The 115,343-nt window shown below is 64.6% G+C and carries 102 protein-coding genes and 2 pseudogenes (2 of these 104 cut by a window edge); 39 read left to right on the plus strand and 65 right to left on the minus strand.

The features are described 5' to 3' along the window. The 9 genes in view from NXY83_RS20300 to pcaH are tightly spaced (at most 23 nt apart) and all read right to left on the minus strand, a layout consistent with a single transcriptional unit that may run on beyond the window. Window positions 1-432: the 5' portion of an IclR family transcriptional regulator domain-containing protein gene (locus NXY83_RS20300; protein ID WP_258803990.1), read on the minus strand. The gene continues 375 nt to the left of window position 1, outside the view; 432 of the gene's 807 nt are visible here — the first part of the coding sequence; it begins with the start codon at window positions 430-432; its stop codon lies off the left edge, out of view. 23 nt (window positions 433-455) lie between these two features. Continuing rightward, a complete protein-coding gene (locus NXY83_RS20305) occupies window positions 456-1,130 on the minus strand; it encodes a 3-oxoacid CoA-transferase subunit B (protein WP_258803991.1) in 675 nt (224 codons plus the stop codon). Between the two features lies 1 nt (window position 1,131). Then, window positions 1,132-1,812: a 3-oxoacid CoA-transferase subunit A gene (locus NXY83_RS20310; protein WP_258803992.1), complete on the minus strand. Its 681-nt coding sequence runs from the start codon at window positions 1,810-1,812 to the stop codon at window positions 1,132-1,134. Continuing rightward, window positions 1,812-3,029, minus strand: a complete 1,218-nt coding sequence (locus NXY83_RS20315) for a thiolase family protein (RefSeq protein ID WP_258803993.1) — start codon at window positions 3,027-3,029, stop codon at window positions 1,812-1,814. The genes NXY83_RS20310 and NXY83_RS20315 overlap by 1 nt, the downstream gene beginning before the upstream one ends. Next, window positions 3,026-3,451 (minus strand): 4-carboxymuconolactone decarboxylase, encoded by a 426-nt coding sequence (gene pcaC, locus NXY83_RS20320; RefSeq protein WP_258803994.1) that lies wholly within the window; start codon window positions 3,449-3,451, stop codon window positions 3,026-3,028. The genes NXY83_RS20315 and pcaC overlap by 4 nt, the downstream gene beginning before the upstream one ends. Beyond that, entirely contained in the window at window positions 3,448-4,266 is an 819-nt protein-coding gene (locus NXY83_RS20325) for an alpha/beta hydrolase (protein ID WP_258803995.1), read from the minus strand. The genes pcaC and NXY83_RS20325 overlap by 4 nt, the downstream gene beginning before the upstream one ends. Beyond that, window positions 4,259-5,725 carry a lyase family protein gene (locus NXY83_RS20330; RefSeq protein WP_258803996.1) on the minus strand — a complete coding sequence of 489 codons (1,467 nt, stop codon included), beginning with the start codon at window positions 5,723-5,725 and terminating at the stop codon, window positions 4,259-4,261. Before NXY83_RS20330 ends, NXY83_RS20325 begins: the two co-directional genes overlap by 8 nt. Further along, window positions 5,722-6,288: a protocatechuate 3,4-dioxygenase subunit alpha gene (gene pcaG, locus NXY83_RS20335; RefSeq protein WP_258803997.1), complete on the minus strand. Its 567-nt coding sequence runs from the start codon at window positions 6,286-6,288 to the stop codon at window positions 5,722-5,724. Before pcaG ends, NXY83_RS20330 begins: the two co-directional genes overlap by 4 nt. Before the next feature lie 4 nt (window positions 6,289-6,292). Beyond that, a complete protein-coding gene (gene pcaH / locus NXY83_RS20340) occupies window positions 6,293-7,159 on the minus strand; it encodes a protocatechuate 3,4-dioxygenase subunit beta (RefSeq protein ID WP_258803998.1) in 867 nt (288 codons plus the stop codon). A gap of 496 nt (window positions 7,160-7,655) precedes the next feature. Here pcaH and NXY83_RS20345 point away from each other — a divergent pair, with 496 nt between their 5' ends. The 4 genes from NXY83_RS20345 to NXY83_RS20360 are packed head-to-tail and all read left to right on the plus strand — an operon-like array spanning window position 7,656 to window position 12,588. Then, window positions 7,656-9,182 carry an ABC transporter substrate-binding protein gene (locus tag NXY83_RS20345; protein WP_258806368.1) on the plus strand — a complete coding sequence of 509 codons (1,527 nt, stop codon included), beginning with the start codon at window positions 7,656-7,658 and terminating at the stop codon, window positions 9,180-9,182. Window positions 9,183-9,207: 25 nt separating this feature from the next. Continuing rightward, window positions 9,208-10,149, plus strand: a complete 942-nt coding sequence (locus NXY83_RS20350) for an ABC transporter permease (RefSeq protein WP_258803999.1) — start codon at window positions 9,208-9,210, stop codon at window positions 10,147-10,149. After that, a complete protein-coding gene (locus tag NXY83_RS20355) occupies window positions 10,142-10,972 on the plus strand; it encodes an ABC transporter permease (RefSeq protein ID WP_258804000.1) in 831 nt (276 codons plus the stop codon). The genes NXY83_RS20350 and NXY83_RS20355 overlap by 8 nt, the downstream gene beginning before the upstream one ends. Then, complete coding sequence (locus NXY83_RS20360; RefSeq protein WP_258804001.1) at window positions 10,969-12,588, plus strand: ATP-binding cassette domain-containing protein; 1,620 nt, start codon at window positions 10,969-10,971, stop codon at window positions 12,586-12,588. Before NXY83_RS20355 ends, NXY83_RS20360 begins: the two co-directional genes overlap by 4 nt. Window positions 12,589-12,638: 50 nt before the next feature. Here NXY83_RS20360 and NXY83_RS20365 read toward each other — a convergent pair whose 3' ends face one another. Together NXY83_RS20365 and NXY83_RS20370 are read right to left on the minus strand one after the other, a co-directional pair. Beyond that, a complete protein-coding gene (locus tag NXY83_RS20365; protein ID WP_258804002.1) occupies window positions 12,639-13,715 on the minus strand; it encodes an ATP-dependent DNA ligase in 1,077 nt (358 codons plus the stop codon). 64 nt (window positions 13,716-13,779) lie between these two features. After that, a complete protein-coding gene (locus NXY83_RS20370; protein ID WP_258804003.1) occupies window positions 13,780-14,703 on the minus strand; it encodes an AEC family transporter in 924 nt (307 codons plus the stop codon). A gap of 153 nt (window positions 14,704-14,856) precedes the next feature. On the opposite strand from NXY83_RS20370, the gene NXY83_RS20375 reads away from it, so the two are divergent. Genes NXY83_RS20375 through NXY83_RS20385 form a run of 3 tightly spaced genes read left to right on the plus strand, consistent with a single transcriptional unit; the run spans window position 14,857 to window position 18,829 of the window. Next, window positions 14,857-15,873 (plus strand): TIGR03885 family FMN-dependent LLM class oxidoreductase, encoded by a 1,017-nt coding sequence (locus NXY83_RS20375; RefSeq protein WP_258804004.1) that lies wholly within the window; start codon window positions 14,857-14,859, stop codon window positions 15,871-15,873. Beyond that, window positions 15,870-17,564: an alpha-amylase family protein gene (locus NXY83_RS20380; RefSeq protein ID WP_258804005.1), complete on the plus strand. Its 1,695-nt coding sequence runs from the start codon at window positions 15,870-15,872 to the stop codon at window positions 17,562-17,564. Before NXY83_RS20375 ends, NXY83_RS20380 begins: the two co-directional genes overlap by 4 nt. Before the next feature lie 38 nt (window positions 17,565-17,602). Next, window positions 17,603-18,829, plus strand: a complete 1,227-nt coding sequence (locus NXY83_RS20385; RefSeq protein ID WP_258804006.1) for a pyridoxal phosphate-dependent aminotransferase — start codon at window positions 17,603-17,605, stop codon at window positions 18,827-18,829. On the opposite strand, the gene NXY83_RS20390 is transcribed toward NXY83_RS20385, so the two are convergent. Next, on the minus strand, window positions 18,826-19,236 hold the full coding sequence (locus NXY83_RS20390; RefSeq protein ID WP_258804007.1) for a hypothetical protein: 411 nt from the start codon (window positions 19,234-19,236) through the stop codon (window positions 18,826-18,828). The genes NXY83_RS20385 and NXY83_RS20390 overlap by 4 nt on opposite strands. A gap of 178 nt (window positions 19,237-19,414) precedes the next feature. Here NXY83_RS20390 and NXY83_RS20395 point away from each other — a divergent pair, with 178 nt between their 5' ends. Beyond that, window positions 19,415-19,651 carry a hypothetical protein gene (locus NXY83_RS20395; RefSeq protein WP_258804008.1) on the plus strand — a complete coding sequence of 79 codons (237 nt, stop codon included), beginning with the start codon at window positions 19,415-19,417 and terminating at the stop codon, window positions 19,649-19,651. Between the two features lie 108 nt (window positions 19,652-19,759). On the opposite strand, the gene NXY83_RS20400 is transcribed toward NXY83_RS20395, so the two are convergent. Beyond that, entirely contained in the window at window positions 19,760-20,551 is a 792-nt protein-coding gene (locus NXY83_RS20400; RefSeq protein WP_258804009.1) for a DUF1932 domain-containing protein, read from the minus strand. Between the two features lie 77 nt (window positions 20,552-20,628). On the opposite strand from NXY83_RS20400, the gene NXY83_RS20405 reads away from it, so the two are divergent. Further along, a complete protein-coding gene (locus NXY83_RS20405; RefSeq protein ID WP_258804010.1) occupies window positions 20,629-21,330 on the plus strand; it encodes a GntR family transcriptional regulator in 702 nt (233 codons plus the stop codon). A gap of 1 nt (window position 21,331) precedes the next feature. On the opposite strand, the gene ligM (NXY83_RS20410) is transcribed toward NXY83_RS20405, so the two are convergent. Continuing rightward, window positions 21,332-22,741 carry a vanillate/3-O-methylgallate O-demethylase gene (gene ligM, locus NXY83_RS20410; protein ID WP_258804011.1) on the minus strand — a complete coding sequence of 470 codons (1,410 nt, stop codon included), beginning with the start codon at window positions 22,739-22,741 and terminating at the stop codon, window positions 21,332-21,334. Window positions 22,742-22,912: 171 nt separating this feature from the next. On the opposite strand from ligM (NXY83_RS20410), the gene NXY83_RS20415 reads away from it, so the two are divergent. From NXY83_RS20415 to NXY83_RS20455, 9 genes are all read left to right on the plus strand, one after another. Continuing rightward, window positions 22,913-23,644 (plus strand): PIG-L deacetylase family protein, encoded by a 732-nt coding sequence (locus NXY83_RS20415; protein ID WP_258804012.1) that lies wholly within the window; start codon window positions 22,913-22,915, stop codon window positions 23,642-23,644. Continuing rightward, on the plus strand, window positions 23,641-24,351 hold the full coding sequence (locus tag NXY83_RS20420) for a 4-carboxy-4-hydroxy-2-oxoadipate aldolase/oxaloacetate decarboxylase (RefSeq protein ID WP_258804013.1): 711 nt from the start codon (window positions 23,641-23,643) through the stop codon (window positions 24,349-24,351). Before NXY83_RS20415 ends, NXY83_RS20420 begins: the two co-directional genes overlap by 4 nt. Further along, window positions 24,338-25,414, plus strand: coding sequence for a 4-oxalomesaconate tautomerase (locus NXY83_RS20425; protein ID WP_258804014.1), 1,077 nt, complete (start codon window positions 24,338-24,340; stop codon window positions 25,412-25,414). The genes NXY83_RS20420 and NXY83_RS20425 overlap by 14 nt, the downstream gene beginning before the upstream one ends. Before the next feature lie 27 nt (window positions 25,415-25,441). Next, window positions 25,442-26,407, plus strand: coding sequence for a VOC family protein (locus NXY83_RS20430; RefSeq protein WP_258804015.1), 966 nt, complete (start codon window positions 25,442-25,444; stop codon window positions 26,405-26,407). 42 nt (window positions 26,408-26,449) lie between these two features. Then, window positions 26,450-27,934 (plus strand): aldehyde dehydrogenase family protein, encoded by a 1,485-nt coding sequence (locus tag NXY83_RS20435; protein ID WP_258804016.1) that lies wholly within the window; start codon window positions 26,450-26,452, stop codon window positions 27,932-27,934. Between the two features lie 249 nt (window positions 27,935-28,183). After that, complete coding sequence (locus NXY83_RS20440; protein WP_258804017.1) at window positions 28,184-29,080, plus strand: methylenetetrahydrofolate reductase; 897 nt, start codon at window positions 28,184-28,186, stop codon at window positions 29,078-29,080. A 9-nt stretch (window positions 29,081-29,089) separates the two neighbouring features. After that, window positions 29,090-29,965, plus strand: coding sequence for a formyltetrahydrofolate deformylase (purU, locus tag NXY83_RS20445; RefSeq protein WP_258804018.1), 876 nt, complete (start codon window positions 29,090-29,092; stop codon window positions 29,963-29,965). A gap of 39 nt (window positions 29,966-30,004) precedes the next feature. Then, a complete protein-coding gene (ligM, locus tag NXY83_RS20450) occupies window positions 30,005-31,417 on the plus strand; it encodes a vanillate/3-O-methylgallate O-demethylase (RefSeq protein WP_258804019.1) in 1,413 nt (470 codons plus the stop codon). A gap of 68 nt (window positions 31,418-31,485) precedes the next feature. After that, the gene (locus tag NXY83_RS20455) at window positions 31,486-32,094 is read left to right on the plus strand and encodes a PadR family transcriptional regulator (RefSeq protein WP_258804020.1); all 609 of its coding nucleotides are present in this window, start codon (window positions 31,486-31,488) and stop codon (window positions 32,092-32,094) included. 65 nt (window positions 32,095-32,159) lie between these two features. Here NXY83_RS20455 and NXY83_RS20460 read toward each other — a convergent pair whose 3' ends face one another. The 9 genes from NXY83_RS20460 to NXY83_RS20500 form a co-directional block, all read right to left on the minus strand. Beyond that, window positions 32,160-33,401, minus strand: a complete 1,242-nt coding sequence (locus NXY83_RS20460) for an ABC transporter substrate-binding protein (protein ID WP_258804021.1) — start codon at window positions 33,399-33,401, stop codon at window positions 32,160-32,162. An 11-nt stretch (window positions 33,402-33,412) separates the two neighbouring features. Further along, complete coding sequence (locus tag NXY83_RS20465; RefSeq protein WP_258804022.1) at window positions 33,413-34,486, minus strand: branched-chain amino acid ABC transporter permease; 1,074 nt, start codon at window positions 34,484-34,486, stop codon at window positions 33,413-33,415. After that, entirely contained in the window at window positions 34,486-35,367 is an 882-nt protein-coding gene (locus NXY83_RS20470; protein WP_258804023.1) for a branched-chain amino acid ABC transporter permease, read from the minus strand. Before NXY83_RS20470 ends, NXY83_RS20465 begins: the two co-directional genes overlap by 1 nt. Before the next feature lie 5 nt (window positions 35,368-35,372). Continuing rightward, window positions 35,373-36,083: an ABC transporter ATP-binding protein gene (locus NXY83_RS20475; protein ID WP_258804024.1), complete on the minus strand. Its 711-nt coding sequence runs from the start codon at window positions 36,081-36,083 to the stop codon at window positions 35,373-35,375. Beyond that, window positions 36,070-36,852: an ABC transporter ATP-binding protein gene (locus NXY83_RS20480; protein ID WP_258804025.1), complete on the minus strand. Its 783-nt coding sequence runs from the start codon at window positions 36,850-36,852 to the stop codon at window positions 36,070-36,072. Before NXY83_RS20480 ends, NXY83_RS20475 begins: the two co-directional genes overlap by 14 nt. Before the next feature lie 124 nt (window positions 36,853-36,976). Beyond that, window positions 36,977-38,332, minus strand: a complete 1,356-nt coding sequence (locus tag NXY83_RS20485; RefSeq protein ID WP_258804026.1) for an aminomethyl transferase family protein — start codon at window positions 38,330-38,332, stop codon at window positions 36,977-36,979. A gap of 39 nt (window positions 38,333-38,371) precedes the next feature. Next, window positions 38,372-38,659 (minus strand): MoaD/ThiS family protein, encoded by a 288-nt coding sequence (locus tag NXY83_RS20490; RefSeq protein ID WP_258804027.1) that lies wholly within the window; start codon window positions 38,657-38,659, stop codon window positions 38,372-38,374. Next, window positions 38,652-39,758 (minus strand): WD40/YVTN/BNR-like repeat-containing protein, encoded by a 1,107-nt coding sequence (locus NXY83_RS20495; RefSeq protein WP_258804028.1) that lies wholly within the window; start codon window positions 39,756-39,758, stop codon window positions 38,652-38,654. The genes NXY83_RS20490 and NXY83_RS20495 overlap by 8 nt, the downstream gene beginning before the upstream one ends. A 77-nt stretch (window positions 39,759-39,835) precedes the next feature. After that, on the minus strand, window positions 39,836-40,036 hold the full coding sequence (locus tag NXY83_RS20500; protein WP_258806369.1) for a hypothetical protein: 201 nt from the start codon (window positions 40,034-40,036) through the stop codon (window positions 39,836-39,838). A 282-nt stretch (window positions 40,037-40,318) separates the two neighbouring features. Between NXY83_RS20500 and NXY83_RS20505 the strand changes: the two genes are divergently transcribed. From NXY83_RS20505 to NXY83_RS20530, 6 genes are all read left to right on the plus strand, one after another. Continuing rightward, window positions 40,319-41,059: a hypothetical protein gene (locus tag NXY83_RS20505; protein WP_258804029.1), complete on the plus strand. Its 741-nt coding sequence runs from the start codon at window positions 40,319-40,321 to the stop codon at window positions 41,057-41,059. A 92-nt stretch (window positions 41,060-41,151) separates the two neighbouring features. Further along, the gene (locus tag NXY83_RS20510) at window positions 41,152-41,925 is read left to right on the plus strand and encodes a class F sortase (RefSeq protein ID WP_258804030.1); all 774 of its coding nucleotides are present in this window, start codon (window positions 41,152-41,154) and stop codon (window positions 41,923-41,925) included. Between the two features lie 56 nt (window positions 41,926-41,981). Beyond that, window positions 41,982-42,500 (plus strand): universal stress protein, encoded by a 519-nt coding sequence (locus tag NXY83_RS20515; protein WP_258804031.1) that lies wholly within the window; start codon window positions 41,982-41,984, stop codon window positions 42,498-42,500. Between the two features lie 264 nt (window positions 42,501-42,764). Further along, on the plus strand, window positions 42,765-43,106 hold the full coding sequence (locus NXY83_RS20520) for a metal-sensitive transcriptional regulator (protein WP_258804032.1): 342 nt from the start codon (window positions 42,765-42,767) through the stop codon (window positions 43,104-43,106). Between the two features lie 57 nt (window positions 43,107-43,163). Then, window positions 43,164-43,403 (plus strand): heavy-metal-associated domain-containing protein, encoded by a 240-nt coding sequence (locus NXY83_RS20525; RefSeq protein ID WP_258804033.1) that lies wholly within the window; start codon window positions 43,164-43,166, stop codon window positions 43,401-43,403. Between the two features lie 26 nt (window positions 43,404-43,429). Then, window positions 43,430-45,739 (plus strand): heavy metal translocating P-type ATPase, encoded by a 2,310-nt coding sequence (locus NXY83_RS20530; RefSeq protein ID WP_258804034.1) that lies wholly within the window; start codon window positions 43,430-43,432, stop codon window positions 45,737-45,739. A 38-nt stretch (window positions 45,740-45,777) separates the two neighbouring features. On the opposite strand, the gene NXY83_RS20535 is transcribed toward NXY83_RS20530, so the two are convergent. Further along, window positions 45,778-46,050, minus strand: coding sequence for a DUF2277 domain-containing protein (locus NXY83_RS20535; RefSeq protein WP_258804035.1), 273 nt, complete (start codon window positions 46,048-46,050; stop codon window positions 45,778-45,780). Between the two features lie 209 nt (window positions 46,051-46,259). Here NXY83_RS20535 and NXY83_RS20540 point away from each other — a divergent pair, with 209 nt between their 5' ends. Next, window positions 46,260-46,523, plus strand: a complete 264-nt coding sequence (locus NXY83_RS20540; RefSeq protein WP_258804036.1) for a WXG100 family type VII secretion target — start codon at window positions 46,260-46,262, stop codon at window positions 46,521-46,523. A gap of 119 nt (window positions 46,524-46,642) precedes the next feature. Here NXY83_RS20540 and NXY83_RS20545 read toward each other — a convergent pair whose 3' ends face one another. Further along, the gene (locus NXY83_RS20545; protein ID WP_258804037.1) at window positions 46,643-47,698 is read right to left on the minus strand and encodes an EamA family transporter; all 1,056 of its coding nucleotides are present in this window, start codon (window positions 47,696-47,698) and stop codon (window positions 46,643-46,645) included. A gap of 71 nt (window positions 47,699-47,769) precedes the next feature. Here NXY83_RS20545 and NXY83_RS20550 point away from each other — a divergent pair, with 71 nt between their 5' ends. Further along, on the plus strand, window positions 47,770-48,315 hold the full coding sequence (locus NXY83_RS20550; protein ID WP_258804038.1) for a CGNR zinc finger domain-containing protein: 546 nt from the start codon (window positions 47,770-47,772) through the stop codon (window positions 48,313-48,315). Between the two features lie 14 nt (window positions 48,316-48,329). On the opposite strand, the gene NXY83_RS20555 is transcribed toward NXY83_RS20550, so the two are convergent. From NXY83_RS20555 to NXY83_RS20565, 3 genes are all read right to left on the minus strand, one after another. After that, window positions 48,330-48,689, minus strand: a complete 360-nt coding sequence (locus NXY83_RS20555) for a hypothetical protein (protein ID WP_258804039.1) — start codon at window positions 48,687-48,689, stop codon at window positions 48,330-48,332. A gap of 104 nt (window positions 48,690-48,793) precedes the next feature. Further along, window positions 48,794-49,384, minus strand: a complete 591-nt coding sequence (locus NXY83_RS20560; RefSeq protein ID WP_258804040.1) for a hypothetical protein — start codon at window positions 49,382-49,384, stop codon at window positions 48,794-48,796. A gap of 26 nt (window positions 49,385-49,410) precedes the next feature. Next, window positions 49,411-50,763, minus strand: a complete 1,353-nt coding sequence (locus tag NXY83_RS20565) for an MATE family efflux transporter (protein ID WP_258804041.1) — start codon at window positions 50,761-50,763, stop codon at window positions 49,411-49,413. Between the two features lie 192 nt (window positions 50,764-50,955). Here NXY83_RS20565 and NXY83_RS20570 point away from each other — a divergent pair, with 192 nt between their 5' ends. From NXY83_RS20570 to NXY83_RS20585, 3 genes are all read left to right on the plus strand, one after another. Then, window positions 50,956-51,390: a DoxX family protein gene (locus tag NXY83_RS20570; RefSeq protein WP_258804042.1), complete on the plus strand. Its 435-nt coding sequence runs from the start codon at window positions 50,956-50,958 to the stop codon at window positions 51,388-51,390. A 346-nt stretch (window positions 51,391-51,736) separates the two neighbouring features. After that, window positions 51,737-56,137 carry an SGNH/GDSL hydrolase family protein gene (locus tag NXY83_RS20945; RefSeq protein ID WP_309484107.1) on the plus strand — a complete coding sequence of 1,467 codons (4,401 nt, stop codon included), beginning with the start codon at window positions 51,737-51,739 and terminating at the stop codon, window positions 56,135-56,137. Between the two features lie 115 nt (window positions 56,138-56,252). Further along, complete coding sequence (locus NXY83_RS20585) at window positions 56,253-57,224, plus strand: acyl-CoA thioesterase (protein WP_258804043.1); 972 nt, start codon at window positions 56,253-56,255, stop codon at window positions 57,222-57,224. On the opposite strand, the gene dnaB is transcribed toward NXY83_RS20585, so the two are convergent. Continuing rightward, complete coding sequence (gene dnaB / locus NXY83_RS20590) at window positions 57,221-58,603, minus strand: replicative DNA helicase (protein ID WP_258804044.1); 1,383 nt, start codon at window positions 58,601-58,603, stop codon at window positions 57,221-57,223. The two genes, NXY83_RS20585 and dnaB, sit on opposite strands and share 4 nt — an antisense overlap. A gap of 660 nt (window positions 58,604-59,263) precedes the next feature. Here dnaB and NXY83_RS20595 point away from each other — a divergent pair. Continuing rightward, the gene (locus NXY83_RS20595) at window positions 59,264-59,548 is read left to right on the plus strand and encodes a hypothetical protein (protein WP_258804045.1); all 285 of its coding nucleotides are present in this window, start codon (window positions 59,264-59,266) and stop codon (window positions 59,546-59,548) included. 16 nt (window positions 59,549-59,564) lie between these two features. Then, window positions 59,565-60,137: a hypothetical protein gene (locus tag NXY83_RS20600; protein WP_258804046.1), complete on the plus strand. Its 573-nt coding sequence runs from the start codon at window positions 59,565-59,567 to the stop codon at window positions 60,135-60,137. 38 nt (window positions 60,138-60,175) lie between these two features. On the opposite strand, the gene NXY83_RS20605 is transcribed toward NXY83_RS20600, so the two are convergent. The 6 genes from NXY83_RS20605 to rpsF form a co-directional block, all read right to left on the minus strand. Next, window positions 60,176-60,499 carry a zf-TFIIB domain-containing protein gene (locus NXY83_RS20605; protein WP_258804047.1) on the minus strand — a complete coding sequence of 108 codons (324 nt, stop codon included), beginning with the start codon at window positions 60,497-60,499 and terminating at the stop codon, window positions 60,176-60,178. 60 nt (window positions 60,500-60,559) lie between these two features. Next, window positions 60,560-61,186 (minus strand): FMN reductase, encoded by a 627-nt coding sequence (locus NXY83_RS20610; RefSeq protein WP_258804048.1) that lies wholly within the window; start codon window positions 61,184-61,186, stop codon window positions 60,560-60,562. A 228-nt stretch (window positions 61,187-61,414) separates the two neighbouring features. Next, on the minus strand, window positions 61,415-61,867 hold the full coding sequence (gene rplI, locus NXY83_RS20615; RefSeq protein ID WP_258804049.1) for a 50S ribosomal protein L9: 453 nt from the start codon (window positions 61,865-61,867) through the stop codon (window positions 61,415-61,417). A gap of 17 nt (window positions 61,868-61,884) precedes the next feature. Then, window positions 61,885-62,124 carry a 30S ribosomal protein S18 gene (gene rpsR / locus NXY83_RS20620; RefSeq protein ID WP_003800144.1) on the minus strand — a complete coding sequence of 80 codons (240 nt, stop codon included), beginning with the start codon at window positions 62,122-62,124 and terminating at the stop codon, window positions 61,885-61,887. Between the two features lie 126 nt (window positions 62,125-62,250). Next, on the minus strand, window positions 62,251-62,829 hold the full coding sequence (locus tag NXY83_RS20625; RefSeq protein ID WP_258804050.1) for a single-stranded DNA-binding protein: 579 nt from the start codon (window positions 62,827-62,829) through the stop codon (window positions 62,251-62,253). 74 nt (window positions 62,830-62,903) lie between these two features. Then, window positions 62,904-63,209: a 30S ribosomal protein S6 gene (gene rpsF, locus NXY83_RS20630; RefSeq protein ID WP_258804051.1), complete on the minus strand. Its 306-nt coding sequence runs from the start codon at window positions 63,207-63,209 to the stop codon at window positions 62,904-62,906. Between the two features lie 555 nt (window positions 63,210-63,764). Here rpsF and NXY83_RS20635 point away from each other — a divergent pair. From NXY83_RS20635 to NXY83_RS20645, 3 genes are all read left to right on the plus strand, one after another. Next, on the plus strand, window positions 63,765-66,458 hold the full coding sequence (locus NXY83_RS20635; RefSeq protein ID WP_258804052.1) for a helix-turn-helix transcriptional regulator: 2,694 nt from the start codon (window positions 63,765-63,767) through the stop codon (window positions 66,456-66,458). Between the two features lie 259 nt (window positions 66,459-66,717). Then, the gene (locus NXY83_RS20640) at window positions 66,718-67,881 is read left to right on the plus strand and encodes a DegT/DnrJ/EryC1/StrS family aminotransferase (RefSeq protein ID WP_258804053.1); all 1,164 of its coding nucleotides are present in this window, start codon (window positions 66,718-66,720) and stop codon (window positions 67,879-67,881) included. Next, the gene (locus NXY83_RS20645; RefSeq protein ID WP_258804054.1) at window positions 67,878-68,537 is read left to right on the plus strand and encodes a NeuD/PglB/VioB family sugar acetyltransferase; all 660 of its coding nucleotides are present in this window, start codon (window positions 67,878-67,880) and stop codon (window positions 68,535-68,537) included. The genes NXY83_RS20640 and NXY83_RS20645 overlap by 4 nt, the downstream gene beginning before the upstream one ends. A 130-nt stretch (window positions 68,538-68,667) precedes the next feature. Here the strand turns inward: NXY83_RS20645 and NXY83_RS20650 are convergent, their stop codons facing one another. The 27 genes and pseudogenes from NXY83_RS20650 to NXY83_RS20780 form a co-directional block, all read right to left on the minus strand. Beyond that, window positions 68,668-69,720: a hypothetical protein gene (locus NXY83_RS20650; protein WP_258804055.1), complete on the minus strand. Its 1,053-nt coding sequence runs from the start codon at window positions 69,718-69,720 to the stop codon at window positions 68,668-68,670. After that, entirely contained in the window at window positions 69,717-69,938 is a 222-nt protein-coding gene (locus tag NXY83_RS20655) for a hypothetical protein (RefSeq protein WP_258804056.1), read from the minus strand. Before NXY83_RS20655 ends, NXY83_RS20650 begins: the two co-directional genes overlap by 4 nt. After that, on the minus strand, window positions 69,935-70,273 hold the full coding sequence (locus tag NXY83_RS20660; protein WP_258804057.1) for a hypothetical protein: 339 nt from the start codon (window positions 70,271-70,273) through the stop codon (window positions 69,935-69,937). The genes NXY83_RS20655 and NXY83_RS20660 overlap by 4 nt, the downstream gene beginning before the upstream one ends. Next, window positions 70,270-72,054 (minus strand): glycosyltransferase, encoded by a 1,785-nt coding sequence (locus NXY83_RS20665; RefSeq protein WP_258804058.1) that lies wholly within the window; start codon window positions 72,052-72,054, stop codon window positions 70,270-70,272. Before NXY83_RS20665 ends, NXY83_RS20660 begins: the two co-directional genes overlap by 4 nt. Beyond that, window positions 72,051-73,334, minus strand: a complete 1,284-nt coding sequence (locus tag NXY83_RS20670) for an MATE family efflux transporter (RefSeq protein WP_258804059.1) — start codon at window positions 73,332-73,334, stop codon at window positions 72,051-72,053. Before NXY83_RS20670 ends, NXY83_RS20665 begins: the two co-directional genes overlap by 4 nt. Next, window positions 73,331-74,152 (minus strand): glycosyltransferase, encoded by an 822-nt coding sequence (locus NXY83_RS20675; RefSeq protein ID WP_258804060.1) that lies wholly within the window; start codon window positions 74,150-74,152, stop codon window positions 73,331-73,333. Before NXY83_RS20675 ends, NXY83_RS20670 begins: the two co-directional genes overlap by 4 nt. Window positions 74,153-74,156: 4 nt before the next feature. After that, window positions 74,157-75,260: a hypothetical protein gene (locus NXY83_RS20680; RefSeq protein ID WP_258804061.1), complete on the minus strand. Its 1,104-nt coding sequence runs from the start codon at window positions 75,258-75,260 to the stop codon at window positions 74,157-74,159. An 86-nt stretch (window positions 75,261-75,346) separates the two neighbouring features. After that, window positions 75,347-77,398, minus strand: coding sequence for a DUF7594 domain-containing protein (locus tag NXY83_RS20685; RefSeq protein WP_258804062.1), 2,052 nt, complete (start codon window positions 77,396-77,398; stop codon window positions 75,347-75,349). Then, window positions 77,286-79,211, minus strand: coding sequence for an Ig-like domain-containing protein (locus tag NXY83_RS20690; RefSeq protein WP_258804063.1), 1,926 nt, complete (start codon window positions 79,209-79,211; stop codon window positions 77,286-77,288). Before NXY83_RS20690 ends, NXY83_RS20685 begins: the two co-directional genes overlap by 113 nt. Window positions 79,212-79,335: 124 nt before the next feature. Continuing rightward, a complete protein-coding gene (locus NXY83_RS20695) occupies window positions 79,336-80,331 on the minus strand; it encodes a glycosyltransferase (RefSeq protein ID WP_258804064.1) in 996 nt (331 codons plus the stop codon). Window position 80,332: 1 nt separating this feature from the next. Next, window positions 80,333-81,085 carry a glycosyltransferase family 2 protein gene (locus NXY83_RS20700; protein WP_258804065.1) on the minus strand — a complete coding sequence of 251 codons (753 nt, stop codon included), beginning with the start codon at window positions 81,083-81,085 and terminating at the stop codon, window positions 80,333-80,335. Between the two features lie 623 nt (window positions 81,086-81,708). Continuing rightward, a complete protein-coding gene (locus tag NXY83_RS20705; RefSeq protein ID WP_258804066.1) occupies window positions 81,709-83,043 on the minus strand; it encodes a M18 family aminopeptidase in 1,335 nt (444 codons plus the stop codon). 10 nt (window positions 83,044-83,053) lie between these two features. Further along, window positions 83,054-83,955, minus strand: a pseudogene (locus NXY83_RS20710) (intradiol ring-cleavage dioxygenase). A gap of 57 nt (window positions 83,956-84,012) precedes the next feature. Then, window positions 84,013-84,703 (minus strand): annotated as a pseudogene (locus tag NXY83_RS20715) (response regulator). Further along, entirely contained in the window at window positions 84,700-85,893 is a 1,194-nt protein-coding gene (locus NXY83_RS20720) for a sensor histidine kinase (protein WP_397427539.1), read from the minus strand. The pseudogene NXY83_RS20715 and the gene NXY83_RS20720 overlap by 4 nt, the downstream one beginning before the upstream one ends. Window positions 85,894-86,028: 135 nt before the next feature. Beyond that, window positions 86,029-86,925 (minus strand): ABC transporter permease, encoded by an 897-nt coding sequence (locus NXY83_RS20725; RefSeq protein WP_258804068.1) that lies wholly within the window; start codon window positions 86,923-86,925, stop codon window positions 86,029-86,031. Between the two features lie 5 nt (window positions 86,926-86,930). Next, window positions 86,931-87,878: an ABC transporter ATP-binding protein gene (locus NXY83_RS20730; protein ID WP_258804069.1), complete on the minus strand. Its 948-nt coding sequence runs from the start codon at window positions 87,876-87,878 to the stop codon at window positions 86,931-86,933. Window positions 87,879-88,044: 166 nt separating this feature from the next. Then, window positions 88,045-89,541 carry a bifunctional phosphatase PAP2/diacylglycerol kinase family protein gene (locus tag NXY83_RS20735; RefSeq protein WP_258804070.1) on the minus strand — a complete coding sequence of 499 codons (1,497 nt, stop codon included), beginning with the start codon at window positions 89,539-89,541 and terminating at the stop codon, window positions 88,045-88,047. Between the two features lie 125 nt (window positions 89,542-89,666). Further along, window positions 89,667-90,878: an MFS transporter gene (locus NXY83_RS20740; protein WP_258804071.1), complete on the minus strand. Its 1,212-nt coding sequence runs from the start codon at window positions 90,876-90,878 to the stop codon at window positions 89,667-89,669. Then, window positions 90,875-91,648 (minus strand): DeoR/GlpR family DNA-binding transcription regulator, encoded by a 774-nt coding sequence (locus NXY83_RS20745; RefSeq protein WP_258804072.1) that lies wholly within the window; start codon window positions 91,646-91,648, stop codon window positions 90,875-90,877. The genes NXY83_RS20740 and NXY83_RS20745 overlap by 4 nt, the downstream gene beginning before the upstream one ends. A 91-nt stretch (window positions 91,649-91,739) precedes the next feature. Further along, the gene (locus tag NXY83_RS20750) at window positions 91,740-93,422 is read right to left on the minus strand and encodes an ABC-F family ATP-binding cassette domain-containing protein (RefSeq protein WP_258804073.1); all 1,683 of its coding nucleotides are present in this window, start codon (window positions 93,420-93,422) and stop codon (window positions 91,740-91,742) included. Between the two features lie 41 nt (window positions 93,423-93,463). Beyond that, window positions 93,464-95,452, minus strand: a complete 1,989-nt coding sequence (locus tag NXY83_RS20755; RefSeq protein ID WP_258804074.1) for a penicillin-binding transpeptidase domain-containing protein — start codon at window positions 95,450-95,452, stop codon at window positions 93,464-93,466. A gap of 62 nt (window positions 95,453-95,514) precedes the next feature. Further along, window positions 95,515-96,972, minus strand: a complete 1,458-nt coding sequence (locus NXY83_RS20760; RefSeq protein ID WP_258804075.1) for a phytoene desaturase family protein — start codon at window positions 96,970-96,972, stop codon at window positions 95,515-95,517. Further along, window positions 96,965-98,425: a glycosyltransferase family 87 protein gene (locus NXY83_RS20765; RefSeq protein WP_258804076.1), complete on the minus strand. Its 1,461-nt coding sequence runs from the start codon at window positions 98,423-98,425 to the stop codon at window positions 96,965-96,967. The genes NXY83_RS20760 and NXY83_RS20765 overlap by 8 nt, the downstream gene beginning before the upstream one ends. Window positions 98,426-98,548: 123 nt before the next feature. Beyond that, window positions 98,549-98,689 (minus strand): hypothetical protein, encoded by a 141-nt coding sequence (locus NXY83_RS20770; protein ID WP_258804077.1) that lies wholly within the window; start codon window positions 98,687-98,689, stop codon window positions 98,549-98,551. A gap of 597 nt (window positions 98,690-99,286) precedes the next feature. Beyond that, entirely contained in the window at window positions 99,287-99,871 is a 585-nt protein-coding gene (locus tag NXY83_RS20775; RefSeq protein WP_258804078.1) for a histidine phosphatase family protein, read from the minus strand. Continuing rightward, complete coding sequence (locus NXY83_RS20780; protein WP_258804079.1) at window positions 99,868-101,376, minus strand: CCA tRNA nucleotidyltransferase; 1,509 nt, start codon at window positions 101,374-101,376, stop codon at window positions 99,868-99,870. Before NXY83_RS20780 ends, NXY83_RS20775 begins: the two co-directional genes overlap by 4 nt. A 207-nt stretch (window positions 101,377-101,583) precedes the next feature. Here NXY83_RS20780 and NXY83_RS20785 point away from each other — a divergent pair, with 207 nt between their 5' ends. From NXY83_RS20785 to trxA, 5 genes are all read left to right on the plus strand, one after another. Beyond that, window positions 101,584-102,084, plus strand: a complete 501-nt coding sequence (locus NXY83_RS20785) for an NUDIX hydrolase (protein WP_258806371.1) — start codon at window positions 101,584-101,586, stop codon at window positions 102,082-102,084. A 60-nt stretch (window positions 102,085-102,144) separates the two neighbouring features. Beyond that, window positions 102,145-104,319 carry a murein biosynthesis integral membrane protein MurJ gene (gene murJ, locus NXY83_RS20790; protein WP_258804080.1) on the plus strand — a complete coding sequence of 725 codons (2,175 nt, stop codon included), beginning with the start codon at window positions 102,145-102,147 and terminating at the stop codon, window positions 104,317-104,319. A gap of 166 nt (window positions 104,320-104,485) precedes the next feature. Continuing rightward, window positions 104,486-106,084 carry an ABC transporter substrate-binding protein gene (locus tag NXY83_RS20795; protein WP_258804081.1) on the plus strand — a complete coding sequence of 533 codons (1,599 nt, stop codon included), beginning with the start codon at window positions 104,486-104,488 and terminating at the stop codon, window positions 106,082-106,084. A gap of 269 nt (window positions 106,085-106,353) precedes the next feature. Continuing rightward, complete coding sequence (gene trxB / locus NXY83_RS20800; protein ID WP_258804082.1) at window positions 106,354-107,310, plus strand: thioredoxin-disulfide reductase; 957 nt, start codon at window positions 106,354-106,356, stop codon at window positions 107,308-107,310. 38 nt (window positions 107,311-107,348) lie between these two features. Beyond that, entirely contained in the window at window positions 107,349-107,675 is a 327-nt protein-coding gene (trxA, locus tag NXY83_RS20805; protein WP_258804083.1) for a thioredoxin, read from the plus strand. A gap of 4,665 nt (window positions 107,676-112,340) precedes the next feature. Here trxA and NXY83_RS20810 read toward each other — a convergent pair. The 3 genes from NXY83_RS20810 to rsmG all read right to left on the minus strand — a co-directional run. Further along, the gene (locus NXY83_RS20810) at window positions 112,341-113,645 is read right to left on the minus strand and encodes a ParB/RepB/Spo0J family partition protein (RefSeq protein WP_258804084.1); all 1,305 of its coding nucleotides are present in this window, start codon (window positions 113,643-113,645) and stop codon (window positions 112,341-112,343) included. A 63-nt stretch (window positions 113,646-113,708) separates the two neighbouring features. Further along, window positions 113,709-114,776 (minus strand): ParA family protein, encoded by a 1,068-nt coding sequence (locus NXY83_RS20815; protein ID WP_309484108.1) that lies wholly within the window; start codon window positions 114,774-114,776, stop codon window positions 113,709-113,711. An 89-nt stretch (window positions 114,777-114,865) separates the two neighbouring features. After that, window positions 114,866-115,343, minus strand: the 3' portion of a protein-coding gene (gene rsmG, locus NXY83_RS20820) for a 16S rRNA (guanine(527)-N(7))-methyltransferase RsmG (RefSeq protein ID WP_258804086.1). 173 nt of this gene lie beyond the right edge of the window; only the last 478 of its 651 coding nucleotides appear in the window; its start codon lies beyond the right edge, outside the window; its stop codon occupies window positions 114,866-114,868.

The raw sequence follows: 115,343 nt of genomic DNA on the forward strand, positions 1-115,343 counted from the left end.
CGGGAACCGGGTGCCCACCGTGATGCCCACATTCATGATCCGGCGGGTGGTGACCCGGGCGATGTAGGCGATGTCCGTGCCGTCCAGCACAGCGGCGGAGGTGGATTCGCCCAGCTTCAGCGAAAGCTCCTCAAGGTGCGGCTGCGCGAGCTGGGGCAGCGAAAGTCCGGACAGGTAGGCGAAGCCGAGCTGGAGGACCTTGGCGGTCAGCGCAAATGTCTTGCCGTCGGTCCGCACGTAGCCCAGTTCCACCAGGGTGTGCAGGAACCTCCGCGCGGTGGCCCGCGTCAGACCAGTCCGGCCGGCGACTTCCGTCAGGGTCATGACCGGGTGGTCCGTATCGAATGCGCGGATGACGGCCAGTCCGCGCGCCAGCGACTGTACGTACTGGTCGCTGGCTTGCGGGGTACCCGCTACTGCTGCCTCGGTCATGGTTATCAATCCTAGGGCCGTCCTCAGGCAGCCGGGGCGGCTGTGAGCGGGACGGGGACCAGCTCCTGGAGTTCCTCGAGGGTGCAGCCGAAGGTTTCGCGGACCTGGGCGCCGTCGGGTCCGGTGAGGAAGACGGCCTTGTCGGTGTAGACGCGGGTGACGCAGCCGATGCCGGTGAGCGGGTAGGTGCAGGCTTCGACGATCTTGGAGGCACCTTCGCGGGTGAGCAGGGTCATCATCACGAAGACGTCCTTGGCGCCGGTGGCCAGGTCCATGGCACCGCCGACGGCGGGAATGGCACCGGGTGCCCCGGTGTGCCAGTTGGCCAGGTCACCGGTCGCCGAGACCTGGAACGCGCCGAGCACACAGATGTCCAGGTGCCCGCCGCGCATGATCGCGAAGGAATCGGCATGGTGAAAGTAGGAGGCGCCGGGGAGTTCGGTGACGGGGATCTTGCCGGCGTTGATCAGGTCACCGTCGATCTCCTCGCCCTTGGCTTCGGGTCCCATCCCAAGCATCCCGTTCTCCGTATGGAGCGTGATGTTCTGCTTCTCGGTGAGGTAGTTGGAGACCAGGGTGGGCTGGCCGATGCCAAGGTTCACGAAGGAGCCCGGGGCGATGTCCCGGGCCACCAGGCGGGCCAGGTCATCGCGGCCCATGGCCGTCTCCGAGGTCTTGATGGATGTTGCGGTGCTCATCTCAGGCCGCCTTCTTTGTGGTGCCGGCTACGCGGACGATGCTGTTGACGTAGATGCCGGGGGTGACGATGTTCTCCGGGTCCAGTCCGCCGGTGGGGACGATCTCGGAGACCTGGACGATGGTCTGCTTCGCAGCTGCTGCCATGATGGGCCCGAAGTTCCGGGCGGTCTTGCGATACACGAGGTTGCCCTTCCCGTCCGCCTTGAGCGCCTTGATCAGGGCGACGTCGGCGTGGATGGGGGTTTCGAACACCTGGCCGCGGCCGTCAATGATCCTGGTTTCCTTGCCCTCGGCCAGCATGGTCCCGTAGCCGGTAGGCGTGAAGAACCCGCCGATCCCGGCCCCCGCGGCACGGATGCGCTCAGCGAGGTTGCCCTGCGGCACGAGTTCCAGCTCGATCTCGCCGGCCTTGTATTTGGCATCGAAGTGCCAGGAGTCGGACTGCCGCGGGAAGGAGCAGATCATCTTCTTCACCCGGCCTTCCTTGATCAGCAGGGCCAGGCCCTGGTCGCCCTGGCCGGCGTTGTTGTTCACCACGGTCAGGTCCTTGGCGCCGCAGTCCAGCAGGGCGTCGATCAGTTCGAACGGCTGGCCCGCGTTGCCGAACCCGCCGATCATCACGGTGGAACCGTCCTTGATGCCGGCCACGGCCTCTTGGACTGAATCTACGAAGTTCAGCATTACTGGTCCTTTCCAGCGGTGACGTTTTCGAGGACCACGGCCAGGCCCTGGCCCACACCGATGCAGATGGCCGCGACGCCCCACCGCTCCCCCGAGGCCTGCAGCGACCGGGCAAGGGTGCCCAGGATCCGCGTTCCGGAAGCACCCAGCGGATGGCCCATCGCGATGGCACCCCCGTGCCGGTTCACAATGGAGGGGTCGATGCCCCAGGCGTTAATGCACGCCAGCGACTGCGCGGCAAACGCTTCGTTAAGTTCGACGGCGCCCACCTGGTCCCAGCCGATGCCCGCCTTCGCCAATGCTTTGTTGGCCGCCTCCACCGGGGCGAACCCGAAGTACTGGGGATCGTTGCCGTGCGCGCCGCGCCCGGCGATGCGTGCCAGGGGCTCAAGGCCCAGCAGCCCGGCGGCGCTCTCGGATCCGATCCAGGCCGCGGAGGCGCCGTCGGACAGCGGGGAAGCATTTCCGGCGGTGACCGTGCCGCCCACCTCGGCGCCCTCGGGCTCGTTGCGGAAAACGGTCTTCAGCGCGGCGAGCTTCTCGGCGGTGGAACCGGGGCGGATGCCCTCGTCCCGGACCAGGTCAGTGCCGGGGACCGGGGTCACCAGGTTGTCGTAGAACCCTTCGTCCCACGCGGCGGCGGACAGGTTATGGGAGTTGGCGGCGAATTCGTCCTGGGCCTGGCGGGTCACGCCGTATTTCTCGCGGAGCCGCTCGGTGGCCTCGCCCAGGGAGATGGTCCACTCCTTGGGCATCGCCTTGTTCACCAGCCGCCAGCCCAGCGTGGTGGAGGCCAGCGTCATGTCCCCGGCAGGGTAGGGCTTCTCGGTCTTGGGCAGCACCCACGGGGCGCGGGACATCGACTCAGCACCGCCCACCAGCATCAGCTCCGCATCCCCGGCATTGATCTGGCGCGAAGCGATGATCGCGGCGTCCAGCGAGGACCCGCACAGCCGGTTGACCGTGGTGCCCGGGATGGACACAGGCAGCCCCGCGAGGAGGGTACCCATCCGGGCGATATTGCGGTTCTCCTCCCCTGCGCCGTTGGCGTTGCCGAACACCACCTCATCGATCCGCTCCGGATCCAGCGCCGGGGCCCGCTTCACGGACTCCCTGATCACATGAGCGGCAAGGTCATCCGGACGGACCCCTGCGAGGCCGGAGCCGAACTTCCCGAAAGGGGTGCGCACGGCGTCGTACACAAAAGCCTGGTTCATGGTGTTGTATCCATTTCTCGAAAGACCTGCTGGGCGGTCTTGAAGGCGGTGTTGGCGGAGGGGACCCCGCAGTAGATGGCGGTCTGCAGCAGGATTTCCTTGATCTCATCCCTGCTCAGGCCATTGGTGAGGGCTGCGCGGATGTGCATGGCCAACTCTTCCCAGTGCCCGTGTGCCACCATGGCGGTGATGGTGACGGCGGAACGCATCTGCCGGGTCAGGCCCGGGCGGGTCCAGATGCCACCCCACGCGATCCGCGTGATCATGTCCTGGAAGTCTTCGGTGAAGCCGTCCTTGTTGGCGTTGGCGCGGTCCACATGCGCATCGCCCAGGACTTCGCGCCGGACCTTCATGCCGCCGTCGTAAATTTCCTGGCTGGTGGCCTCCGGCTGGACTACTCCGTGCCTTTCAGTTCCGCTCATTTCCCTGCTCCCCGGGATTCGGTCCAGGAGAGAAGGCTGCGCATCAGCCCGGCTACGTGCGCCGGCGCTTCGGCCGGGGCCAGGTGTGCCACACCCTCAAGGGTGACCGCCGTCGCGGTGCCTCCGCCGGCGGTGATCCCTGCCGCCACTTCCTCAGCCAGCGACGGCGGCGCGACGCCGTCCATGGCCCCGGCGATCACCTGGGTGGGGACGCGGACGCTCCCCAGCTCCTCCCGGACATCAAAGGCTGCCAGCGCTTCGCAGCAGTAGGCATAACTGAAGCGGTCTGCATCGCGCAGGGCGTGCAGGAGACGGCTGCTGAGCTCGGGCTCCCGGTCCATGAACCCCGGGGCGAACCAGCGCTGGGCGGACCCCTGGATCATCACCGGCGTGCCCTGGCTGCGGACGGTTTCGGCGCGCTCCAGCCACGCCTCTGGTGTGCCGAGCTTCGCGCCGCTGCACTGGACGGAGAGGCTCTTAAGGCGTTCACCGTGCTTGATGCCCAGCTGCAATCCGGTGGCGCCGCCCAGGGAAACGCCTGCGTAGTGGAAGGCTCCACCGGGGGCGATGGAGTCAATCAAGTCCACCACGGCGTCAGCCAGCGCGGCGACGTCGAACGCTTCGGTTGCGGCCGGTGAGACGCCGTGGCCGGGCAGGTCCCACGCCACCACGTCGTAGTCGCTGCCCAGCAGGGAGGCGGCCCGATTCCAGAGGAGGGAGGACGTGCCCAGGGAAGAACCGACCACCAGCAGGGGGTGCTCGCCCAGGGGTCGCTGGGGCGACAGCAGTGCGGCTTTCAGGGAAGGCTTAGCCACGGCGGGCTCCGTTCGCGTCGGTTTCTGCAGATGCTGTGGGCAAAAAGTCCGGGTAGGCGGCGAGGATGCGGCGGGAGATCCCGGCTGCCTCGCCCAGGTAGCCGGCGGGGTCCAGGAGCTCCCCAAGGCGGAGGTCCGTCACCAGGCCGGGCGGCAGGGCTTCCCGGAGCAGTTTCCGGTAGGCGGCTGCCTGTTCCGCGGCAGGTGCCTGAAGGGTCCTGTCCACAACGTCCTGGAGCTGCTGCTTGCCGCTGCGGCCGTCCTTTTCCTCGAGCAGCGGTGCGACGGCGGCGCTGACGCCCTCGGCCAGCAGCAGCGGGCCGGCGAGGTCCAGGTTGCGGCGCATGGCATCCGGGAACACCTGCAGCCCTTCAGCGAGCTCCCTTACATGGCCGGCAGCGCCAAGGGCCAGCGAGAGGAGCTGCCGGAGTGCCGGCCACTCGATATGCCAGGCTCCGTCCGGCCGTTCATCATTGAAGTTGGCCGCGGCCAGGTGAAGCCGGGCGGCCAGGCTGGGTGCCTGCAGGGCGGCGCTGCGGACCAGCACCGACAGCACGGGGTTCTGCTTCTGTGGCATGGCCGAGGAAACGCCGCGGCCCGCAGCCCGGGGCTCGGCCAGCTCGGCCACCTCGGGCCTGCTAAGGAACAGCACGTCGGCAGCGATCTTGCCGAAGGCATCCAGCAGTGCTGCCAGGGTGTGTCCCAGCGACGTGACGGCCAGCCGGTTGGTGTGCCAGGGCGCGGGAGCAGCGGCCAGGCCCAGCTGGGAAGCCAGCGAGTCAGCGAGGAAGAACGGTGTGGTGTGGGAGCGTTCGGTCAGCACAGTTCCGGCAGCCAGCGTGCCTGCGGCCCCACCGAACTGGACCGGCAGCTCCAGGTTTTCCAGCTGGCGGCCTGCGGCGGCAACACCGTGGAACCACTGGGCCGCGCGCAGCCCGAACGTATAAGGCAGGGAGTGCTGCGTCAGGCTCCTTCCCACGCACAGCGTGTCCGCATGCTGTTCCGCCAAGGCGGCGAGCGCCGCCGTCGTGCGCTTCACGTCGGCGAGCACTGCCCCGACGGTGTTGTGTGCGAGCAGCATCAGCGCCGTATCCAGCACGTCCTGGCTGGTGAGCGACGCGTGGACGGCCTTTCCGGCCCCGATGCCCGACGTATCCAGTGCCGCCACCTGCTTGCGGAGGTCGGCCAGGAGTGGGATCACCGGGTTGCCCCCGCCCTGGGCGCGGACCGCGACATCGGCGAGGTCGTACCGGCCCGGGTCGGCGGCGGAAGCCACGACGGCGGCGGAACCGGCGGGTGCCAGGCCCGCCTTTTCGAGTACCGCGGCCCAGCCGGACTCGACGGCGAGGATCGCCGCCAGCACGGCACGGTCCCCGGTCAGCGCGGCCACCAGGGGCGACGCGGAGACGGGGCTCAGCAGGCCAACGTCTGCTCCACCGGAACTGTCCAGGTCAGTCACTGGAAATCCAGGAAAACCGTCTCGCCCTCACCCTGAAGGCGGATATCAAACGTCAGGCCGCCGTCGGCATCGCGGCGGGCAATCAGCGTCTTCCGGCGCTCCGGGTCCAGCGAGGACAGCAGCGGGTCGTTGGCCAGCGCCTCCTCGTTCTCCGGCAGGTAGATCCGGGTGAAGAGCCGGTTGGTGAGGCCGCGGGCAAAGATGGCAACCGAGATGAACGGCGCGGCGCCCGGCCTGGTGGGGCCGGGGTTGACGGTGGTGAAGGTGAAGACCCCCGAATAGCCAACGGAGCCGCGGCCCCAGCCGGTGAAGGTGTAGCCGTCGCGGACCAGGGAACCGGTCTTCTGGACGATCCTGCCGTCGGCGTCCGGCTGCCAGATCTCCAGGATGGCGTCCGGCACGGTTTCCCCGGCGCCGTCGTACACGGTGCCCTGGAGGCGGATGGAGCCCGGTGAGCCGGGGGCGAGGAGTTCGTTGTCCTTCTCGAACGGCAGCGCGTAGCCGTAGAACGGGCCCACGGTCTGGCCGGGTGTGGGGACAAGCGGGGTGGTCTGGTTGCTCATGTCTTTACTCCTCATCGCCCTCTGCGCCCAGCGCCTCGTTCTCGGTCCAAGTCCGCTTGGGACCTGTCAGGACGATGTCCCAGTTGTAACCCAACGCCCACTCCGGCTCGGTGAGGCTGTGGTCGTAGTTGGCCACCAGCCGGTCGCGGGCGTCCTGGTCCACGATGGTCTGGTAGATCGGATCCAGCGGGAAGAGCTGGTCGCCGGGGAAGTACATCTGGGTGATGATGCGCTGGGTGAACTCGGTGCCGAACAGCGAGAAGTGGATGTGTGCCGGGCGCCAGGCGTTCAGGTGGTTCTTCCACGGGTAGGCGCCGGGCTTGATGGTGGTGAACCGGTAGGAGCCGTCCGGGCCGGTGATGCAGCGGCCAATGCCCGTGAAGTTGGGGTCGATCGGCGCGGGGTGCTGGTCGCGCTTGTGGATGTAGCGGCCCGAGGCGTTGGCCTGCCAGATCTCCACGAGCTGGCCGGCCACGGGGCGGCCGTCACCGTCCAGGACCTTGCCGGCCACGATGATCCGTTCGCCCTGGGGGTCGCCGTTGTGCTGGATGGTCAGGTCGGATTCCAGGGCGTGCACGTCCTGGTGCCCGAAGGCGGGCGAGTACAGTTCGATCGTTTCCGGGTCCGCATGATGCAGGCTCTTGGTGGGGTGGCGCAGGATGCTGCTGCGGTACGGCGGGTAGTCCAGGCGCGGCTGGGTCTCGGCCAGGGCGCCGTCCCTGAGTGCCCGCTTGTAGGCGTCCGCCAGGCCGTTGATTTCTGCGCTGAGGTCCTGCTGTGTTTCCACAGCCCGGTTCAGCGGGGCGTGTCCTGCCTTGGGTTCGGCAGCCGGGACAAGCTCGTCCGCCTGGGCATTAACTTCGTGCAGCACGGCTGGCTCCTTTCTGGGGTAGTAAGTCTTGGTCTTCAGAGACGTGTAACGGTGGAGCGGGGTCACGAGGCCCCGGTGGACTCAGCTCCAAAAGGCTGATAGCCGGCAAGGGCAGCGGGGACCTGCACGATCCCTCGCCGAAGTGCCCCGGCGGGGTGAATGACGGCGTCACGCCGGCACTTGCCAGTCCTGCCACGCCACCGGGTTCCATGTCATTCATGCAACTCCCTTAGTACGGCACCCGGATTGCTGTTGGACGTTGGGCCGTATTGCCGGGTGATGGGTATTACAGTACACCTCATGTTCACGTGGCGCACGCACGTTCGCCATACGAACCAGATGCAGCTGCCCCTTGCTGAGCAGGCATGTCATGGAATTGTCGTTTTAGTGGAAGGAAAGGCTACCCTAAGTCGTCCCAACTTTTATTTCTGCCCTTCCCCACGGCAGCCCTGCAAGGCGGTTTTTTGTGCGTTCGTTCCTCCGTCCCCGTGTCCTGATGGCCGCGGCGGCTGCCCTGACCCTCACCGGCTGCGGCTTCAGCGGCACCCAGGCCCAGTCCACCCAGCCCAGCGCTGCGGCTGATACCAGCCAGCGCATTGTGGTGGATAACTTCCGGGCACCTGTAGCCAACTGGGCCGTCGAGTCCGATGCCGCCTACATCCTGTCCCTGTCCGGTTGCCTGGAAACGCTGACCACGTATAACCAGGCCGAAGGCAAGGTCCTGCCTTCGCTGGCCACCGAGTGGAAGCAGACCTCGCCCCTCGATTGGGACTTCAGCATCCGCCAGGGCGTCAAATTCCAGGACGGCACCGAGCTCACCGCCGAGTCCGTGGTGTCCGCACTGAACCACGTCCTGGACGCAAAGGTCCCCGCCCGGGCCTTCAACCGAACCATGATCAGCAGCGTCACCGCGGTGGATGCGCAGACCGTCCGCGTCAGCACGCCGGCCGAGAACCCGCTGGTTCCGTACCGGCTGGCCAGCGTCAACACCGGCATCCTGGCACCGGCCGCCTACAAGGCCGAGGGCCTGGACCCGTTCGGCCACTGCACCGGGCCCTTCACCCCCGTCTCGGAAAAGGCCAAGCAGTCCCTCACCCTGGACCGCAACGAGAACTACTGGGGCGGCGACGTGCAGCTCGCCGGAGCCGAGATCCGCTTCATCACCAACGGCGCCACCCGTGCCGCGCAGGTGCAGACCGGCGAAGCAGACATCTCGCTGTCCATCCCCGTCGCCAGCCTCGCGGCGCTGAAGGCGGACGACGGCGTTTCCGTGCTGGGTGCCGATTCCCCCCGCACTGCCACGCTCTACATGAACAACGGCCGCGCTCCGCTGGACAATGTTGACGTCCGCAGGGCGGTCCGGGAGGCCCTCGACCTGGACGCCCTCGCTGCCAGCGTCTACGAAGGTGCCGCCCTCCCGGCCACCGGGCCCTTCGCGCCCTCCGAACCCTGGGCGGGCGAAAAGCAGGAGAAGCAGCAGCAGGACCTTGAGGAAGCCCGCAGGCTGCTCGCCGGCGCCGGCTACACCGCCGACCGCCCGCTGGAAATCATCGCCATTGTGGAACGCGCCGAATTCGCCGACGTTGCCGCCGTCGTCCAGGAAAACCTCAAGAACATCGGCATCCCTGTCACCATCCAGTCCAAGGAATACGCCTCAGCGGAACCGGATGTCCTGGCAGGAAACTATGACATGCTGCTTAGCCAGCGGAACCGTCTGATCGACATCGCGGACCCCATCGGGTTCCTCACCGCCGATTACACGTGCAAAGGCACCTACAACCTGAGCCACTTCTGCGACCCTGAGTACGACCGGATCGTCGCAGAGGCCGCCAAGACCGTTGACACCAACGAGCGCTACAAGCTGTACGCCGAGGCAGGCCAGATTCTCCAGGACAAGGCGGTCAACGCCTGGCTCGTGAACGAACAGTCAACGGACGCGATCCGCACCAACGTCCTCTCCTACGTCCAGGACCCGCTGTCCCGCTACGTCCTGACAGCGAAGACGGGCAAGGCCGCGTCCTAGTCCAGCTCTCCGAAACCCGCCGCGAATGCTGCAGTTCATCACCAAACGGACGGCCACCCTGGTGGCCGCCGTTGTGGTGTCCTCTTTCGCGGTCTTCCTGATCCCGTACTTCACGCCGGGCGACCCGGTGCGGAAGATCATCCGGTCGCGGGTGGCGGGGGACGCCGTCGACGAGTCCGCGGTGCAGGGCCTCAGCGAGAGCCTTGGCCTGAACGATCCCCTGGCGGTCCAGTACTTCCGTTGGCTGGGGGACTTCTTCAGCGGTGACATGGGGCTGTCCTTCGTCAGCCGCACGCCCGTGGTGGAGCAGGTGCTTCCCGCGCTCTCGGTCACGCTCAGCCTGGTCACCATGGCGCTGGTCCTGGCCGCGGCCATATCGCTCCCGCTCGGAATCGTCGCCGGACTGCGGCCGGGGAGCACCGCGGACAAGGCCATCACCGCCGTCACCCAGGCCCTGATCGCCATGCCGGAATACTGGGTGGCTCCCGTGCTGGTGCTTGTCTTTGCCCTGAAGCTGTCCGTGCTGCCCACGGCCGGATGGAACGATCTCTCGTCCGCCGTCCTGCCCGCCCTGACGCTCGCCCTGCGTCCCATCAGCTTCTTCACGTCGGCCCTACGGGCCGGCATCCTGGACGCTGCGGCCGCGGAGCACGTGCCGGCAGCCCGCGCCAGGGGACTCAGCCAGGGCCAGGCCATCCTGCACCACGTGGTGCCGAACGGACTGGTGCCGCTCTCCACCCTGTTCGCCGTATGGTTCGCGGGCCTGCTGGGGGGATCGGTCATTGTGGAGGTCATTTTCGCCGTGCCCGGCATGGGGAGGCTGCTCTTCGACGCCGTCGTCAACAGCGACATTCCGCTCGCCCAGGGCGGCGTGGTTGTGGTGGTGGCACTCGCCGTCGGCGTGACCACCCTGGCGGACTTCGTGCACCGGTTCCTCAGCCGAACGGTTGGAGCATCCCTTGCGTAAACGGTTCAACGTCACCACCCTGGCCGCGGCCGTGCTTGCCCTCATTGTGCTGGCGGTGCTGTTGGCCCCGTGGATCTCGCCCTACCCGCCGGCTGAGCAGAACCTGGCGGAACGCCTGGCACCACCCTCCGCCGGGCACTGGCTGGGAACTGACAACCTGGGCCGGGACACCCTCAGCCGGATCCTCGAAGGCGGCCGGTTCTCCATGTCGGTGGCAGCGCTGGCCACGGTGCTGACCTGCCTTCTGGGTGTGGGGATCGGCATCCTCAGCGCCAGGCGGCGGGGCTGGGTGGATGAATTCCTCACCCGCACCAATGATGTCCTGCTCGCCCTGCCGGAAATGGTGGTGGCGCTGTTCATCGTGGCAGCGCTGGGCACGGGCTTCGGTCCGCTGCTGCTCGCGCTCGTGGTCACCGGCTGGACGCCCTTTGCCCGGCTTGCCCGCACCCTGGCGTATGACGTCTCGGCCAGGGGCTTCGTGGACGCTGCCCGCGTGGTGGGCTGTACGCCGCGGTTCATCATCTTCCGGCACGTCCTCCCGCACCTTGCAGCCCCGATCCTTGGCCAGGCGACGCTGCGGTTCGGACACCTGCTCATCAGCGTTGGCGCCCTCTCCTACCTGGGCCTGGGCGTCCAGCCGCCGCAGTCGGACTGGGGCTCCATGCTGGCGGCAGCGCAACCGTTCGCCGACCGCGCCCCGCTGGGAATCCTCGCCCCGGGCCTGGTCATTTTCACGGTTGCGCTCTGCGTGACCCTGATTGGCCAGCGGGCAGCCCACATGGCAGCCGCGCCGCTGCTCATGCCGCAGGTGGCCGAAAAATGAGCCCCGCGGACACACGCCTGGTTTTGGACGGCCTGGAGGTGAGCCACAAGGTCCCCGGCGGTGAAATTCACGGCAAGCCCCTGCTGTCCGGTGTCTCCCTGTCCGTGGAGCCCGGTGAATTCGTGGCCCTGGTGGGCAGTTCCGGTTCCGGCAAGACGCTTACCGCAATGTCCTGCCTGCAGCTGCTGCCGCCCAGCCTGGGCATCACCGGCGGTTCCATCCGGCTCGGAGACCTGGATCTGACCCGCGCCTCCGAGCACCAGCTCAACTCGGTGCGCGGCGGCAGGCTGGGGATGCTGTTCCAGCAGCCCAAGCGCATGTTCAACCCGAACCGGACCATCGAACAGCACCTCAAGGAACCGCTCCGTCTTCATGCCGGCCTTCGCGGTTCCAAGGCGCGCAGCAAGGCACTGGAGCTGCTCGAGGAGGTGGGTTTCGGGGATCCCGGGAAAGGGATCCGGGCCTATCCGCACCAGCTTTCCGGCGGGATGGCGCAGCGTGCCATGACCGCCCTGGCCCTGGCCGGACAGCCCGGGATGCTGCTGGCGGACGAGCCGACGTCGGCGCTGGACAAGGTGCTGGAACGGCAGATCCTGCAGCTGCTGGACAGGGAACGCCGGGAACGCGGTTTGGGCATTCTCTACATCACGCACAACATCGCTTCAGTGGCCGCCTACGCGGACCGGGTGCTTGTCATGAAATCCGGCAGCATCGCGGAGGCGGGTGCGGCCGGTGAGCTCCTTGCCCGGCCCAAGACCGCCTACACCCGAGAGCTGCTTGCCGCCGCGCGGCTGGCGCCGGAGTCCCGCCGTCGTCCGCCCTCCAGGGAGCGCGACATCCTTGTGCTGGACCGCGTAGGCAAGCACTTCGGGTCACGGCGGACGCTGGGCCATGCGGCATTGCAGGACGTTTCGCTGACCCTTAAACGTGGGGAGATCCTCGGCGTGTTGGGCCAGTCGGGGTCCGGCAAGAGCACCCTGGCCAAGGCAATCGTGGGCCTGGAAACGGCCAACACTGGAACCATTACCCGGCAGCTGGACGGCGCAGGCCCCCAACGGCCCACGGCCGTGCAGCTGGTGTTCCAGGAACCGCACGGTGCTTTTGACCCGCGGATGACACTGCGCACCAGCCTGCAGGCGCCACTGCGGCTGCAGGGAGGAATAACACCCGCGCAACGTGACGAACGCATAGCGGCCGCCATGAAGGAGGTGGAGCTGGACGCCGGCCTGCTGGACAAATGCCCCGGCCAATGTTCCGGCGGGCAGCTTCAAAGGGCCACCATCGCCCGCGCCCTCCTCCTGGACCCGCAGGTCCTGATCTGTGACGAGGCCACCTCCGCCCTGGACGCACTCACGCAACGGACCATCCTGAACCTGCTGCTGCGCCTGCAGCGGGAGCACAATCTGTCCCTGATCGTCATCTCCCATGACATGGACGTGGTCCGGTACATGTGCGACAGGGTCGCCGTCCTGCTGGAGGGGCGCGTGGTCGAAGTGGCGGAGACCAAGGACTTCTTCGCCGCGCCTCAGCACGCGCACAGCAAGGCGCTGGTCGAAGCCTCGATTCCTTGCCGCGCCGAGGGGCTGTGGAGTGTCCTGGAGACTGCAAAGCCCTAGGCGGGCAGCGCGCTCGGGCTGGTACCCCGGCAGGCAACAGGCCGCCCGGGCTATGGCCTGCCGGTCTCCAGCACCGAAGCGAGGTCGAAGTTGACGGGCTCCTCGAGCTGGGCGTAGGTGCATGATTCCGGATCCCGGTCCGGCCGCCAGCGGTTGAACTGTGCCGTGTGGCGGAACCGGTCGCCTTCCATGTGGTCGTACCGGACCTCCACTACCAGTTCCGGCCGCAGCGGCACGAAGGACAGGTCCTTACCCGCGCTCCAGCGGCTGCCCTCGGCGTTGCGCGGTGTCCGTTCACCTTCCTCCTGCTTGGCCCACGCCCACGGGTGTTCCTCAAAATCCGTGACCAGCGGCTGGAGCTGTTCGTACAGTTCCTTGCGCCGCTTCATGGGAAAGGCGCCGATCACGCCCACGCTCGCCAGGCCGCCGTCGTCCTTGTACAGGCCCAGCAGCAGCGACCCGATAGTGTCCGGGCCACTCTTGTGGACGCGGTAGCCGGCCACCACGCAGTCGGCGGTGCGCTCGTGCTTGACCTTGAACATCACACGTTTGTCCGGCTGGTAGGCACCGCCCAGGGGTTTTGCCACGATCCCGTCCAGGCCCGCGCCCTCGAACTGCTTGAACCATTGGCCGGCAATGTCCTTGTCGGTGGTGGCCGCCGTGAGGTGGACCGGGGCCTTGCTCGCTGCGAGCGCCCTTTCAAGCGCCGCGCGCCGTTCAGCGAAGGGCTTGCCCGTGTAGTCGTCGTCGCCCAGCGCCAGGAGGTCGAAGGCCACGAATGAGGCCGGTGTCTGCCCGGCCAGGAGCTTCACCCGGCTGGCCGCGGGGTGGATGCGCTGCTGCAGTGCGTCGAAATCCAGCCGGTCCCCGGACGCCCCCACCAGCACAATCTCGCCGTCAATCACGCACCTAGCCGGGAGGTTCTCCTTGAGCGCCGCCACAAGCTCGGGAAAGTAGCGGGTCATGGGTTTTTCGTTGCGGCTGCCGATTTCCAGGTCCTCGCCGTCCCGGAAAATGATGGACCGGAAGCCGTCCCACTTGGGCTCGTAGCTGAGGTCCCCCTCGGGGATTCCGCTGACGGACTTTGCGAGCATGGGCGGCACGGGCGGCATCACGGGAAGTTCCATGTGCCCATTCTTGCCCGGCAGGCGCCGGACACGTAACCCCCGTGCCTCCTGCCGCGACGGACGCTCAGCGGGCCAGCAGCCAAACGATGAGGACCAGCGCGGGCGCGGCGGCGGCCGTCGAGAGGAGGCTGGTTTCCCTCGCCACCGCCACCCCGCGGCCGTACTTGCTCGCGAAGAGGAACACGTTCTGGGCCGAGGGCAGCGCCGCCATCAGCACCACGCCCAGGAGCATTTGCTGGTCCAGGTTGAACAGGAAGCGTCCGACGACGAACGCCAGGGCCGGCATCACCGCGGACTTCAGTGCGGTGGCAGTAATGATTTCGGCAGTATGCCCGCCGCTTTTCAGCATCCGCGTCCCGTGCAGCGACATGCCGAAAGCCAGCAGCACCACCGGCACGGCTGCGCCGCCCAGGAGTGTCAGCGGTGCCATTACCGGACCGGGCAGCTCCACATTGAACGCGGCCAGGACCACACCCAGGAGGGATGCGATGATCATGGGGTTCCGGAACGGCTGGGTGAGCATAAGCCGGGGCGAGAAACGGCCGGCCGCCGAAAGGTCCAGCAGGGTCAGGACCAGCGGCGCCAGCAGGAGCAGCTGGACCAGCAGCACCGGCGCCACGGGGGTTGCGTCGCCCAGGGCATAGAGCGTGATGGGGATGCCGATGTTGTTTGCGTTGACATACGAACTTGCCATGGCGCCGATGGCTGTTTCCGCAAGCGGGCGGCGGAACCACAGGCGGCTGACGGTGACGTACAGCAGGGCGGTGGCGGCGGCCGTGATCAGCGCGAGCGGCACGTAGGCGGAAAACACCACCGAGAGGTCCGATTCCAGCACCACCGTAAAGAGCAGCACCGGGTTGGTGATGAAGAAGGCAGTCCGGGTCAGCGCCGAAACGGTGGGCTCGCCGCCCAACCCGCACCGCGCGGCAATGTATCCCACAGCGATGACGACGCCGATCACCGCCAGCCCGACCAGCACGCCGCCCATGTGAGACACTTCCTTCCCGTCCTGCTGCCTCCTGCAACATCGACAGGAATGCAGTACTACAAGTTCCAAACTTATCCGACAAGTGGACTGCAGACCCACCGCGGCGCCGGTGCCCCCTCGACACGGCACCATCGCGGACGGTAGAGGTTAACGATGGTTACTGTCGGCTTCCACGCCTCACATGAACAGATCAGTCCCGGCCAGTTGCTCAAGGACGTCCAGCGCGCGGAGCGTGCAGGCTTTGATGCCGCCATGTGTTCGGACCACATCGAGCCCTGGTCAGCACGCCAGGGCCATTCGGGCTTCGCCTGGTCCTGGCTGGGGGCTGCCCTGGCCACCACTGGCCTGCGGTTCGGCGTGGTGACGGCCCCGGGCCAGCGCTACCACCCCGCCATCATCGCGCACGCCTCCGCGACCCTTTCCAGCATGTTCCCGGGCCGGTTCTGGTTCGCACCCGGCAGCGGCGAGAACATGAACGAGCACATTACCGGGGACGCCTGGCCGCCCAAGGACATACGGCAGCGCAGACTGGAGGAATGCGTGGACGTGATCCGCCGGCTGCACCGGGGCGAGGAGGTCACCCACCGTGGCCTGGTCACCGTGGAGCAGGCCAGGATATGGGACGTCCCCGACTCCCCGCCCCCGCTGATCGCGCCGGCCATCAGCGTGGACACGGCCCGCAGGGCCGCCGGCTGGGCGGACGGCCTGGTCACAGTCAACCAGCCCGCCGCGAAGCTTCAGGACGTGCTGGCCGCCTACCGGGACAACGGCGGACAAGGAAAGGCAGTGCTGCAGGTCCACCTGTCCTGGGCTCCCCGCGAAGAGGCCGCTGCAGCAGTGGCGCTGGACCAGTGGCGGACCAACACCTTCGATCCCCCCATCCCTTGGGACCTGCCTACAGCCGGGCATTTCGACGGCGTGGGCGAGCACGTGCGCGAGGAGCAGGTCCGCACCACCGTGAACGTTTCCTCAAGCCTCGACCAGCACGCGGAGTGGCTGGCCGGGTATGCCGGGCTGGGCTTCGATGAGCTGTACCTGCACTACGTGGGACAGGAGCAGGCGCCCTTTATCGACGCATTCGCCGCGGAGGTCCTCCCGCAGCTGCGCACCCCCGCCGTGCCGCAGCTTGCCGGAGCTTCGGCCGAGTCCGCGTCGGAGACCGCGGTATGAGGATCGCCGAGACCTCCGACCTGTGGTGGAAGAACGCGGTCATCTACTGCCTGGACGTGGAGACATTCTTTGACGACGACGGCGACGGCACAGGCGACTTCGCGGGCCTCACGCAGCGCGTGGACTACCTGGCCGCGCTGGGCGTGACGTGTATCTGGCTCATGCCCTTCTACCCCTCACCGGACCGGGACGACGGCTACGACGTGACGGACTTCTTCACCGTGGACCCGCGGCTGGGCACCCTGGGGGACGTGGTGGAGTTCATTCGGGCCGCGAAGGACCGTGGCATGCGCGTCATCGCCGACTTCGTGGTCAACCACACTTCGGACCAGCACCCGTGGTTCATCGAGGCACGGAAATCGACGGACAACCCCTACCGGGACTTCTACGTCTGGCGGAGCGACACTCCTCCGAACACGTCATCGGAAGTGGTGTTTCCGGGCGAAGAGGACTCCCTGTGGACCAAGGACGACGCCACCGGGGAATGGTACCTGCACATGTTCGCCGGGCATCAGCCGGACCTGAACGTCACCAACCCCGCCGTACGGAACGAAATCGCCAAGGCCATGGGCCTGTGGCTTGAACTCGGCCTGGATGGCTTCCGGCTGGACGCTGTGCCCTTCTTCCTGGAAACCCGGGGCCAGCCCAAGGACGAGGCCGCCAGGCTGGATCCCCACGGTTACCTCACGGCACTGCGCAGTTTCGTAAGCCGCCGCAACGGGAGCGCCATCCTGCTGGGAGAGGTGAACCTGCCCTACAAGGAACAGGTGGAGTACTTCGGCGGGCCGGACGGCGACGAACTCAACATGCAGTTCGACTTCATGTCCATGCAGTACATCTACCTCTCCATGGCCCGCCAGGACGCCAGGCCGCTGGCCGAGACGCTCAAGAGCCGCCCGCCCATCCACCCGGACAACCAGTGGGCCATGTTCGTGCGCAACCATGACGAACTCACCCTGGACAAACTCAGTGAGGGTGAGCGCGGCGAGGTCTTCGCCGCCTTCGGGCCGGAGAAAAACATGCAAATCTACGGGCGGGGCCTGCGCAGGCGGCTGCCCCCGATGCTTGGCGGCGATGCAGCGCGCCTCCGGATGATGTACTCGCTGATGTTCGCCCTGCCCGGGACTCCCGTGCTGTTTTACGGGGAGGAAATTGGCATGGGCGAGGACCTCCGGCAAAAGGGCCGATCTGCCGTGCGCACGCCCATGCAGTGGGACGACGAGCCGAACGGCGGCTTTTCCACGGCCAAGGCATCGGAGCTTGTGGCACCGCTGGCAAGGGGCGAATACAGCCCGGAGCACGTCAACGCCACAGCCGCCAAGCGGGATCCGGACTCCCTGTTCAACTTCATGGCCACCCTGATCCGCCGCTACCGGGAGTGCGCGGAGCTGGGCTGGGGCGAATTCGCCCTCATTGACCAGCCCGAGCCTGCGGTCTTCGCACACACCTGCAGCACGGACGGCGCGGCGCTGGTGCTCCTCCACAACTTCGGGGAGGAGCCCGTGAAGGTCAGCGGTTCACTGAATCCTGAGAATGGGCAGCGGAATGCATTCAAGGACGCCATCCTGCTGGACCTGTTCGACGGCGACAACGTACCCATGGAGCCCGACGGCAGCTTTACCGTGCAGCTGGGACGCTACGGGTACCGCTGGTACCGCCTGCACCGGAAAGGCGACCGGCTGGCACCGTAACCGGCCCCCCGCCGTCGTCCTTTGTGAAAAGATCAACCATGCGCGCCATGCAACACTCCAGCAAACTGCAGAACGTCCGGTATGAACTCCGCGGTCCCATCCTCCAGGCTGCCAAAAACATGGAGGCCGAGGGGCACCGGATCCTCAAGATGAACCTCGGGGACACCGCTCCGTTCGGACTGGAAACGCCGGAGTCCGTGGTGGTGGACATGATCCACCACCTGCGTGGCGCCCAGGGGTACAGCGATTCCAAGGGAATCTTCTCGGCCCGGACCGCCATCTCGCAGTACTACCAGACCCGTGGCCTGATGCAGATCGGCGTGGAGGACATCTTCATCGGCAATGGCGTCAGCGAGCTGATCTCCATGTGCCTGCAGGCGTTCATGGAGAACGGCGACGAAATCCTGGTTCCGGCGCCCGATTACCCGCTGTGGACCGCCGCAGTCACCCTGACCGGCGGCACACCGGTGCACTACCTCTGTGACGAGTCCGACAACTGGTGGCCGGACCTGTCCGACGTGGAAGCAAAGATCACCAGCCGCACCAAGGGGATCGTGATCATCAATCCCAACAACCCCACAGGGGCGGTATACCCCCGCCACGTGCTGGAACAGTTCGCCTCGCTGGCCCGGAAGCACAACCTGGTCCTGTTCTCGGACGAGATATACGAGAAAGTGCTCTATGAGGACGCCCGGCACATTCATACCGCTTCCGTGGCCGAGGATGTTTGCTGCCTGACATTCAGCGGGTTGTCCAAGGCCTACCGCATGCCGGGCTACCGGGCCGGCTGGGTGGCCGTCACCGGACCGCTTGCTGCAACCGCCGCCTACCGGGAGGGCCTGGAATTGCTGGCCTCCCTGCGGCTGTGCCCGAACGTCCCTGCCCAGCACGCCATTCAGACCTGCCTGGGTGGCTACCAAAGCATCGAGGCACTGGTGCGGCCGGGCGGCCGGCTGCGCGAACAGCGGGACCTCGCGTTCAAGCTGCTGACCGCCATCCCGGGCGTCACGTGCGTACCGGCGTCAGGGGCCATGTACCTGTTCCCCCGCCTGGACCCGGAGCTCTACCCGATCACCAGCGATGAGCAGTTTGTCCTGGACCTCCTCCAGGAACAGAAGATCCTGGTCTCCCACGGCTCGGCATTCAACTGGCCCACGCCGGACCACTTCCGGTTCGTGATACTGCCGTCGGTACTGGACATCGAGGAGGCAGTAGGCCGGATCTCCACGTTCCTCGCGGGGTACCGCAGCCGCCAGGCAGCCTAGCCGGAGCGCTGCCTCACGGCATTGGCCGACTGCACCAGGCGATCGGCCTCAGCCACGATCAGCTCCCCGGTCGGGGCGGAAACCGTAACGCTGCGCCGGCCCTCCTGCTCCTGGTTCCGGATTCCCACCGCGAGGGCGCTCATCAGTTCGGCGTCTTCCGACGTGGCCAGGTCACTTCCGATGAGCTGGACCAGCACCTTCAGCCCGGCCAGGCGGCGCTGCGGATCCGCCTCGTTAAGGGCCGAGTCGATGGCCCATTGTGCGCGTCTCCACCACTGGTCCCGCCGGTCTGCCCGGTCCCGCTGCCGGTAGGCCAGGAAGGCCACCAGCACCACGCCGAACGTTGCCAGCGGCGCAAGCGATGCCGCACCCAGCACGGCCGCCCAGATCCCTTGCACGATCTCCATGGCACTACCTTAGGGGCCGCAGCGTCCCGCCCCCGGGACAACTGCCGTGCCGGAGAAACAAGGACGGCTCGAAGAACTAACCGTTACCTAACCGTGCGGAAACCAGCACGCAACATTGCCCGCCCACACTGGTAGTGCAGGCAAGAGCCGGCACCAGCTCCAGCCAGGAGGCCCCGCCATGTTGAAGAAAGCGACCACGCATGTAACCAGAATCCGCGCGCTGGACCAGCTCCACCGCGGTGATGAAATCGAAGCCCGGCTTTCCGTGGGGCCTTCCTACGACGATGTGGTGGTCCGCCGCGGCAGCGTCCAGGAAACAGCACCCGGCATCGGCGTTGTATGGATCCTGGACCGGATCACAGGCCTGCGGAAAGCAATCAATACGGACGAATGCAGCGTCTGGCGGGTTGCCTGAAGCTGGTTCTGCGCGCCAAGGCCCGGGCGGTACGCGTGCAGGCAGTCCAGTGCGGGTGTAGTCAGTAAGGACTGCCCGCGGGACAACCGCCAGCCACCGGGCATTGGGTCAGGCAGGATCCTGCCGCGAAAGCGAACGCAACCACTCAATGGCGCCGTCCGTCATTGGATGCGGGGTACCCAGCATTTCCAGGAAGGACCGCGCATCCCGCATTTCCGCCTCACGGCGCAGCGCATGCAGGCTCGTGCCCTGGAGTATCCGTGCCACCTGCTCATGGCCGGACGGACCGAGCTCTGACGCAATCTGCTCAATGATCCAGTCTTCCGCTCCTGCTGCCCGGGCTGCGAAGACTGATTCGAAGACCGAGGCGGCCAGGCCCTTCATAAAGACGCTGCGCAGCAACTTCAGCCCCGCTGCGGCGCCGGCCCCACCGTCCGCAACAGTGGCAGGGATACCCCAGGACGTGAATATCGCCAGAAGACGGTCGGTGCCGGTGCCGCTCAGCACCACGGGGGTCTCGAGCCGGGCACGGGGAACCGGCGCGAGGATGGCGACGTCAACGAACGCGATGGCGCAGTCTTCGGCCCGGAGCGCGAGCCGCTGCTTTTCGGCCGGGCTGGCAGTATTCATGTCGGCGTAAATCGCCATTGGTTGCATCGCAGGCAGGGCTTCCCGGAGAACGGTCCCGGCTTCGCCGGCACCCACCAGGCTCAGTACCAGGTCAGCTCCGGAAACTGCCTGGCCGGTACTGCTTGCCCCGCCGACCCGGTCGGGCAGGACAGGAACGTACGGATCGACCGCGGTGACCGGGATCCCCCGCCGGGCAAGGTCTGCCGCATAGATGGTTCCGGCTTCCCCGAGACCTAAAACGGTAACGCGCATGGGGATTCTTCCCTCCATTGCTCCTAAGATTGTAAACAAAATGGGTTACCCGGACCGGGCGCCCAACAGTTGGCGATTCTGGGAGTTGAACGGACATGTCCCCGGTACCTGACGGGCATTCACCTGCGGCGGAAGCGGAAGCCGGCGTGGACCCGACGGTCACTGACATCATTCGTGAGGCGATCGTCCGGGGTGAGTACGCCCCCAACCAGCGGCTCATAGAGGCAGACCTCAGTGCTGCGTTTTCCGCCAGCCGCGCCACGGTCCGCACCGCGCTGCTCGAGCTTGCGGGCGAAGGCCTGGTGGAACGGCTGCCAAACCGCGGATCCCGGGTACGGGCCGTTCCGGTGGAGGAGGCAATCGAGATCCTTGAGGTGCGGATCGGTGTTGAGGGCCTGTGCGCCGCGAAGACGGCCGCAAGCATTTCCGACGACGATATAGCGGCCTTCCATCGCCTGCGTTCCCGCATGATCGAAGCGGTCTCCGAAGGCGACCTCGTCGAATACTCGCGCCTGAACCAGTACCTCGACGTGCGGATCCGCGAGCTGAGCCGGCATGCCACCGCCTCCGAGGTGCTGTCCCGGTTGCACGCGCAGAGCGTCAGGCACCAGTTCAAACTGTCGTCGCGGCCTCAGCGGGCCAAAGTCTCCGTGCTGGAGCATATCGCGATCATCGACGCCGTCGTGGCCCGTGACCCGGAAGCCGCCGAGCGCGCCGTTCGCAGCCACCTGCTGAGCGTCATCGACGCGCTTCGCGATCTTTCCTCCCCGGGCCACGGAACAGCAGCGTTCCACTGAATTACGTGGCAGCGCCGGCCGTTCGCCAGCCCCCGTGGTACTCCGTCCGGGCGGTGACAGCGTACGGCACCGGGCTCACTACGGCGCGCACCCTGAACTGCTCGTGGGGTTCCACGGTGGTCTTGCCGGTTCCGCCGTCCGGCTCGCCCCAGATCACATTAACTTCCGTGCCGATGTCGACATTGGGGTCCACCGTCGCCAGGGACAGCCCGCGCCGCTCATTGGCGGAAACCCCGGTAAAGAGCGAGAGTCCCACTCCCCTGCCGTCGGCGTCCACCACAGAGTCGTAGTTGGACGAGCCGTAGTTGGCGTTTGGCATGTCGAAGAACTGGTATCCCAAGCTGTCGCGGTCCAGGAATGACGCCCAGATCCTCGCCAGGTCTTCGTCGTTCCAGGCCAAAGTCACCTTTTTGCGCTGCCTGGCAGGATCGACCCCTTCGAGGGCTTCACGTCCAATGAAGTCATGGTCGAACTTTACGAACGAGCCGTAGCCCAGCTCCCACGGCGTTAAGTAGTAGTCCTCGATGTTCTGCGAGACGAAGGAGCCGGCGAGCGCGTTGATCGCTTCGTAGCTCGTTGCTGGAAGCCATTCCCGGTAGGTCCGTTCAGCTTCGCTGCTGTAGATCGCGGGAAGCGGCGACGGTATCCAGCCCGATTCAAGGGTGTTTGATGAGTAGGCCCGCGACCCGCAGGGCTCGATGCCGAACTCGGCACCGGCGTCGAGTATGGCATCACGGATCTTGCCGTGCTGGCTGTACGGTCCCCACAGCTCCAGCCCCGGGGCGCCCGCCATTCCGTGGCGCAACGTGCGCACTTGTTCCCCGGCGATGCCGAGGTGGCCCATGTGGAAAAATTTCACCTGCTCAAGTTTTCCGTTGTTAAGTTTCTCGATGATTTGCCAGGCGTTCGGGCCCTGGATCTGGAAGCGGTAGAACTCACGCTGGACTGCCTGCCCATAGGGCCGCGACGGTGACCTGTCATCGTAGGTGCACTCGATGTCGTACCCGCCCGTCTCAGCGTGGAACTGCAGCCAGTTCGCAGCGGGAGCCCGCCCGACGTAGACGAATTCGTGTTCTGCCAGGTGGAAAAGAATGCCGTCGCCGATCACACCGCCGTTGGACGCCGTCGGAACGAACTGCTTGGCCGTGTTGAGGGGAAAGTTCGAAAAACTGTTGATCCCGGTGTCCGAGAGGAGCTTAAGGGCGTCCGGGCCGCGCATAAAGAAGTTCACCATGTGGTGGGACTGGTCGTACAGGACGGCGGTCTCGCGCCAGGCACGCTGTTCACGGCGCCAGTTCGTGAACTCGGCCGGGACCACCGGGTAGATGTAGGCGCCAAGCTGGGAGTTGCGCAAAAGTTCGACGGTACTGCCTGCCCCGTCGAGCACATCCTGCAGGGACTTCTGGGCCATCAGGTTTTCTCCTTCGGTTGCCCGTCTCGGGAGTAAAAAACCGGTACCAGGATTGGTAACAAAATTGTAGCCGACGCCTTGACCCGGGTGCCAGAGAGTGGTTGTCTGGCACTGTGGCGCTGCCCGCTTCAGGAAGCGGCGGATGCAATGCGATCCGGGAAGGACCTGGTCATGGCCAATGGAGGCACTGTGCTGGTCGTGAGCGCACACGCCGGCGACTTCGTCTGGCGGGCCGGCGGTGCCATCGCCGCCGCTACCGCCCGGGGTGACCGCGCCGTCGTCGTCTGCCTCTCCTATGGCGAGCGTGGCGAATCCGCAAGCCAATGGCTTGCCGGAAAGGGGCTGGACGAGATCAAGGAGCTGCGGCGGGAAGAGGCCGAGGCCGCCGCGGACGCCCTCGGTGCCGACATCGAATTCCTTGATGCCGGCGATTATCCGCTGATGCCAAGCCGGGAACTGCTGGACCAGCTGGTGCGGATCTACCGGCGGGTCCAGCCCACCGTTGTCCTGACGCACCCGCTGCTGGACCCGTACAACGGCGACCACCCGGCCGCCGCGAAACTGGCGATCGAGGCCAGGATCCTCGCCCAGGCGATCGGCTACGACGCCCCCGGCGAGGTGCTCGGCGCACCGCCGGTGTTCTTCTTCGAGCCGCACCAGCCCGAACAGTGCGGCTTCAAGCCCGACGTCCTGTTGGACATCACCTCCTCCTTCCCGGCCAAGGAGAAGGCTATGAAGTGCCTGCCGGCCCAGCAGCATATGTGGGACTACTACACGTCGCTCGCGGTGCGCCGCGGCGTCCAGGTCAAGCGCAACGCCGGCCCGAACCTCGGCCTGCCGGTGGACACCAAGGGAGAGGCCTACATGCGCTACTACCCCCAAGTCACCAAGGTCCTGGAATGAAAACAGTTGTGGTGACGGACGTGGAGCGGGCAGATGCTTCCTCCATCGAGAGGCTTGCAGCACATGGCGTGGCAACCGTCCACGAGGCCATGGGGCGGACCGGACTGCTGGGCGCCTCGCTGCGGCCCATCCAGAGCGGCGTCCGCATTGCCGGTTCCGCCGTTACCGTCCTGTGCTGGCCGGGAGACAACCTCATGATCCATGCTGCGGTGGAACAGTGCCGCGAGGGCGACGTGCTGGTTGTGACTACGGCGTCCCCGTCCCTTGATGGTTCGTTCGGTGAACTGTTCGCGACCGCGCTGCAGCACCGCGGGGTCCGCGGACTCGTGACAACCGGCGGGGTCCGGGATGTAGCTGATCTGCGGGCTATGGGCTTCCCGGTGTGGTCCGCAGCAGTCAACGCGCAGGGCACTGTCAAGGCCACCGCAGGCTCGGTAAATGTTCCCATCACCGTGGGCAGCGCCGTCGTCTCCGCCGGCGACGTGATCATCGCCGACGACGACGGTGCGCTGTGCGTGCCGCGCCGCTACGTCCAGGCCGTCCTTGGCGCCGCGGACGCGAGGGTCAGGAAAGAGGCGGAGTCCCGCGCGGCATACCTTGCCGGCGAGTTGAGCCTGGACCGGAACCAGCTTCGGGGCATCCTCAACGAACTTGGCGTCCGCTACGTCAGCGCCGCGGAATATGAGGCGGACAATGGCAGCAGTTGAGGGCATCCCCTGCCTCTACATGCGTGCGGGGACATCCAAAGGTGCGTTCTTCCTCGCGTCGGACCTCCCGGATGATCCCGGCGACCGGGACAACCTGCTCCTGCGGATCATGGGAACCCCGGACCCACGGCAGATCGACGGCCTTGGCGGCGCGCACCCCCTGACGACCAAGGTCGCCGTCATTTCACCGTCCGGCGACGGCGCCGATGTGAACTATCTTTTCCTCCAGTTGGGCGTGGACACCGCCTTTGTCACCGACCGGCAGAACTGCGGGAACATCCTCGCCGGGGTTGGCCCGTTCGCCGTTGAACGCGGCCTCGTTGCAGCAGCCGAAGGTCATACCGAGGTGCGCATCAGGATGGTCAACACGGACAGCATCGCCACCGCCCGCTTCGCCACTCCCGGCGGTGCCGTGGACTATGACGGCGACCTTCGGATCGACGGCGTCCCGGGCACCGCAGGTGCCATCCGGCTCAACTTCGAAGGCACGGCAGGCTCCTCGACGGGGGCGCTGTTCCCCACCGGCCGGGTGCTTGACCATGTGGCAGGGATGGAGGTGACGTGCGTCGACAACGGAATGCCGAGCGTTCTGGTGCGGGCGTCCGACCTCGGAGCAAGTGGCAACGAATCCCCCGCAGACCTCGAGGGCGACGCCGGCCTGGCGGACCGGCTCGGCGAGCTCAGGCTCTCGGCCGCCAAGCTGATGGGCATGGGAGACGTCACCCGGGACACCGTGCCGAAGCTTGTACTGCTGTCAGCCCCGGAAGCGGGCGGGACCATCAGTACCAGAAGCTTCCTGCCGGTGCGGGTCCACACGTCGATCGGTGTGCTCGGGGCGCTCACGGTCGGGGCGGGAGTGCTCCCTGAGGGTACGGTTGGCCACGGCCTTGCCGAACTCCCCCCACCCGGCGCCCCCTTGCGCATAGAGCACCCTACCGGGCATTTCGATGTCGACGTTGCGGTGGAACCAAGCTCAGACGGGCTGGCAGTTACCCGTGCCGCCGCCCTCCGCACGGCGCGAAAAATTTTTGACGGGTACGTTTTCCCGCGCCCGCGGTTATGATGACGGCCCTTTAGAGAGGACAAGCGCATGACCGAGCACACCTCCTTCGACATAGCCCACGTAGGGAACGTGGAACTGCTGACCCCTGACTTCGAAAAGAGCCTGTGGTTCTTCCGCGACCTGCTCGCCATGCGTGTGGTGGCTGAATCCGATGAAGCCGGGAGAACATCGGTGTACTTGCGGACCTGGGACGAATATCAGCTCTACACGGTAAAACTCACGGCATCCACCGACGCCGGTGTTGGCCGGACCACGTTCCGGACCACAAGCCAGGAGGCGCTCCAGCGCCGCGTAGCGGCCATCGAAGCTACGGGACTTGGCATCGGCTGGGTGGACGGCGAGGTTGGCACGGGTCCTGCCTACGCCTTCCGGGATCCCGACGGGCATGACCTGGCCATCTACTATGAAACCGAACGATACGTGGCCACTGACGATAAACCCGCCCTGAAAAACCAGGCTTCCGCCTTTCCCGGGCGAGGAGTCAACGCCCGGCGGCTGGACCACGTAAATTTCCTCGCCAGGGACGTGCTGGCAAACGGCGAATTTGTCGCTGCTGCGCTGCGGGGACGCGAAAGCGAGCGCATCAAGCTCGACGACGGCGGTTATGCCGCATGGTGGTTCCACTTCAACAACAAGTCCTACGACATCGTCTACTCGGACGACTGGCTAAAGCACGGCAACCGGCTCCACCACGTTGCCTTCGCCCCTGATACCCGGGAGGACATCCTGAAGGCGGCCGACATCTTTCTCGAGAACGGAATCCACATCGAGTCCGGCCCGCACAAGCATGCCATCAACCAGACCTTTTTCCTGTACGTCTGGGAGCCGGGCGGTAACCGCATCGAACTCGCCAATGCCGGTGCCCGTCTACTCCTGGACCCCGACTCGCCCGTAGTGGAGTGGACGCAGGAAGAGCGCAAAAAAGGGCAGGCCTGGGGCATGAAAACCATCGAAACGTTCCACACCCATGGAACTCCCGTCGTCCGGCAGTGACGACATAAGAAACCCGCAGTACCCACAGAGAGGTGCGACGTCATGACCAACACAGTGAACACTTCAGCGCCGGTGACCACCGGCCTGTACATAGGAGGCGCCGAGCGCCAGGCCGCCGCCACCATGGAGGTGGCCGATCCGGGCAAACCGGGCGCCATCGTGGGGTATGCCGCAGCGGCGGACACCGATGACGTCAACGACGCCATTGCGGCCGCGAAGGCAGCCTATCCCGATTGGTCTGCATTGAGCGCGCGGGAACGCGCGGAACAGATGCGTACTGCGCTTGAGGGAATCGCCGACTTCCGCGATGAAGATGCCGCCATCCTGTCGCAGGAAAACGGGAAGATCCGCATGGAAGCGTGGGTCGACTCGCTTGTGTTCGAAATCCGGTGGAACCTGGCACTGGCGCTGGCCGATGAAGTGGACGCGGACAAGGTGCTCCCGCCGGCGCCGGGGATTCCGGTATCCACTACCGTCCAGTACCAGCCGCTGGGCGTTGTGACGGTCATCGTGCCGTTCAACTGGCCCATCGCGATCCTTGCGGCGTCGCTGCCACACGCGCTTCTTGCCGGCAACACAGCCATTGTGAAGCCCCCGCCCACCACACCGCTGGCTACAACCCGGGTCGTGCAGAGAATTGCGGAAAAACTTCCCCCGGGCGTGCTCAATGTCGTGACCGGCAAGGACGCGGACATGTCCGCCCTGATTACCAGCCCTGATGTAGCAAAGGTCTGCTTCACCGGCAGCGTACCGGGCGGCAAGCGCATCATGGAGATGGCCTCGAAGTCCCTGACCCGGGTCACGCTGGAACTGGGCGGGAACGACGCCGCCGTGGTGCTGGAAGACGCAGTCCTTGACGACGCCCACCTCGACCGCCTGTACGCCGCCATTTTCGATACAACAGGCCAGATCTGCATGGCCGCGAAACGGGTGTACGTGCACCGTTCGCGCCTGGACGAGGTGGTGGAAGGACTGTCCTCCCGGCTGGATAAGGCCGTGATCGGCTATGGACTGGACGAGGGGACCACCATGGGGCCGTTGCACCAACCGGCCCAAAAAGCCTTCGTCACCGAGATCATCGAGGAGGCAAAGGCGGCCGGCGCCGACGTCAGGGAGTTCGGGACACTTCCGGCGGACCCGGACCTGGCGGGCGGCAACTACATGCGCCCCGCACTCGTGATCGACCCCGACCCGTCCCTGCGCGTGGTCACCCAGGAGCAGTTTGGCCCGGTCATTCCGCTCATTCCGTTCGACACGGAAGACGAGGCCATCCGTGCCGCCAACGATTCCTGGTCGGGGCTCTGCGGCTCGGTGTGGACAGCTGATTCCGCTGCGGCCGGCAGGGTGGGTGGAAAGATGGTTTGCGGCTACGTCTGGGTCAACGACCACGGTGCCACGAGGCTGGATCTTCGCGCTCCGTTCGGAGGCATGAAGCAGTCCGGCATGGGCCGTGAGCAGGGGATCGAGGGCGTACGGGCATTCCAGGACACCCGCTCAATCGCGCACCTCGATCCTGCGGCCCTGTGAGAGGGCTGACCGGCGCAGGAGGATAGGTCCGGGACCGGGAACGGGCCGATGGGGAGCAGTGTTCAGATGCCGCCGGCCCCACCGGTCCGCCAAGTCCACGCTCTTGCCTGCTCACTCCTGGTCCCCCTCCTGCTGAGGGGCCGGCTCGCCCGCTCGACGCCGCTGGAATGACTATGGACGGTACCTATTTACGTAGGTAAAATTGAGGTGTAGCGGATGCACTGTCGCACCCCTCGAAAGGACTGTCCGATGGCGACTCGAATCACGCCCGGCATTAACCGCGCAGCTTCGCTGGAACTCGTTCGGGACTTCTCGCTGGAGATGACCGGCAAGGATGTTCCTGCCCTTCTCGAGGCGCGAGGGCACATTCCGCCCGGCACCCGAATCAACGTCACGTTCCTGGGCAATGAAGACCTGGAGATGCGGGTGGGCGCCGCCAAGGTGGTCAGGGAACTCGGCTTCGTTCCCGTACCCCACATCTCCGCCCGCCGGTTGAAGTCGGAACAGGAACTCGAGGAGTTCCTTGGCCGTCTGCAGGAGGTTGGCGCGGCCGAACACATTTTTGCCGTCGGCGGTGATCCTGCCCGCCCTGAGGGGCCATATCATGACTCGCTTGCAATGATCCGCAGCGGTGTCCTGCACCAGTTCGGCGTGCGCGAAGTCGGGCTCGCGGGGTACCCCGAAGGCCACCCGGATATTCCGGACGAGACCCTGTGGCGGGCGCTCGAAGACAAATACACAGCGCTCCGGGAATCGGGCGTGAACGCGGCCATCCTGACGCAGTTCGCCTTCGACACCGACCCCGTCGCTGAGTGGATCGACGCCGTGCGGGCCAGGGGCATCACCGCCCCGATCCGCGTCGGTACTCCGGGACCTGCCGGAATAAAGCGGCTTCTGGGTTTTGCCCGCCGCTTTGGCGTTGGGGCCAATGCAATGATCGTCAAGAAGTACGGCTTTTCGCTGACCAACCTCATAGGCGTGGCCGGCCCGGACCACTTTGTCAACGACCTCGCCGCAGTTCTCGCCGAACACTCCACGGGCAACAGCCACGGACTGCCCAGCCAGGTGGGCCTCCACTTCTACACCTTCGGCGGCCTCCTGGAGACCGCCGAATGGGTCCGCGGATTCACAGGCGGGCAGGAGTGAGGAGACTCAATGGCTGTCCATATCAAAGACCAGAAGGACCAGGCCTGCCTGATTGTCCACGGCCCGGACCAGCCGGGGATCGTCTCAGCAGTGGCGGCCCTGGTGACCCGGAACCAGGGGAATATTGTTTCCCTTGACCAGTACTCCAGCGACCCGACCGGGGGCGACTTCTTCCAGCGCGTGGTGTTCAACAGGCCCGACCTTGCCCTTGCACTGCCTGAAATCGAGGCGGACCTCGGCAAGACCCTCACCAGGCTGGGACTGACGTGGACGATCACCGACCGGTCAGTACCCAAGCGCATGGCCATCCTCGTCTCCACGTCGGACCACTGCCTGCTTGAACTGCTCTGGCGGCACCGCCGCGGTGAACTGCAGGTGACCATTCCGATGGTGATCTCCAACCACACCAACACCGCCGAGGACGTCCGATCCTTCGGCGTCCCCTTCTTCCATGTTCCCTCGCCGCCCGGCCCGGACAAGTCACACTCAGAGGAACAAATCCTGAAGCTGCTGGCGGGCAATGTGGATTTCGTTGTCCTCGCGCGTTACATGCAGATCCTGTCCCCGGACTTCCTCGACACGGTGGAGGTGCCGCTGATCAACATCCACCACTCATTCCTGCCCGCGTTCATTGGTGCGGCGCCCTACCGCAAAGCCAAGCAACGCGGCGTCAAACTCATTGGTGCCACCTCCCACTACGTGACCAAGGAACTCGACGAGGGCCCCATCATCGAGCAGGACGTGGCCAGGGTGACGCATGTCCACACCGCCACCGATCTGCAGGCCCGCGGCGCCTACGTTGAGCGCGCAGTGCTTTCCCGGGCCGTCGAGTGGCACGCCGAAGACCGTGTAGTCCGGCACGGCAACCAAACCATAGTCTTTTGACCCCGCACAACAAACCGACACAGAAACGAGAGGTTCATCATGGCACCCAGGAATCTGCAGGAAGTCCTTGATTCGTCCCGCGGCGCGGTGGACCTGCTCCGCAATTCGCAGATCGGGTCGTATATCTACCCGGTAGTCCCGGCCGACTTCCAGAACTGGATCAAGGAGCAGACCGCATGGCGGCAGACCGCCGTGCTTTACGACCAGTCCCACCATATGGACAACCTGTTCATGAACGGCTCTGACGCCATCAGGCTGATCTCATCCACGGCGATCAACTCCACCGCAGTTTTCCCGGTTAACAGGGCCAAGCAGTATGTGCCCACCACGGAATCCGGACACGTCATTGGCGACGGTATCCTCTTCCGCCTGGCAGAGGAGGAGTATGTCTACGTGGGACGCTCACCCGCAGCCAACTGGCTGCTCTACCATGGCGAAACCGGCGGATACCCGAACCTGGACATGACAGTAGACCGCCGTTCGCCCTCCCGCCCTTACGGCGAACAGGTCACCCGCCAGCTCTACCGTTTCCAGATCCAGGGGCCGAACGCCTGGCAGGTGATCGAAAAGCTGAACCGCGGCCCGCTTGAGCAACTCAAGTTTTTCAACATGTCAACAATGACGATCGACGGCGCAAACGTCCGTACCCTTCGTCATGGCATGGCCGGCGCTCCGGGCCTTGAAATCTGGGGACCGTATGCTGACCACAGCCGTATCCGGGACAGGATCCTGGAAGCCGGGGGCGAGTTCGGCATCGTGCCCGTCGGTTCGCGCGCCTACCCTTCCAACACCCTTGAGTCCGGTTGGATTCCGTCACCGCTGCCCGCGATCTACACCGGCGAAGCTGAGCGTGGCTACCGTGAATGGCTTCCCGCCGACGGGTACGAGGCGACCGCGACCCTCGCCGGCTCCTTCGTGTCCGAGGACATCGAGGACTACTATTTGACGCCGTGGGAGCTCGGCTACGGCTCATTCGTGAAGTTCGACCATGACTTCATCGGGCGCGACGCACTGGAACAGATCGACCCTTCCACCCAGCGCAAGAAGGTAACCCTTGCCTGGAACGCCGACGACATCACATCGATCTTCGCATCGCTGTTCAACACTGAAGGGCCTAGCTACAAGTACTTCGACCTGCCGCTCGCGAACTACGGTTCTGCGAACTACGATTCCGTCATCGACGCCGACGGCACCGTGGTGGGGTACTCGATGTTTACCGGCTACAGCGCCAATGAGCGGCGGGCACTGTCACTCGCTACGGTTGATCCCAATGTTCCGGAGGGCACGGAACTGAACGTCGTGTGGGGGGAACCCGACGGCGGAACGCGGAAGGCCGCCGTCGAGCCGCACGTGCAGACCGAGGTGCGCGCGGTAGTCAGCCCGGTGCCGTACTCCGCTGTCGCACGCGCCACCTACCAGGGCGGGTGGCGCACGAACTACAAGTCGGCCTAGGCTGGAAACCGGGCTGTGCTCGGGCGGTTGCCTCCTTACAGCCATGTCCGGTCACGAAGGAGTACTCTATGAGCCTGCGGTACGCGCTGCTTGCGTTGCTTCGCGTCGGCCCGCTTTCAGGCTACGACCTGCAGAAGCAGTTCTCCGTGTCGGTTGGGCATGTATGGCATGCGCCCGACTCCCAGATTTACCCGGAGTTGCGCAAGATGGAGGCTGAGCACCTCATCGAGGGCGAAGAGCAACCGAGGGGCCAGCGCGCCACCCGGCGCGTGTATCACGTGACGGAAGCCGGGGACCGGGCCTTCCTCGACTGGATGCACACACCGACGGAGTATGCGAGGGTCCGGGATCCCGCCCATCTGAAGGCCGCGTACCTCGAGTCGGTGGCTCCCGGGGTGGCACGGGATTTCTTCCGTGCCCACATCTCGCAATGGGAAAGCGAGCTCGCGCAGTGGGAGCGTGAGCTCCTCCGGATCAGCGAGGTTGCCAATCCCATGCTGATCCGTCGGCTTGCAGTCACCGAGCCGGAGGACCGCGAGCGCACCATCGCCTTCAAACGGTTCACGTATGAGGGGCTTGTTGACCGGGCGCGGGTTGAAATTGCCTGGGCGAAGAGGGGGCTCAGGCTCATCGACGAACTTGACGTGTTCTCAGAGCCCAAAGCCGTCCACGTTTAGCGGCGTCCTCCCCGGTGGACAGCGGGAGAGGACGCCGCAGCTGCAACGGTGAAAGCGGGGGGTTTTTAGCCGAAGCTTTCCGCGGTGTCGTAACCCCTGCCGTTGTACTTCTGCACCAGCACTGTGGACACTGCCGGCTGCCCGTCAACGGTCGTGTCCACGGCCGTGCCCTCCAGCATCAGTGGCGCCTGCAGGCCCTTGATGTCCCGCAATGCCGTCATGAAGCTGTCACGGTTGGGTTCGTCCATGTTCTTGAAGGCCTCTTCCAGGGTTGCCCCCACCATGTAACTCCACATGCAGTGGGGGAAGGCCGGCATATCCGGGTAGTTTCCGTACTCCTTAAGGTCTGCGAGGAACTTCACGACGTCTTCGTCCTGTGCGAAAGCCGGGCTTTGCGGGGTCTTTGAGAACGACACCGAATAGATGCCCGGGTATGCGGTAGCTCCACCGGGCTCGAGGATCGCCGTAGGGCTCGACGTGTTCGAGGGAAGGAACCAACTTGGCTTCCAGCCGATCTGCTGCGCCTTTTGCAGTGACGAGATCACCAGCGGGGTGATGGACATGGCATTGAAGAAGACATCCGCTCCCGTCGCCGCCAGCTGGGTCAGCTGGGCGTCAACCGAGGTATCGGTGGCCTCATACGTGAGTTCTCCGACGACCGTGATATTGTCCGCACCTTCGATGGCTTCCTTGAAGCCCTCTACGTAGCCCTTGCCGTAGTCATCGTTCTGCGAAAGGATGGCCACCTTGTGCTCCCCCTGCGATTCCGCCAGCAACTCGCCAAAGGCTGCTCCCTCGTTCTGGTAGATCGGAACGAAGCCAAGTTGCCATGGGCTCTCCTCCCGGTCGCTGAACAGGGGGTCACCGGTCATCACGAGCACCTGGGGAACCTCTTGGCTGATGGCAGCCTCGCGGAAGGCGCGGTTGGTGGGGGTACCGAGGCCGGACGTGACGGCAAAGACGCCGTCGGACATCATCTGCTGGAAGTTCGACAGCGATTTCTGCGGGTCATACGCGTCGTCGTAGGACTTGATCTCGACGGTGCGCGTCTTGCCGTCGCCGAACTCCACGCCGCCAGCCGCGTTCACCGCACCGAAATAGGCTGCGAGGCCCGCGACAGTGCACGTTCCGGGCCCTGCTGTCGGACCGCTGAGCGGAGTTGTGACGCCGAGCGTGATGGAAGTATCCGTGATCCCGGGGCTGGCCCCGGAGTCGCCGCCCTGCCCACCGCCGTCGCGGGCGCAACCTGACAGGGAGAGCGCGATGATCGACGCCATCGCGACGATACCGAGGACCCCGTCTGGCATTTTTCTAATCTTCATGATCGATCTTGCCTCTCTGTTTTTTCGAGTCCCTCCCGCGCGGCCTCAGTAGCCGGTTGATGCACGGGAGAGTTATGCGGGGGATTCCCCGGTGTGGCGCGGGCGGTGCCGCGGCGGGTGAGCCGGCGGATCACCCGCGGAAGGCTGACCAGGCCCTGGGGCAACAGGAAGAGCACCGCAAGGAGAATCGCGCCCTGGCTGATGGTGGTCAGGTTAGGATCGATGGCGTTCGTCAGCTGTGGAACGAAAACGTAGTAGGCGCCGCCGATAAGCGCACCTATAATGCTTCCGGCACCGCCGATGACCATTGCGGCGAGGAGGCCGATGGAGTGGCCGAAGCTGAGGGTCTCGGGCGAGGTGTACTGCACGGCCGCGAGGTAAAGGAAGCCACTTGCCCCGCCAAATATCGAGGCGACCGTGAACGCGAGCACCTTGGTACGGTACGGCGAGATACCCATGGACGCGGCAACGGCTTCGTTCTCCCGCACCACCGTGAAGGCGCGGCCGTACTTGCCGCGTACGAGGTTGCGGCCCAGCAGGAACGCGGCGACGGTAACCACCAGCACTATGTAGTACTGCCACTGGTCGTTGTAGAGCCCCGACCAATCGGGAGCGTCCGTGAAGCGTGCTGAAATGCCCTGCGAGCCCCCCGTGAACCCGTCGAGCCGCTTGGCCAGGGGCACACCGACGATGGGCAAGGCGATGGTGACCATCGCGATCGCAAGGCCACCGAGCCGGGCTGCCGCCAGGGCAACAAGCAGGCCGACAAGGCCCGGCACGACGCAGGCCGCAATGAACACCAGGATGATGTTCCAGTCCGCGTTGACGCCATAGGCGGTGACGTAGGCGCCGAGCCCGACGAAGAAGATCTGCCCAAGGTTTACTTGCCCGGTGTAGCCCATCACGATGTTCAGCCCCAGTACCGCAACGGCATAAACGCCAATGCGCACGAGGGTCTGGTTCGTGAACGCCGGAAGGATGAGCGGGGCAACGATCAGTACGATGGCCACGGCTGCTACGAGGATCACGCGCGTGGGTTTGTGGGCAAGGACGGAGGACATCGTGCGCATCAGACCCTCACCACGACCTTCCGCCCGAACAGGCCTTGGGGTCGGATGACCAGGATGACGAAAATCAAAACAAACGGCACTGCGATCTTGAGGTCATGGCCTACGAGCGGCACGTAAACGGCCACCAGGTTCTCAAGGACACCAATGGCCCAGGCCGCGACCACGCATCCGATCGGGCTGCTCAAGCCTCCCAAAATGACGGCTGCGAGCGCGTAGACGAGCGCCGTATCGAGCATGCCCGGCGTGAGGGTGAGCTGCGGGGCAACGAGGACGCCGGCGATCGCGCCCAGAACCGCTGCCAGGCCCCAGCCGACCATCAGCAGCCGGCCGACAGGCAGACCGGAAAAAGCAGCGGAGCCCGGGTTATCTGCCACGGCCCGAAGCGCGAGCCCGAGCTTGGTGCGCAGGAAGAGCACCTGCAGAACCCCCATAATCGCCAGAATTGTGACCGTTGTGGCGATGGACCGGACACTCACCACCGCACCGAAGATCTCCACGCCAGTCAGCGGGAAAAGCGACTCGAATGGCAGGTTGTTGTAGCCCCAGAAAACAGCGGAGATACCGGTGACCAGGGTGAGCAGGCCGATGGTGACCACAACCGCCGTGTGGGCGTCGCCCCCCTCGAACCTGCGGACGAGGAACCGCTCGATCACTGCCCCGATAAGGAAGGAAACCACCACCGCGACGAGGATGGCGAGGATGAGGGGCAGGCCGAGTTGGGTAAAGGCGTAGGCGATGTAAGCCGACAGCACGGCCATGCCGCCTTGGGCGAAGTTGATCAGGCCGGTTGCCTGGTTTACGAGCACGATGGCGAGGGCCAAAGCAGCATAGATGGAGCCGGTCGAGAGCCCGTCCACCACGAGTTGGATGAAAGTGCCCATGTGGTTCAGCCCCCCAGGTAGGCACGGCGGATCTCGTCCATGCCTTTTAGTTCAGCCGATGATCCAGTCAGCACATTGCGCCCTGTCTCAAGCACCGTGGCAGTGTCCACCAGCGAGAACGCAAGGTTTGCGTTCTGCTCCACCACCACCATGGCGATGCCTGACTCCAACCGCAGCCGCCCGATCGCCTGGTATACGGCTTTGGATGTGCTCGGCGCAAGGCCGAGCGATGCTTCGTCGAGCAACAGCAGCTTGGGTTTAGCCATAAAGGCCCTGGCTACGGCGAGCATCTGCTGCTCCCCGCCTGAAAGTGAAGCCCCGCGCGAGCCGACGCGGTCCTGCAACTGCGGAAACAGGTCAAGGCAGTAGTCGATATCCCGGGAGATCCCTGCCCTGTCCTTGCGGAGGTAGGCGCCCACGAGGAGATTCTCCCGCACGCTCAACTGGCCGAGGGTTCCGCGGCCTTCCGGAACATGGGCGATTCCCAGCGCTGCCACCTGGTCGGGGCGCAAGCCACGAATGTCGCGCCCCTGGAACCTGATCCGCCCACCGGTGCGGACCGTGCCGCTGATTGCGCGCAGCGTGGTCGTCTTGCCGGCCCCGTTGGCGCCCAGGATCCCGACGGAGCCGCCTTCCGGCACGCTGAGATCCACCCCGCCGAGCACCTGTACGGGCCCGTAGTATGCGGTCACACCGGAAAGTTCAAGCAGCGTCATCCGCCGCATCCTTCCCGATGTAGGCCTCGATCACCCGGGGGTCGGACTGGGCCTCGGCGGCGGTGCCCTCCATGAGCTTGCGCCCATGGTCGAGGACAACCACCCGGTCGGTGAGGGCGGAGATAAGCCCCATGTGGTGCTCCACGATGATGATCGTGATGTCCTGCTCCGCGCGGAGCCGCCTCACAGTCTTGATGAATTGCTCTACTTCACCATGGGACAGTCCGGCGGCCGGCTCGTCGAGCAGCAGCAGCGAGGGGTGGGAGAGAAGGGCACGCCACAACTCGATGCCTTTGTGCAGTCCATGCGGCAGTTCGTCGGCGGGCAGGTGGGCTGCCCAGCCCAAACCTGCGCGCTCAAGGAATTCAAGGGCCTCCGCCCGCATCCCACGCTCCGCGTTCACGGTGTAGGGCAACCGCAAGGCCCAGGAAACAGGCCAGCCGGGAAGCCTGATATGTCCCCCAAGAAGCACGTTCTCCAGGACTGTGGCGTGCAGCTGCAGCGCCGGGTGCTGGAAGGTGCGCGCCAGCCCAAGTCGCGAGAGGCGGAACGGGGCACTTCCCAGGACCTCGGTGCCGTCGATGGTGATGGAGCCCGAACTTGGCTTGTAATGGCCGCTGATGCAGTTGAAGAGTGATGTCTTCCCGGCGCCGTTGGGTCCTACAAGGCCGAAGATGACGCCCGGCTCCACGTCAAAGCTCACTTCCTGCAACACCTTGACGCCGCCGAAGTGCAAATTCACGTCATTGAGGCTCAGGCTTGCCGCCACCCTGCACCTTCCTGTCGCATCATTGCTCCGGACGGGCGCGATCCGGGACGACCGCTTGAAACCGACGCTACGGATGGAGAACTAAATTGTCAACGATATTGAAACGACTGTTAGACAACCTCAATCATGGCCCGCGGTAACCGCTCCTGGCATAGTCGGAGAAGGGCGCGGGAGCCACAGTGGCACGCATTTCGACCTGCCGGTGCCGCTCCACCTGCGCCTTGCGGGAGTTGGGCTCCTCCCCCCACACGACCACTACTTCAGTACCAGTGTTCGCGTGTGCCGCATCGAGCGTCGCAAGGGAGAGGAAGGCCTGCTCGTTAGCGAGGTAGCCGACGTCGAACGAGATGCCGATCGTCTCGCCGTCCTTCAGGACACGGTCGGTCTGGTGCAGTGCATAGCGGGACTTGGGGAGCTCGATGTACTTGGCCGGGACGCCCTCACCGAGAATGCTGCCCAGCACCCGCGTTACATCCTGGTTGTCCCACACCAGGGTGACCTTTTTGCGGCGCTGGTTCCCGGCATGCCGTTGCAGGGCTTCCTTGCCAAGGAACTCGTGGTCGAAGGACACGGAGCGGCCGAGCCCGAGGTCGTACGGGGTTACGTAGTAGTCCCTTGGATCCGGCGAATAGAAGCTGCCTCCGAATGAGCCTGCCTTGGACAGGTCGAGCCATTCGCGGTAGGCCTTGAGCCCGGGGTCGAAGATCGCAGGCGGCGGTGACGGCACCCAGCCGGATCCGAGGTTGGCGGATGAGTATCCCTTGGCCCCCACCTGCGTGATGCCAAACTCCCCGCCGTCGGCCAGCAACTTTTCATGCACTGCCGCGGCGTCGGCCCATGGGCCCCACAGCTCGAAACCGGGCTGCCCCGCCATGCCGTGCCGCAGCACGCCCACCCGGCGTCCCTCGATGTCGATCCCGCCCATGTGGAAGAACTTAAGCTCCGGCGCCGGCTTGCCGGTCACCTTCTCGATGATTGCCAGCGCGTTCGGACCCTGTAGTTCGTAACGGAACAGCTTGGGATCGCCCTTCCGGATCAGGGAATGGTCGTCGCGCTCCAAGGTAACGTCCCAGTCGCCGGAGGAGATGTTGTATTCAATCCAGTCAGCCAGCATGGGCAGGCCCACCAGATCGAACGAATCAGGCTCCAGGTGGAACAGGATGCCGTCCCCGATGAGGTATCCGTCGTGGTTCACGGCGACCAGCTGCTTCGCCCGGCCCACCTGGTAGGCGGCCGCCGAGTTGGTGCCGAACCAGGTAAAGAACTTCGTGGCGTCCGGGCCACTCACAAAGAGATCCGCCATATGGTGCGACTGGTCAAGCAAAGCGCACGAGTCGCGCCAGGAGGCTTGCTCGCTCCGCCAGTTGGTGAACTCGGGTGTCACAGGGAAGGTGAACGGCCGCGATTTCGCGTTTCGCAGCACGTCAACGGCGTTGCCGCCATTCTGGTCGATGGCAGACTGAAGGCTTTGGTTGGTCATGGCGATTTCCTCCTCGGGGTGGCGGCAGCCTGAGGCGGACTAGCCGCCGGCCACCGACTGAATGACAAGTACTTCCTGGCCCGGGGACACCTCGGTTTCCAGGCCTTGAAGACGCCGGACATCATCGCCTTCCACGTAGATGTTCACGAAGCGGCGAAGGGTTCCTGTTTCATCCCGCAGGCGCCGGGCCAGCACCGGGTATCCGCCGGTCAGGAAATCCAGCAGCTTCTCCACCGTTACCGGCCCGTCGGCGGGCGCAGTCAGTACGGACTGTCCGCCGGCCAGTGGCTGCAGGACGCTGGGAAGCACCACCGTAATGTCAGGCACCGGCCACCGCTGCCGCCCTGACGCACAGGACGTCCGGCAGGTGGGCAGCGACCTCCGTGAACGTTTCGCCCTCATCCGCGCTTGCGTAGACGGTGCCGCCGCGCGTGCCGAAATACACGCCGGCAGGCTCCGCCGTGTCCACCGAGGCAGCATCGCGCAGCACGCTGTTGTATTCGGCGGTGGGCAGCCCGGAGGAGAGCCGTTTCCAGGAGGAACCGGCGTTATCCGTGCGGTGGACGGCGAGTTCCCCATCCGGAGGGATGCGTTCCCCGTCTGCTTTCAGCGGGACAACCCATGCCGTCCCTTCGCGGCGGGGGTGGGTCAGCATCACAAAGCCGAAGTCGGCCGGCAGCCCGTCCGCTATGGAATTCCAGGTGTCCCCATTGTCGTCCGTGCGGTAGACACCGTGGTGGTTCTGTGCGTAAAGGCGTCCGTCGACTGCGGGATCGGCTGCGATCTTGTGGACGCACTGCCCGAACTCGGGGTTGGGGTCGGGCATGAAGTAGGCGGAGATTCCCTTGTTGCGCGCCTCCCAGGAGCTGCCGCCGTCGAGCGAGCGGTAAACGCCGCCAGTGCTCATGGCCACGTGGACGGTCTCCCCGGCCGGCTGGACCACGATGGAATGTGCGGCCGCCCCGCCGTAACCTGCTCCCCATTCGCTGCGGTGCGGATGGTCCCACAGGCCCCGGTTCAGCTCGAAGTGTTCACCGCCGTCGGTCGATTTCCACACCGAAATGGGCTCAGCTCCTGCCCACACCACCCCCGGCCGGGAATCGGCGTCAGGATAAATCTGCCAGATGCGTTCCAGGGCGGCGCCGGTGTCCTCCGGAAACGTGATGGCGCCCAGTTCGGGCTCGGACCAGGTGGCACCGAGATCGTCGGAGTGCGCAACGGTGGGCCCCCAGTGCTCGTTCCGGACGCCCACCATGATCCGGGTGCGGCCGTCCCTGGTGTCGATCCCGATGCTGGGAATCTCGCTCATCAGGAAATGGGGACCGGTGAAGGACCATTGCCGCCTGTCCTGGCTGGTGGCCAGCCACAAGCCTTTTTTAGTCCCAATTGCTAAGACAAAACTTTCTGCGGTTGCCATGCCCACCATGCAACCACCCGGGTGGACTGCCCGCAACGGTTAATTGGCGTCCCCGGCAGCCCGGACCGGGAAGCAGGTGACTCGAATCAGTCCACAAACTCCGACTGCGTCTCGATGAAATCCCAGTCAGCCTCCGTAAGCACTGCCCGGGGATTATCGGGGTGGGGTCCGCCGGCTTCGGCAATGCCCTGGAGCACTGGAAGCGGCAGTTCCTCCGCGCGAAGGTTCTCCCGCAGCCACTCCTTGCTGTCGAGGTCCAGGTCAAGCCACCACATGTAGATTTCCATGACTTTCACGCACCTTTCGTTTGCTTCCACGTTAGGCGCGGCGCTTTTCGTGGACAAGGTTCAGCCTGCCCGACAAGTAGCTGCGGCTGTTGTTCGGGTATCCGCAAGTAACCACGCTTCCGGAAGTACCCAAAAGACGAGTACCCCCTACTGGCGCCCACCCGAACCGGCCCACCTAGCCTGAGATCTCAAGCAAGCTGACCGTGCTGCTGGGGCACAGGCGTCACCGCTGGCACTCCCCCATCATGGTCGGTTTAACAACAAAAACCTGGGGAGAAAATTATGAAACGCACCATAGCAACACTGGGTGCCGTGGGCTTGGCCGCGTTGGTCGTGTCCGCACCGGCCTCGGCTGCCGGTGAAATCACTCTGTGCCACGCCGTCAAGAACGGCTTCGTCTCGATCACCATCCCGCCGCAGGGACTCAACGGCCACGAGAAGCACGACAAGCACGAGGACGACATCATCCCGCCGAACGAACACCTGAAGGACGGCTTGAACTGGGGTGACGCAGGCCGTGCCATTCACGAAAATGGTTGCGCGGCGGTTTCCCCGCCCGCCGTCGTCGTGGACCCGCCTGCCAAAGACGACCTGCCCTTGGTGGTCGACAAGCCGGATGAAGTAAAGCAGCCGGTCGTCGAACAGCCGGTGGTGCAGGACCCGGTTGTCGAACAGCCGGTGGTGCAGGACCCGGTTGTCGAACAGCCGGTGGTGGAGGAGCAAGTTGTCGAAACGCCTGTCCTGACTCCAGCCGTTGAAGAACCCGCCGCGGCGCCGCCCGCCGCAGCACCGCCGGTGGTTCCTGCGAAGCCGGAGGCCGACCAGCAGCAGGCACAGAAGGCGGCAGGAGTTGCCACAACCGGCTCCACCACGAGCCGCGGAACCAACCAGGGGTACAACGCCCAGACGGCTGCCGGCGGACCTGAAAGCTCTCCCGCCTGGCTCGGCGGCCTGGGTGCACTGGTGGCAGCGGGAGCGGCAGTGGCAGTGCGCCGCCGTTCCGGCTCCTCCATGGCCGGCTGATACCGCGGACTGCGGCCCGATGACAAGGAAGGCGTCCCACCAGTGCCCGGCGGGACGCCTTCCTTCCCCCTCAAAACGCGACGAGGAGCACAATGTTCCGGGAAAACATCCTGCACGCGGCCCAGACAAAGCGCACCTGGCGCCGCTGGAACCGAGGCGACCTGGTGATCCTCCTCTGCGGTGTCCTCGCCTTCCTGTCCATGACATTCGGCGCACCGCTGTTCGACCGGACCCAAACTGCCGCCGTCGGAAACGCAGCACCGGGCTCTGCTGCCGGTTACGTCCGGGAGCCGGTGCCCGTGGCGACGACCGGCACGCCGGAAGGAACGTTTGCTCCCGAAGGCCAGGTTGCTTCTGGGGCCGCAGGGGAAAGCACGACGGCGGCCCCGCCTGGGCAGCAGGTGGAGAAGCCGGCCCTGCCGCCGGCAGCGGCACCGGTGCGCATCCGCTATCCGTCCGCGGGCTTCGAGGTGCCGGTCCACCCCCTGCAGCCCGACGGCGCCGCACAGGAGAGCCAGACAATCGTGCCGCCCGAAACAAAGGACGGCTACTGGCTTACTCCGTTCGGAACGCCCGGCCATGGCTCGGCAAACACAACCTATGTGATCGGCCACAGCTGGGATGGGGCGGAGGCACCGTTCAACCACCTGAGTTCGGCCGCATCCGTAGGCGACCGCTTCGACGTCGACACTGCGACCGGCGCCATGTCCTACCAGGTTGAGAGTGTGGCCACGTATGTGAAGTCCAGCCTCAAGGACAGCCCCATTTGGGACATCGTGCCCAACCGCCTGGTCCTCATCAGTTGTTTCACGGAGGACCCGTGGGGAAAAAACGTTGTGGTCACGGCTTCACCTGCGGTGTCTTGAGGAAGCGCAAACACGGGAACCTGTTCAGGGGCCATTCACGGAGCGGACAATAAGTTATGACATCGGATCGGTTCAGCGGCACGGCACCGTTGCTGGTGGGGATCCTGCCCAAGCAGCACCCCGAGGTCCTGCAGACCGCGGCTGCCCTCGCCGCCCGGCTGGGGACACCCCTGGTGTGTGCCTACGTGGATGAGGAAAGGTACCTCGTGGATTGGGATCCGGCACGCTCCGCCCACCGGCTTTCCCTGCATCCTGATGCCGATGACGACAAGATCCACGCTGTGGAAACCGCGCTCAAGGCGGACGTCCGGAACGCAGTGGACCGGGCACCGGCAGGGAGCGGGACCGTGGAATGGACGCTCCGCACCCTTTCCGGCAGTGCGGCACGCGCGATTGGACAACTGGCCGCGGAAATCAATGCCCAACTGATCATCGTGGGCACGTCGGAGCGCGGATTGTCCCACCGCCTCTCCGAAGCCCTGAACGGATCGGTGGGAGGATGGTTAAGCCACCATCAAAGCCGGCCGGTGCTGGTAATCCCCTGCCGGACGCCCGCCCACGAGGACCGTCCGTAGCGCTGCAGCCCACAGCGTTCGGGGCCTTCAATAATAAAGCGAAAGTAGTTATTCGCGGTGCTGGCGGAGCGCGCTACCAGCCAGTAAGCTGATTCAAGCAGGACGGGTCCACGTTAGTGGACACAGGATCTGCCCAAGAGCTGCTCCGGAGTGCGTATCCCCCAATAACGCACTCCGGAGCTTTTTTATGTCCTAAAACATGCGCTCCGGCGATACCCCTAGGGGGTACTTGAATGATACCCCTGTGGGGTATAGACTCGGGTTATGAATCCCACGGAAGAAGCATTCGCCGCGCCCGCAGTGGACCCGCCCGGGCACGGGTACACCGGCAACAAGGACGCCTACCTCCGCCGCCTCAAGCGCATTGAGGGCCAGGTGCGTGGAATCGCCCGGATGGTGGACGAGGATAAGTACTGCATCGACATCCTCACCCAGGTTTCCGCCGTCACCAAGGCCCTGCATGCCGTCAGCCTGGGCCTCGTGGAAGAGCACATCGGCCACTGCGTAGTCGGCGCCGCCTCCGAGCCCGACCCGGCCGCGCGTGCCGAAGCCATTGATGCCAAAGTCAAGGAAGCCGCCGATGCCATCGGCCGGCTGCTTCGCTGACGACTGCCAGTAACACCATCGCCGGCAACCGCCGGCCAGACCCACAGGAGCCAAGCCATGAGCACCACCTCCCCCACCACCACCACTGTCAGCGTTTCCGGCATGACCTGCGGCCACTGCGTCTCGGCCGTCAGTGAAGAGCTTGAAGCCCTCGCCGGGGTGGAAGCGGTGGACGTTGAACTTAATGCCGGCGGCATCTCCACCGTCACCATCACGTCTGACCAAAAGCTCTCACCCTCTGAAATCGGCGAGGCAGTGGCAGAGGCCGGCTACCTGGTCGTTGCCAATGAAGCCTGAAAACCACCACTGATTTGGGGAGCCGAATGAGCAACCAGGAACTTCTCCACCAGCCCGCCGCCCGGGTGGTGGAACTGGACATCGAGGGCATGACCTGCGCCTCCTGCGTCAACCGGGTGGAGAAAAAACTCGGCAAACTCGACGGCGTGCAGGCTTCGGTCAACCTGCCCCTGGAATCCGCCCACGTCACGGTTCCCGCAGGGATCACCGACGAGCAGTTAATCGATACGGTCAGCGCTGCCGGATACAAAGCAAAAGTCAGCCAGCCGCGAGACCCCGGCCCTGGTGCCAGCGACGAAACGGGCGCGCCCTCCGTGCTGCCCGAGGCTGGCGACCACATGGCTCACGGAGGTGCCGCTGCCCGGTTCCGGCCCCGCCTGATCCTGGCGGCCGTCCTGACGGTGCCCGTATTCCTGGTCTCCATGGTCCCCGCGTTCCAGTTTCCGCAGTGGGGATGGGCGGCAGCGGCCCTGGCACTGCCGGTGGTGACGTGGGCCGCCTGGCCTTTCCACCGCGCAGCCGCAATCAACGCCCGCCACCTGGCCTCGACCATGGACACGCTGGTGTCGATCGGTGTGGCGGCAGCGTACCTCTTCTCCGCCTGGCAACTGCTCCTGGATCCCCGCATGACCGAACATCCGGGCATGGAAGGGATGGAGACCGGCGGTGGCCTGTACTTTGAGGTGGCGGCAGTCGTCACCACCTTCCTGCTCCTGGGCAGGTACCTGGAGGCCAATGCCAAGCAGAAGGCAGGCGACGCCCTGCAGGCCCTCCTCAACCTTGGCGCCAAGGATGCCACCGTGCTGAGGGAGGACACGGAATACAAAATCCCCGCAGACCAGCTTCAGGCGGGCGACGTCCTGGTGGTCCGGCCCGGCGAAAAAATTGCCACCGACGGCGTGGTGGTTGACGGGAATTCAGCGGTGGACGCGTCCCTGGTCACCGGGGAGTCAGTACCGGTGGAGGTTGGGCCGGACAGCGCTGTTACGGGCGCAACCATCAACACCTCCGGGAGGCTGCTGGTCAGGGCCACCCGGGTTGGCTCCGAAACAACACTGGCGCAAATGGCACGACTGGTCTCCCAGGCCCAGACCGGCAAGGCGCCCATCGCGCGTCTGGCGGACCGCATCAGCGCCGTCTTCGTTCCGGTGGTTCTTGCCATCGCCGCGGTCACCTTCGTGGCGTGGCTTCTGTTCGCAGGCCCTGGCGTGGCGGCCGGCGGGCTGCGACAAGCGTTTACTGCCGCCGTCGCCGTCCTGGTTATTGCCTGCCCCTGCGCCCTGGGGCTCGCCACGCCGGTGGGCCTGCTCACCGGTACCGGACGGGGCGCACAGCTGGGCATCCTGATCAAGGGGCCGCAGGTCCTTGAGGACACACGGACGGTCGACACCATCCTGCTCGACAAGACCGGCACCGTCACCACGGGTGTCCTGGCAGTTGATGCCTCCGAAGCCTTCGGCGGGTTCCGGGAGGATGAGGTCCTCCGGCTGGCCGGCGCAGTGGAGGCGGCGTCGGAGCATCCGGTGGCCCGCGCCATCGCCGCCGCGGCAGTGGATGCAACGAACGACGGCGGTCCCCTGCCTGCCGTGCAGGGCTTCCGCTCCGCCCCGGGCGGCGGAGTGGCGGGAACCGTTGAGGGGAAGCCCGTGGTGGCAGGCCGGACCGGCTGGTTGCAGCACAACGGCATTGCCCTTGCCGATGAGCACCAGGCAGTACTGTCAGCGGCTGAAGCGGCGGGTGCCACCGCGATTTGGGTTGCGGTGGACGGAGCTCCCGCCGGCATCATCAGCCTGCGCGACACGGTCAAGGAAGGCTCAGCAGCGGCCGTGGCCCGGCTGAAGAAACTGGGCCTGCGTCCCATCCTCCTGACCGGTGACAACGCCGCCGTGGCTGCCCAAGTGGCGGCCGCCGTCGGGATTCCCGCTGAGCACGTCTATGCCGGAGTCCTGCCGGAGGGGAAAGTCGAGGCGGTCCGCAAACTGCAGGCCGGCGGCGCCACCGTGGCCATGGCCGGTGACGGCGTCAATGACGCAGCCGCCCTCGCCCAGGCGGACCTTGGCATCGCCATGGGATCGGGCACCGATGTGGCCATCGAGGCCGCAGATCTCACCGTAATGGGCAACGACCTCGCCCAGGTGGCCCAGGCGATCGAACTGTCCCGCAGGACGCTGGCAACCATCAAGACCAACCTGTTCTGGGCATTCTTCTACAACGCCGTGGGCATCCCCGTGGCCGCCCTGGGGCTGCTCAACCCCATGCTGGCCGGCGCCGCCATGGCAGCGAGCTCCGTCCTGGTGGTGGCCAACTCCCTGCGGCTGCGCAGCTTCGGAAAGTAACCCCGAACAGCCGGAACAACGTCCCCGGCCGAGGCGGATCAGGCCGCGCCGTACCGCACAGCGGCGCGTGCCTTGGCCTTGGCCGCCTCGGCCTCCCGGTCCTTGGGCGGCGCCTGCGAGACCAGGGAATCCAGGAGGTGCTGGGTGATGTGCGCAATCTCGTGGACCGCCGCATCGAAGGCTTCCTGGTTGGCCTTCGAGGGCTTGGTGCTGCCGCTGACTTTGCGCACATACTGCAGTGCTGCGGCGTGCACTTCCTCCGAGGTGGCGTGCGGTTCGAAGTTGTGGAGGGTTCGGATATTCCGGCACATAAGGCCATGCTAGGCTCTGGAGCGCCTGGGATCGACCCCTCCTGCCCGGCTTTGCCGGCACCCGTCCAGAGCGCTGCATGGGCAGGGGTGCCCATCGACACTGTTTTGGGGACCGGGGTAGGTTTTAGGCAATGGATCTTCCGGATGAGCCGGGGGCCGCTGGGGATGCCGACCTGTTTCGGATCCGCGATTCACACTAGGAGAAACTGATGGCTATTTGGGGTGCAGACGTTGAGCAGCTTCGCCAGCTCGGCAGCAAGCTTCAGGCAGGTGCGTCCGAGATCGAGACGCAGAAATCCACTCTTACCAAAGTTCTGAGCAGCACTAACTGGGAGGGACCCGATGCGGACAAGTTCCGTCAGGAGTGGTCCGGAACGCACACCACCATGCTCACCAAGGTCGCGGAAGCGCTGAAGGAAGCCGGCAACCAGGCGAAGCGCAACGCCGAAGAGCAGACCCAGGCTTCCCGCTGACCTTCCGGTTGCTCAAAGTTCCTGCAGGCAGGGCCCGGACATCCAGGATGTCCGGGCCCTGCCCGTTTAAGGCTGCACGTTTAAGACTGCGTGGGGCGGTGCTCCCGCTTCAGCGGCAGTCAGGGGACGGGTTCGACGTCGTTTGCGTGCTCCAGCGGCGACGGCGCCCGGCCCTTGGCTTCCCTGCCCGCTGCCGCGCCGACGCCCGCCCCAGCGGCCGGGGCGCGCAGTTCGTCAAGCCGGACCAGGATGACGCCCCCGACAATGAGGACGCCGCCCAGGAGCTGGATGGCGCCGGGCAGTTCACCCAGCAGCAGCCACGCCCAGATCACGGCGAAAAGCACCTCGGTCAGCGACACAAAGGATGCCACCTTGGATCCCAGGGCGCGTGCAGCCATGATGCCCGAGACATAGGCCAAAACCGTTGCCAGGATCACCAGTCCGGCCAGGGAGACCCACCATGGGGTCATCCAGGGTCCCAGCTTCGTGTGTGCCGTGCTGAAGGCCATGGGCAGCAGGCCGGTGGCAGCGGAAAGCCACATCACGGCGGCACCCACCATCAGGCCCCCCGAGGCCAGCACGATGGGCGGCAGGGTGTCGTTTTCCTTGGCGGTAATAAAGAAGTAGATGGCAAGGCAAACCGCGGCGGCGATGCCCCACAGCACACCCACCGGATCCACCTTGACGGCGCCGGTAAGGTCCAGGACCAGGACCAGGCCGCCCAGTGAGAGCAAGGTTCCCCCGAACGTCAGGGCCCGGGGACGCTTTCGGCTGGCCGCCCACAGCCACAACACGATGATCACCGGCGCGAGGTACTCGAGGAGGAGTGCAACACCGACGGACAGGCGGGCCACCGCATTGAAGTAGAACAGCTGGCATGCCGCCACACCGATCAGTCCGAACAGTCCGATGGTCACCCAGTTGTCCCGCAGCTGGTGCCAGCGGCCCCGCAGCGCAGGAATGGCCGGAATGGCGAGAATCAGCGCGGCGCCGGTGAGCCGGGCCGTCACGGCAGCTCCGGGAGACCATCCGGTTTCCAGCAGCGCCTTGGCGAACGAGCCCGATAGCCCGAAGACTGCTGAGGAGAACAGCGCTATGCCGAGTCCGGATGCCAGGAATCCCCGCCGGGCGGTGGGCGCGTGGCGGTTCGGGGCGTGGTTGTTGGCGGCAGGCACTCTCGCCTCCTGTCAGGAGTAAAGTGGGGTAATGGTCATGACAGTACGCGTTCGCCCTGTAAGGAGTCAAGATGGTTTTTGCCCCTGACACTGAGGTTGCGCTGCGCACGGTGGTAAATCTCATCAACTCTGCGGCAAACGGCAGGGAGGAACTCACCAGCCAGGCGGAGCTGGACAGTTTCCTGGCCGCCGAAGGGTTTTCCGGCTCCCGGACGCGGGACGCGGCCGAGCTGGCCAGCGTCCGGCATCTGCGGCACCAGCTTGCGGCACTGTGGACTGCCAATGAAGACGCAGCAGTGGACACCGTGAACCGGCTGCTGCGTGAGGCGAACGCCCTGCCCCAGCTGGTCAAGCATGACGGCTGGGACTGGCACCTCCACGCCACCACCCCTGAAGCCCCACTGGCACACCGGATGAGCACGGAGGCGGCAATGGCTTTGGCGGACGTCATCCGTGGCAAGGAAATGGACCGGCTGCGCACCTGTGAGGCAGAAGCCTGCGACGCCGCCGTGCTGGACCTCAGCCGGAACCGGTCAAGGCGCTACTGCGACACCGGTAACTGCGCCAACCGGATGCATGTGGCCGCCTACCGCGCGAGGCAGGCAGCTTCAGGCTAGCGGCGGGACCGGGGTTAGCGCTCCGTTGGCCGTTCGGGGCCGCCGTCGGAAGCCGGCGGATTCTTCGCGCCGGGCGTGCCAAAGCCGTGGGCCGGCTTTTTCGCCGAGCTGAGGTTGATGCCGGATCCCTTGCCCAGGTGCTCGGCGTTCTCCTTGTAGCTCATGGACAGCATGGCCGCAATCACCAGTGTGACGATAAAGGCGATGCCTGCGCCGGTCAGGGCAAGGTCGAAGCGCGGGGCCTTCGCACTGCCGCCGGAGGCAAAAATCAGCACTGCCCCAAAGGTGACGACGGCCCAGAACGCGGAGAACATCAGCGGCCCCTTCACCGAGGTCCGCAGCTTGCGCGGTTTTCCTGGATGCTGGTCTGCCACGGTGAGTCCTCCCTGCAGGCGGCACGCCGGCCGTCCTGGTTTGCGTAGTGTGTGGTTCGCCCGGCCTCATTTTTCTACAACGAGTAGAACCGCGCCTTCCTAGTTTACGGCTTCCCGGCGGCGCCGCGGGCATCGTGCCTGAGCGTCAAGCCCGAGAGCACCCACAAAACGCCTGAGATAATCGCGCCGCCACCGGCCACCCCGAGCAGTGCGTGGGCTCCCAGGCTGATGAAGAAGGGCAGGGCGACGGCGGTTCCAACGCCTATGACGCCTGACGCAATCCAGTCCCGGGCCAGGAGATGACGGCCCCGGAACCGCAGTCCGCACCACAGCTCCAGCGCTCCGGCAACGCCAAGGCCAAGGGCTGCTATGACACCAAAAAGCAGGTCGCTGTGCAGCAGAACCAAGGCGAATCCTGCGCCCGTCAGCACGGAACCTGCGGCGGAAAGCAGTTTGCCCGGCGTCGACTCCCGCGGAAATCCGGCGGCGGGGGCACCCCAGAGGGCAACCAGGCCGGTGGCGAGCAGGTACAGTCCGCCCGCCCAGCCCATGACCTCAATGGAGGGTGATGGCCAGAAAATGGTTACGGCACCGAACGCGAGGGCCGCCGCGGCGCGCAGCAGGACCGGCTTCCAGAGGTCGGGCCGCGGCGCAGTTTCCGGCACGGCGCCTGCGGGTGTTATTGGTTGCGTCACCGGTCCAGTTTAGTGCGGAGCTTTTCCTAGGCCGAACCCAGGACCATCCACCGGTCGGACCTGGCGCGGAGCCCTAGGGTGACGGCGCGGGCGGCCATGTAGCCGACCGCAAAGGCGGCCCAAAGCCAGCCCAGGCCGTCCGCGCCCCCGGCACCCGACAAGGCAACGGCGGCGAGAAGCGGCGCGTAGGCGGCAAGGTTGACCAGCCCGGCCAGCGCCAGGTACTTGGCGTCCCCCGCGCCAATCAGCACCCCGTCAAGCACGAAGACGTACCCGGCGATGGGCTGCCCGGCCGCCAGGATCCACAGTGCAACGGCCAGGGCCGACTGAACCTGCTGGTCGGACGTGAAGAGTGCACCTGCCCAGGGAGCCGCCACAGCGAGAAGCAGGCCAGTCACTACTCCGAAGCCCGTTCCCCAGCGGATCATCGTACCCGTGAGCAGCCGGGCCTTCCCCGCGTTGGAGGCGCCCAACTCCTTTCCGATCAGGGCCTGCGCGGCAATGGCCAGGGCGTCCAGGGCGAACGCCAGGAACGAAAAGATCGTCATTGCCAGCTGATGGGCAGCGAGGTTGACCGCGCCCTGCCCGGTAACCACCAGCACCGTGACGAGGATGGCTGCCCGCAGGCTGAGCGTGCGCAGCATCAGCCAGGACCCCACCCGCGTCATGCTGCGGATGCCGTGCCAGCTGGGCAGAAGGCTGACACCCTGCCGGACAGCGTTGCGCCTCACCATCACCAGGTAGACGGCAGCCATGGCCCACTGCGCCACACTGGTTCCGACCGCCGAACCGGTGACCGACCAGCCCAGCCCGTACACCAGCCACAGGTTCAGGACTATGTTCAGCCCAAAGCCGGCCGTCGCCACCACCAGCGGGGTCCGCGTATCCTGCAGTCCGCGCAGAACGCCGGTGCCGGCGAAGATGAGCAGCATGGCCACCAGTCCGGGCATCGACCAGCGCAGGTAGTCCACGGCGTAGGACCGCACCTCGCCCTCCGCGCCCATCAAGGCAATCAACGGTTCGGCCGCGGCGAAGCCGGCAACAGCAAGGCCTGTACCCAGAAGCAGGGCCAGCCACACGCCGTCGCGCCCGGCCGCCAGGGCCTTGCCCGGCTGTCCGTCCCCAATGGCCCGCGCCACCGCCGGGGTTGTGGAATAGGCCAGGAAGACCATCAGGCCGACGGCGGTGTGCAGCACCGCGGACGCCAGTCCGACGCCGGCCAGCTGCGCCACGCCCAAATGCCCCACAATGGCGGAATCGGCAAGCAGGAACAGCGGTTCGGCCACGAGCGCCCCGAACGCGGGGACGGCGAGGCGGAGTATTTCCCGGGCGTGGCTTCTGCTGCCCGCCACAGGAACGGAAGTGGATGGTTGGGGCACCGTGCCAGCTTAACCTTCGGCGGTATTACCTACCGGTCGCAATGACCCGGCATGACAAAGCCCACACTTCCCACAAATAGTTGACTCTTCAACCATTTATGGTGAAGACTGGGTTATCTAGGCTGCAACGCCGCGATCCGGCCCCGCTTGCACCCGCCCAGCTCCGACCGATATCCGAAACGGTGAAACCCCATGAACCAGTCCCGCCTGACCACCACCGCCATCACGGCCCTCCGCATTGTCCTGGGCTTCCTCTTTGCAGCCCACGGCTGGCAGAAGTTCAACGAATGGACCATCACCGGCACCCAGGCTTCCTTTGCCAAAATGGGTGTTCCCGCTGCCGAAATCGCCGCTCCGGCGGTCGCCGTGCTGGAACTCGCCGGCGGCATCGCCCTGATCCTGGGCATCCTCACCCGGGTAGTTGCAGCCCTCCTTGCCCTCGACATGCTGGGAGCCCTGTTCCTGGTGCACGCCCAGGCCGGCGTTTTTGCCGCGAACGGCGGTTACGAACTGGTCCTGCTCCTGGCCGCAGCCGCCTTTGCCCTGGCACTGACGGGTGCCGGACGCCTCTCCGTGGACCGCGCGCTCTTTGGCCGGCACAACTCCAGGCTCGCAGTCCTGGCCTAGAAGCCAGGCAATACACCGCCCGACGGCGGCTGGGCACCCGGGTGCCTGGCCGCCGTCGGGCTTTGGCCGTCACCGTCGAGGCCAAGGCCTAAAACTCTCGGACAATTAGCACCAAAAGTGCGCGGGAAATATCGGGAAAACGCTTGCCAGCGTCCTGTTGCTGCTGATAAACAGGTGACTGTTGCAGTGAGAACTGCATCACCGCACCCAGGTCTCAGCTTTTCTTCAACGGGTCAGTCCCGGGAACCTCATCCGCCAGCACGGATACGCCCCGTCAATCTGTGCTGCCGTTTTGAATCGTTCCAATCGATGGCCGGGGCCGCTTTGCCACCGCTCATCGAAGGAGATGTCCGTGAACAAACACCCGCAAGCGATCCCCGGTCCCACAGAAGGTCCGCCACGACGGAACAGGATCTTCAACTCGGGCGTCAGGGTTTCCACCGCAGCTATCGCCTCTGCCGCCATCGCCCTGAGCGGCCTTCCGCCAGTCCATGCGGATACAGCACTGCCAGCCGTGGGCAGCGGCTTTAAGTTCGACTTTGGCCCGGGTTCCACGGCTGATGGCTACACCCGCGTGGATGCCGCCACCCAGTACTCCGCCGCCGGAAAGTTCGGCTTCACCGACACGGCCGTCACCTCCGGCGCCGACCGTGGCACCGGCGACGCCCTCCGCTCCGATTTCGTGCAGGCCCAGGGAAGCTCCTTCCTGGTGGACCTGCCCAATGGTGACTACACGGTCAAACTCATCGCCGGTGACGCCGCCGAAGCCACCCACATCGCCATCACGGCCGAGAAAATGGCCAAGGTCCAGACAACGGACAGGCCTGCGGGCCAGTACCTCGAGATGGAATTCCCCATCTCCCTGGTGGACGGACAGCTCAACCTCGACTTCACCGGTACGGCGGCCAAGATCAACTCCCTGGTCATCGCGGCCCGTGCTCCGCGCACCGCCACCACTGACCCCGGCGTCTACCTCGCGGGCGACTCCACCGTCCAGACTTACGACCCCGGCTTCGCCCCCCAGGCGGGATGGGGCCAGATGATCGACCGCTACTTTGACAGCAGCGTTTCCTTCAAGAACCACGCCATCGGCGGCCGGAGCTCCAAGAACTTCATCACCCAGGGACGGTTGGACGAGATCCTTCGCGTCATCAACCCCGGCGACTACCTGATGGTCCAGTTCGGCCACAACGACGCCACCATCGGCGTCGACGACCGGTACGCCTCCCCTGCCGACTACAAGGAATACCTCCGCACCTACGTGAACGGAGCCCGCCAGCGCGGTGCCACCCCCATTCTCGTAACCCCCGTGGGACGCCGGGACTACGACGAAGCCACCGGCAAATTCCGCGTCAGCTTCCCGGAGTACGTGGCCAGGATGCAGGAACTGGCCGCTGAGGAAAGCGTGGCACTGGTGGACCTCTCCGCCTCCAGCCGCGCCTACTACGACGCGATCGGTCCGGAGGACACCAAGTCCGTCTTCCTCCACGTCGACGCCGGTGTCTACCCCAACCGCCCTACCGGCACGGTGGACAACACACACTTCCAGGAATACGGCGCCATCCAGATCGCGCGCCTGGTGGCGGGCGGAGTGAAGCAGCTCAGCGTTCCCCTCGCCTCACGCGCCAAGGAGGTCGCGCCGCCGTCGTCCGTTCCTGCCAAGCCGCAGGGACTGGTGACCGGAAGCGTCTCCAACGCCGGGGCACTCCTGAAATGGCAGCCCGTCGAAGGTGCGGACATCTACAAGGTGTACCGCAAGCTGGCCTCCGAGCCGGACAGCGCCTACGCGCTCACCACCACCTCTACCGTCCCCACCGCCAACCTGGGCGGACTGGCCGAAGGCACCGCCTACAGCGTCCGGGTCGCCGCGATGAACGGCAAAGGACTCTCGGAACCCAGCGACCCCCTCGCCGTGACCACCAAGCAGGCCAAGTACAAGTTCGACTTTGGGCCCGTGGGAGCACCGCTTGAGCCCGGCTACACCGAAGTGAACCGGACCATGGCCTACACACCGCAGCGGGGGTTCGGCTTCAAGGACGTCTCCGTCCTCAGCGACCGGGACCGGGGCGCGGTGACCAGCAACCTGCTGCGGGACTTCGTCCTCAGCGGCTCCAGCTTCGAATTCCAGCTCGACGTCCCAAACGGTACCTACGCCCTGAAGACCTACCACAGCGACTGGATCGGCTCCACGCGGACGGACGTTGCCGCCCAGGGCACTCCCTTCGGGCAGGTGTCTTCCGGCCGGGCATCATCGGCAACCAAGATCATCAACCAGGTCCTGGTCTCCGACGGGCAGCTCAACCTGACCATCAGCGGCTCCGGCCAGCGGCTTAACGGCCTGGAGGTAACCCCGCTGCTGGTGGGACCCACCAACCTGCACACCACAGCCGTCAACGCCGCAGCTGAACCACCCACCGTGGACCTTGCATGGGACGCTGTGGCAGATGCGGCGGGCTACAAGGTGTTCCGCCAGGCATCATTCGAAGCTGAACCACAGCTGGTCTCCGAAAACGTCACGGCAGCATCTTTCCAGGACACCACTGCCTTCGCCGGCCTGAAGTACAAGTACTTCGTCACGGCCGTGGACAGCACCGGCCTCGAGTCAGTCCCCTCCAACACAGTGGAGACTGCACTGGTTGACCCCAACACCCCCGTCCCGGCGGCTACCGGCAAGGTGGACGTCAAGGCCGTGGAAAAGACCAGCGTGACGCTGAAGTGGCAGAAGGTGGCCGGCGCAGCCGCCTACCAGGTCTACCGCTCAACGTCACCGGACGGCCCCTTTGAGTACGTGGGCCGGGCCGCCGAGGTGAACTACACCGACTACACCGTGCTGACCACCATCGAGTACTACTACCGCGTGACCACCGTGAACAAGGGCGGCGAATCAGCGCCTTCCCCGGTGATTGGCACGGAGAAAGTCACGGTTGTCAACCGGCAGATGGAGCAGCTGGACCGTGCCCCTGTGGCGTTGCTGACAGGTGAAGGCGTGCGGGTGGGCTGGCGCATGCTCGGCCTGGATCCGGAACAGATCGGGTTCCATGTCATCCGCGACGGCGTCCAGCTCACCGGGGAGCCGATCCGCAACAGCACCACGTTCCTGGACCCATCAGGGACAGCCGCTTCCCGCTACGCGGTCAAGACGGTCGGCAACGGCGGGGAACAGCTCACCAACGAGTTCACCCCCCAGGTGCAGGGCTACCTGGCAGTCAAGCTGGACAAGCCCGCGGACGACTACACCAAGGACGGACAGCCCTACTCCTACTCCGCAGGTGACGCCAGCGTTGCCGATCTTGACGGTGACGGCACTTACGAAATCCTCCAAATGTGGTCACCGTCCAACGCCAAAGACAACTCCCAGGCCGGCTACACAGGCACGGTTTATGTGGACGCCTACCGGATGGACGGCACCAAACTCTGGCGGATCAACATGGGCCCGAACATCCGCGCCGGCGCCCACTACACCCAGCTCCTGGCGTACGACTTCGACGGCGACGGCAAGGCTGAGGTTGCCATGAAGACAGCGGACGGCACGCGGGACGGCGCCGGGACCGTGATCGGAAACGCCGGAGCCGATTACCGCAACAGCAGTGGTTACGTGCTGACGGGTCCGGAGTTCCTGACGGTCTTCCACGGAGCCACCGGCACCGTCATGGACACCGTCGCCTACGATCCTCCCCGCGGTGACGTGGGGGCCTGGGGTGACACCTACGGCAACCGTGTGGATCGCTTCCTCGGCGCCGTGGCCTACCTTGACGGGGAACGTCCATCCATGATGTTCAGCCGCGGCTATTACACGCGCACCGTGCTGGCCACCTACGACCTGGTAGCGGGCAAGATCATCAAGCGCTGGATCTTCGACTCCGACACCGCCGGCGCCCAGTATCGCGGACAGGGCAACCACAACCTGTCGGTGGCGGATGTGGACGCCGATGGAAAGGACGAGTTTATTTTCGGGTCCATGACCATCGACGACAACGGCAAACCGCTGTACAACACCCGCCTGGGCCATGGTGACGCCATCCACACCAGCGACCTCGATCCGTCCCGCCCGGGCCTGGAGACGTTCATGGTCCACGAGGACATGGGAGCCAGTGGAAACCGCGGTGCAACCTTCCGCGATTCGAAGACCGGCGAAATCCTCTGGAGCATCATGTCTGCCAAGGACACCGGGCGTGGAGCCGCGGGAGATATCGACCCCCGGCACGCCGGGGCCGAGGCCTGGGCAGTCGGCGGCGACGCCGCCTGGAACTCACCGGTCGGTGAACTGCGTTCGGCCAAGGGGCAGCTGATTGCCAACAAGATTCCCGCGGCCAACTTCCTGGCCTGGTGGGACGGCGACCTGCTCCGCGAAATCGTGGACCATGACTGGAACGCCGCCACCAACACGGGCACGCCCAGCATCGCCAAGTGGAACTGGGAGACGGAGTCGAGCGACAGGCTGCTGACAGCAACGGGTGCCAAGACCAACAACAGCACCAAGGGCAACCCCGCCATCCAGGCCGACCTCCTGGGTGACTGGCGGGAGGAGATTGCCTGGCCGTCCGCAGACAGCACGGAACTTCGGATCTACACCACCACGGCTGGCACCGACGTCCGGCTTCGGACGCTGATGCACGATCCGGTGTACCGCCTGTCCGTGGCGCGGGAGAACGTCTCGTACAACCAGCCGCCGCACCCCGGCTTCTATATCGGTGAAGGCATGGAACTGCCGGCTCAGCCGGACATTGTCTATACCCGCGCCGGATAGCCCTCCGGCATCCGGTAAACCTGCCCCGTCCGCCTCTCCGGCGGGCGGGGCAGCGCCGTTTGTCTCTACGCCGCCCCAACCAGCGGGTAACCGGGGGCGTCAGTATGATCGCAGCATGACTTCGACCGGCACCCCGAACTCCGTTACCCTCCGATTCCTGGCCGCGCCCATGGACGTGGGCCACAGCGGCTCGGTCGATGCCGGCACCGTCCTGGAGTGGGTGGACAAGGCGGCCTACGCTGCGGCTGTGGGATGGGCGAAGTCCTACTGCGTCACCGCCTATGTTGGGAACATCCACTTCGCGGACCCGGTCAACAGCGGCGATATGGTGGAAGTTGAAGCCACCATTGTTTACACCGGCCGGTCCTCCATGCATATCCGGACCGTGGTCTCCTCCGGAGACCCCAGGGGCGGGCCGGCCACCATGCGCAGCCAGTGCATGGTCATCTTCGTAGCCGTCGGGGAAGACGGAAAACCCACCCCGGTGCAGCAGTTCGAGCCCGTCACCGCCGACGAGGTGGAGCAGCGGGACCATGCCCTTGCCCGGATCAAGGTCCGCGAGCAAATCGTCGAAGCCATGAACCGGCAGGAATATACCGACGCCGGTACCGCCGAGCGGGTCACCCTCCGGTTCATGGCCGCTCCAACAGACGTGAACTGGGGCGGCAAGGTCCACGGCGGAATCGTCATGAAGTGGATCGATGAAGCCGCCTACGTTTGTGCATCCCGCTACTGCGGCAAAGACACTGTGGCTGTGTTCTCGGGCGGAGTGCGCTTTTACCGGCCGCTGCTGATCGGGCATGTGGTGGAGGTGGAGGCCCGCCTGGTGTACACGGGAACCAAAGGCATGCACATCGCCGTCCACGTGCGCTCCGGGGACCCCAAGGGCGGCGGACTGAACCTCACCACATACTGCCTCACCGTCATGGTGGCGCGCGACGACGAAGGCAACTCCGTCCCCATTCCCTCCTGGGTGCCCGTCAGTGAGGAGGATAAGCGGCTGCAGGCCCACGCGCGGGAACTGCTCGAGATTCGGGGCACTGCACCAGGCAACCGCCTCCCGAACCATCTGCTGGCGCAGGGCTAGAAGCCGCCACCGCCGGCGTCAGCGGCCATGTTCGCAAACCGGGAGTAGTGACCCTGGAAAGCGACCACGATGTCCTTGGTGGGGCCGTTACGATGCTTGGCCACGAGAATGTCAGCCTCACCCGCACGCGGTGATTCTTTGTCGTAGACGTCCTCGCGGTGCAGCAGGATCACCATGTCCGCGTCCTGCTCAATGGATCCGGATTCACGGAGGTCAGAGACCATGGGGCGCTTGTCCTGGCGTTGCTCCGATCCACGGTTCAGCTGTGACAGGGCAATAACCGGGACCTGGAGTTCCTTGGCCAACAGCTTCAGCGCGCGGGAGAACTCGGAGACTTCCTGCTGGCGCGACTCCACCTTCTTGCCGGAGCTCATCAGCTGCAGGTAGTCGAGGATGACGAGTTTGAGGTCGTGCTGCTGCTTCAACCGCCGGCACTTGGCCCGGATTTCCATCAGGGACATGTTGGGGCTGTCATCAATAAACAGCGGCGCGTCATTCATCCGGCCCATGGTGGTGGCGATCTTGGACCACTGCTCGTCCTTGATGGTTCCCTTGCGGAGATCCTGCAGCCCGATGGTGGCTTCTGCCGAGAGGAGGCGCATGGCAATCTCGTTGCGGCCCATTTCGAGCGAGAACATGACCGTGGCCAGGTTGTTCTTGATGGCGGCGGAGCGGGCAAAGTCCAGGGCGAACGTGGACTTACCGACGGCGGGACGGGCTGCGATGACGATCATCTGGCCGGGGTGCAGGCCATGGGTGAGCTCATCAAGTTCGTAGAACCCGGTGGGGACACCGGTCATGCCCTCACCGCGGTGGCCTGACGCTTCGATCTCGTCCACCGTGGACTCCATGACGTCCTTTAGGACCACGTAGTCCTCGGCGGTGCGGCGTTCTGCCACGGCGTATACCTCGGCCTGGGCCTGGTTGACCAGGTCCTCCACCTCACCATCGGAGCCGTAACCCAGCTGGACGATCTTGGTACCGGCATTCACGAGGCGCCGGAGGACAGCCCGTTCGGCAACGATCTCCGCGTAGTACCCTGCGTTGGCCGCGGTGGGAACAGTCTGGATCAGCTCATGCAGGTAGGCCGGACCGCCGATCCTGTTGATTTCCGCACGCTTGGTCAACTCATCGGAAACGGTCACGGCATCGGCGGGCTCACCGCGGCCGTACAGGTCAATGATCGCTTCGTAAATGGTTTCATGGGCCGGCCGGTAGAAGTCCTGGCCCCTGAGGATCTCCACCACATCCGCGATGGCGTCCTTGGACAGCATCATGCCGCCCAGCACCGATTGCTCGGCGGCGATGTCCTGGGGAGGCTTTCGGCTAGTGTCTGATCCGCGGGAAGTCTCCACCGGGTCCAGATGCGCGATTGACAAAGCTGCCGTCCTCCATTTTTACCGGGACCTGGGTTGCCCGGTGGTTACCATCCTGTTGAGGCCTCGTCGGGAAAATCCGCACTCCGCCACCTGTCAAGGTTTATCGGCGGGGTCTGACAATGTTCCAGCCAGCTCCGGAAAATGAGGATTTCGAGAGTTATCCCCACTGTCCACAGGTTTTCCACAAAGGCCTCTCCCGAGGGCCGGAACTGGCCGGGGAACTGCGGTTTTACCGCAGTTCCCCGAGCTAATTACTGCCCTAAGAACAGGTACCCCGCTACGGTAGCCGCCCGGGGTCCAGCCGCAAAGCCGGGTTGCCGGAAGGGCTGTGGATAAGCTGTGCAGTAACCGGCATAGCTTGTGCACAGCCTGTGCGAAAGCCTGTGGATACAAAAAAACTTTGAGTTGCTACCCGCCCCTGACCAGCGAAAACGTCTTCTCCCGCATGTGGAGTAAATATTTCTTCTGTGGAATTTCATCCACAGGCCGTACCTGCCATTCGGGCAGGATGGCGCCTGGACTGTCCCCGTGACCAAGTTCATGCATCAGCCGTGGCGGTTCTCATATTCCACGTGAAGCGTTTGACCTGCCTCTCACCGTCCGATAAGCGCACAGGTGAATATTGCTGTGGATAAAGTGGATCTGGCATAAGCTTTATGTATGGGCGAACTACTGCTGGTGCTATTGCCTGCGATTGTCTTGATTGCGCTCATTTGGGGCCTTTTCACCGCACTCAGCCCGCGCGATACCGGGATGTCGGATGCGGAAAGATATCAGCGCGACCTCGCTGAGCGTTCAGCCCGGCATTACGCAGCCCAGGTCGAAGCTGCCACGGCAGCACGTGCCAGGTTGGAGGCCAAGACCCGCCCCAGCCAGAACACACAGCAGCACACCCAGCAGCAGGACGCACGCAACCAGGCCCGGCAACGGCCTGGAAATACATAGAACGGCTTTTAGAACGATGGAATCGCTTGTGGTCCCTGTCCTCATCCTCTGTGCAGTGGTTACGGGAGTTGCTGTGGCAGTCCGCGCCATCAGCCGGCGTAAGGCAACGCGCGGCCCCGAACCGGCACAGCCGGCGGCAACGTCCCCGGAGCTGGCGCGCGCCGCCGCGGCCAAGCTGTCGGAGGAAGAACACCGGCGGCTTTACGCGCTGATCGCCCAGGGGCAGGCGATGGCCGCCATCAAGCTGTACTACGAAGCCACCGGCGATGGTTTGCGGGCTTCGCGGGACGCGGTGGGGGCGCTGGCAGCCCATCCCCAGCCCTACAGAAGCCCTGAGGCGGCCGCCCCGGAGCAGGACGAAGACGAGGACAACGAGCCCCAGCGGTTCCCCTACCGCTACCGGGCCATTGCCAGCAAGGGCGACGTAACCCGCGAGGTGAGCAGCAACATGCTCAATGACGAAATCTATGGCAGGATCCGTACCTTGGCGCGCAACGGGGACACGGAAGCCGCAGCCAGTGCACTGACGCGGCACTCTGATATTTCAATGAAGCAGGCGCGGGAGTTCATCGAGCTGCTGGACGACTAAAGGCGCACCTGGGAGGCAGGGATGCCAAGCAGTCGACCCTAGAAGTCGAATATCTCCCCCAGCCAGCCCTCCTTTTTCTTGTGCCGCCGCTGGTCGTAGTCCCGGTCGTACCCCTGCTTCCCGTACTTGCGGTCGTCGTAGCGTGGCTGCTCGCGCCGGGCCTCGAAGTTGGGATAGAGCGGCGGCGGGGTTGGGCCGGCTGCCGGAGTCGCGGGCCTGGCCGACGCTTCGGGCGTCGTGCCGGCGGCGCGGTCCAGGATCTTATCGAGCTCTCCACGGTCCAGCCAGACGCCGCGGCACTGCGGACAGTAGTCGATTTCCATCCCGCTGCGCTCGGTCATCAGCAGGTCTACGGAATCCACAGGACATTTCATGTCCCGCACAACGACCGGCGCACCTCGAAAGTTCGGCGCACGCGGCCTTTAGCGGTTTCCGGAAATGCCGGCCAGCAGCTGCTCGAACGGCAGGGACTCCATTGGAGCGGGCTTGCGGCCGGGCTGGGGACCGTCCAGCAGCCGGGCGAACTCACCGGCAGCACGGTCGATCCGCTCTGCAAGAGAAGAGCCGCCGTCCTCTGTGCTGCCCCAGTCCTGCGGACCGGCGAAGACGCCTGTGGCGGCCGTCCGGGTGCGCAGGTAACTGAACAGCGGACGCATGGAGTAGTCCAGGACCATCTGGTGACGGTCAGTGCCGCCGGTTGCGCCCAGCAGGACAGCCTTGCCGTCAAGGGACTTAGGGTCCAGGACGTCAAAGAATGATTTAAACAGGCCGCTGTAGGACGCGCTGAATACTGGAGTTACGGCGATGATTCCATCCGACGCTTCCACACCGGCAATCACTTCGGCAAGGCGGGGGGCGGCGTAGCCGGTCACGAAGTTGTTGGCGATATCCACCGCCACGTCCCGGAGCTCGACGACGTCCACCGTCACGTCGTAGCCGGCCGCCGTCAGTTGCCGCTCAGCGGACGCGGCCAGCTGGTCAGCCAGCAGGCGGCTCGACGATGGTACGCCAAGCCCGGCGGAAAGGACTGTGATGCGGCGGGTTTGCATGGCATTCTCCTGTTGCTACTTCATTTCACCTTATATGCATTTGCATCTACATGGTGAACTGCTGGCGTCTTCGGAGTATTCCCGCACCTGTTCATTCCTCTTCCAGGGCTACAAAACAGCACGTCCCCAGGAGGATGCCACCACCTACGGCGGAGCCTGTCCCCTGCTTGCAAAGCGAAGACCCCCACCGCCGGAATCCGGCAGCGGGGGTCTTCATGCAGTCAGCTATTACTTGCCGGCTACTACGTCGAGTTCGATCACAGCAGCAACGTCGTCGTGCAGACGGACGTTGGCCTGGTAGGAACCTACCGACTTGATGTGAACCGGCAGTTCAACCTTGCGCTTGTCGATGCTGCCGAGTCCGGCGGCCTCAACAGCATCAGCGACGTCGGCCTGCTTGACCGTGCCGAACAGGCGTCCGGTCTCGCCAGCCTTGACGACCAGCTTGACCGGCTTGGCGGAGAGTGCAGCGGCTTGCTTCTGAGCGTCTTCCAGGGAAGCGTGCTCGCGGGCAGCGCGGGCAGCCTTGATGGACTCAACCTGCTTTTCGCCGCCCTTCGACCAGGTCAGGGCGAAGTTGCGGGGCAGCAGGTAGTTACGTGCGTAACCGTCCTTGACCTCGACAACGTCACCAGCAGCACCGAGACCGGTTACTTCGTGGGTCAGAATGAGCTTTGCCATGTTAGTTAATCCCTTCCTTAGCCGCGGCCAGCGCCGGAGTAAGGCAGCAGAGCAACTTCGCGGGCGTTCTTGATTGCCTGTGCGATCTTGCGCTGTTCCTGGACCGTGACGCCGGTGACGCGACGGGCGCGGATCTTTCCGCGGTCGGAGATGAACTTGCGCAGCAATGCTACGTCCTTGTAGTCGATGACAGTGATGTCAGCGGCCTTCAAGGGGTTGGACTTTGGTTTGGGCTTACGGAGTTCAGCCTTAGCCATCGTGGAGCTCCTATTCTAGGGAGCCCGTGGATATTGATCCACGGGATGGTGGTGGTCCGACGGCGGCAGTCACCCTGGTGCCTGTAGGCACTTCGGGTGGTCCCGTCGTCGGGCCTTAATGGGTGTTTAGAAGGGAGGTTCGGAATCGGGGCCGTTGCCCCAGCCGCCTGCATTGGACACACCGGGCGTAGCCCAGGGATCGTCCTGTGCAGCCTGCTGGTTGCCGCCGCCCCAGCCTCCGCCGGAATTGCCGCCCTGGTTTCCCCCAGGAGCGCCTCCTCCGAAACCGCCGCCGCTGTTGCCGCCGCCGAAGCCACCCGGTGCACCCTGTCCGCCGGAGCGCTGGGTGCGGTTGACCTTGGCATTGGCATAGCGCAGGCTGGGGCCGATTTCGTCGACCTCAAGCTCGATAACGGTGCGCTTTTCGCCTTCTTTGGTTTCGTAGGAACGGCTCTTCAGGCGGCCGCTAACGATAACGCGCATGCCCTTGGTCAGGGACTCGGCCACGTTCTCGGCTGCTTCACGCCAGACGGCGGCGCGGAGGAACAGGGTTTCCCCGTCCTTCCACTCGTTGGACTGGCGATCAAAGGTGCGGGGGGTGGAAGCGATGGTGAAGTTCGCTACTGCCGAACCGGACGGTGTGAACCGCAATTCCGGGTCATTGGTGAGATTACCTATGACCGTAATGGTGGTCTCGCCTGCCATCTACTGCCTCCTTGTTCGATCCTGGGTGAAGAGTGCGTTTCCTGCGGGGTAAAGAATGAAAATTGGTGCTGAAATTACTCAGCAACAACCTTCTGCTCTTCGGGGCGGGTGATCTTGGTGCGCATGATGGTCTCGTTAAGAGACAGCTGGCGGTCAAGTTCCTTGGCGGTTTCCGGCTTGGCGGTGAAGTTCACCACGGCGTAGATACCTTCGGACTTCTTCCTGATGTCGTAAGCCAGCCGGCGACGGCCCCAGATGTCAACCTTTTCGATGGTTCCACCATCGTTGGTGATGACGTTCAGGAACTTCTGAAGCGACGGCTCAACGGTACGCTCTTCGACCTCGGGGTCGATGATTACCATCAATTCGTAAGGACGCATATGTGAACCCACCTCCTTTGGGCTAAGCGGTTACGGCATTTCCGTAACAGGAGGTTCATTTGCGATGCTGTGCGATGCCCCGCCGCCGGAACGGAGGCAGGACGCAGCACAGACTTCAATATCTTAGTGCATTTGGGCCGGATAGGCGATTCGCTTGACTCAAGCCTAGGATTCGTGCTGGCCGGGCCACAGCGCTGGCTCCCCTATGTGGAAAAGCGCGTTACTCGCGCCAAGTTTCGCCTTGTTCGGCAGGTCATCCTGGCTGCCACCATGAACCTCTGGCTAGCCCTGGTGACCTCAGAAGCGTCTGCTGGCAGTGCGCAGGAGGCAAGTCTCAACGACGGCCGAAATATGAGTACTTGAAGGCCCGGATCTCTCTGGTGCGGTTTATGGATCAGGGTTTATATTGGCAAGCAACGGCTGGGTACCGTGCTGGACGCGACAAGCGGCCAGGCAGGTTGGTCCGCTGGTCGCCTATTTGGCTTGCGGCCCCACATGCGCATTTGAACAGTACAAAGGAATACAGGTCTCCTTCTTCCGATGGATGGGGACCTGATGTCGTTAATTGGCCGAAGCAAGGAGTTGGACCGGATCCTTTCCGTGATCCGGGGGCCCAAGGAGTCCGCACTCACGGTCGTCGGGCGACGAGGTGTGGGAAAGACTTCCCTTCTGTCCGAGATCCCCACGCTTTCCGATAACCGGACTGTCTTCCTGCGGGCAAGCCCATCAGAGTCGGACTGGCCGTTCTCTGGTCTAACGGCGCTCCTGAACGGAATCGATGATCCCGTCCTCAACCGTTTCGCCGACGAGTTGCTCCGCGGTTCCGCCGGCGCCATGGACGTTCCCACGGTCTCCACCATGCTCCTCAGCGGACTGCACCAGCGCTCGTCCTCCCGAACAGTCATTGTCATGGACGACGCGGACCAGCTGGACCCCAGCAGCCAGGCGGTGATCGGATTCCTGGCGCGCCGCCTCTCCCGAACCGACATGGCGCTGTTCGTCAGCGTGCGGGAAGAAACTCCTGATAGCACGTTCGCGAGCCTGCCAATCCTTCAACTGAGGCCCCTGAGCTACAACGACACGGTCCGGATGCTCGAGTCCATCCCGGCACCGCAGACCGCAACCGCGGCCGTCCATGCGGTTGCCGCCGCAACCCAAGGCAACCCGCTCGCCGCGGTCGAGCTTTATACCTGCCTGCTTGAGCGGCAGGCCGAAGGGAAATACGCCCTTCCGGTACCGTTATCCTGCAGAGGCAGCTTCGAAGCCGAGTTCGCTGCGGCAGTCGGAGGGCTGACGCAGGAAGCTCGCCACGTCCTGGACCTCCTCTCGTTGTCTTGCCGGAGCGACATCGCGACCCTGGAAAAGGTGTACAGCCAGCTGTGGCCCGGGGTCGACGAACTCCTGGCCACCGGCATGGTCAGCAGGACCGGACCGCACCTTCGGATCCAGGACCAGCTGCTGCGCGGATACGTCTCCGCGGCCATGACACCGGCAGCGCGGACCGCCAACCACCGCGCCATGGCCGAAGCGGCCGGTCCCACCGACCCCTATGCCCGGAGGTGGCACCTTAGCTTTACCGCGTTGGAACGGCAGACGCCGTTCGGCCTGCTCCGGTCCGCCGTTGACCTGATCCGCAGCGGGGATACAGCCCTCGCCTTCGAATATGTTGAACGTGCCCTCACCATCAATCCTTGGGATGGTGAGACTGCCGCCAGCCTCACCACTGTGGCCGAACTGCTGTTCAACAGGGCTGAGTTTGTCTACGCCAAGCGCTACCTGGTCTGGGCACAACGGTTGACGCGTAATCCTGCACTGATTCTTCGCCTGACCGGGCTTGCCTTCAAGATCCAGTTCATCCAGGGGGCCGTGGTGCGCTCCACCATGGTGGTGCGCTTGGTCAAGGAATTCGGCCAGCACGACCCCGCATACGCCTCACACCTGCTGGCCATAGCTTCCCTCTACTATGCTGAGCGCTGGGAGCTGGAGGATGCAGCCTGCGTCTTGAAATTAATCGAAAAGTTTCAGGATTCAGCGTCCGCGGACTGCCTGGCCGTTGTGGGGCGCGCCAAACAGTTGATCGAGGCCATAGGCGGAAATGCCGAACACCTCGGCCGAAACCACGAGGCCGGCGGAGGTGAGATGGTGGCGACGCTCCTGGTCCAGGGGCGCTCCCTGAGCTATGCGGAACACCATGAGCTTGCCCGGGAGGCGTTCACCATGGTCCGGAATTCCGTTGGGTCAAGCAACATCAACTGGCGGGAAACCGCAAACTTCCTTGCAGTGGACAATGAAATCCGCGCCGGCAATGTCCGAACGGCAATTAAACTCATCGAAGAGCTGGAACTCTCTGAGCCGGAAACCAAATACCACCGCGGGATGCGGCACATCTTCCGGGTGTGGCGGGCGCACGCTTTGGGTGACGAAGGGCTTGCACGTGCGCATGTGGCGGAGGCGCAGCATTTCTCATGCGCTGAGAGCCACCCGGCCCTCACAGCTCAACTGGCCGCGTGCCAGGGACATTTTGCCCTAATGCGCGGCGACCTTGCGGAATCATTCGCGCAGCTGTCCCGGGCTGCGGAGATCGGTATGGCCTTCCGCAACCCCACCTTACTGCGATGCGAGGCGGACCTGGTCGAGGTCCTGGTCCGCCTGGGACGGCACCGGGAAGCGACTCAGGCGCTCTTCCGCCTGGAGAGCCGTTCCGTGGGCCTGCGCTCAGCCTGGCTGATGTCTGCTGTTGCCCGCAGCCGGGCCATGCTGGCCGACGGCGACCAGTCCCTGCAGCTGTTCAGCCAGGCGCTGGAGGGCAGGATTGCCCATGAGTCTGTGCTGGAACGGGCGCGGACGATGCTTTGCTACGCCGAGCGGCTGGGTGCATTCGGCCGGCTTCGCGAAGCCCGGGACGGACTGCTGCGTGCGAAAGTGATGTTTGACGAAGCCGGAGCCGATGCCTGGACCCAGCACGTGGATTCCCTGCTGCTGGACGAACGGGTGGAACCAGTCCGCGCCCCTGGCAACCCCGCCATGCTGATGCTCGCCGACCACGAGCGGGCCTTGGCAACAATGGTGGCGAGAGGTATGCGGAACAAGGAAATCGCAGCCACGCTTTACGTGTCCGTCCGGACCGTGGAAGTTCGCCTCACGGCGATCTACCGCAAGCTGGGCGTGGAATCGCGCGCCCAACTGACCGCCCTGGCAGCAGGTAAGCAAGCCGCGGCCCGGGAGCCATACGTACTGCCCGTCCTTTAGTCACCTCAGACAAAAAACGGGCCATTGCAGGTACCCGCAGTTTCCACACTGTTCCGTTCATGCACCACAGAGGCCCTGGCTTTCCCACCATAGCCGGCTTCGCGGGACTAACTTTGCATCATGGTCAAAGCACAACGCGTTCGCGCCGGGAAGGGGTAATCATGGCAGAGGTACCAGTTGCCGGGTCCCGCCGTGCAACCTTCGGCTGGCCATTTGTGTCCGCCTGCAGAACATTGACGGCGAAGGAGGTGGGTGCCCGGTGACTGCGGAAACAGTCCTCGCCCAGCTCAACGTCACCAAGCCCTGGATCGGCGAGGAGGAGGCCCACGCCCTGGCGGAGGTGGTTGCCTCCGGCTGCTTGGCCCAGGGGCCCAAGGTCAAGCAGTTCGAAGCGGACTTCGGAGCCGCGCAGGGGGCGAGACACGCCGTCGCCACGTCCAGCTGCACCACTGCGCTGCATCTCGCACTGGTGGTGGCTGGCATCGGAACCGGGGACGACGTCATCGTGCCTTCCCTTTCCTTCACGGCCACCGCGAATGCAGTGACCTATGTGGGCGCCCGTCCAGTGTTCTGCGACGTGGACCCGGCCACGGGTAACGTGACAGCTGAGGCTATCCGGGCCGCACTGACTCTGGATACCCGGGCTGTGATCGTTGTGGACCAGGGCGGCGTACCGGTTGACCTGGACCCTATCCGAAAGCTGTGCGACCGGCACGGGATCACCATCGTCGAGGACGCCGCCTGCGCCGTAGGCTCCCAGTACAGAGGCAGGCCCGTGGGCACCGGGGCGGACGCGACTGTGTGGTCGTTCCATCCATGCAATATTCTCACCACGGGTGAAGGTGGGATGCTGACCACGGGGCGTGCCGACTGGGCTGCCCGGGCACGGTCCCTCCGCGAGCACTCCATGAGCGTTTCGCCCACTGACAGGCACGGCTCGGCGCTGCCACCGCCGGAGGTCTGCCTTGAGATCGGTTTCAACTATCGGATGACGGACCTGCAGGCTGCCGTGGGGATTGTGCAGCTGGGCCGGCTCGCGCAGGTGGTGGAGAGGCGGCGGGAGATCGCGGCACAGTACGTCACCGGTCTTCGGGGCCTCAAGGGCTTGCGGTTTGTGGCCGATCCGCTCTGCGGCACCACCAACTTCCAGTCCTTCTGGCTCGAAGTCCTGCCGGGATTCCCCACCGACCGTGAAGGGCTGCTGGCACGGCTGGCGGACGCCGGGATTTCTGCCACGCGCGGCATCACGGCCGCGCACCGGCAGCCCGCGTACCGGTGGCGTGATACCGGCTATGCCAGCCTGCAGAACACGGAACGGCTGACCGACAGCACCCTGATACTCCCGGTCTTCCACGAGTTGGACGCCGCCGGAATCGAGCGCGTCGTGAGCTGCATCCGTGCGGCCGCCGGTGCACGGATGTGAGTGAGCTCATCCTCATTGCCGCCAGCGGCCTGGCCCGCGAGGTCCTGGCGATGGTGCGCAGCAGCGGCCAGTACGACGTCGTGGGTCTGCTCGATGACGACAAGGAACTGGCTGGCGTTACAGTGGACGGTGCGCCGGTCCTGGGAACCATCGATGATGCCCCAAAGTACAAGCACGCGTTTGTGCTCGTATGTATCGACTCCGGAAGATCGAGGGAGGCAGCGGTGGAGCGACTGACAGCCATGGGCCTGCACGAGGCCCGCTACGCCACGGCAGTCGACCCCTCAGTCCAGCCCCCCGAGGGCTGCAGGATCGGCCGCGGCAGCATCCTGCTGCGGAACGTCACGCTGACAGCGTCAGTCAGCCTGGGGTGCCACGTGGTGGCCATGCCCTCGGTGACATTCACACACGACGACAATGTGGCGGACTTCGCCACGTTCGCCGCCGGCGTCTCGCTGGGCGGCGGGGTACGAATCGGGCGGGCGGCCTACCTCGGAATGAATTCCAGTGTCAGGGAACGGACATCGGTGGGGGCGTACGCCACCGTTGGCATGGGTGCCGCGGTATTCAGCAACGTGCCCGACGGCGAGACGTGGGTGGGCGTTCCGGCCCACGAAATCGACCGGGACGGGTTCGGCTTTGCTAGTGGACGATGAACGCAAACTTTGACCCGGGTCCGCGCGGCCTTCGGACTGGATCCGCGAAACTGCAGCCCCGGCCACTGGTTTCGGTGGTCATCCCCTGCTGCACAGGCAGCCTCGCTGCGGGAGCGTCAGCCACCCTCCGTTAGTCACCGTCCGGACGCCAGTATCGGAGCCCGCCCCTGGTCGCGCCGTCGCGGGCGACTTCGACCACGGCGTATGGGAATGCCCGTCGGTCCGACTGGTCCGGTCCGCGACCGCGGACGTCCGAACTCCACGTACCGGTGTTGATGTATCGGGCGGAGCCACCCTCGAGCGCCGACTCGAGGGCCCGGTGCGTGTGGGCCGAGACGTACCAGGCCACCCCGGACCCGTACGTCTCAAGGGTTCGCACGAACCGGCCCGCGGCAGCAGGAGCCTTCTCGCCGGCGGTACTACGTCCGGCGGCTGCAAGGACGATGCGAGTGGCGGTGCGTGGGAGCGCCGACACTGTCCGGAACCGGGACAGGCGTGCCAGGTCCCGAACGGCCGCCTTATCGAGTGCGAGCCGCAGTGACTCAGTCTGCAACAGCTCGTCGTACGCAGGCTCCCGGACACGGCGTTCCGCCAGCTCGGATGCCAGGCAGGACCGGGCAACGGCCCCGGCACGACTGAGGCGTGACCTCGACGGATGGGCGTTCCAGGCGGCGAGCGGTGGCAAGTCCAGCTCGTCGGTGCCGTTGACCGCCGCGCGGAGCACCTCGGGAATCCGGTGCAGCGCGTGGTGCTGGTGCCCGTGCTCGGCCACGAGCACCTGAGGCACGTGCAGGAACCACGGGTGCACGCGGACCCGTGTGGGCTCGAGGGGTGACAGCATCGCTGACAGGCGGGAAGCAACCGAGGGCCGGGCCAACTCCACATCGTGGTTGCCGCACACGAAGTGCAGCTGCACGCCGCCCGCCGCACACGCCTCCAGCCCCCGGAACGTGTCGAGGTGTCGGGCGAGGATGGACTCGAGCCGGGCCAGACTCTCGTCCTCGTCTAACCCGGCCAGCTCGAACGTGTCACCGACGAAGACGACGTGCTGCTGCGGACCGGAGGCTCCGAGCACCCCGCGGCGCAGGAAGTCGGGCAGCACCGTGCCGGGTCGCCGGGGGTCGTCGTCCGACACGCCGAGATGGAGGTCGCTGAGGAGCCACCACCGCGCCGCACGGCTCACGCCAGCAGTTCCAACACGCGTGGAAGGACGAGGAACAGGCACATCAGCCACATAACGGCGACCACCCTGCGGGTCACCGTTCGGCCGAGGAGCCGGCGTGTCGGCTCCTCGGCGTCTGGTCCAACGCGTTGGACCTCGAGCGTGACGAGCGTGACCAGCAGGGCGAGGGCGACGAGCAGGGCGGCAATCGCAAGCAGTCCCGTCAAATACTCCATCATGATAGGGTCTCCTGTCGTGCGCGTGCCAGGCACGCGAGGATGGTGATGACGCCCATCGTGATGACGCACGCCTGCCACGACCACACAGCGAGATAGAACATCGCCGTGGACACCGCCGTGAGCGCGGCGAGGCCGAGCGCCAGAACGAGCAGTACGCCGAGCGCGAGGTCGGTGACCGGCGTGAGCCGGACCAGTGCCTGTCCTGGGAGCAGGATGAGGACGGCTATCGCGGCGACCGCCTGCAGCGGTGTCGGCAGCCCGACGAGCGTGATCAGCGATAGCACAACGGCCGCGAGACCGAGCACCATGGTGGGCCGACTGATGCCGCCGCTCATGGCGTCACCCGGTAGGCGCGCGCGTCGGCGTTGCTGAACACGAGCTCAACGCCGTCCTGTTTGCTCAGCCACGTCTCCAGCTCTGCGAAGCCGCTGGCGCTGCTGACGCCCCGGAGTACGAGGCTCGACTCTGACGAACGCGTGAGCAGCACGATGGCACCCTCCTGGTTTTCCCTGGCTTCTTCATAGACGAGTGGGCCGCACGTCGCCGTGGACAAGTCGGACTCGCACATGTTGTCCATGGTGCGGTACCGGTGTTCAAGGTAGGCCTCGCTGCGCCATGGCGTCGGGGTGGCAGCCGAGATGATCATCGCGCCGGGAGGCGCGAGACGCTTCACTTCGGCGACGGCGGCGATCTCACTGTCGGTGAAGACGTCATACTGGGCGTTCCCGAACCTACCTGTCACGGTCAGCACGGCCAGCAGGAAGCAGATGAGCGCAAGGCCCCCCGCGGCGCGGGGTGAGGGGTGTGTGCTTGTGCTGTCGTCCGGGGGAAGCAGGATCGAGCATGCCTGCAGGGCGATGAAGGGCAGCGCGAACAGCGAAACGCGGATGAGCATCTCCCCGCCGTACAACTGCACGGGGAAGAGCAGCAGCGGGGTGACGGCGAGGAGGACCACCCGGATATCGAGACGTCCCCTGCGCCAGTCGCGCACCGCCCCCGCCGTGGCGAGCGCCCACAGCACGAGGGTGAGAAAGACCCGGAGCTGCACCACGAGCACGTGCCCGGCGGTCCCGGTCACGCGGTCGACGACGTTCGCGTCGATCGCGGCCAGCAGGCCCCCTTCGGCCAGGGGTGGGTTCCCGGCGAGGTATGCACTGGCGGGGTAGACGAGCCAGAGCGCCAGCACGATCCCGATGATCAGGGGCAGCCGGCTGGGCCAGACACGCCCGCTCAGGGTGAGAGCGGTAACGGTGATGAGCACCAGGAACGGCGTCAGTTGATGGCTCGCGCAGATGACGATTACCAGCAAGAGTGTCACCGCGAGGGCGCTCACCCGGTGCCCCGGCCGAAGCTCGGCGGGTGCCCGCCCCAGCCACCACGCCGCCAGGTCTTCGCGTCCGAAGCCGAGGAACTTAGGGGGCTGCGCGGCCAACGGGCCGAGGACCAGCGCGATCACCACGAGGTACAGGAAGAAGCCGAAGGCCTGGGGAGACAGGTAGTCCTGGTCCTGCCAGTTGCCAAGGCAGAAAAGCCACAGTACGAGCCAGCGCCGTCGCGGATCGTGCGTCAGGTAGCGCGTCAGCACGTTCAGGGCAGCGAGCCACAGACCCATGTTGAATACCGGCGCCCAGAGGGCAACGGCCACCGGGTCGAGACCGGTCGCCTTTAGCACTGTCGCCAGGAGGGCGAAGAAACCCGGCCAATTGAAGTAAGCGTCGATGTCCGGGTCAATCCCCTGGATGCGTGAAAGGGCATCGGCAATACCGAGATGACGGAACGCCACCTCACCGCGCGGTACGTCCGTGACGAAGGCTGCGGTCCCGAAGAGCACCAGGACCAGCACGACGAGGAGCCACATCATGACCGGGCGGCGCGCCGGGCCCGCGGCATCTCCCCGCAGCGCCACGACGAAGGCGACGTTCAGAATCAGGAGCCCTGCCCAGAACGGGTAGGGAAGCACTCCGACGAGCCCCAGATCGCTGTTTACGGGCACGTCCACCGTAGAGGCGGCGCCCACGGCAAGCACAAGCGATACGACTCCCGCCAGTGCGCACCACACATCACGGGGCTTCCATCGTCCTTGGGTGCGGCTGGACACATCAATCACGGCAGTCATCGCGCCTCCCTTGTAACGGACCGGAGGACCGAGACCAGCCGGACGCCGACTACGACGGCCCCGATGGAGAGCACCACCAGCCACGCAAGGGCCATGGCGCCGGGCCCCGCTTCGGCGACCAACAGCGCTGAGGTGCAGAGGGCGACGCCGATTATCACGCCGACCACGATCGGCTCTGTATAGCGGCCTAGGGCCCGGCATACGGCGTTGTAGGCCTGCAGCACCGCGTACGGCACAAGTCCCGCAGCCAACCACCGCAGGGCGTCAGCGGAAGCGTCGGCGTACCGCTCCCCCAGCAGGCTAAGCAGCGGGTGAGCGAGGAGGACTAGGACGACTGCCGCCAGACCTCCTACGGCGAGCGACCAACGGAGACTCGCCCAGGTCGTCGACACCAGGCGGTGCGGATCGCGGACACCTTCGGAAAACTGGACGATGCCCATCAGCATCGGAGCGGAGTAGGCGGCCCAGGCCATCATCCACGCGGGATACCAGTAGGCAGCGATCTCCGGCGCCACCGTGTGGGCGAGCAGGAGCGGCAGCACCAGCCCGGGGGCGCGCTCGGTGAGGGTGAGGAGCTGGTACGGAATACCCACCGCCAGCAGCGGGCGGCCGCGCGCCGAGCGTAAGGATGGTCGCGGCCGGTAGCCAATAAGTCTCCGCAGCTGGACCACACCGACGATGCACGCCACCGTATTCCCGAGGGTCCAGCAGGCCATCACCACGTCGGCGGAGGCGCCGTGCGCCTGCCAGGACACGAGCGCTGCAGCCCCGAGTGAGACCCCGCCGCCCAGCGCGTACCTCAAGGTCGCGCTGGCACCGCGCCCCAACGCCACGAGCGCCTGGTCCAAAACAATAACCAGGGTGCCGGTGACGGCAGCCACGAGGAACGTGAGCCAGAAGAGAATCGATGCGGACGCCGTGTCCGGCGCCACCGCCGACTGCAGCACGAGGTAGCCGAGGGCCAGCACGGTGCCGGCTACCCCCACGATGGCGAACGCCGCGTCCAGCACCCGCGCGGGCGGCTCCCCTCTCCCCACCGCAACGATCACAGCCGAACCGGCGCCCAGCACCGCAAGCTGCGTGCAGATCATCACTGCCGCGACCGCGGCCATGGTGAGCCCGACCTCACGGTCTGACGTGGCGCGCGCGGCCACGACCCAGAAGGCAAATCCCCAGCCAATCTGCGCGCCCTTGCCCACAATGAGGCCGAACGAACTGCGCAAAGCGGAGTGTCGGATGGTCGAGGGGTCCGTGACAGCGATCCCAACCTCGGCGCTCATGACGCGAGACCTTTCGCCAGGCCTGCATAGTTGTACCAGCAGAAGGCGAGGTAGTAGCGCAGCCACCGAGGCTGGCCCGAGGCAAGGCTCAATGCGCTGCCGCGGACTGCCGCGGCGGCGGGCAGCAGCGCTAACCTCGCACCCCGCCAGCCGTGCTTGCGGATCATCCGTCCCAGCCCCGTTCCGTCCATGAGGAACTGGTCGAGCGCGAAGTCGAAGTCGTCTGCGGCGAAGCGATGTTCGACGACGACCCGCTGGGACACCGCCGTTCGCAGCCCTGACTGCCGCATCCTCCAACGCAACTCGATGTCCTCCCCCGACTTGAATTTGTCGTCAAAACCTACGCCCAGCATCAGGGCCCGGTCAACGACCGTCGCCACGAGCCCGAACCAGTTGCGGCTGCGGCCGGTGCGATGGTGATGTGCCAGCGCCTGCCCCCAGTAGCCGGGGCCAGCGACACTCTCCAGACCGGCCTGGAGGGCGTCGTAGCCGCCTTCGACCAGCTCCGTCAGCAGGTCTGCGACCCCCGTTGGCCCGAACACGACATCGGAGTCGACGAGCAGGACCCATCGGGTATTGCTGTTCTGTACGCCGAGCGTTCGGGCCCACGGCAGGCCACGGCCCTCGTCACTCAGGATCCGGGCACCGGCCGCGACGGCGATTTCGACGGTGCGGTCGGTAGAGCATCCGTCCACCACGATGATCTCTGCGACACCTGACTGACGCAGGGCCTCCAGGCAGCGCGGGAGCATGAGTTCCGCGTTGCGGGCCGGAACAACCGCGGTGATCTCGGAAGGGCTGTGACCCACTGTGTCCACCCCCTCAGATCTGCTCGTCGAGGACCGACGGCAGCAGTTCCTCGAGGAACCGGACGATGTCGTCCGACGCCTCATCGGCCGTGAACGCGGAGGGCACCTGCAGCAGATGGCAGGGCCGTCCGTCGAGCGCTTTGTTCAGCACTACCCCTTTTGCGGCGAAGTGCTCCCGCCACGGGACAACGGACGTGGCGGCCAGGCCTGTCACGACATGCTGCGAGAAGCCTGCCATCTCGATGTGGAAGTTGCCGATCATGCGGTCAACCATCCAGTCGGTTGTCCGCTCGACAATCCGGGACCGGGAGCCCTCGTAGCGCTCGATATAGATGGCGGCCGCGAGCGGGGCCGTCGTCGTCACTTCCCGGCCTGGAAACGCGGTCCCGGCATCAACCATGCGGTGCTCCGGCGACCACCGCCGCGAGAAGTCCGCGAGGCGCGGATAGCGGATGACGTACGGATGCACCACCGTGGTGAGGCGGCCGACGCTCTTGGACAGCTGCGGCGGGACGAGGGGCTTCCGGACACCTTCAAACAGGTGGGGGTAGATGTTCCGGTGGTGCGGTTTAATAAACATCGGCTTCGCGTAGCCGAGCAATGTGGCGTCCTCGGCCAGGAATGCCCAGTCATCGCCCATGAACGACCACCCCTCGCGCCGCATGAGCTTGGCGGCGGTGCTCGTCTTACCGGTCCCTCCGGCGGCCGGAAGCGCGATCGCGTGCCCCCGGTACGCCATCGTTGCGGCGTGGATCATGCCTGCTCCCCGAGCGACCATGGCGGCATCCAGAACAGGGACCACCGAGGTCAACAGCTCGCCCGGTCCGTGGATGCGCCACTGGTTTCCGTCCCTCACTACCTGGAGCCGCTCGGCTTGGAAGCGCAGGCTGCTTTCCGTGTACGCGAGCTCGTGCTCAAGCAGACCCGCATCCGGCATCGGCTCCAGTTGGTCATCCACCGTGATATCGGCCGGCCGCTCGGTGTCAGTAGCGAAACACGCCAACATGCTCCGAAGCTGGGGCGCTGACGGCGCCCCTGCGTCGACGCGGAGCGTGACGCGGCCGTGGATGTCGAAGTGCAGTGCCTTGGTGTCGGTCTTGGTCTGCCTGATGTGCATTGTTGTCCCCTGTTTGATGGTGTCGGTCGGATAGTGCTGCTGGTGGATAGTGTCGGTCGGATGGTTGATGGTGCTGAGGTGTCGGCCTACTTCAGCGTGAGCACGAGCTTGGGCGGTGTGCTGGTCTGACGGGAGCCAAGGTCGAGCCCGTCGCCGCTGGTCGAGTCCAGCCCCAGGGAGAGGAACCGATCGGTGGGCAGACTGCCCGCCGTCAGAGTGACGTTGTAGTCGGTGTTGCTGCTGGTGGGACCAAGCTTGCCCACCGCGATGCCGAGCTCCGGCTTATTGGTGTAGGTGATGCCGGTCTCGGTCCAGCTGTCGTCGCTGACCAACTTGACGTTCTGCGTGCCGCTCGACCCACTGCTGGTGGCCCGCAGCTGCAGCGTGGCACCCGTGATCTCACGACCGGCGTAGGCCCCCAGGTCGAACTTCAGATAACTGATCTCGATCGGGCTCCCGTCCACTCCCAGCACGCTCGCCGTGCCGTAGTTCGTCCCGGTCGCCCCGGCCGAGACGTAGCTGTCCTCGGCCACCGTCAGCGTGACCGTCTCCGACGTCCCGCCGCCCGTGGCAGCCGCGGTGGTGAAGCTCCAGGTCTTGTCGGTCCCCAGGGGGTTACCGGCAGCGTCCTTCACGCCGTTGGTGCCGCCCTTGATCGTCGCCGTGTACGTCGTACCCGCCGCCAGATCCGCACCAGGGTTCAACGTCGCAACCTTGGCCGTGCTGTCGTACGTCACAGCGGCCGACAGCGGCGTCGTCGTCCCCGGCGCCGTCAACGTGAACGTGCCCAACGTAACCGTCGCGGCATCCATCGCCTCCGAGAACGACCCCGTCACATTCGCGCCCACCGCAACACCGGTCGCCCCGGCAACAGGAGAGGTAGCCGTCACCGTCGGAGCCGTCGTATCAGCCGGCGCAGGCACCGTCCCGCCACCGCCCAGGGTGAGGACGAGCTTGGGCGGTGTGGTGGTCTCACCGGAGTTGAGGTCGAGGCCGTCGCTGCTGCTGGAGTCCATGCCCAGTGAGAGCTGTTGGCCGAGCTCGCCGGCCACGCCGCTGACCGTTAGCGGGACGTTGTAGTTGGTGTTGGTCGTTGTCGGGCCGAGCGTGCCGATGCCGGCACCGAGCGCCGGACGGTTGCTGTACGTGATCCCGGTCTCGGTCCAAGTGTCACTAGCGACCAGCTTGACGTTCTGCGTGCCGCTCGACCCGCTCCCGGCGCTGCGCAGCTGCAGCGTCGCACTCTCCAGCGTCCTGCCCGCGTACGCGGAGAGGTCGAACTTCAAGTACGTGATCTCCTCCGTGCTGGCGTCTACGCCTAGTACGGTACTGGTGCCATAGTTCGTCCCGGTCGCCCCGGCCGAGACGTAGCTGTCCTCGGCCACCGTCAGCGTGACCGTCTCCGACGTCCCGCCGCCCGTGGCAGCCGCGGTGGTGAAGCTCCAGGTCTTGTCGGTCCCCAGGGGGTTACCGGCAGCGTCCTTCACGCCGTTGGTGCCGCCCTTGATCGTCGCCGTGTACGTCGTACCCGCCGCCAGATCCGCACCAGGGTTCAACGTCGCAACCTTGGCCGTGCTGTCGTACGTCACAGCGGCCGACAGCGGCGTCGTCGTCCCCGGCGCCGTCAACGTGAACGTGCCCAACGTAACCGTCGCGGCATCCATCGCCTCCGAGAACGACCCCGTCACATTCGCGCCCACCGCAACACCGGTCGCCCCGGCAACAGGAGAGGTAGCCGTCACCGTCGGAGCCGTCGTATCAGCCGGCGCAGGCACCGTCCCGCCACCGCCCAGGGTGAGGACGAGCTTGGGCGGTGTGGTGGTCTCACCGGAGTTGAGGTCCAGGCCGTCGCTGCTGCTGGAGTCCATGCCCAGTGAGAGCTGTTGGCCGAGCTCGCCGGCCACGCCGCTGACCGTTAGCGGGACGTTGTAGTTGGTGTTGGTCGTTGTCGGGCCGAGCGTGCCGATGCCGGCACCGAGCGCCGGACGGTTGCTGTACGTGATCCCGGTCTCGGTCCAAGTGTCACTAGCGACCAGCTTGACGTTCTGCGTGCCGCTCGACCCGCTCCCGGCGCTGCGCAGCTGCAGCGTCGCACTCTCCAGCGTCCTGCCCGCGTACGCGGAGAGGTCGAACTTCAAGTACGTGATCTCCCTCCGTGCTGGCGTCTACGCCTAGTACGGTACTGGTGCCATAGTTCGTCCCGGTCGCCCCGGCCGAGACGTAGCTGTCCTCGGCCACCGTCAGCGTGACCGTCTCCGACGTCCCGCCGCCCGTGGCAGCCGCGGTGGTGAAGCTCCAGGTCTTGTCGGTCCCCAGGGGGTTACCGGCAGCGTCCTTCACGCCGTTGGTGCCGCCCTTGATCGTCGCCGTGTACGTCGTACCCGCCGCCAGATCCGCACCAGGGTTCAACGTCGCAACCTTGGCCGTGCTGTCGTACGTCACAGCGGCCGACAGCGGCGTCGTCGTCCCCGGCGCCGTCAACGTGAACGTGCCCAACGTAACCGTCGCGGCATCCATCGCCTCCGAGAACGACCCCGTCACATTCGCGCCCACCGCAACACCGGTCGCCCCGGCAACAGGAGAGGTAGCCGTCACCGTCGGAGCCGTCGTATCAGCACCGCCAGCACCGCCACTGGGGTCGTGGAAGTGCCAGTACCGGCTTGTGGCGTTCACATCTGCGAGCAGCAGCAGGCCGCTGTTGGCCGTGCCCCGTGCCGTGCTGTTCAGGTTTTGCTTCGTCGACGTCACGTTATGGACATACTGGTCCGCGTCCACGATACGAGCCGTCTTCGTGGTGGTGAAGCTGATCGTGTCCAGCGGCGTGGACTTTTCGTAGATCGCGCCTCCGGAGGTAGTGCAGACGCCGGCGTTCGTTGTGCCGCTGGGCTTGGGATAGGTAGCGAAGGTACGCAGCCTCTGAGTGCTCTCGTCAATCAGGACGATCACCCGGTTCGGACACTCGGCCACGGTCGCGATGGTGTGCGCAGACCACGTCGCGGTCGCGTTATTCAGTGCCAACAGCTGGATCAGCGGCTGGGACGCGGATGTGAACGATGTCTTGATAGCGGCGAAAACCCTTCCACCGGAGGAGTCCAGCCACTTCAGGTTCATGTGGTCATCGCCGCTGCGCTGCCCCTTCACCGCGGCGACAGGAGTGGTCCAGTTGGTGTTCGCTGCTCCATCGACGTGGTGGCTCCAGTACATGCCGTCGGTGGAATCACCGACCTGCCGGCTCCACATCACACCCATCTTCCCGTCGAACGCGATCACAGCCGAGGTGTCATCCACGGACACGTTGCTCAACGATGAAGGGTGCGCGAACGGCGTCCCCCAGGTCTTGCCATCCGTTCCGGTGACGTTCAGATAGATCCGGTTCCCCTGCTGCCACGTCGCCCACACCCGGCCGGTCGAGTCCTTATCGATGGTCAGGGCCTCAACGCGCTGGTTGTTGATCTGTGTAGAACTCAGCAGCGAGTACTTCTTAGTGCCCGGGTCGTAGCTGTAACGCCGCATCGTCGTCGGGTAGTTCGGCTCAGCCGGCAGGCCGTCATTGACGAACCGATAGCTCGCCACATGCAACGTCTTCCCGTCCCACAACACGTCATGATGCGTGCTCGCCCGCGGGTCCGTCACCACACCGGTATCGACCCAGGAACTCGTCGCGACGTTGAACCGGAAGATGTGGAAATCCGAGCTAGCGGTGTGCCACAGGTTCCCCCACCAGCTCCCGTCGTGAAACCACAACCCACTCGTTGACCGCTTCGTACCCGTCGGTGTCCCTGTCCCCGAATGGGACGGACCCTCAACGCCAACATCACCCGGAGCAGCCGACGCCCCAGCCGGCACCACCAGGCCGGCGAGCGCAACCAGCAGCGCTGTCAGCAGTGCGTGGAGCCGCAGCTTCCGCGACCCGCGGGGACTTCCCACCGCATACGCATTCTGGTTGCGCATATTTACAACCTCCCGGCATGTTCAGGCTGCGATATTTGGACGGCGACGATCCATTGCGCCCCCGGTTGTCGGTCCGGCAAGCGATGGCTTGTCTTACCCGGTATCAGCTCATTCATTCGTTCACTCACTGGACTTCCCTCCAGGCTGCATCCAGGGGAACCGGGCTTCCCGGGATTGGCGCGACATGGGCAAACCGCCGGCCGCGCAGATAACCGGCCGCCGTGCAGGCCAAGACCGAAACCACGGCCCCTGCCCGTCCGAGTCCTCCCCAGTTTCCGTTTTTGCTCCAGTCGTAAATCCCGGAAACAACGGCGCGTGGCAGGACGCTGCGGACGTAACGGCGTTCCGGGCCCAGTGCCCGCTTGTGCCCCACAACTTGGCTGACCTGGGCCTTGGAGATCCCTTCGGACCAGGACCTCGCCAGCATGTAACGGAACGTTCCCCTTTGGGCCGGCACGTGGTGGCGTACCAGAGCTGCGGGTTCGTAGACGATGCGTGACCCCGGTGTGCCCATTCTGGAACGTATGCAGATCTCGGTCTCTTCGCAGCCCAGGGGCTTCGACCCCTGGCGTCCAAGGTCAAGATTGAAGCCGCCAACCTGATGGAGCACTTCAAGACGGAAGGACATATTTGCGCCAATGACGTTCCTGACCTCGGAGGCGACCTTGGGCATTCCCCTGTAGCTGCAGCCGACGATCCAGTCCAGCTCCTCGCCAAAGTACGGAGGACGGCCGGATTCCCATACCGGTTCGACGCGCCCGCCCACAGCCAGTACATCCGGATCGTCGTAGTAGGTGATCAGCCGTTCGAGCCAATCGAGAGCCGCTTCGGCGTCGTCGTCGAGAAAGGCCACGACATCGGAAGTACAAAGGCTTACTCCCGTGTTCCGGGCTCCGGAGAGCCCCTTGGCACCGCTGCTCTCCACAAGAGTCACGTCATCAACAGTGGCGATGAGGCGTTTATAGAGGTCCTCATTGTGGTCGACAACCACAAAGACCTCGTGTGGGACGACCGTCTGGGCTCGGACGGAACCAATGACGTCCAGCAACGTGTCCCAGCGCGCCATCGTGTAGCAGCAGATGACTACGGAAACTGACGGAGGTTCAATATGGGGGCGCATCCTAGGCTCCTCGCACTACGGAAAGAACGCTTTGCGGATCCGTGGGTGTGCGCGGAAACCTGACGTTAGCGTATGTATACTTCACCCGCCGGAGGGCCTCGGGGCGGGCTCCGGCAGTCGGCGCTTCCCAGAGCGTGCATTCGCGTGCGAGGGTTCCCAGGACCCGCCACCCGTCACGGAACGTCTGCAGATGCGACGCTCCGGAGATGCGGTCGAGTTCAATGCTGGGTACCTCGGCGATGCGAAGGCCTGCCCTGGCTGCGCGGACAATCAGCTCGGTCTCGATCTCGAACCCGTCTGATTCAAGCTGCAAAACCTCCAAGCATTCCTTTCGGAAGGCAATATATCCGTAACAGAGATCGGAGTAGTTGCTGCGCAATACTGCATTGGCCATCCACGTAAACGCGCGGTTGCCGGCGCTCCGCAACCAGGTCAGGTCTTCGGATCCGCCCCCTGTGACGTAGCGGGACCCTTTCACGAAGTCGTAGTCGTGCTGAAGCGGTGAGACAAACCAACCGATCTCCTGGGGGTCCATGCTTCCGTCAGCGTCCAGCATGACGATGATGTCTCCCGATGCTGCAGCGAACCCTGCCCGGAGTGCGGCCCCCTTGCCCTTACGCTGCTCGTCCACCACAACGACGTCATCGCGCAGCGCCCGGGCAACGTCGACGGTATGATCATGGGAGCGCCCATCTACGATGACAACCTCGTCCACGTACGAGGGCATGCGGCGAATGACCCAGGGCAGATTCATGGCTTCATTAAGGGTTGGAATCACCACACTTACTGACGCCCTGGGTGACGAGATGTCCGGCTCGGAGAAGGACATTGGGAGCTGGGTGGAAATAGACAAATGCATCACCGCTTCATGACAATTACCGGATATTGGACGATGTCGCGTTTATGAATGCGCGACATTAGCGCTTGTCGGTCTCGGTCTGGTCTACTGAGGCCCCAGCTCTCTTAGCCCTTGACTCTGTCCTTGTCGTAAGAGCGTATGGTTCGCCCCAAGGGGTGTCACGAGTAGCCTGTACTCCCTTTTCTCCGCAAGATTTACTCGCTCTACGTAAGTAGCGGGGTTATGTTGCAGTCCATTACTTAGGTATAGGGTTACCGCTCAATCCAATACTTGGGCATAGGGGGTTTCGCGGACCCCAAGAACATAGGTATAGGGGGTTCTGTCGCGCGTTCATTGTGACCGTGGTTATTTCCGGGGTCTACGCTTTGCTTATCTCCGGCCGGTACTCTAAATCCCCAGTAGAAACAGCGATGAATACTTAAGCAGTGTCCGCTGGCTTTACCCCTCACAAACCTGCACGCCGCGGGCACCTACTGCCAGCAGCCAGCCAGCTCACCCTGCTGCCGGACGAAACCCGGCTACGCAGACTCCCTGGCCGCAGTCCTGAAAAAGAGCTCCGTCACCGCAGCAAGGCGGCGCGGATCCTCCACGCCGCACAGCTCGCGGGCCGAGTGCATGGACAGCAGCGGCACGCCGACATCCACCGTCCGGATTCCCAGGCGGGTGGCCGTCAGCGGCCCGATGGTGGATCCGCAGGGGATCGTGTTGTTGGAAACGAATTCCTGGTACGGCACCCCGGCCTCCGCACACAGCCGGGCCCAGAATGCCGCCCCTGCCGCATCCGTGGCGTAGCGCTGGTTGGCGTTGATCTTCAGCAGCGGGCCGCCGTTGAGCACCGGGTGGTTGGCGGGATCGTGCCGTTCCGTGTAGTTAGGGTGCACGGCATGCCCCGCGTCGGCGGAAACACAGAACGACGCCGCCAGAGCCTGCCGCCGCTGGCCTTCCGAAGCCCCGAGGCCGGCGGAAATGCGCACCAGGACATCCTCCAGGATCGGTCCGCAGGCACCGGAGCGGGAGTTGGAGCCGATCTCCTCATGGTCAAACGCCGCCAGGACAGCAATCGGACCGCTTGCAGCAGTACCGGAGGTACCAGCACCAGAGGCAGAAGCGTGCGCAATCAGCGCAACAAGCCCCGCGTGGGTGGACGAAAGGTTGTCCAGGCGCCCGGAGGCGAAGAACTCGCCGTTGCCCCCGAAAACCGCAGGTGCCTGAGTATCCGCAATAACGACGTCGTACCCGCCAATCTTTCCTGGTTCAACGGAAGTGCCGGGCACGTGCAACGCCAAAACCTTCAGGAGATCAGCATCAGAAGGGTTGCCCAGCCCCCACACCGGATTCATGTGGCGCTGCTTGTCGAGCGTAAGTCCGTCATTTGCCCCACGGTCCAGGTGGATCGCCAGCTGCGGGAACCGAAGCATGGGGCCAGTGGCCGTCAGATGCTCAGTGCCGTCCAGCATCACCAGCCGGCCCGCAAGCTGCAGTTCCCGGTCAAGCCAGGAGTTGAGGAGCGGTCCGCCATACACCTCCACTCCCGCCTGGAGCCAGCCGTGCGCGCCGGTGGTCGGCTTGGGCTTCAGCTTGAAGGACGGCGAATCGGTGTGGGCGCCGAGGATGTTGAACCCGGTGGTGGCCCCGGCTCCCTCAGGGACCACCCAGGCGATCAGGGCGCCGTCACGGATGACGAAGAACGAACCCGGTCCGCCTTCCCACGGCTCCAGCTCATCCAGCCGCGTGAACCCGGATTCCTCCAGCCGCCTGCCTGCCTCGTGGACTGCGTGAAAGCTCGACGGGGACGCGCTGACATAGCTGCCAAGGTCCTGGATGTGGTCTGTGGCGGAGGAAAGGAAAGGCATGGTCCCGAGTCTAAAGGGTGACGTTGAGCCCCGCCGTGTATCCCTCCGCCGCGGAACCGGTCATCGTTGCGAGCTGGTAGATGCCGCCGTCGTTTCGAAATACGACGTCCGACTGCAGGGTGGTCCGCCTCATGGTGGCCACGCTGCCCTCATACCCGGGGGTTGCGTACACCTCGTCGCAGGCCGCCCTGGTGAGCGCAATCTGCGAGACGGCCAGGACCTGTCCGGCCGCCGTCGCATTGCCCAGCGACTGGAACACCTCGAAGTGGATGTGCGGCCAGCGCCCGGAGTAGGCGCCGGGGAAGACGGACGTGAAGGTCACCTGGCCGCTGGCATCCGCTTCCTGGACACCGCGGAGGTAGTTTTCGTTGGTCAGTTCCGGGTCGTACATGGAGTACTTCCCTTCCCGGTCGCAGTGCCAGGCATACACGGCTGCCCCGGCCAGCGGACGGCAGCCGTTCGCGTTGTCGAGAAGTGTCAGGGTGAAGGTCAGCGGGACGCCTTCCGCCCTGCCGGAGAACGCCCCGAAGCTGGAGGTGATGTCGCGGCGGACCACACGGAGGCGGTCAGGGCATCAGGGCCGTTGGAGCCGTCGCCCGGGAAGGGTCCTGCCGTTTCCTGCGGAATTTCAACACCGCATTCGGCTATCGCCCGGGTCACCGTGGGGCTGGCTGATGTGACGGCTGTGCCGGGCGGAGGCGATGCGACGGACGACGGCGCCGGGCTGGTTGCCGTTTCCCCGCCGGCCGTGCAGGCGGCAAGGGCAGCCACGGCGCCACCGGCGCCAAGGAACCTGCCCAGGGAGCGGCGGCTCATCATGGTGGTCAGGTCGAATTCCAGTCCCCAGTCGTGATCCGGGTGCGGCTGCTGCCCGCCCCCGCCGGGACCTCCGGGCATGCGCGAAGTGGTCATGACTCCATCAAAGGCCACCACGCCCCGCCTTGCCTAGATCAGTAACGCCGGTACAGCTCAGTAGTCCGGGTTGCTCGGAACCACCAGGCCCGTCTCGTAGGCATACACCACTGCCTGTACCCGGTCGCGGAGGTGGAGCTTGGTCAGGATCCGGCGGACGTGCGTCTTTACGGTGGCCTCGGACAGGAAGTACCGGTGGGCTACCGGCGTTGGAGAGGCCTTCAGCCATCGCCTCCAGCATTTCCGTTTCCCGCGGCGTGAGATCAGCCAGCAGCGGATCCGGCACAGGCGGAGCGGGCACCGGTTTGGCCGCACCCCGGACATACGTCTCGAGCAGGCGCTGGGTGATCCTGGGTGCCACGACCGCATCACCGCTGGCTACCACCCGGACGGCGTGGATCAGGTCCGACGGCGCCGCGTCCTTCAGGAGGAAAGCGGACGCGCCTGCCTGGAGTCCGGCAAAGGCATATTCGTCCACATCGAACGTGGTCAGGATGATGATGCGGGCACAGGAGCCCGCGGCAGTGATGGCACGGGTTGTCTCGATGCCGTCCAGGACCGGCATCCGCACGTCCATGAGCACCACGTCAGGGCTGAGGTCGTTGACCAGCCGGACAGCTTCTGCACCATCCGACGCTTCACCCACAATCCGCAGGTCTTCCTCGCCCTCCAGGATCAGGCGGAATCCCATTCGGAGCAGGGGCTGGTCATCCACCAGCAGGACGGTGATGGGTGCGTTTTCGGTCATGCCTTGCCTTGCAGTTCATAGGTGTATGGGCTTGGTTCGGAGCTGTCATCGGCCGGCAGGGACAACACGGCGTGGACACGCCAGCCGCGCCCGCTCCGGCCGGCCTCCACTGTGCCGGAGTAGATGCGCGCCCGCTCCGCCATCCCGGCGAGCCCCTGGCCGGTACCAAAGGAGCCGTGCTGAACCCCGCCTTCGTCCGGGCTGGACTGCCCCGGGACCCCTGCGCCGTCGTCGAGCACGTCTATGGTCACCGTCCACCCGGATCGGACAATGCTGACGTCCACCCGGCCCAGGGACCGTCCGTAGCGGAGCACGTTGGTGAGCGATTCCTGGACGATCCGGTACACCGTGAGCTGGAAAGCGGCGTCGTCGGGCAATGCCGGGCCGCTGTGTGCATAGTGCAGCGGGAGGCCGGCCGTGCGGAATCCTTCCAGGAGCTTGGACAGGCTGTTGCCACCTGCTGCTATCGGCAGCCTGGGGGCGGCCGCTCCGGCATCGTCTCGGAGGACGCCCAGGACGCGGCGCATGTCGGCGAGGGCGTTGCGGCCTGTGCGTGACAACTCACCCAGCACGTCACCGGCGCGTTCCGGGTTTTTCCGGACCACGACGGCGGCGCCGTCCGACAGGCTGATCATCACCGTCAGCGAGTGGGCCACGACGTCGTGCATCTCCCGGGCGATCCGGTTCCGTTCGTTGACCGATGCCAGTCGCGCGGTCCGGGCAGCCCATGCCGCCACCTCCTGCTCGTGCTCCCTCCGTTGCTTTACGCCGATGCCGATCCCGGTGGCAATGACATTGGACAGCCCGATGCTGGCACCGGTGGCAATGCTGGTCATGAGGTGGAAGTCGCCGGGGTTGGCGCCGGCATCGTGGAGGAAGGAGTTTTCCATCGGACCCACGGCTGCCAGGAGGTAGGGGAGGGCCAGCGGCGCAGTCGCCGCCGCCATGGTGATCAGCGCGAAGCGGCGGGTGTGCACCACGGCCACGGCATAGAGCGAGAACCAAAGACCGGCGGAGACGTTGGATCCCCAGGGGTGCAGCAGCGTCACGGCCACCTCCACCACCGCCACGAAGGCCACCAGGCCTACGGGATGGAAGCGCCGCAGGAACAGGGCCGCTGCTACCGCCACCAGCAGTGCTGCCGCGGGCCAGTTGCCGGAGATCACGGTATCGGCCACAGTGGGCGTCACCAGCAGTGTGCATAGCTCAGCGCCACCACGGCGTCCATGACGCGCGGGTGCCGGTAGAGATAACGCCGGATGAGCCCCCGGCGCCGGGCTGTGAGTTCGGCAAAGGTCCCGCCCGGTTCATGCTTTCATCCAGCGTCAGACGTCGCGTTTCTTGAGCACAACCACGGCCGGAATAAGGAACAGCAGAACATAACCCAGGAAGATCAGGCCCCCCTGCCATGGATCGATCACTCCGTCAGTGTGGCCGATGGAAAGGAACCGTCCCCCGGCCTCATTGGGAATGTACTGCGGTACATACTTCCAGAACTCGCCCGGGATGAGCGTCAGGAAACTTGCCGCGATGGACAGAACGAAGAAGATGCCCACCAGGACGGTAATGCCCCCCGCGGAGTTCCGCAGCAGCGTCCCCAGCGACAGGCCGATCAGGGCGACGCCCGCAACGTAGAGGCCGCCGGTAAAGATGCTGTACAGCACGCCATCGGTGGACCAGTCCAGGTCAAAGCCGATGCCCTGGAAAACCGGCATGGCAATCAGGAAGGTAGCCACTCCCGCGATGGTGGTGATGACGTAGGAGATGACGGCGAGAATGATGGCCTTGGCCGCGAATGCCGGTGTGCGGCGCGGAACGGCATTCATGGTTGAGCGGATCATCCCCGTGGCGTACTCGGAGGACATGAACAGGACCGCCAGTGACCCGAGGACCAGGATGCCGATCTGCAGGCCGGCGTTCGGCAGGTTGTACAGATCAAACCCGGATCCCGGTGGAAAGGTCTGTTCCATCATTTCCGGGGTCAGTGTTTGGCCCTGGTCCCTGGCGTTGCGGATCATCTCGTCCAGGAACGTATAGCGGATCAGGACAGCCAGGGCACCTACGCCCACAATGGCTGCCAACGTCAGGAGCAGCAGGATGCGTGTGGACATGAGGGACCAGAGCTTGATCCACTCGGACCGGAGGACGCCGCCGAAGGTGACACCGCGGGAACCGGCGGAGGAACGGGCGGGGGTGGCAGGGGTTTGTGTTTGGGTGCTCATTGTCCTTACTTTCCTGCCGTCGCGGGGGCGGGCACAGCGGAGTCTCCAGCCAGGTGCGAGTGGTATTCCACTTCGTCCTTGGTGAGGTGGAAGTAAGCGTCTTCGAGGGAGGACACCTGCGGCGTGAGTTCATACACCAGAACCCCGTTGCTGAGCGCCACCTGCGCAATTTCCCGCGGCCCGAGGCCGGTCACCGTGAGGGTTTCCGGTTCGCTTTGGTCAACCGTGACACCGTTGCCCGCCAACAGGGAGGACAACTGCAGGGCAGCGTCGGTGCGGACCAGTGTCCGGGCCTGGCGGGTGCCGGCGATGATCTCATTGACGGGGGCGTCCGCGATGATCCGGCCGCGGCCGATAACGATCAGGTGGTCGGCGGTCTGGGCCATTTCGCTCATGAGGTGCGAGGAGAGGAAAACTGTTTTGCCCTGGTTCGCCAGGTACCGGACCAGGTTCCGCACCCAGAGCACACCTTCGGGATCCAGGCCATTGACCGGCTCGTCCAGGATGAGTGTCTGCGGGTCGCCGAGGAGGGCGTTTGCGATGCCCAGCCGCTGCCCCATGCCCAGGGAAAAGCCGCCGGCTTTTTTTCGCGCTACAGCGTCAAGGCCGGTCATCTCGATCACCTCATGGACCCTCGCCTTGGGGATGCCGTGTGTGGCGGCCATGGCGAGGAGGTGGTTGTAGGCACTCCGGCTTGTGTGCACCGCCTTGGCGTCCAGCAGGGCACCCACTTCGTGCAATGGGGCCTTGTGTTTCGCGTAGGGCAGGCCGTTCACGGTGACGGATCCCGACGTCGGCCGGTCCAGTCCCATGATCATGCGCATGGTGGTGGACTTTCCGGCGCCGTTCGGCCCCAGGAAGCCGGTGACTTGCCCTGCCCTGACGGTGAAACTGACTCCGGCCACGGCGGTTTTTCCGCCATAGACCTTAGCCAGGTCTTTTGCCTCAATCATGGGTGTGTTCCTTCTGACGGCAGCGCATGGCTGCGAATAGGTTCAGGTACGTGGTGTACGCCTTACGCTACCGACGCGGACGCCGCTTTTCGCCTGTCTCAGGGATGATTCAGGGGCTAACCAGGGTAGTCCCCTTGGATGACCGGAGGACACGGCCGTCCTGCCGTCAGGAATGGGGAGTGTAATAGGCAAGGGCCCGTGGCACCACCCTGTACTCAACGCTGCGCACCCCGGCCAGGGCCTCGCCGTCCACAGCCAGTGCCATTGGCGCCCCGCCGGCGTCGATGCGCACCTCTGTTGCCTCCGCCAGGTGCGTGATCCGCGAACTTGCCACCGTCCCGGTCAGCACCGACCACAGGAGCCTCAGCCGCGCAAAGGACTCATCCGCTGTGATCAGCCTGACGTCCAGGATCCCGTCGTCCAGGACAGGGCGCAGCAGCGGGGCGTGGTCGCGGGGATAGTAGCGGCCCCGTCCCACATACGCGATCCACACCTTGTGCCGGACACCATTGACGGTGAGAGTGATGGGTGTGCCGGCAGCGAAGGTCCTGATCATGGCAACCACCCCGGCGAGCGGCTTGCCGAGAGCGGGCTGGAGCTGTTCCCGACGCCGTACCAGATTGGGGTAGAGGCCCAAGCTCGAGGTATTCAGCATCATCAGCTCCGCAGCTTCAGGCTGGCCCGCCAACCCGCGTTCCACGGTGACGACGCCGATGTCCGCCAGTGCGGCCTCGCCCCTTGAGGCAGCCGCAACGGCTTCCTTGAGGCTTCCAGTTCCGGCATCACGGGCAAAGTGGTTGAGGGTTCCGCCGGGAAGGACCAGGAGGGGGATGGAGCGCTCGACGGCGGCCGCGGCCGCTGCTCCGACGGTCCCGTCGCCTCCCCATACGCCCAGGGCCTTGGTTCCGGGCCAGTCCGCTGTAGCCCGGATTTCCCCGAGCAGGTCATCTTCCGGGTGAACCGTATGGATATGCGCTTTCGGGAATACTTCCTGGAGGGCCGACGCCGTCTCCTCGGTGAACGAGCCGCCCAAGGTGTTGACCGCGATACTCAGGCCCTCGCCGTCCGGCAGTTCGGGAGCAGGCGTCCAGGTCCGGGCGGTCTGCGGGAAGGGCGGGCGGACGGGCCACCACCGGCGGGTCACCAAAGCCGCCCCTGCGCCAAGCGCGGAACCGAAGAAGACGTCCGAAGGCCAGTGTGCGCCGGTATGGACCCGCGAGTAGGCAACTCCCAGGGCGGCCGGCGCCAGGGCGGCGCCAAGGGCGGGCCGGACCAGGCCAACTCCAACCGCAAAGGCCACAGCTGATGCTGAATGTCCCGACGGCATGGAGGAGCTGGTGGGCTGCGGAAGGACAAACCGGAACACCGGAAGGTGCTCGGGCAGCGGGCGGGTCCGGGGGAGCAAGGTCTTGAACACCCCGTTAGTGACGGCCGACGCTACGGCCTGCGCTATCAGGCCGTGCAGTGCCGCCCTCCGGGTCCTGCCGGGGAAAACAGCCATAACGGCAGCCGCCGCCATCCACAACTTGCCATGATTGGCCGAGGCCGAAAGGCGGCGGAAAAAAACGTCGTGGTTGCCGCCCGGCAGATCCGAAACATGCCGGACGAGGTATCTATCCAGCCGGCCTATCCATCGATGGCTTCCACGCCACTTGCTCTGCATTCCCTCACCCTACCGTCACGGCAGCAGGCGACGCCCTCCCGGCTTTTGCACCCAAAACGCCAACGCTCCCGCACCTTTAGCGCCCCCTCAAACCGCCGACACTGGCCCCGTGCCCTTCGGCGTCCTTACGTGACGTCCGCCGCCTGCTTAATTTTCAGCGGTTTGGCTGCACCAGCCAGCACCAGTGCCAGGAGGATGGGCGCCAGGATGGCCAGCAATGCCAGGTGGATACCGGTGAGGTCCCCCAGGTACCCGAGCAGCGGAGGGCCGGCGAGGAATGAGACATATCCAAGGGTGGATACGACCGAAACCCTCGCGGCTGCATGCTGCGGGTCGTCGGCTGCGGCTGACATCCCCATCGGGAAGGCCAGGGCTGCTCCCACACCCCACAGTGCCGCGCCCGCGGCGGCAAGCCAGAGGTTCCCCGCCAGCACGAAGAGGCAAAGACCTGCCGCGGCCGCGGCCATGCTGGCACGCAGCACCGCAACGCGGCCATACTTGTCGATGACCCGGCCACCAAAGAACCGCATGGCCGTCATGGCCAGGACAAACAGGGCAAACATCAGTGCCCCGGTGGACTCTGAAGTGCCAAGTCCATCCACCGATGCCTTCGCAATCCAGTCGTTGCCGGCGCCTTCCGTCAGGGTTGCCCCAAGGACCACCACTCCAATGAGCAGGGTCCGGCTGTCCCGCCATGCGGAGGGACCCTTGGCCGGCTTCGCTTCACCTTCGGGGATGGCGGCTGCAATGTGGGGCAGGAAGTAGCGGGGTGCGATCGTCGTGACCAGGACCACGATGCCGACGATCACCAGCAGGTGCACCGGCAGGTCCACACCCAGGTTGGAAAGCGCCGCGCCGACGATAGCACCCACGAAAGCGCCGCCGCTGAACGCTGCATGGAACTGCGGCATGATGGTCCGCCGCATCCTGTGTTCGACGTCGGCCCCCTCAATGTTCTGGGACACATCCCAAAGTCCAATGGCGATGCCGAAGAAAAACAGGGAGACGGCTGTGCCGGGCATCGAAGCATTGGAAAGTGACAGGGCGATGCCCACCCCCGACGCTGCGGCCAGCAGCCCACCCAACCGGACTGTGTTGGCGGTTCCGAGCCGCCCGACCACCAGACCCGCAGTAGGCAGTGCCAGCAGCGAACCGACGGCGGTGCACAGCAAGAGTGTCCCCATCTGTCCCGAGGTGATCTGCAGCGTCTCGGTGACTGCGGGAATTCGTGCTGCCCAACTGGCGAAGACCAGGCCGTTGATTCCAAAGACCAGGAACGTGGCCAACGCCGCCGCCTTCAGTCCCGCTTCTTGTTCCGTGCCGGTGTTGAGGCTCATACATTCACTACTTCCACTGAGTATTCGTCGAGTTGGGCGCGCTCCCCGGCGCTGAATTCCTTGTCCGTCACCATCACGTCCACCCGTTCCAGGCCTGCCACCAGCACCCGTGCATGTGCGTTCCACTTTGCCGAAGCAGCGGCCAGCACCACCCGGGCACCGGCTTCGAGACCTGCCCGTTTTACCGCCGCATCCTCCAGGTCGTGGGCGAGCAGCCCGTCCTTGAGGTCCACGGCGCAGGGTGTAACGACGGCGGTATCAAACCGCAGCGACCTGATGTTTGACTCTGCCAGGGGTCCGCGGAAGCATAATTCGCCCGGCACCAGGCTTCCCCCGGGCAACAGGAGGGACGGCCGGACGCCGGCGGGGCTGTCTTCACCGGCCGCCGCATTGAGTGACCGCAGGGACATGGGCATCAAGGTGAGGTCCCTGCCTGCTACTGCCCGCGCCACCTCCGTGGCGGTACTGCCGCTGTCCAGCCAGACATGCTCCCGGTCCCGCAGCAGGTCTGCCACGGCTGCGGCAATCCGCTTTTTGACGTCCTGATCCTCCAGCTCGCGCTGGCCATAACCTGGATTCATGCCCTGGGCGATCAGGCTCCTGGCTCCGCCGTGGATGCGTCGGAGCACACCGTTGGCGGCCAGTACTTCAAGGTCGCGGCGGATGGTTGCGCCCGAGGCATCGCAGGCAAGAATCAGCTCTTCAACGCTCACTTCCGGCCGGCCGCGCAGGATTTCGGCAATAGTACGGTGCCGCTCCTCCGTCTTCATGCTCAAATGATAGCAACTTATGATCAATTGATCAGGGCTTGATCAGTGGTTCGTGGGGGAGTGATGCGGAAAAGCCGGCGGGATGTCCGGCTCAGCGGGCGCGCTCGACGCGTTTCTCGTCCCAGACCGGCTCTGCTGATTCGTACACTTTTCCATCGGATCCGAACACCAGGAAACGGTCGAAGGTGCGGGCGAACCAGCGGTCATGCGTGACGGCCAGGACCGTCCCCTCAAAATGGTCGATGGCCCGCTCCAATGCCTCCGCGGAATGCAGGTCCAGGTTGTCAGTCGGCTCGTCCAACAGCAGCAAGGTGGCGCCGCTGAGCTGCAGCAGCAGGATCTGGAACCGTGCCTGCTGGCCGCCGGAGAGGGACTCGTACTTCTGCTCGGACTGTCCCGCTAGCCCGTAACCGTCCAGCGCCCCGGCCGCTGCTTCCCGGCCAAGGCCTGAGCGGTGCTCATCACCGCGGTGCAGGATCTCGAGGAGCGTCTTGCCGAGCAGATCCGGCCGCACATGCGTCTGGGCGAAGAAACCCGGACGGATGCGGGCCCCGAGTTTCACGGTGCCCTCATGGGGAACCTCGGCGATCTCAACATCGGACACAGGCAGGTGCTCCCGCTCCGGATCGGTTCCCCCGGTGGCGAGCAGGCGGAGGAAGTGGCTCTTGCCCGAGCCGTTCGAACCCAGGACGCCCACGCGGTCGCCGAACCACACTTCCGTGGAGAACGGCTTCATGAGCCCGGTCAGTTCCAGCCGTTCCGCCACTATGGCACGCTTGGCGGTGCGGCCGCCCTTGAGCCGCATCCGCACATTCTGCTCGATGGGCAGCGCCTCCGGCGGCCCCACTTCAAGGAACTTGGCAAGACGGGTCTGGGCTGCGTGGTACCTGTTGGCCATGTCGGAGCGGAAGGCTGCCTTGTTCTTGTACATGTTGACGAGCTCCTTGAGCTTGATGTGCTCCTCGTCCCAACGTTTGCGAAGTTCCTCGAAACGGGCATTCCGGTCCGCGCGCGCCTCGACATAGGAGCCGAATCCGCCGCCGTGGATCCATGCCGCCGCCCCGTTGATTCCCGGCTCCAGCGTCACGATGCGTCCCGCGGCATTGTTCAGAAGTTCGCGGTCGTGACTGATGAAGAAGACGGTTTTTTTGGATTCGTTAAGCTTTTCCTCAAGCCAGCGCTTACCGGGCACGTCCAGGTAGTTGTCCGGTTCGTCCAGCAGCAGGAGGTCATCCGGGCCGGCAAAGAGCGCCTCCAGGACCAGCCGTTTTTGCTCACCGCCGGAAAGGCTCGACGCCGGGCGGTGCTGTGCGTGGTCAAAGGGCAGTCCCAGCGCAGCCATGCACACCTCGTCCCAGACCGTCTCGACGTCGTAGCCTCCGGCGTCGCCCCAGTCCACGATGGCCTGCGCATACCGCATTTGGGTCGGTTCGTCGTCGTGCTCCATCATGGCGAGTTCAGCCTCGTCAACCTCGCGGGCAGCGGCAGCAAGCGCGGGCGGTGCAGCGGAGACCAGGAGATCGCGGACGGTGGAGTCGTCCCTGACCTGGCCTACGAACTGGCGCATGATCCCCATGTTTCCGGACCGTCCAATGACGCCCTCGTCCGGCGTGAGGTCACCGGCGATGATCCGGAAAAGGGTTGTTTTACCCGTCCCGTTGGGTCCGATCAAAGCAGTCTTGGTGCCATCCGGAACCTTGAAGGTCACCCCGTTCAGCAACTGGGTGCCGTCGGAGAGGAAGTAATCGATACCGGAAACGTCAATATGGGCCACGGGGTCCATCTTCCCACGCGGCCCATATCCGGTTGGACCCGCTAGCCTGCTGCGGTCAGGAATTCCTTCAGCAATGGTCCGGACGTTGTTGCGCCCAGGCCGCCGTCCTCCACGAAGACAGCGACGGCAAGGTCACCCTGCACTGCCACTATCCAGGCGTGGGTTTTGGGCGGGTTCTCATTGCCGAACTCCGCCGTGCCGGTCTTGGCCCCAACGGGTTCTCCGGGAACGGATGAGAGGAAACCTGCATGTCCAGAGGTGACGACGGCGCGCATCATGTCGGCCAGGGAAGCAGCCTCTGCGGCGGTGATTGGCTGCTCGGACGCGGTCGACGGGGCTTCTGCGGTGGCTGTCGCCGAAGGCTGTGCGGCCGGCGCTGTCGAACCGCTTGTGGTTCCCGCAGCAGCTGCACCGCCGTCGGGGTTCAGCACGAGCTGCGGGGAGACCGGCGCACCCTTGGCTACCGAACCGGCCATCATCGCCGCTGCAAGGGGCGAGAGAAGCACCTTGCCCTGGCCGATCATGGAGGCGGCATGCTCCGTTCCGGCTGCTTCGGCAGGGACGGAACCGAGGAAAGCGTCAGCACCAAGCGTGGGCGCCTCCACGGCGAGGCCCATGGCCATGGCTGCCGCCTCGAGCTGCCCCTGCGACACCGTGTTGCGGGCGGCAATGAAGGCGGTGTTGCAGGAATGGGCGAAGGCATCCCGGAGGCTCACGGAACCGAGGGAGTCCTCGGGATACCCCTCCGCGTTCTTGAACGTCCGTCCGTCCACGGTAAGAGTGGGGCTGCACTCGACCTTGGAATCCGGAGTGAGCCCGTTGCGGAACATCGCCAGCGAGTCCACCATCTTGAAGATTGATCCGGGGGCGTACTGGCCCAGCATGGCCGTGTTGTAGCCGTTGCTGCCCGGACCCGACGCTGCCGCCAGGATGGCGCCCGTTGACGGGCGCAGGGCCACGAGGGCGGAGGCCGGGCCCACGTCCTCCAAAGTGCTTTCGGCAAGCGCCTGCAGTCCCGGGTCCAGCGTGGTCTTCAGCGGCGTACCCGGTGTTGGCGCAACCTCGAAGAGAACGCGCCTCGGATCCGTGCCGGAAGACTGGATCTGTTCACGGGTCAGGTCCGCGCGCTGGGCACGGATAACGACGGCGTCCGTCCCCCGGAGTTGCTCGTCGTACTGTTGCTGAAGACCGCCAATGCCTGTCACGTCTCCCGGAGTCAGCGCCCCTTCCGACGCCTCGATCTGTTCAGCGGTCGCCTCGCCGACGGAGCCGAGCACTGCGCGGGCAAAAATCCGGCTGGGTGCCAGCGGCATGGAAGCAGGAATGGCACGCGCACCTGGAATGGCGGCGATCTGCTCGTTCGTGATGGTACGGCCCTCTTCACGCAGGGTGATCGCCGGAACGAAGGCTTCCGCACCGGCCGCCTTGACCTGCTCCGTATAGCCGGCGGGGTCCACTCCCACCAGAGCGGCCAGTTTTCCTGCCGGGTCTGCCGGATCGGCCCCACCCAGCTGCGGCTTGTCGAGTCCGACGTTCACCACGGGCCGGTAGGTAACCAGGGGAATATCGCCGGCACCGAGGATGTCAGCGCGTTGCGGCGACTGGGAGCCTTTCGTCAGAATTTCGGAGTCCGCGAGGCCCGGGACCAGGATGGCAGGGTCCCATACCGTGAGCCATTTATCCCCGGACTTCTTGAACTTGGCCGAAACCGTGTACTTCCACTCCGCATCCCCGAAGGACCAGGTGTAGTTCAGGGGCGCCGAAGCGTTGTCCCCATCCAGGGCGAGCTCGCCTGCCTCTACCGCCGGCTTTTGCGGATCAAGGGCAGCAAAGACAGTTTTCAGCTGGTCATTGGCCGCACCGGCATCCTTGCCGTCGAAGGCTACCGACCCTACGTCCAGCCCGGAGACGGCACTGGCCAGTTGTGTGGCCGCCGCTTCAGCACCACTGCGTCCGTCGTCACACGCCACCAACGACGTTCCAAGAATGAGAGCAGCTACGGCAACCGAAAGTTTTGTTTTTTTCCCCATCGCGCCATTATGCCCCGGATTTGACACTCCCTTTTCCCACATTGCGCACCTTGTCTTTGAAGTCAGCGCACCGCAGAAGCGTCGACTCCCAGCGCTGGTAAAGGCAGCTTGAAGATGTCTTTAAGCGCGTACCTTGCGGCGTGCAGTCCGGGCATTCCCGTGACCCCCGGACCCGGCGGAGTGGAGGACGAACACAAGTACACTCCGGGCAAGGGAGTACGCCACGGCACCCGGGACACCACTGGCCTCTGGACAAGGCCCCGGAGATCCATGGTGCCCACGCTGAAGTCCCCGCCGATGTAGTTCCGGTTGTAGTCGGCCAGCTGCGCCGCCGTGACCACGTGGGTTTGCAGCACGAGGTCGCGGAAGCCAGGGGCGTAACGCTCCAGTTGGGCAGTGATGGCCTCGGTCATGTCCTTGCTTGAGCCAGCTGGAACGTGGCAGTAGGCCCACAGGGTGTGGTGCCCGGCCGGTGCGCGGCCAGTGTCGAAGCGTGACTGTTGGGCCACAAGGACGTACGGACGTTCAGGGTGCCTGCCGGCGTCGACGTCGTTCTCAGCACTGGCCACCTCAGCCCGGGTACCGCCCAGGTGGACCGTTCCGGCGTCTGCCAGTTCCGGTGCCGCCCATGGCACAGGTCCGGAAAGGATGTAGTCCACTTTGCACGAGCCATTCCCGTACCTGAAGGATTCCAGCGCCGCCCGGTAGCGCGTGGGAAGGGCGCTACCGGCCATGTTCAGCAGGCCTTGCGGGGCGACATTCAACAAAGTTGCACGGGCAGCGGGAAGATCTTCCAGGCGGTCGATAGGCGCATCGGTGTGGATAACACCGCCATGCGCAACGATGTCGTCCGCTAATGCGGCAGCAATGGAAGCCGAGCCGCCTTCCGGAATGGGCCATCCCCCGGCATGCCCAAGTGCCCCCAGCATCAACCCGGCGCCGGAAGCGCCAAGGGAGGGCTGATGGGAGATGGCGTGGGCGGCAACCCCGCTGAGCAGGGCGGGCGCGAGGTCTTCCTTGAACCGGGCATTCCACAGTCCGGATCCCTGCTCCAGGGTCCGCAGCCCGAAAATCCCGGCTGCCAGCGGATTGCGGGGTATGCGGAGAAGCTGGTTCTGGGTGAAGTCCATAACGGCGTCGATGCGGGCCACAAGAGGCGCCATGAGCCGCCGGTAGGCATCGCCGTCGCGGCCCAACGCGGCCGCTGTCCTGTCCAGCGACCGGTAAGCGAGGGCGGCCCTGCCACCGTCCAGGGGAGATCCGTAAGACAGTTCCGGGGTTATCAGGTTCACCCTGCGGGACAGTTCAAAGGCCTTGAAGAACGGGGAAGCGACTGCCATCGGGTGCACGGCTGAGCAGATGTCGTGGAAGTGGCCGGGCTGCATCAGTTCAGTGGTCCGCGTGCCACCACCGATTGTCTTGCCCGCTTCGAAGATTTCGACGGCGAGGCCGGCCCGCGCCATGACCGCCGCGGCTGCAAGTCCGTTGGGTCCGGCGCCCACCACGGCGACGTCAGGCATTTGAGGCTGCCTTCCCGGGCAAGAGGGAATCTGCAGGCCTGCGCAGGCTCAACCGGAAACGATCCGGCGCGCGGGCGAAGGGCCCGCCATGGGGATCGTCTACATGGTGGCGCCGGATGGGGTCGTAGTCCGGATTGTAGATGTCCCAGGCCACCCGAAGCATAAGGTAGGCCACCGCAGCCATGTGCGCCGCCACGGCGAGGACGTAGTAGGGCATATCCAGGTTGTGCTGGGAAGAGCCTGCGCTGGTCACTTGTCCAAGGTACATCCACACGGCGGCCCAATGCAGGCCCTCAATTCCCTGCCAGATCAGGAAGTCGCGCCAGCGTGGCCGGGCCAGGGCCAGGAGGGGGATCAGCCACACCACAAACTGCGGCGAGTAAGCCTTGTTGGTGAGGATGAAGGCGGCCACCAGGAGGAAAGCGAGCTGGGCCAGGCGTGGGCGGCGGGGAGCAGCCAGCGCAACGACAGCAATTGCAGCAAACAACACCACAAACAGGCCGGGCGCGAGCAGGTCCACAGCGGCGGGGCTCAGCTCGGACCATCGCAGCCTGCCGGCCACCAGATTGTAGGCGAACCACGGCGAACTGTAGCCCGCTTCACGGTCGGCGGCGAACCGAAAATAGTACGTCCACCCGCCAAAGTTTGCTGCCGCGAAAGGCAGGTTAACCGCCGTCCACGTCATCGCCGCTGCACCACCTGTGACCAGCAGGGCACGAAGCCGGCCCGACCGAAGGGCCAGCAGCAGGATGGCACCCAGAACGAGCAGCGGGTACAGGTTGGTGGCGGTCGCGAGTCCTATCAGGATCCCGGCCGGTACCAGCCGCTGACGAGCGAAAAAATACATGCCGACGGCGAGCAGGCACACCGTCCACAGGTCCCAGTTTATGGTGCCCGCGAGAATGATTCCGGGCGCCAGGGCCACCATTGCGGCATCCCAGGGCCGGCGCGCGGACGTCCTGGCGGTTGCGAGGACCGTGATCATGGCCACCACCGCCAGCAGCGCCGCATTGATGTCGAAGTAGGCCAGGACCCGTCCCTCCGATGTCCCGGTACCCGGAACCAACCAGGCCGTCAGCCCGGCGATGAGGCCTACAAGGACCGGATATTCGAACTGGCTGCCGAGAATGGGGACGGCGCCCTCCGCCAGCCCGCGGTTCCGAAAGAGCTCAGGAAAGTCCGAATAGCAGGTGGCGTAGAACTGGCTGGGGGATTCCCAGCCGTTGGCGCGGCAATAGCTTTTGAGCAGTACGCCGATGAGTGCCGCAACGACGGTGAGGAGGATCAGTACCCGTTCCACAGTGAATATGCCGGGTGAAACGACACCTGGGTCGGATCTGCGCCCCAGCGGACCGCCAACCACTTCCGTGAAGTTCCGCAGCAACATGTCGCTGCGGCTGGGAACCACCAGTCTGGCCCGTCCTCGGCGCCCCGGGGGCTGGGTCTCCTCCATGGAATCGAGCTTACCGGTGCGCCTGCAAGGATATCCGCAGGCGCAAACAGTACCGGCGGATACTGAAGGCCGGATCGCGGCGCTGCTGGTTCAGCAGTCACCGCAATCCGGCGCCAGGAGTGTTCAGCGAAGGCCTCCCATCTGCTGGTGCAACAGGACGAACACGTCGTCCCGCAGCTGCTGCTCCAACAGGTCCCTGTTGAACATCTTCCTGCTGGACCCTTGTGGCCGGGGAAACAGGAGCTTCCGGAGTTTTCGAATCATGGATTTTCACCTCCCATCAGGGTGATGGCTGTCCCTAAAACGGGCGCGACAAATCAAAGGCGGTATGGGAAAGGAAATTGCCGGCTAAATTCAGGCAGGCAAATGCGCAGCAATAAATAAGGTGTTTGAACAGGAAAAGGAACTCCTGTGCATGCTGCCGGCAGCCCCAACGCGAAGCTGGTTCCGAATTATGGGGTGCGGGCAGGAGACGCCTGCAACACACGCCTGGGTCCACCGTCGGCGGGATGTCTGCCGAACAGGGGAAACTTCAGGTCTGCGAACCCGCCTGTAAAGCCGGGATACCTTGCCGCCGCAGGGAAAAGGGCGGAAGGGCAGGGGCTAGCTGCCTGAACGGCCCCGGAACAGGCGCGCGTTGTGCGCAGAGGCCGGGTACGCGTCGACAGTGGTCTTCCGTCCGCCAGTCAAAGTCATCATTTCTCCCAACCTCCTTTTCTACTGTTCGGTGCAATTAGAGCGTGCAACCGGGCCGCTGACCTTGGCAGATTACTCTGGGGTCAGAAATAAAAGTACACCAGGAATGTTCCGGTGACTACTTATTGCAGGAGATTCCCCCAAAGTTCTTATAAAGAGACTTTCCTAGAGTCCCCAACGCACAATTGCCGGTGTTTTCTTATCCCAGCCCAGCGTGCACACTTTAGCCGTTCCAAGGATGAAGTGCCGGCCCTCAGTGGGCGGCAGTTCCAGCCACCGGGCAGTGAGGATCCTCGAGAAGTGGCCGTGCGCAACGATCAGCACGTTGTCCATTCCGGATCCCAGGATCCGGCCGATAATCTTGTCGGCCCTGGCGCCAACCTCGTCCAGCGTCTCGCCGTTTGGAACACCGTGGGTCCAAATGAGGTAGTCGGGGTTGTCCTTCCGGATCAGGTCGGAGCTGATGCCTTCGTAGTCGCCATAGTTCCATTCCACTGCCAGCGGTTCGTGCTGCGCGTCCGGAAACCCGGCAAGTTCCGCGGTCCGCCGGGCACGCCTCAGGGGTGAGGTAAGCACCAGGTCGAAGTCGACGGCGTCGAGCACCTTCCGCGCTTCCACGGCCTGCTGTTCACCTTCCACCGTGAGCGGGAGGTCCGTAAGCCCGGTGTACTGGCCGCTCTTGGACCACTCGGTCTCCCCGTGGCGGAGGATCCAGAGCTGGGGACGGGGGACAAGGGCAGGATCGGTCACTGGGTCTCCTCAGAAGGGAAAGGTTCGACGGCGGCGGGAGACATTCCGGCCTCCGCTGCGGCAGGTGCCGATTCGGGCTGTTCGGCCCACCAGCGGAGCAGCCGGGCTTCCGCTTCCCCGACGGGCAAAGGACCGTGTTCCATCCGCTCGTTGAGCAGGAACTTGTAGGCCTTACCTACCACTGGGCCGGGCTTGAGGCTGAGCAGTTCCATGATCCGGGCACCGTCCAGGTCCGGGCGCACGGCATCCAGTGACTCCTGCTCCCTCAGCGCGGCGATGCGGGCTTCGAGGTCGTCATAGGCAAAAGCCAGCCGCTCAGCCTTTCGCTGGTTTCGGGTAGTGACATCGGAACGGGTGAGCCGGTGCAGGCGTTCCAGCAGCGGACCGGCGTCGGTAACGTACCGGCGGACCGCCGAGTCGCTCCAGCCGGCCTCGCCGTAGCCGTAGAAGCGCATGTGCAGCTCCACGAGGCGCGCAACGGCCTTGGTGGAGTCATTGTCGAAACGCAGGGCCTTCATGCGTTTCGACGTCAGTTTGGCGCCCACCATGTCGTGGTGGCGGAAGCTGACCGCCCCGCCCGGTTCGAAGCGCCGCGTAGCCGGCTTGCCGACGTCGTGCATCAATGCTGCGAAGCGCAGCACAAAGTCGGGGGCGGGTACCGGGCCGTCAGCGTCCGTCTCCAGCTGGGTTGCCTGTTCCAGAACCTGCAGGGAGTGCTGGTAGACGTCCTTGTGGCGGTGGTGCTCATCGGACTCGAGGCGGAGGGCGGACACTTCGGGCAACACGAATTCGGCGAGACCCGTGTCCACCAGCAGGTCCACACCCACACGGGGCTGAGCCCCGCAGATGAGCTTGACCAGCTCGTCGCGGACCCGCTCGGCGGAAATGATGGTGATGCGTTCGGCCATGCGGGTCATGGCTTCCCGGACGTCGTCGTGGACTGTCACTCCCAGCTGGGCCGCGAACCTGGCAGCCCGCATCATCCTCAGAGGGTCATCGGAGAAGGACGCCTCAGGTGCCCCGGGCGTGGCCAACACGGACGCGTGCAGGTCCCGGACGCCTCCGAACGGATCCACAAGTTCCATGGTGGGCAGTTTCAAGGCCATGGCGTTGATGGTGAAGTCACGGCGCAGCAGGTCATCCGTCAGGGACGAGCCGAACGCCACCACCGGCTTGCGGGACTCGGCGTCATAGGCTTCTGCCCGGTAGGTGGTGATTTCAATCTGGAACCCGTCCTTGCGCATGCCAATGGTTCCGAAGGCCCGGCCAATCTCCCAGAAGTTGTCCGCCCACTTCTTGATCAGGGCGACCGTCTGGTCCGGGGTGGCGTCCGTGGTGAAGTCCAGGTCGGGCGAGGTGCGTCCCAGGAACAGGTCCCGCACCGGTCCGCCCACCAAAGACAGTTCGTGGCCGGCGTCGACAAAGCGCTGCCCGAGCTCCAGGACCACCGGGTCCACCTGGAAATCGACGGTGTGGGAATCAGTCTTGTGATGTGCGTGCGCCATAGTTACTTAAGCTTGGCAGAAACCAGCGCCCCGGCAGGCCAAAATACTGTCAAGATCCTTTTGATTCGGTCCGCCGCCGCGAAACTGCGTCATATGCCGTCCATGTTGGAGTCATGTTCCGGTCATCACGAACGGGCAACAGTCGTTAGAGTGGACTCCATGGCCCATCCAGTACCGAGCGCTCCCGGCAGGAGGACGAACGCACCATTGCCGTCGGCAATCGGTGCGCACGTTGCGCCTGCCCAGCATTCGGCACCGGCTTCGTTGCCAACGGTCGAGGAAGTCTCGGCCGGCGGCGTGGTGGTGGATACGTCCGACGCCGGGTTGAGGGTTGCGATCATCGCCCGCCTTAACCGCGGCGGGCGCCTCGAGTGGTGCCTGCCCAAGGGCCATCCGGAGGGCAAGGAAAACAACGAAGAGGCCGCGGTGCGGGAGATTGCCGAAGAAACCGGCATCGAGGGCAGCATCCTTGCCCCGTTGGGAAGCATCGACTACTGGTTCACGGTCAGCGGCCACCGGGTCCATAAAACCGTGCACCATTATCTCCTGCGCGCTACCGGCGGCGAGCTGACCATCGAGAACGATCCCGACCAGGAAGCCGTGGACGTGGCCTGGGTGCCCATCCAGGAGCTGGCCCGGAAATTGTCCTTCCCCAATGAGCGGCGCATCGCCGACCTCGCCCGCGAGGTCCTGCCCGGACACCTCTAAGAGGCGCCGCCTGTGCCGGTGTTGCGGTGATAGGGGCGTTCGGGTGAGACGATGAACTCGATGTCAGCTTCCAATTTTCCTTCCGACAAACCCGGCCGGCCCGGCGACGCTGCAGCTGGCGTCCCTGCAGATGGCGCCCCTCTCGACGGGGCCCCCGTGGACAGCGGCCAACCAGGGGCCGTGCAAGCGAGTGAAACGCGTTCCAGCGCCATCATGGCCGCGGGGACGCTCATTTCGCGGTTCCTCGGGTTTGGAAAGACCTGGATGCTGGGCACGGCCCTGGGACTCGGCTCCACGGTCAACGACACGTTCATCAACGCCAACAACCTGCCGAACCTGATCTTCCTGCTGGTGGCCGGCGGTGTGTTCAACGCCGTCCTGGTGCCGCAGATCATCAAGGCAAGCAAAGCCCCGGACAAGGGAGCGGACTACATCAGCCGGCTGCTGACGCTTGCTGTACTGCTCCTGCTGGGGCTGACCGCCCTGGTGACACTGGCAGCTCCCTGGGTCATCGAGCTCACCACCCAGGGATACTCACCGCAACAAAAAGCCCTGGCCGTCACCTTCGCCTTCTGGTGCCTGCCACAGATCTTCTTCTACGGGCTGTACGCCCTGCTCACGCAGATCCTGAATGCCAACGGCGCTTTTGGTCCTGCAATGTGGGCGCCCATCCTGAACAACCTGGTGGCCATCGCAGGCCTCGGCATGTTCATCTATATTTTCGGCGCCAACGAGTTCAACCCGCACACGCTGGACAACTGGGGCGACACCCAAACACTGCTGGTGGCAGGGTTCTCCACCATCGGCGTCGTATCCCAGACCGCCATCCTGATGATCCCCGTGGTGCGGTTGAAACTGGGACTAAGGCCGCGGTTCGGCTGGCGGGGAGTGGGACTGGGCCAGGCGGCAAAGCTGAGCGTATGGACGCTCCTGACGGCCGCCGTCGGGCAACTGGCCTTCCTCTACGTCATGCGCATCGCCACCATTCCCGGCGCGGAACGCATCCGGCTGCAGCAGGCGGGCGACCCGGCCGCGTACATGCTGCCCGGCAACGCGGTGCTGGAAGTGGCCAGCCAGCTTTACCTGCTGCCGCACTCCATCATCGCGCTGTCGCTTGCCACCGTCCTCTTTAACCGGATGACACGTGCGTCACAGGACGGCAATCGCGACCAACTCCGCGATGCCCTCTCGCACGGACTGCGGACCATGGCCGTGGCCACTGTATTTGGTGCCCTGGCCCTGTTTGCCCTGGCCGGCCCGCTGGGCATGTTCTTCTCCGGCGGCCTGCGCCAGGACGGCGTGATGCTTGCGCAGACGCTCACCATCCTGGCCCTGAGCACCCCCTTCATGAGCGCCAACTTCATGATGTCGCGGGTGTTCTACGCGAATGAGGACGCACGCACCCCCTTCTACGTCCAGCTGCAGCTTGCCGTGGTTTACGTTGCCGGCGCGTTCGCCATCCAGTTCCTGCCGGTAAACCAGATCATCTACGCCATCGCAGTCCTCTATATGGTGGGCAACATTTTGTCCGTGGTCATCAGCGCCTACTTCCTGCGGCGCCTCCTCGGACACCTCGACGGACCCAGGATCGCAAATTCCTACATCCGGATGGGTTACGCCGCTTTGGGATCAGCCATCGCGGGCGCGGGCGCACTGTGGTTGATGGGCAGCTACAGCCCGGACGGATTCGCTTGGCAGGACCGGCTGTCGGCGCTGATCACGGTCATCGTGGTGGGCCCCGTGATGCTGGTGGTCTACTTCTTCCTGCTCAAACTGTTCCGCGTGGCTGAACTTCGCGACCTGCTCCGGCCGCTGCTTGGCCGCTTTGGCCGTGGCCGCCCCGCGGCGCCCGCGGCACCAGGCGGGGTCCCCCCGTCGTCCTCTCCCGAGGGAACGCCTTCGGTGGAGGCAGGGCCCGCCGTGGAACGCCCTGCCCGTGCCGAACGCTCCACCACGTCCGTTGACACGGGCCTCATTCCCCGGATTTCCGGCGAATTTGATGCGGCTTCCTTCCGCGCCGGCCCCGCGCCGGAGCACCGTGCGGGCCGCGCGGACTCTTACGACGCCGACATTCACGGGGCGCCCGACGGCGGCTACCTGCCAGGTGAGGATCAGCCCAGTACCGCCCGCGGAGGCCTGCTCCGTGAGCAGATCCAACTGCCCGGCCGGCGCACCTTCCAGGGCAAGGCAGGGGAGAACCCTTATTTCAAGCGGCGGCGGCCGCGGAAAAAGTAACTGACGTGCCGTTTCCCGACGCCTTTGTCTGCGGTGCGCCGGACGCAATCCGCTAGGATCGAAAAGGTACAGGGGGAGTTGCATTCAGGGGCACGCCGCGTGGCTGGTCCATGAACGGCGGTCGCATCATCTATGCCGGCAATCCCGGAAAGTCTAGGAGGAACACGTGTCCAACCCGATCGATGTCGGATCAGTACTGGGCGGCCGCTACAAGGTCACAGCCACTGTATTGGCTTCGCACGACCACGATCTGGTGCTGGATGGTGTGGATCAGGTCCTGAACCGGCCGGTCAGCATCCTGGTTGCCGGACCCGGGAACACAGACCAGGTGGCCCAAAGCGCCCGTGAGGTTGCCACCGGTGAACGGCCCGGTACTGTCCAGGTACTGGACCTTGGCGTGACTGAAGCAGCCACGTACCTCATCACCAACCACACGTCCGCAGCAGATCTGCTGGACCTCGCAGTGGCGTCGAATCCTCCATATGTGGAGCCGTTTTTCACCGACACACTGGGCAGCGAGATCTTTGGCCAGCCCCGGTCCCACGAGCCGGAACCCTACGACGACGAAGATCACGTCGACGCCGGGTACATCAACTATGGGGATACCCACCGCAGCCAGGTGGACCCCTATGGAACGGCGCCCGTTGCGCCGCCAAAACCTCCGGTGAGGCCTTCGGCAGCGCCTGGAGCGGGCCGGAAAGCCGCGGGGGCGTCCGCTGTTGGCGGGGCAGCCGCAACGGGTGCTGCAGCCGGAGCCGGTGCCGCAGCACGCGATGAAGCAGCACGTGGCGGGGCGGCTGGAGCCGATACTGATCCGGATGCCACCGCCGCGCATTCGGTACAGGCTGCATCCACTGGTTCCGCCGCCGGATCTTCTTCTGGCAGTTCAGCCCGTGAAGCCGCGTCCGGGAGGCCCAAGGTATCCCTCTGGTCCGATGACGACTACGCGCAGGCGGACCAGCAGGGTCATGATGACCACGATGAAAAACCGGCCGAGGATCCCAAGCCCGTCAACAAAAAACCAGCCATGTTTGCCCGGGCGGCAGCTCCGGCTGCTGCTGGGGTTTCCTTCGCCGACCAGGGCAACCATGACGGTGACAGCGACGAGCCTGAACGTGAACCGCGGTCCATGCGTTGGCTGGTGGGCGGGCTCCTGGCAGTGGTCCTCATCGCAGGGCTCGTCTTCGCCGTGACCAATCTGGGCAGCCTCCTTTCCCAGCCCCAGGCGAACAGCCCGGCCCCGGCAGCCACCAACACCAGCGCTCCGGAAGCTTCATCCGCGCCCACCCAGGCGCCCAGCTCCGCTCCGCCGGCTGTACCGCCGGCCATTGAAAGTGTCAGCCGCCAGGGGAACTTCGACTTCGCCGCAACGTTCGACGGTGACCTGGCAAAGGCTTACGACGGGAATGCGGCAAGCTACTGGTCGGACATGGAATTTGCCAGCGAGAACTGGGGCGGTCTGGCACCGCAGGGCGTTCCGCTGATGGTGAAGCTGGAGAAGCCGGCCACGGTTTCGTCGATCACGCTCTCGCAGCTTGGCGGCTCCGGTGGAAACATCACCGTCTACACCAATGACCGGCCTTCCCTGGACGGAGCAAAAGCCGTAGGGACCAACAGCTTCACCTCCACCGACCTGAACATGCCGTTGGCGGAGCCCGCAGAGGCGGAGTACGTGATCGTTTCGATCAACTCACTTCCGCGGCTTGCTGCACCCAAGACCCGCTATGGGTTTGGGATCCGCTTGGCCGAGATCAAGGTCCAGTAGCCTTCAGCACCAGCGTCTTTTGCGGCCCTCTCCCTTAGCTGGGGAGGGCCGCTTGTCTTTATGCACTTGTAATGCATTCACGCCCGCGTCATCGGCAGCGGCTGCGGGACTGTAATCTGGAAAGAGTGTCTGGCGGAGTTGGCATGGTGCCGTCCAACCGGTGCTCTTCCGGTTCCAGGCGCCGGAATATTCAGCATCCAGTAGCAGTTGTGCCATGTGGCCGGCCTCCACAGGGAGGTGCGTCGAATAAGGAAGAGGTTCACCGTTCAGTGACCATCGCAGAAAACACCGCGCCCGAAGTGCGTGATGTCATCATTGTCGGCTCCGGTCCGGCTGGTTACACGGCGGCCGTTTACACGGCTCGCGCCAACCTCAAGCCACTGTTGCTTGCAGGCTCCGTAACTGCGGGCGGTGAACTGATGAACACCACCGATGTCGAGAACTACCCGGGCTTCCCCGATGGCATCATGGGGCCGGACCTCATGGAGAACTTCGAAAAGCAGGCAGCGCGGTTTGGAACGGAAATCCAGTTCGAGGATGTAACGGCGCTTGACCTCGAAGGCCCGGTCAAGACGGTGACGATCGCCACGGGGGAGAGCTTCCAGGCAAGAGCAGTTATCCTCTCAACCGGATCCGCCTACCGGGAACTGGGGCTGCCTAACGAGAAGCGGCTTTCGGGCCACGGTGTCAGCTGGTGTGCAACCTGTGACGGTTTCTTTTTCAAGGATCAGGACATCGCCGTCATCGGCGGTGGCGACTCTGCTATGGAGGAGGCCCTGTTCCTGACCAAGTTCGCGAAATCAGTTACGGTTGTGCACCGTCGCGACTCGCTCAAAGCTTCCAAGATCATGGCAGACCGCGCTCTTGCCCACGAGAAGATCAACTTCATCTGGAACAGCACGGTCGAGGACGTTGTTGGCGAGGACAAAGTCACCGGCCTCAAGTTGAAGAATCTGGTAGACGGTGCGGTGTCCGATCTTGCGGTTACGGGTGTGTTTGTCGCCATTGGCAATGACCCCAGGACTGACCTTGTGAAGGACGTCCTGACGCTGACCCCCGAGGGCACGATCGCGGTTGAGGGCCGGAGTTCCAGGACCAGCATTCCCGGTGTATTCGCTGCCGGTGACGTCGTTGACCCCACCTACCGCCAGGCCATTACCGCCTCCGGCTCCGGTTGCGTTGCTGCCATCGACGTAGAACACTACCTGGCTGACCTGCCCGCATAGTTTCGCCCAATCGCTATCCGAAGAGAAAGACAAAGGTTATGAGCAACGCAAAAGACGTAACTGACGCAAGCTTCGGGACAGACGTCCTGTCCTCCGAGAAGCCGGTAATCGTGGATTTCTGGGCCGAATGGTGCGGGCCCTGCCGCAAACTGGGACCCATCCTCGATGAGATTTCCGTTGAGTACAGCGAGAAGGTGAATGTCGTTAAGGTAAACGTTGACGACAACCCCGCCATTGCAGCCGAATACGGCATCACGTCCATTCCTGCCGTGTACCTGTTCCAGGGCGGCGAGGTGAAGAACACCGTCATCGGTGCGAAGCCGAAGCAGTTCTTTGAGAAGGAATTCTCGGACGTCCTTTCCTGAGCATGACGTCCCTCCGGTTGACTACCGGGGAGAACAAAGTGGTCACTGCCCCTGGGGCGGTGGCCACTTTTGTTTGGGTACCAATTTGGGTTGGCCGGGGGACCCCTCGCTCGCGTTCGTGATGGTGATCCAACCTTCTGCGCCGGCCTGGACTTCCTAATGGGTAGCATCTCTAAACCAGGTGTTTCACGTGAAACAGCGCCTGCTCCGTCCTGCGTCTGCACTTCTGGCTTGGCGGGGAAACTGAAGTCATCACTTGACGTCTCCACCTCTTCCAACCAGGCATAAGCAATTCCCGAGCCTCGTGCAGAGCAGGACTGTGCCCCCGGTGGGGAAGACAGGCGACACCGAGGGCTTCAAACAGCTTTTGGTAGCGGAAATGACGGCACTCGCGGGCCTCGGTCTCCAAAGCGCTCTTTGGGTTGGCGGAAAACGATACTTGTTTCACGTGAAACAACACGACCGCCCGGTCGCCAGAACGAAGTTGGGGGTAGCGGGCACTACCTGAGTCTCGCGTTCCCGCCTACCTCCGAATCATCGTCCCCGTCATCACTCCCAAAATGGGGAACCGGCCTATACCTGGACTCCCTGGACCATAATCGGAGAGCGACCCGGTAAGGCCATCCCCTCCAGAGCTTCACCCGCAACCATACTCAATTCGCCCGGAAGTCGTCTATTGTGCGCTTCATGGACCCTTACACGGAATGGCGGAGCAAGATCTAACCGTTGATAATGGCGTGCTCCCCAGCACAAGCAGCACTTGTTTTGATGCTTCCCCCCCAAGCAGGTCCCGTCAGTGGTGGTGCTCCACGCTTCACATCTTTGGCCCTAGTTCTCGTGTTCAAAGGACTTCGAGCTACGGGTGGTCGGGGCAGCTGTAGTTTCACGTGAAACATCAACACCTGGTTCCGGCAAAAACGAGTGGAGTACGGTTGGGACGAGACGAGGCACGTCGGTCGGCTTCACGGCGCGCAGCGAAGGGCTGGCTAAGGCGGGCCCCGTCCCTGGCGCGGTTTAGAACCAGCAACAACCTGCAATCGCGTCGTCCGAAACCCAGGCCAGAGTAGCCAGCAGGATACTACCGACATAACAGCTTCAAGCTCGGTCCTCGATGAACCTAGAACGGAAACCCATCGCGCATCTCCAAGTATCACACCTAAACCAACCCTAGACAGATTCAGGCCGGGCTAAGGGACCGCTGGAATCCGCTGCAGCCGGACAGGACAAAGGTCGCACGTGGTCAAAGTTCTGTAGACGTGAGCCGCGCACTAAGTGCGTATAACGCCAGTCCACATACAGCCGCATTACATCGGCGCCTCACAGGTGGTACGGGGACAAAGGTACCTCCGATCAACAATTCCTCGACTTCGGCAGAAAGCCCTTTGTGAAGCTTGCGACTTTTAGGCGGAACCCTCGGCTTCGAGACCGCCCTCAGGAACAACCACGCTGAGCAACAGGCTTCCGGCGTGGACCTGATCGAATATAGGTGTACCCGCCAGGCGCCTTCCGTACCCCTTCCAGCATGTGGCCTACCGCGATGGCCTCCACGCAAGGGCGGAGGAGAGTTCCAGTTGCCGCTCATTGCCATGCAGAAGCTGCAGCAACTCGTGTATCCGAAGCATTTTTGCGATGTAGAAAGCGCAGGGTGATGTTTCACGTGAAACAGCCTTATCCCGCCCCGTGGCACCCCGCGAACGCCAGATCAAGCCCTCGCGGACACAAGGCTTGACTTAACGAAGAGCAAACGAGCCTTCTCATCACAGATGCTGAGTCAGTGAGGAATTCGTGAATATTTTGGCTGAAACGTACCGTAGGCGACAGGCTTCCATATAGAACGCCGGCCCAATTCGAATCCGTCCAAATACAGGGCTGACATCAGAATCCGGACCACAAGTGACTAAGCTAGCCGTTTCCAGGCGAGCCCAGTTTCACGCCGGTAGTCCAGCCAAACAGGGCCTGGCGGTGACGTCTGTGATCCACTCCGGTACTACTGCTGCCCAGGCAGCAAGACCACGCCACAGACTTAATCATCCCAGCGCTGTGTGCCCTGCAGCGGGGAGCATAGCGCCGCGGGAATACTCGGCACGAAGAATTACTCGGCCGAAAGGACGAGCTTCCTAGGGGTCCTTCAACGTCCCACCATGGGTCCGCTGTCTTGGTCCAGCCGGAACCACACCCCAAAAATTGCAAATCTGCCACCTCCCAATTCGGTGTGGTCGCGCGTTGTTCCACAGGTTTTCCACAGGTACCGTCGGCGCTTATGCACAGCGTTTTCCACAGGCGGCGGCTTTCCTGTGACGAAGAACATATTGATACCACCCAGTGGGCCACGGCCTAGGTCGATAGCGTGAAGCAAGTCGTTCGCTGTAGCTACTCTCAAATTCACCATCCCGGGCGGTTTCGCCGTCACGAGCAATGACCAGGCACCCTTGAGGGGTTGAAACGCGAAAGCGTGCACCTGTTTTGTTGCGCGCTGTCGGTGTTTCACGTGAAACACCCGTAGTCCCTATAACCGTCGCCGAACAGGGACAGCCAAGAACTTCCTGCCAAGAGCACTAGCGCATGCAGGTGACCGGACATCTCCACGGCCTTGTCCACACAGTTATCCACACCGATATCCACAACACAATCCACAGCAGGACGGACCTTTGGTCTGGACTTGAGAAGGCCTGCCGCCGCGGGGGACCTGAGGAACTGTAGGGGCGGAGCGCCCTGTTCCTCCGGGATGTTTAGGATCGCCGTCGAGCGTCGGATATCTGCGGCACAGACGTCTAAAGTGAAAGTGACACCATCTAGCGCTTCCCCCCAAGTTGACTTGCCTATCGCTGGTTTCCTGCTTCCCCTGGTCTGCGGCCAACCTGCCAGTGCATGCCTTGAATCGCTGCTGTTCAAAACTGGATTCGTTCCCGTCCGAGCATCGCTTCGAGGCCGCCCACCATAGGGGCGGTAGCGGTCCCGACAGCGCTACGTAGAGGAACTGGGGGAAATTGCCAAATATTGAAGTCGCCAATAGCTGCATGATTGTAGCGTCCCGTCATGATCCTGTCCCGTGCCGTTTCAGCGACCTGCTGTTGCCCAGAAAGAAGGGGATACCTTCGCAAGCATGCAGGTAGGGCACCCGTGTACTGGAGCACCATAAGTAGGGCATGCCCGTATCGGAGCACCACAGATAAGGCACGGCCGTAGCGGAGCACCAAAGTCAAAGCACGCCCGCAGCGGAGCACCAAAGTCAAAGCACGCCCGCAGCGGAGCACCACAGACAAAGCACGCCCATAGCCGGCTCTTACAGTTCACGAGTTTCCAGTAGGGACCTGGCGTTTCAAATCGCACGGGGGACGTGCAACGGGTGTGGCTGGAAGCGATAGATGGCCATACCGACTTAGATGCGATACTGCCACGCCCGCAATTCCAATTCAGGCGAAGGCCATCCACGGCTGGCTTAGCAACTCTTGCGGAGGCAGTGAGACACGACACCATTGTTCCATCTCGTAGCCCAGCAGGACAATCTGCTCTTCAAATCAAGGTCACGGGCTTCGTCAGCAGGAGACCGTGGGCCTTCTGAGTACTGGCCATCGCCACCGGGCATAGGGCGGTTGACAGCGTTTCACGTGAAACGTTGCGAGGTCACCGCCATTCGCACATGTACCCACTGCACACTATGGTGATCTCGACTGCATGAAACAGTCCGGCCTGCTGGCCGCACCACCTAGAGCCAGTTTCACGTGAAACACTCCGAGCACTGCCCCAACGTGAACGTGGTTTCTGATGGTGGATCGTCCCAGTTCCACGGTGACTAGCCGCTAACACGGCGACTGATCCCACATAGCAACCGCCCATTAAGGTGTTGCCAGCATGCGGCTTCTGCAGTCCGCGTATGCGGCAGGTCATTGCTGCATCCCTGGACAGCTCATGGGCCCGCCGAACGGCGGCAGTGGGAGGTCAGGTCCGTCTAGGCCTCGTCGACAGCCTCAAGCGGCCCGCATTTCTATGTCGGCTAATAGCTGCCGCTTTTGCACTATATGGGCAGAGAAGCGCGATGGCCTATCAAAGGAGGGCAACCCGCACAAAAGGGAAGAAGTGCAAGTGCTCCACCGGTTCAGTCTTAGTTTGTCATCGAAACGCAAGGCTAGGCTCCAAATCCAGTTTTGGAGACCCATGATGCGAACTTGCACTAACGGCTTCATGCGATCCCTCGGTGACTCCGAGGTGCCCCTTCCTCCTCATCAACAGCGACCGGGGTGGAAGACCAAGAGTAGGCCAAGACTAACTGTTTCACGTGAAACGGCTCCGCCAGAACGCGACCTCATCGGCGCCAGATCGGCACCGAAAACGCGACTGCTGACCGATCCTGCTAATCCGATAAACTTCTGGACCTAGCCGAAGCTAGGCCAAAAATCGACTGGCGTTAACCTTATGAGAGGAAACTTAAGACAGGGCACTATTCCTCACTTCCCTATGCGATCAGACCCGAGGCGGGGAGCGTTTGGCTGGATACAACGGCCGCCGCAGAAGAAGTTGACCTGACTTGCAAATCCCAGCCTGGAGCGCCGGTAACCTGGCGGGGGAGCGTAGCGCGGTCCTTTGCATAGGGAGAGGACGAGATTGTGGGGCCATACAGAAAAAGGGCCCGATTCTTTGAGAACCGAGCCCCTTTTTAGTGTCAGCCTAGTTGGTTGATCCGGGGGCCAGCACGTCCATGATGCGGTTCAGATCCTCGACGCTCGCAAACTCGATGCTGACCTTACCCTTACGGACACCAAGGGAGATCTTCACGTTGGTATCCAGGCGGTCGGACAATGACGACGCAAGGTAGTCGAGACGCTCGTGGCGTGCGCCAGGGCGGGGAATATTGTTCTTCGTTTGCTTTGTCGGATCCTGGTACAGGGTGACGGCCTCTTCTGTTGCCCTTACGGACATACCCTCAGCCACAATCTTTTGGGCCAGACGCTCCATGGCGGCAGCATCGGGGAGCGAGAGGAGGGCGCGGGCATGGCCTGCTGACAGCACACCTGCAGCAACACGGCGCTGCACCAGTGGAGGAAGTTTCAGCAGCCGAAGCGTATTGGACACCTGAGGGCGTGAACGGCCGATCCGGTCCGCCAGCTGCTCATGGGTTGTGCCGAAGTCCTCCAGGAGCTGCTGGTAGGCTGCTGCTTCTTCCAGCGGGTTCAGCTGGCTGCGGTGCAGGTTTTCCAGCAACGCATCGCGCAGCAGGTCGTCATCGGTGGTATCCCGGACGATGGCGGGGATGGTTTCCAGTCCAGCTGCCTGGACAGCCCGCCAGCGGCGCTCACCCATGACGAGCTCGAACGGCTCGCTACCGGTTTCGGTTGACTTACGGACCACGATTGGCTGGAGGACGCCAATTTCGCGAACGGAGTGAACAAGCTCAGCCATGTCGTCTTCATCGAAGACAGAACGCGGCTGCTTACGGTTTGGGTGGATATCAGAAACGGGAATTTCGGCGAACCGCACGCCCGGTACCTCAACAAGTTCCACACCGGAGTCGGTGCCGGCAAACTCCTTGAGGGGCTCAGGTGCAGTACTCACCGGAGCCGGGTCAGAGGGTGCCTCTTCTTCGAGGTTCTCGCTGGACGTCTCCTTGGCAGCCGTCCTCTTGCCGGCAGAGCGCTCCGCTTCGGCTGGAGAAGGCGAATCGGAAGCTATCTTGTCGGCAGCAGCCCTGGGATCAGGCTCGGAGGATTCAACAATCCTGGAGGAATCCTTCTTCTCGGACGAAGACTTCGTGGAAGTCTCGGAATCAGGCGCGGAGATCAGCTTGTCGGCAACGGACTTTGCGGTCTCCACGGCAGCATCGTCCGAGGGTTCCGTCTTCTTTCGGCCCTCAGGAAAAAAGAGGTCGACCGGACGGGATACGGCAGCACCATTGTTGCCCTGCCCATTGGATGCGGCGGAACTTGGAATCAGCGCGCCAAGACCGCGGCCTAGGCCCCGTCGCTTCTCGCTCATGGGTAAATCCCTCCAGTGGTAGAACCAGCATTGCCGGCTCCGGTCGTTGCAGTTTTGAAGATTTTAGCGTTCTGCTATTTCAGCAGCGGCTTCCAAGTAGGACAGCGCACCACTGGAGGATGGGTCATACGTCATAACCGTCTGCTGATAGCTCGGTGCTTCGGAGATGCGCACTGAGCGGGGAACCACTGCTGAAAGCACCTGCTCCGGGAAGTGCGTCCTCACCTCGGCAGCAACCTGGGCAGCGAGATTGGTCCGACCGTCATACATGGTGAGCAGGATGGTGGATACAACAAGATCGGCATTGAGGTGCTTCTGGATCATCTCGATGTTCTTGAGAAGCTGACTCAGCCCTTCGAGCGCGTAGTACTCGCACTGAATGGGAATCAGGACCTCATTGGCTGCGCAGAAGGCGTTTACAGTCAAAAGTCCCAGGCTGGGCGGGCAATCGATGAAGATGTAGTCGAGACGTTCTTCACCGTTCTTTTCCCGCGCCTTGGCATACACGTCAATTGCACGGCGAAGGCGCTGCTCGCGCGCCACCAGTGACACCAGCTCAATTTCGGCCCCGGCCAGGTGAATGGTGGCCGGCGCACAGATCAGCTTGTCGATGTCAGGGCACTGCGCCACCACATCGGCCAATGCCATGTCATTGATCAGGACGTCGTAGATGCTGTCCACGTCAGCGTGGTGTTCTATACCCAAAGCTGTGGAGGCATTGCCCTGGGGATCGATGTCGATCACCAGGACGTTCAGCCCGGCGGCGGCCAGGGCTGCCGCAATGTTCACGGTAGTGGTGGTCTTTCCGACACCGCCTTTTTGGTTGGACACGGTGAAGATCCGGGTCTTTTCCGGCGTCGGGAGCCGGCGTCCCATCAGACGCTCACGGCGCTTGGTTTCATGGGCCAGTTCCCGCGCAATTGGACTGGAATCATCAATTGCATCGATGATGTTGGTTCGGCCTGAAGAGGTTGTTTCACGTGAAACAAGGGCAGCCGTACCGGAATTAGTAACCTGCTTAGGGTGATTTCCACCTCTGCCCGGGGCCAGGACGGGACCAGCGACAGAACGAGCTGACCCCAATGACACAAACGGCGGTATCCGTTGTGCGGAGGCTTCACTACTGGTCACTGGGGCACACTCACTCTCGTTCAGCCAATTTTGCTGCCGTTGACTAGCCTAACTGCTTGACCCGCCAGACTACGGTCACCGGGCCAGGACTAGGGTTTCTTTTGGGACTTGTTTACAACGATGCGTACAACCGTGGTGGGCTCCTCGAGCAGGTTGTCACCAACGGTAAGGACCGACGTCTGCACGCCGCCCAATTTACGGATCGTTTTGGCAGCCTTTTCGATTTCCTCGCTGGCGCTGCGGCCCTTAATTGCGACAACCTCACCGTGTCCGGCGAGAAGGGGGATGGTCAGCCCGGCCAAGTTACTCAGGGCAGATACTGCCCGGGCAGTCACAACATCGGCTTCCACCTGACCCACTGCGAGCTCGGCGCGGGTGCGCATCACCGTGACATTGTCCAGTCCGAGGTCATCCACCACTTCCTGGAGCCAGATTACCCTGCGCTCCAGCGGCTCAATCAGGGTCACCTCAAGATCCGGACGAGCGATGGCCAGGCAGAGGCCGGGGAGTCCGGCGCCGCTGCCGACGTCGGCCACGTGGCTGCCTTGGGCAATCTCGCTTTCGATG

Origin of the sequence: Pseudarthrobacter sp. NS4 (genome assembly GCF_024758005.1) — a bacterium.
Taxonomy (GTDB): domain Bacteria; phylum Actinomycetota; class Actinomycetes; order Actinomycetales; family Micrococcaceae; genus Arthrobacter.

Excerpts from the sequence above, each read along its gene's own strand:
- NXY83_RS20305 (WP_258803991.1), bottom strand. The coding sequence starts at position 1,130 with ATGAGCACCGCAACATCCATCAAGACCTCGGAGACGGCCATGGGCCGC.
- NXY83_RS20310 (WP_258803992.1), bottom strand. The coding sequence starts at position 1,812 with ATGCTGAACTTCGTAGATTCAGTCCAAGAGGCCGTGGCCGGCATCAAG.
- NXY83_RS20315 (WP_258803993.1), bottom strand. The coding sequence starts at position 3,029 with ATGAACCAGGCTTTTGTGTACGACGCCGTGCGCACCCCTTTCGGGAAG.
- pcaC (WP_258803994.1), bottom strand. The coding sequence starts at position 3,451 with ATGAGCGGAACTGAAAGGCACGGAGTAGTCCAGCCGGAGGCCACCAGC.
- pcaG (WP_258803997.1), bottom strand. The coding sequence starts at position 6,288 with ATGAGCAACCAGACCACCCCGCTTGTCCCCACACCCGGCCAGACCGTG.
- NXY83_RS20345 (WP_258806368.1), top strand. The coding sequence starts at position 7,656 with ATGGCCGCGGCGGCTGCCCTGACCCTCACCGGCTGCGGCTTCAGCGGC.
- NXY83_RS20350 (WP_258803999.1), top strand. The coding sequence starts at position 9,208 with ATGCTGCAGTTCATCACCAAACGGACGGCCACCCTGGTGGCCGCCGTT.
- NXY83_RS20360 (WP_258804001.1), top strand. The coding sequence starts at position 10,969 with ATGAGCCCCGCGGACACACGCCTGGTTTTGGACGGCCTGGAGGTGAGC.
- NXY83_RS20365 (WP_258804002.1), bottom strand. The coding sequence starts at position 13,715 with ATGGAACTTCCCGTGATGCCGCCCGTGCCGCCCATGCTCGCAAAGTCC.
- NXY83_RS20370 (WP_258804003.1), bottom strand. The coding sequence starts at position 14,703 with ATGGGCGGCGTGCTGGTCGGGCTGGCGGTGATCGGCGTCGTCATCGCT.
- NXY83_RS20375 (WP_258804004.1), top strand. The coding sequence starts at position 14,857 with ATGGTTACTGTCGGCTTCCACGCCTCACATGAACAGATCAGTCCCGGC.
- NXY83_RS20380 (WP_258804005.1), top strand. The coding sequence starts at position 15,870 with ATGAGGATCGCCGAGACCTCCGACCTGTGGTGGAAGAACGCGGTCATC.
- NXY83_RS20385 (WP_258804006.1), top strand. The coding sequence starts at position 17,603 with ATGCGCGCCATGCAACACTCCAGCAAACTGCAGAACGTCCGGTATGAA.
- NXY83_RS20390 (WP_258804007.1), bottom strand. The coding sequence starts at position 19,236 with ATGGAGATCGTGCAAGGGATCTGGGCGGCCGTGCTGGGTGCGGCATCG.
- NXY83_RS20395 (WP_258804008.1), top strand. The coding sequence starts at position 19,415 with ATGTTGAAGAAAGCGACCACGCATGTAACCAGAATCCGCGCGCTGGAC.
- NXY83_RS20400 (WP_258804009.1), bottom strand. The coding sequence starts at position 20,551 with ATGGAGGGAAGAATCCCCATGCGCGTTACCGTTTTAGGTCTCGGGGAA.
- NXY83_RS20405 (WP_258804010.1), top strand. The coding sequence starts at position 20,629 with ATGTCCCCGGTACCTGACGGGCATTCACCTGCGGCGGAAGCGGAAGCC.
- ligM (WP_258804011.1), bottom strand. The coding sequence starts at position 22,741 with ATGGCCCAGAAGTCCCTGCAGGATGTGCTCGACGGGGCAGGCAGTACC.
- NXY83_RS20415 (WP_258804012.1), top strand. The coding sequence starts at position 22,913 with ATGGCCAATGGAGGCACTGTGCTGGTCGTGAGCGCACACGCCGGCGAC.
- NXY83_RS20420 (WP_258804013.1), top strand. The coding sequence starts at position 23,641 with ATGAAAACAGTTGTGGTGACGGACGTGGAGCGGGCAGATGCTTCCTCC.
- NXY83_RS20425 (WP_258804014.1), top strand. The coding sequence starts at position 24,338 with ATGGCAGCAGTTGAGGGCATCCCCTGCCTCTACATGCGTGCGGGGACA.
- NXY83_RS20430 (WP_258804015.1), top strand. The coding sequence starts at position 25,442 with ATGACCGAGCACACCTCCTTCGACATAGCCCACGTAGGGAACGTGGAA.
- NXY83_RS20435 (WP_258804016.1), top strand. The coding sequence starts at position 26,450 with ATGACCAACACAGTGAACACTTCAGCGCCGGTGACCACCGGCCTGTAC.
- NXY83_RS20440 (WP_258804017.1), top strand. The coding sequence starts at position 28,184 with ATGGCGACTCGAATCACGCCCGGCATTAACCGCGCAGCTTCGCTGGAA.
- purU (WP_258804018.1), top strand. The coding sequence starts at position 29,090 with ATGGCTGTCCATATCAAAGACCAGAAGGACCAGGCCTGCCTGATTGTC.
- ligM (WP_258804019.1), top strand. The coding sequence starts at position 30,005 with ATGGCACCCAGGAATCTGCAGGAAGTCCTTGATTCGTCCCGCGGCGCG.
- NXY83_RS20455 (WP_258804020.1), top strand. The coding sequence starts at position 31,486 with ATGAGCCTGCGGTACGCGCTGCTTGCGTTGCTTCGCGTCGGCCCGCTT.
- NXY83_RS20460 (WP_258804021.1), bottom strand. The coding sequence starts at position 33,401 with ATGCCAGACGGGGTCCTCGGTATCGTCGCGATGGCGTCGATCATCGCG.
- NXY83_RS20465 (WP_258804022.1), bottom strand. The coding sequence starts at position 34,486 with ATGCGCACGATGTCCTCCGTCCTTGCCCACAAACCCACGCGCGTGATC.
- NXY83_RS20470 (WP_258804023.1), bottom strand. The coding sequence starts at position 35,367 with ATGGGCACTTTCATCCAACTCGTGGTGGACGGGCTCTCGACCGGCTCC.
- NXY83_RS20475 (WP_258804024.1), bottom strand. The coding sequence starts at position 36,083 with ATGACGCTGCTTGAACTTTCCGGTGTGACCGCATACTACGGGCCCGTA.
- NXY83_RS20485 (WP_258804026.1), bottom strand. The coding sequence starts at position 38,332 with ATGACCAACCAAAGCCTTCAGTCTGCCATCGACCAGAATGGCGGCAAC.
- NXY83_RS20495 (WP_258804028.1), bottom strand. The coding sequence starts at position 39,758 with ATGGTGGGCATGGCAACCGCAGAAAGTTTTGTCTTAGCAATTGGGACT.
- NXY83_RS20500 (WP_258806369.1), bottom strand. The coding sequence starts at position 40,036 with ATGGAAATCTACATGTGGTGGCTTGACCTGGACCTCGACAGCAAGGAG.
- NXY83_RS20505 (WP_258804029.1), top strand. The coding sequence starts at position 40,319 with ATGAAACGCACCATAGCAACACTGGGTGCCGTGGGCTTGGCCGCGTTG.
- NXY83_RS20510 (WP_258804030.1), top strand. The coding sequence starts at position 41,152 with ATGTTCCGGGAAAACATCCTGCACGCGGCCCAGACAAAGCGCACCTGG.
- NXY83_RS20515 (WP_258804031.1), top strand. The coding sequence starts at position 41,982 with ATGACATCGGATCGGTTCAGCGGCACGGCACCGTTGCTGGTGGGGATC.
- NXY83_RS20520 (WP_258804032.1), top strand. The coding sequence starts at position 42,765 with ATGAATCCCACGGAAGAAGCATTCGCCGCGCCCGCAGTGGACCCGCCC.
- NXY83_RS20525 (WP_258804033.1), top strand. The coding sequence starts at position 43,164 with ATGAGCACCACCTCCCCCACCACCACCACTGTCAGCGTTTCCGGCATG.
- NXY83_RS20530 (WP_258804034.1), top strand. The coding sequence starts at position 43,430 with ATGAGCAACCAGGAACTTCTCCACCAGCCCGCCGCCCGGGTGGTGGAA.
- NXY83_RS20535 (WP_258804035.1), bottom strand. The coding sequence starts at position 46,050 with ATGTGCCGGAATATCCGAACCCTCCACAACTTCGAACCGCACGCCACC.
- NXY83_RS20540 (WP_258804036.1), top strand. The coding sequence starts at position 46,260 with ATGGCTATTTGGGGTGCAGACGTTGAGCAGCTTCGCCAGCTCGGCAGC.
- NXY83_RS20550 (WP_258804038.1), top strand. The coding sequence starts at position 47,770 with ATGGTTTTTGCCCCTGACACTGAGGTTGCGCTGCGCACGGTGGTAAAT.
- NXY83_RS20570 (WP_258804042.1), top strand. The coding sequence starts at position 50,956 with ATGAACCAGTCCCGCCTGACCACCACCGCCATCACGGCCCTCCGCATT.
- NXY83_RS20945 (WP_309484107.1), top strand. The coding sequence starts at position 51,737 with ATGTCCGTGAACAAACACCCGCAAGCGATCCCCGGTCCCACAGAAGGT.
- NXY83_RS20585 (WP_258804043.1), top strand. The coding sequence starts at position 56,253 with ATGACTTCGACCGGCACCCCGAACTCCGTTACCCTCCGATTCCTGGCC.
- NXY83_RS20595 (WP_258804045.1), top strand. The coding sequence starts at position 59,264 with ATGGGCGAACTACTGCTGGTGCTATTGCCTGCGATTGTCTTGATTGCG.
- NXY83_RS20600 (WP_258804046.1), top strand. The coding sequence starts at position 59,565 with ATGGAATCGCTTGTGGTCCCTGTCCTCATCCTCTGTGCAGTGGTTACG.
- NXY83_RS20610 (WP_258804048.1), bottom strand. The coding sequence starts at position 61,186 with ATGCAAACCCGCCGCATCACAGTCCTTTCCGCCGGGCTTGGCGTACCA.
- rplI (WP_258804049.1), bottom strand. The coding sequence starts at position 61,867 with ATGGCAAAGCTCATTCTGACCCACGAAGTAACCGGTCTCGGTGCTGCT.
- rpsR (WP_003800144.1), bottom strand. The coding sequence starts at position 62,124 with ATGGCTAAGGCTGAACTCCGTAAGCCCAAACCAAAGTCCAACCCCTTG.
- NXY83_RS20625 (WP_258804050.1), bottom strand. The coding sequence starts at position 62,829 with ATGGCAGGCGAGACCACCATTACGGTCATAGGTAATCTCACCAATGAC.
- rpsF (WP_258804051.1), bottom strand. The coding sequence starts at position 63,209 with ATGCGTCCTTACGAATTGATGGTAATCATCGACCCCGAGGTCGAAGAG.
- NXY83_RS20635 (WP_258804052.1), top strand. The coding sequence starts at position 63,765 with ATGTCGTTAATTGGCCGAAGCAAGGAGTTGGACCGGATCCTTTCCGTG.
- NXY83_RS20655 (WP_258804056.1), bottom strand. The coding sequence starts at position 69,938 with ATGATGGAGTATTTGACGGGACTGCTTGCGATTGCCGCCCTGCTCGTC.
- NXY83_RS20660 (WP_258804057.1), bottom strand. The coding sequence starts at position 70,273 with ATGAGCGGCGGCATCAGTCGGCCCACCATGGTGCTCGGTCTCGCGGCC.
- NXY83_RS20665 (WP_258804058.1), bottom strand. The coding sequence starts at position 72,054 with ATGACTGCCGTGATTGATGTGTCCAGCCGCACCCAAGGACGATGGAAG.
- NXY83_RS20670 (WP_258804059.1), bottom strand. The coding sequence starts at position 73,334 with ATGAGCGCCGAGGTTGGGATCGCTGTCACGGACCCCTCGACCATCCGA.
- NXY83_RS20680 (WP_258804061.1), bottom strand. The coding sequence starts at position 75,260 with ATGCACATCAGGCAGACCAAGACCGACACCAAGGCACTGCACTTCGAC.
- NXY83_RS20690 (WP_258804063.1), bottom strand. The coding sequence starts at position 79,211 with ATGCGCAACCAGAATGCGTATGCGGTGGGAAGTCCCCGCGGGTCGCGG.
- NXY83_RS20695 (WP_258804064.1), bottom strand. The coding sequence starts at position 80,331 with ATGCGCCCCCATATTGAACCTCCGTCAGTTTCCGTAGTCATCTGCTGC.
- NXY83_RS20700 (WP_258804065.1), bottom strand. The coding sequence starts at position 81,085 with ATGAATCTGCCCTGGGTCATTCGCCGCATGCCCTCGTACGTGGACGAG.
- NXY83_RS20705 (WP_258804066.1), bottom strand. The coding sequence starts at position 83,043 with ATGCCTTTCCTTTCCTCCGCCACAGACCACATCCAGGACCTTGGCAGC.
- NXY83_RS20725 (WP_258804068.1), bottom strand. The coding sequence starts at position 86,925 with ATGAGCACCCAAACACAAACCCCTGCCACCCCCGCCCGTTCCTCCGCC.
- NXY83_RS20730 (WP_258804069.1), bottom strand. The coding sequence starts at position 87,878 with ATGATTGAGGCAAAAGACCTGGCTAAGGTCTATGGCGGAAAAACCGCC.
- NXY83_RS20735 (WP_258804070.1), bottom strand. The coding sequence starts at position 89,541 with ATGCAGAGCAAGTGGCGTGGAAGCCATCGATGGATAGGCCGGCTGGAT.
- NXY83_RS20740 (WP_258804071.1), bottom strand. The coding sequence starts at position 90,878 with ATGAGCCTCAACACCGGCACGGAACAAGAAGCGGGACTGAAGGCGGCG.
- NXY83_RS20745 (WP_258804072.1), bottom strand. The coding sequence starts at position 91,648 with ATGAAGACGGAGGAGCGGCACCGTACTATTGCCGAAATCCTGCGCGGC.
- NXY83_RS20755 (WP_258804074.1), bottom strand. The coding sequence starts at position 95,452 with ATGGGGAAAAAAACAAAACTTTCGGTTGCCGTAGCTGCTCTCATTCTT.
- NXY83_RS20760 (WP_258804075.1), bottom strand. The coding sequence starts at position 96,972 with ATGCCTGACGTCGCCGTGGTGGGCGCCGGACCCAACGGACTTGCAGCC.
- NXY83_RS20765 (WP_258804076.1), bottom strand. The coding sequence starts at position 98,425 with ATGGAGGAGACCCAGCCCCCGGGGCGCCGAGGACGGGCCAGACTGGTG.
- NXY83_RS20770 (WP_258804077.1), bottom strand. The coding sequence starts at position 98,689 with ATGATTCGAAAACTCCGGAAGCTCCTGTTTCCCCGGCCACAAGGGTCC.
- NXY83_RS20780 (WP_258804079.1), bottom strand. The coding sequence starts at position 101,376 with ATGGCGCACGCACATCACAAGACTGATTCCCACACCGTCGATTTCCAG.
- murJ (WP_258804080.1), top strand. The coding sequence starts at position 102,145 with ATGTCAGCTTCCAATTTTCCTTCCGACAAACCCGGCCGGCCCGGCGAC.
- trxA (WP_258804083.1), top strand. The coding sequence starts at position 107,349 with ATGAGCAACGCAAAAGACGTAACTGACGCAAGCTTCGGGACAGACGTC.
- NXY83_RS20810 (WP_258804084.1), bottom strand. The coding sequence starts at position 113,645 with ATGAGCGAGAAGCGACGGGGCCTAGGCCGCGGTCTTGGCGCGCTGATT.